Raw genomic sequence first — 113,000 nt, 5'->3', positions numbered from 1 at the left:
GCTGACGGTCGTCGAGGGCGCGGGGATGGACCTCACGGTCGGTGGGGTACGGACCCTGGTCGACGAGCGGTTCGTACCGAAGGACTTCGCGGGTGACGCGGCGACCGACTGCCGCCTCCTCGACGGCCCCGTCGTGAACTTCAACGTCATGTACCGCAGGGGCCGCACGGACGTCACGACCGCCGTCGTGCGCGGCCGGATCGTCGTCGACGTCCCGCCCGGCGCGACCGTTCTGGTGGTCGCGCTGGACGGGCCCGCATCCGTCGCCGGCCATGAACTGAAGCCGTACGACGCGGTGTTGGCGACCTCCGGCACCCTCGGCGTCCTGCACGCCGCCGGCCGCACCGCGCTCGTCACACTCCGTCCGACAGCCGCCTGAACTGGTCCTCGGTGAGTGTGACCTGGAGTGCGCCCGCGTTCTCCCGCAGATGCGCGGCCGACGACGTGCCGGGGATCGGCACGACCGTGGGGGAGCGGTGCAGCAGCCAGGCCAGGGCCGTCTGGGACGGGGTCGCGCCGATCTCCTTCGCCACCGCGGCGACCGGGCTGTCGGGTCCCGTGTGGGCGCCCATCGCGACCGGGAAGAAGGGGAGGAAGGCGATCCCCTTCGCGGCGGTGTGGTCGACGACGGCCTCGTGGTCGCGCGTGGCCAGGTTGTAGAGGTTCTGGACACTCGCGACCGGGGCGATCGTCTCCGCCTCCTCGATCTGTTCGACCGTGACCTCGGAAAGGCCGATGTGGCGGACCTTGCCCTCTTCCTGCAGCTGCTTGAGCGCGCCGATCTGCTCGGCCAGGGGGTAGTTCGGGTCGATCCGGTGCAAGTGGAGCAGGTCGATGCGGTCCGTGCGCAGGCGGCGAAGGCTCAGCTCCGCTTGCTGGCGCAGATACGCGGGGTGGCCGAGCGGCACCCACTCGGTGGGGCCCGGGCGTACGACGCCGACCTTCGTCGCGACGACCACCCCGTCGCGGTACGGGTGGAGGGCGTCGGCGATCAGCTCCTCACCGGCGCCGAGCGCGTACGCGTCGGCGGTGTCGATGAGGTTCACCCCGGCTTCGACTGCCGTACGCAGCAGGGCGATTGCCGCGTCCCGGTCCGCCGGAGCGGTCCAGATGGGGGCCTCGGCACCCGTCGGCGCGCCCGGTCCGTCGGCGAGACGCATGGTGCCGTAGCCGATACGCCGTACCGGAAGGTCGCCGCCGAGGGAGAAGATGTTCTTGTCGTTGTTCGTCATGGCAGGAACGCTAGGAGCTCACACCCATGTGAGGTTCAAGCAGATGTGAGGGGGGTCACACAGTGAAGATCGGAGAGCTGGCGCGGGCGACCGGCGTGAGCGTACGGCTGCTGCGCTACTACGAGGAGCAGGGCCTCCTGGAGGCCCGCCGCACACCCGGCGGCCAGCGGACGTACGCCGACGACGCGCCCCAGGTCGTCCACCGCATCCGCGCGTTCCTCGACGCCGGACTCCCGACCCGCGTCATCCGCGAACTGCTGCCCTGCGTGCACGGCGACGGCATCGACGTGCACCCCTGCATGAGCAACCACCTGCGCGATCAGCTGCGCTCGGTCGACGAGAGGATCGCCGGGCTCATGGAGGCACGGGCCTCCCTGGTGGCGATCCTCACGACGACACAGCAGCTCGAACTACTGGACGCTGCCTGAGGGTTGGGGCCGTGGCGGGAACGGGACCTGGGCCAGCGCGGGGAGCAGCATCTCCTCCTCGTAGTCGAGGTGCGCGAGCAGCTCCTGTGTCATCCGGGCCAGTTCGGTGCGGAAGAGCTGCGGGTCGGCCGTCTCCCAGTCGTCGAGGAGCGCGAGGATCTGCTCCTTGACGCGGGCGATCGTGCGGTGCTCCTCGCGGAGCCGGTCGAGCGTCTCGCCCAGCTCGGGGTGGTGGACCCCGACGACCGGGAGGATGTGCCCGTCCTCGCTGGTGTGGTGGAAGGTGAGGAAGTCGCAGAAGGCCAGGCAGCGTTGCCGGATCTGCAGCCCCAGGGGCGGCGGCGCGGGGGCCGCTCCGTGGGCTGCGAAATGGGCTTCGGTCTCGGTGCGTACGTGCTCCAACTGCTCGCGCAGCCAGGAGTGGACCTGCACCAGTTTGTCGGCGAGTGTGCGGATTTCCGCAGGGATTTCGGGCGTGGGCATGCGGTGTCGTATCTCCAGAACAAGGGGAGGCGAGGGTGCTGATCTCAGGCGCGGGGTGCGGAGTATGAACTCAAGGCACGGGCCCTTCGGGGAAAGGTGCTCACCCGGCTGCCGGCCTGCCCACTGCTCTGTGGCCGGCGCCACGCTGCACGCGGACCATTAGAGCCAGCGGTCCCGCGGACTGTCAATGTCGGTGGACCGCTGTGATCAGCCGGGAGATAGTGGCCGGCATGACTTCTCTCATACGACACATCACCATCGACTGCGCCGACGCCTTCGCACTCGCGACCTTCTGGTCCAAGGTCCTGGACGCCCCGCTGAGCGACGAGGACAACCCGGGGGACCCGGAGGCGCTGGTCGAGGCGCCGGGCGTCGGGGTGCTGTTCATCCAGGTGCCCGAGGCCAAGTCCGTCAAGAACCGGGTGCACCTGGACCTCCAGCCGCAGGACCGTTCCCGTGACGAGGAGGTGGAGCGGTTGCTGGAGCTGGGGGCCGCGCTGGTGGCCGACCACCGCAAGCCGGACGGGACCGGCTGGGCGCTGATGGCGGACATCGAGGGCAATGAGTTCTGCGTGGAGCGCAGCGCCGCCGAGCGCGAGAAGACCTCCTGGGTGCAGTGAGCCTGCCGTCCGGTCAGTGCTGGAGCAGGCAGAACGGGTGGCCTGCGGGGTCCGCGTAGACCCGCCAGCCGCTCGCGTTGTCGTCGAGGAGGTTGGCCCCGGCCTCCAGGACCTCCTGCTCGGCCCTGTCCAGGTCGTCCACGTCGAAGTCCAGGTGGAACTGTTGCGGGCGCGAGGGGTTGGGCCACTCCGGGGCGTGATAGTCCTCGACCCGCTGGAAGGCCAGGACCAGCCCCGTTGCCGTGTGGAGCGTCGTGAAGTCGGCGCCGGCGGCCCAGCGGCGGTCGGGCCGGTTCACCTCGCCGCCGAGGATCGCCCGGTAGAAGGCGGCGAGGCTCGGCGGGTCGGGGCAGTCCAGGACTATGCACTGCAGGGCGGCGATCATGTGCTGGATTCTAGGCGGTGAGGACCGTGGCGCGGCAGGCGGAGGGGGTGCCCCATGCGTCCCGCAGCGGGCGGGCCTTCCGGAGCCAGAGCGAGAGGTCCAGCTCCTCCGTGTAGCCGACCGCCCCGTGCAGCTGCAGCGCGGTGCGGGCCGCCCTGTACGCCGCCTCGCCCGCCGTCACCTTCGCTGCCGCGATGTCCGCGGGCGCCATGGTGAGCGCGGCCCCGTAGAGCAGCGGGCGGGCGAACTCCAGGGCGAGGAGGGTGTCCGCGAGACGGTGCTTGACCGCCTGGAAGGCGCCGATCTGCGTACCGAACTGGGTGCGCTGCTTCACGTACGCGACCGTACGGTCGAGGAGTGCGAGACCGACTCCGAGCGACTGTGCCGCCGTGAGGAACGCCGCCATGTCCCTCGCGGCACTCAACGCCGGTGTGCCGCCCAGGAGTTCACCGCCCTCCGTCGGGGCGAAGAGGCGGCGCGCCGGGTCCGCCGAAGGTCGCAGCGGGCCGTGTCCCGGTGCGATGCGCCCCTCGCGGGTCAGCAGCAGGTCGGCGGCGTCGGCGTCCAGCGCGTACGGGCCCTCGGCGAGCGTGACCAGCGCCTCGCCCGCGGCGATCCGCGGCAGCCACTCCTTCGCGGCCGGCGTCCCCGCCAGGAGTACGGCGGCCGCTGCCGTCTCGACCAAGGGGCCCGGGACGCCGTGGCGGCCCAACGCGACGTAGGCGACGGCCAGTTCGACCGGCAGCGGCCCCACGCCCTCGTACGCCTCCGGGACCGCCAGCGCGAAGACCCCGGCCTCCGCGAGCCGCATCCACAGGGCGCGGCCCGGCGCGTGGTCACCGGCGGCCCAGGACCGTACGGCCAAGGGCGTGTCGGAGGCTGTGAGCAGCGCGTCCAGGGAACGCCCGAAGTCCTGCTGTTCGTCGGTGAGCTGGAACCTCATGCCCGGCGTCCCCTCGGCAGGCCGAGCAGCCGCTCGGCGATGATGTCGCGCTGGATCTCGTTGGTGCCGGCGTAGATGGGTCCGGAGAGGGAGAAGACGTACCCCTCGGACCAGGCGGTGTCCGCCAACTCGCCGTCAGTACCCAGGAGTTCGAGTGCCGTCTCGTGGAGTGCGATGTCGTATTCGGACCAGAAGACCTTGTTGAGGCTCGACTCCGCGCCGATGGTCTCCCCGGCCGCGAAGCGCGAGGCATTGGCGTACGTGAAGAGCTGGTAGGCCCGGGCGCCGATCACCGCGTCCGCCACCCGGTCGCGCAGGGTCACGTCCTCTCCCTGTGCGCGCCAGAGCGCGGTGAGGCGGTCGGCGGCCGCCAGGAACCGGCCGGGGGAGCGGAGGGTGAGACCGCGCTCGTTGCCGGTGGTCGACATGGCGATGCGCCAGCCCTGGCCGGGCTCCCCGATGACATCCTCGTCGGGGACGAAGACCTGGTCGAGGAAGAGCTCGGCGAAGGCGGGCTTCCCGTCGAGGCGGCCGATGGGGCGGACGGTGACGCCCGGCGCCTTCAGGTCGAACATCAGGTAGGTGAGGCCCTGGTGGGGCTTGGGCGCTTCGGGGTCCGTACGGAAGATGCCGAACGCGCGGTCGGCGAAGGCGGCGCGCGAGGACCAGGTCTTCTGGCCGGAGAGCAGCCAACCCCCCTCTGTCCGTACGGCAGTTGAGCGGAGGGAGGCGAGGTCCGATCCGGACTCGGGCTCGGACCAGGCCTGCGCCCAGATCACCTCGCCGCTCGCCATCGGGGGCAGGACGCGGGCGCGCTGCTCGTCCGTCGCGTAGTCGAAGAGGGTGGGCGCGAGGAGGTTGATGCCGTTCTGGGAGACGCGGCCGGGGCCGCCCGCCCGGTAGTACTCCTCCTCGAAGACCAGCCACCGGAAGATGTCGGCGCCCCTGCCGCCGTACTCGGCAGGCCAGTTGACGACCGACCAGCGGTCCGTAGCCAGCCGGCCCTCCCACTCCCGGTGGGCCGCGAAGCCCTCCTCGGTCTCCAGGGAGGGCAGCGGCTCGGACGGGACGTTCGCCGTGAGCCACTCCCTGGCCTCGGCCCGGAAGGCGTCCTCGTCGGGGGTGTGCGTCAGATCCATCAGCTGGTGCTCGCCTTCTTCATGGCTGCTATGTCCATGCCGCCCAGCGGATCGGCGGCGGTTTCGGCGTTGTGGGCGTGGGCGAGATGGTGCAGTCCGAAGACGGAGTCCATCCCGGCGTGCAGGCCCTGAAGGTCCTCGGCCTGGTTGACGGCCCGCTTGGTGAGGGCGAGCCCGAGGCGGGGCATAGAGGCGATGCGCAGGGCCAACTCCTCAGTGCTGGCGGCGAGTTCATCGCGTACGACGACCCGGTTGACCATCCCGACCTCGTACGCCCGCTGTGCGCTCATCGGGTCACCGGTGTACAGGAACTCCTTGGCGATGCGCGGCGGCATCACCCACGGATGCGCGAAGTACTCGACGCCCGGGATCCCCATCCGTACGACCGGATCGGCGAAGTACGCGTCCTCGCTCGCCACGATCAGATCGCAGACCCAGGCGAGCATCAACCCGCCTGCCACGCAGGCCCCTTGGACCGAGGCGATCACCGGCTTCGGGAGCTCGCGCCAGCGCCGGCACATCCCCAGATAGACCTCGGACTCGCGTGCGTACCGGCTCTCGGCGCCCGCCTTGTCCGAGTGGTCCCACCAGAGTCCGGCCCGCCGCTCGAAGGGGAGATGGGCGTCGCGCTCCGGGGTGCCGATGTCGTGCCCGGCGGAGAAGTGGTCGCCCGCTCCGGAGAGGACGAGGACCTTCACCTCCGGGTCGTCGGCCGCCCGGTAGAAGGCGTCGTCCAGGGCGTAAGTCATCGCGGAATTCTGTGCGTTGCGGTAGCGCGGGCGGTTCATGGTGAGGTGCGCGACCGGGCCTCGGCGCTCGTACAGGACGGGCAGGGCGGGCATCGGACTCCTTCCCTAACAAGTGTTTGGTAGGTTAACGTGCTCGTGTGACGAACAACAAGCCGCAGTACGTTCCCGGGCACGGTCTGCTGACCGGCCGCACCGCCGTCATCACCGCCGCGGCCGGAGCGGGCATCGGCGGGGCAACTGCCCGTAAGTTCCTGGAAGAAGGCGCCCGCGTCGTCATCGGTGACGCCCATGCACGCCGCCTCAAGGAGTCCGAGGCGGCGCTCGGCGAGGAGTTCGGCGCGGACCGCGTCGCATCCCTGCCCTGCGACGTCACCGACGAGAGTCAGGTCCAGGCGCTCTTCGCGCTCGCCGGGGAACTCCACGGCGGACTGGACATCGTCGTCAACAACGCGGGCCTGGGCGGGACTTCACCCCTGGTCGACATGACCGACGACGCCTGGTCGAAGGTCCTGGACGTCACGCTCAACGGCACCTTCCGCTGTACGCGGGCCGCCCTGCGCTCCTTCAAGGAGTCGGGCAACGGCGGCGTGATCGTCAACAATGCCTCCGTCGTCGGCTGGCGCGCCCAGGCCGGTCAGGCCCACTACGCGGCCGCCAAGGCGGGGGTCATGGCCCTCACCCGGTGCGCGGCGATCGAGGCGGCCGAGTACGGCGTACGCGTCAACGCCGTCTCCCCGAGCCTGGCCATGCACCCGCACCTGGTGAAGGTCACCACCCCCGAACTCCTCGACGAACTCACCGCACGCGAGGCCTTCGGCCGGTACGCCGAGCCCTGGGAGGTCGCCAACGTCATCGTCTTCCTGGCCAGCGAGTACTCCTCGTACATGACCGGAGAGACCGTCTCCGTCAGCAGCCAGCATGCGTGAGTCCACAATGGCGACGTGCCTCCGAACAGCAGCAAAGCCAAGAAGCCGCCGGTGACCGCCACCCCCGCCCGCCGTCGCGAACTCCTCGACACCGCAGCCGAAGTGTTCGCCGCCCAGGGCTACAACGCCACCACTGTCCGGAAGATCGCGGACGCGGCGGGGATGCTCGCCGGCAGCCTCTACTACCACTTCGATTCCAAGGAATCGATGGTCGACGAGATCCTCTCCACCTTCCTGACCGAACTGTGGGCGGGCTACGACGCCGTCCTCGCATCCGGCCTCGGCCCCAGGGAGACCATCGAGGCCCTCGTCACCGAGTCCTTCCGCGAGATCGACCGGCACCGCGCCGCCGTCGCGATCTACCAGAAGGAGTCCAAGCACCTCGCCGCCCTCCCGCGCTTCCACTACCTCGCCGACTCCCAGACCAAGTTCGAGAAGGCCTGGCTCGGGACGCTGGAGCGCGGCGTCGAGGACCGGGTCTTCCGCGCCGACCTGGACATCCGCCTCACCTACCGCTTCGTCCGCGACACCGTCTGGGTCGCCGCGTCCTGGTACCGGCCGGGCGGCCAGCACAGCCCCGAGGAGATCGCCCGCCAGTACCTCTCGATGGTCCTGGACGGCATCTCCCTGCGTACGTAACCCACCGAAGGAGCTCAGCAGCCATGGCCGAGGCCTACATCGTCGAAGCGGTACGCACCCCCGTCGGGCGGCGCAAGGGAGGCCTCGGGGCCGTGCACCCCGCCGACCTCGGCGCGCATGTCCTGAAAGCGCTCGTCGCCCGCTCCGGAGTCGACCCCTCGGCTGTCGAGGACGTCGTCTTCGGCTGCCTGGACACGGTGGGACCGCAGGCCGGCGACATCGCCCGTACGGCATGGCTGGCCGCGGGCCTCCCCGAGGAGGTGCCGGGCGTGACGATCGACCGCCAGTGCGGCTCCTCGCAGCAGGCCGTGCACTTCGCCGCCCAGGGAGTCCTCTCCGGCACCCAGGACCTCGTCGTCGCGGGCGGCACCCAGAACATGACGCAGATCCCCATCGCATTCGCCTCGCGCCAGGCCGCGGAACCCCTCGGCTTCACGGAAGGCCCGTACGCGGGCAGCGAGGGCTGGCGGGCCCGCTACGGGGACGCCCCGGTGAATCAATTCCACGGCGCCCAGCTGATAGCGGAGAAATGGGGAATTTCCCGCCTGGACATGGAGGAATTCGCTCTCCGTTCACATCAGCGGGCGATCCGGGCGATTGACGAGGGCCGCTTCGACCGCGAGATCGTCCCGTACGGCGACGTCACGACGGACGAGGGTCCGCGCCGCGACACGACCCTCGCGAAGATGGCGAACCTCAAGCCCGTCCTGGAGACCGGCACGATCACCGCGGCCTGCTCCTCCCAGGTCTCCGACGGCGCGGCGGCGATGCTGATCGCCTCCGAGCGCGCGGTGGCCGAACACGGCCTGACCCCGCGCGCCCGCATCCACCACCTCTCCGTACGGGGAGAGGACCCGATCCGGATGCTCTCCGCCCCGATCCCGGCGACCGCATACGCCCTGAAGAAGACGGGGATGTCCCTCGACGACATCGACCTGGTCGAGATCAACGAGGCCTTCGCCCCGGTCGTCCTGGCGTGGCTGAAAGAGACCGGGGCGGACCCTGCGAAGGTCAACGTCAACGGAGGCGCGATCGCCCTGGGCCACCCGCTGGGAGCGACGGGCGTGAAGCTGATGACGACCCTGCTGCACGAGCTGGAGCGCACGGGCGGCCGCTACGGCCTCCAGACGATGTGCGAAGGCGGGGGCCAGGCGAACGTCACCATCATCGAACGCCTCTGACCTGCGGTTACGGGGTGAGGGCGTACCCGAGGAGCACGGCCGCGTTGACCCCCACCAGGCCGGGTGCGAGGTCGGAGTCCACCCCGTCCTCGAAGCCGCGCTGGCCGTGCGACCGGACGTCGAAGGTGTCGGGGTCCACGTCCTGGATGTGGATCACCGGACCGAGCCCGGTGCCGGTCGCCTGCGCGTAGACCTCGGCCTTGCGGTGGGCGGCCGCGACCGCGAGGCGCCGTGCCTCGTCCCGCAGAGCGGGCTTGTCGTGTACGTCGAAGATGACCGACTCGACATGGTTCGCCCCGGCACCGATCGAGTCCACGATCAGTTGCTGCAGTCCGTCGAGTGCGCTCGTCTCGACGGTGTACGGAGCACGGCAGCGGTACCCCAGGAACTTTCGATCCGCTCCATACCCTTCGTACGAAGAGGTGAGTGAGAGCATCGATCCGGACACCGCCGCGTCCGGTATGCCGTGTCTGCGCACCGTGTCGCGCAGCAGTTTTACCGCTGTCCCGGCCCGCTCGTAGGCCTCCTCCGGAGTGGGCGCCAGAAGATCAACTGCCAGTCTGACGCGGGCCAGTTGGGGCATGACCCGCACGCTTCCGGTCCCGAACACACTGAGCCCCCAGGGCTCACTGATCGCTTGAGTCACACACGGATCCAAGCAGCGCCCGCGCAACCGTGCTAGTGTTGGACCTGTTGCAGTTTTGGTACCCATGAACTTTATGTGCGCCTGACGGGAATGTTCCTCAGGCGCATTGTTAGTTTTTCCGGTCTTTCTCCGGTTATGGGGTTCAATGCGGCGACGCGGAATTCGTAAAGTGCGAATTTCCGGCTCTGCACCTGTTTGGGAGAATGTTATGGCCACCGGTACCGTGAAGTGGTTCAACTCGGAAAAGGGCTTCGGCTTCATTGAGCAGGACGGCGGCGGCGCCGACGTCTTCGCCCACTACTCCAACATCGCCACCTCGGGCTTCCGTGAGCTCCAGGAGGGCCAGAAGGTTTCCTTCGACGTCACGCAGGGCCAGAAGGGCCCGCAGGCGGAGAACATCGTCCCGGCCTAATTGCCGGACGCGTACCTCGCTGACCGGGGCTCGCACCTTCGCGGTGCGGGTCCCGGTTTGTGCTGTGTGTCCGACAGTTGATCCGGCAGGAAGGCTAGAAACTGCATGACCCGCTCCGCTGAACGTCCCTCGCGCCCCGCACGCAACCAGTCGTCGAGGGGCCGCTCCAAGGCCCCCGCCAAGGCTCCGGCCCGCAAGGCGGCCCCCAGGCCCGCCGAATTCACGCTGCCGGAGACCATCACCCCCGCGCTGCCCGCCGTCGAGGCTTTCGCCGAGCTGGACATGCCCGCCGCCCTCCTCAAGACCCTCGGGGCCCAGGGCGTCACCGACCCCTTCCCGATCCAGGGCGCCACCCTGCCGAACTCCCTCGCGGGACGCGACCTCCTCGGCCGCGGACGCACCGGATCCGGCAAGACCCTCGCCTTCGGGCTCGCACTGCTCGCCCGCACGGCGGGCCGGCGCTCCGAGCCCAGGGCGCCGCTCGCGCTCGTGCTCGTACCGACGCGTGAGCTCGCCCAGCAGGTCACGGACGCGCTCACGCCGTACGCGACCTCCGTCAACCTGCGTCTGGCCACCGTCGTCGGCGGTATGTCCATCGCCAAGCAGGCCGGTCAGCTGCGCCGCGGTGCCGAGGTCGTCGTGGCCACGCCCGGCCGGCTGAAGGACCTCATCGAGCGCGGCGACTGCCGTCTCGACCAGGTCGCCATCACCGTCCTCGACGAGGCCGACCAGATGGCCGACATGGGCTTCATGCCGCAGGTCACCGCGCTGCTGAAGCAGGTCGAGCCCGACGGGCAGCGCATGCTGTTCTCCGCGACGCTGGACAAGAACATCGACCGCCTCGTGCGGATGTTCCTGACCGACCCCGTCGTGCACTCCGTCGACCCGTCCGCGGGCGCCGTCACGACCATGGAGCACCACGTGCTCTACGTCCTCGACGCCACGGACAAAAAGGCCGTCACCACGCGCATCGCCGCCCGCGACGGTCGCGTGATCATGTTCATGGACACCAAGCGGTCCGTCGACCGGATGGTCAAGCAGCTGCTCGCCAGTGGCGTGCGCGCCTCCGGTCTGCACGGCGGGCGTTCGCAGCCGCAGCGCAACCGGACGCTCGACCAGTTCAAGAACGGACAGGTCACCGCGCTCATCGCGACCAATGTGGCCGCGCGTGGCATCCACATCGACGACCTTGACCTCGTCGTCAACGTGGACCCGCCGACCGACCACAAGGACTACCTGCACCGCGGTGGACGTACCGCGCGGGCGGGCGAGTCCGGCAGCGTCGTCACGCTGGTGCTCCCCGAGCAGAAGCGCGAGATGACCCGCCTGATGTCGGACGCGGGCATCACGCCGCAGACCGCGCGGGTCAAGTCGACCGACGAGGAGCTCGCCCGGATCACCGGTGCGCAGGAGCCCTCCGGGGTTGCTGTTGTCGTCGAGGTCCCGCAGCCGACGCAGCCGCAGGGCGCGCGCCGTTCGCGCCCGAGCCGGCCCTCGCGGGCCGGCGGCGCAGCCGGTGGAGCCGCTGCCGCCGCAGGCAGCCGGGGCAGCCGTGGGCGCCGTGGCGGCCAGGGCGGCGCGGGCCGCGCCGGCGGCCAGCAGGGCCAGGGCGGCGGCCAGGGCCGCAGCGCTCAGGGCCGCAGCGCCCAGAGCGGCCAGGGCCGTGGTGGTCAGGGCGGCGGGCGTCGGGCTGCTGCCTGACGTACGAAGCTTTTAGAGGCGCGGGAGGGTGCTCAGCACCTCCCGCGCCTCTGTCATGATCCGGTTCACCAGCTCCGCGCAGGACGGCAAGTCGGTGATCAGGCCTGCGATTTGGCCCGACGCCATCACGCCCAGGTCGGTACGGCCGTCGACCATGGACGCCTTGAGGAGCATCGGGGTGTTGGCGGCCAGCAGGACCTGACTCCACGTCAGGTCCTTTCCGTGTTTCATGGCCAGGCCCTCGCGGACCATCTGCGGCCAGGACAGGCCGGAGAGCTTGCGGAAGGACGCGGCGCGGCGGGTGGCGTGGAGCAGGGTGCGGGTGCGGCCCGCGCTTTCGAGCGTGGTGACCAGGTCGCTGCGGAGCATGCGGTGGGGGAGGCCGTCCACGGCCGTGGTGACCGTGATGCCCTTGACCGTCGCTTCCAGGTATTTCGCTTTTACGGGGTCGGGGACGGTGGAGTCCGAGGTCAGGAGGAAGCGGGTGCCCATGGCGATGCCCGCAGCCCCGTACGCGAGGGCCGCCACCAGGCCGCGGCCGTCGTAGAAACCGCCGGCCGCGATCACGGGGATGTCGACCGCGTCGACAACTTGGGGGAGGAGCACGGTTGTTGCCACCTCGCCCGTGTGGCCGCCGCCCTCGCCGCCCTGGACGATCACCGCGTCCGCACCCCAGGCCGCGACCTTCTCGGCGTGGCGGCGGGCGCCGATCGACGGGATGACCACCACCCCTGCTTCCTTGAGTTCGGCTATCAGCTCGCGGGAGGGGGCCAGGGCGAAGGACGCCACCTTCACGCCCTCGTCGATGATGATGCGGACCCGGTCGCGGGCGTCGGTCGCGTCCGCGCGGAGATTGACGCCGAAAGGCTTGTCCGTACGGGACTTGACCTCGCGGACCGCGGTGAGGAGCTCGCCGGTGGTCATCGTCGCGGAGGCCAGGATGCCCAGGGCGCCCGCGTTCGCGGAGGCCGAGACCAGGCGGGGGCCCGCCACCCAGCCCATGCCGGTCTGGACGATCGGGTGCTCGATGCCGATGAGCTTGGTGAGGGCTGTCTCCATCAGGCGGTCTTCACCTTCACCTCGCGGTCCCTGAGGGACTTGGGGTCGATGACGTCGCGGATCAGGTGGAGCTCGTGGGGGGTCGGTTCGCGGGTGTACGGGACGTCCTCGGGGATCGTCAGGGGGAAGGCCGTGGCCTCCTGGACCTCGGCCGCCGTCACGCCGGGGTGGAGGCTCGCCAGGCGCATCGAGTGGTCGGGGGTCGCGAAGTCGAAGACCGCCAGGTCGGTGATGACGTACGGGATGCGGTGGAATCGGGTCGCGGACGGGCCGGCGGCCGCGGCGTGGTCGTAGCCGACTCCGCTGATCATGTCGACCTTGGGGACGAAGACCCGGGTGGAGTGCTTCGGGATCCAGTAACTCGTCGGGTTGTTCAGGGTGTTGACCGGGGCGCCGCGTACGCCGAGGAGCTGGCGGGTGGGCTGCTGCCAGTCGCCGATGCAGGAGATGTTCTGGTTGCCGTAGCGGTCGATCTGGCTGGCGCCCATCATCACGTGGCGGCGGCCGCCGGTGACCATCGTGAGGTGCTTGCGGTACGGGAGCCAGCCCTCGGGGGTGCCGTCGAGGGAGACGAAGGTCGCCTCGCCGTCGGTGAGGAGCAGGTCGGGGGAGAACGTCCGCTTGGCGAGGCGGGCGCCGAAGGACGGGATCAGGCCCATGGGGGAGGCGAGGATCTCGCCGCTGTCGCGCCAGGCCTCGGCGCAGGCGATGACGCAGTACTCGGCGCGGGTGGCCGTGGTCGCGGTGGTCACTGCTGCTCCTTGTGCCAGGTCTGGACTGCCTGTTGGTAGTGCTCTTCGTCGCCGGAGAGGAAGCGGGCTGCGAACTCTGGGTAGCGCGTGGTCGCGTACAGGCGCTGGAAGGGTTCGTCGCGGTCGTAGTCGGGGGCGCAGGAGGTGAAGTGGGCGCCGTTCGGGGTCTCGCAGACGCCGGTGACGGTGTGGCGGCTGATGAGGAGGGTCTGGGGGGTGTGGGTCTTGGTCAGGTCCGCTGTGTCGACGAGCTGTTCGCAGGAGAGGTACGTGGCGTCCGCGGCCTCGCTGAAGAGGTCGTCGAAGTAGGGGTCGGGGCCCAGGTACTGGGCGTTGCCCTGGCGGTCGGCGCGGTTGAGGTGGACCAGGGCGGCATCCATGCGCAGGGCCGGGACCGCCACGAACTCCTCGCCGTCGTCGTAGGGGGAAGTGACCGTGCGGAGGTGGGGGTTGACGCGCATGACGTCGGAGCCGATGCCTGCGCGGACGGGGAGGAAGGGGAGGCGGTTGGCGGCGGCGTGCAGGCCCCACATGAACATCGCCTCGTCGATCTCGGTGAGGGCGATGCTGTTCTGCTCGCGGGCCGCCCGGTAGTTCGGCTCCAGGGGGATCGAGTCGAGGGTGACGAAGGGGGTCGTGAGCGCGCGGATGCGGCCTGCTGCGGCCAGGAGGCCGACGTCGGGGCCGCCGTACGAGATGACGTGGAGATCGGTGATCTCGGTACGGAGCAGTGCTCGGACCAGGGCCATCGGTTTGCGGCGCGAGCCCCAGCCGCCGATGCCGAGCGTCATGCCGGAGCGGAGGTGGGACACCGCTTCGTCGGGGGTCATTGTTTTGTCGGTCATGGGCGGGGGCCCTTCTGTGTGTTCTGGGCGCCGAAGGTGTTGCGGACTCGGTCGGCCACTCCGCTGAGGTTGGCCTCGAAGGTGAAGCCCTGCTCGAAGCGGTAACTGCGGTGTACGTCCACGGGGTCGATGCCGTTGATCGCCGCCTTGGCGAGGCGGAGGAGGGTGCCGTCCTTCTGGGCTATCTCGCGGGCCAGGTCCAGGGCTGCGGCAGGGAGTTCGGGTGGGGGGACCACCTTCCAGACCGAGCCGTGGGCGTGGAGCTCGGCTGCGGTGGCGGTGCGGGAGGTGAAGTACAGGGCCCGCATGAGGTGTTGGGGGACCAGGCGGGAGAGGTGCGTGGCCGCGCCGAGTGCGCCGCGGTCGAGTTCGGGGAGGCCGAAGGTGGCGTCGTCGGAGGCGACGATCGCGTCCGCGTTGCCGACCAGGCCGATTCCGCCGCCCAGGCAGAAGCCGTTGACGGCTGCCACGACCGGGACTTCGCAGGTGTAGACGGCTGAAAATGCTTCGTAGCAGCCTCTGTTGGCGCCGATGAGGGCTGTGTGGGTGGAGTCGCGCTGCATCTCCTTGATGTCCACACCCGCGTTGAAGCCCCGGCCCTCCGCGGCCAGGATCACGCACCGGGTCTCGGGGTCGCGGCCGGCTGCGCGGAGTGCGTCGGCGAGGTCGTACCAGCCCTGCACCGGGAGGGCGTTGACGGGTGGGAAGTCGACGGTGATGCGCGAGATTCCCTTTTCGGGGCTGGAGGTGGAGACACCCATGAGCGGATCAGCTACCTTTCCACCAAACGTTTGTTAGGTGGAAAGGTAGCGCGGATGGAGCTGGCCGGGAAGGTCGTTGTGGTGACGGGCGGGACCCGGGGGGTCGGTGCGGGGATCGCTGCCGCGTTCGTGGGGGCGGGGGCCGTTGTCGTGGTGTGCGCTCGGCGGGCTCCTGAAGTTGCGGTGGACGGCGTGGAGTTCGTGGCCGTTGACCTGCGGGACTCGGGGGCCGTGCGGGACTTTCTGGCGGGAGTTGTCGAGCGGCACGGGCGGCTTGATGTGCTCGTCAATAACGCGGGTGGGACGCCGTACCGGCTGTTAGGGGAGGGGGAAGCTGAGCGGCATGCGCGGGTGATGGAGCTCAACTTGGTGGTTCCGATGGCTGTTTCGCTGGCCGCGTACGGGTATCTGCGGGACGCGCGGGGGTGTGTCGTGATGATCGGGAGCGTGAGCGGGGGGCGGCCCTCGCCGGGGACGGCCGCTTATGGGGCTGCCAAGGCCGGGTTGGAGAACCTGGCGCGGTCCATGGCCGTGGAGTGGGCGCCCGAGGTTCGGGTGAACACGGTGGTGCTGGGGATGGTGCGGACCGAGCTCTCGCATCTGCACTACGGGGATGCGGAGGGGGTTGCTGCTGTGGGGCGGACCGTGCCGCTCGGGCGGTTGGCTGAGCCTTCTGAGGTGGGGGAGGTGGTGGTTTTTCTTGCTTCGGAGCGGGCCGCCTATGTGAGCGGGGCCTCGTTGCTCGTGCACGGGGGCGGGGAGCGGCCCGCCTTTCTGGATGCTTCAACTGTCAATAAGGAGACGTGAGATGGGTCGTAGTGGGCTGTGTGAAGGGCGCGTTGTTGTCGTTACGGGGGCCGGGCGGGGGCTGGGGCGCGCCCATGCGCTGGCCTTCGCGGCGGAGGGGGCTCGGGTCGTCGTCAACGATCTGGGGGTCGGACTGGATGGGGCGGGCTCGTCGGGTGGGCCTGCTGGGAGTGTTGTCGAGGAGATCCGTGCGTTGGGGGGTGAGGCCGTTGCGCACGGTGGGGACATCGCCACGAGTGAGGGGGCCGCGTCGCTGGTGGCCGCGGCTGTCGATACGTATGGGCGGCTCGACACCCTGGTCAACAACGCCGGGTTCCTGCGCGATCGCATGCTCGTCAATCTGGGGGAGGACGACTGGGATGCCGTGATGAGGGTGCATGTGAAGGGGCATTTTCTGCCGCTGAAGCATGCGGCTGCTTATTGGAGGGGGGAGGCCAAGGCGGGGCGGGAGGTTGTCGCGCGGGTCGTCAACACGACTTCGGGGGCAGGGTTGTTGGGGAGTGTGGGGCAGGGGAACTATGCGGCCGCTAAGGCGGGGATCGTGGGGCTGACGCTGGTGGCCGCGGCGGAGATGGGGCGGTACGGGGTGCAGGTCAATGCGATTGCGCCGGCGGCGCGGACTCGGATGACCGAGGAGACTTTTGGGGGGCTGGAGGGGTTGCCGGAGGATGTCTCGCCGTTGGTGGTGTGGCTGGGGTCGGAGGGGTGTGCGGGGGTCAGTGGGCGGGTTTTTGAGGCGGAGGGCGGGCGGATCACGGTGATGGAGGGGTGGCGGGCCGGGCCGACGGTGGACCGGGGTGGGCGGTGGACTCCTGCGGAGGCGGGGGAGGCGGCGGTGAAACTGCTGGCTGCGGCGGAGGTTCCGGGGGCGGTGTACGGGGCGCGATAGTCAGGGGTGGGGGTGGCCAGCGCCGCACAGGCTTCCCCAATCCCGCCCCTTCCCGAAACCGGGGGCGTCGCCCCGCGGACCCCCACTGGGGCTCCGCCCCAGACCCCGCTCCTCAAGCGCCGGAGGGGCTGGATTTTTCCCGGTGTGGGCTCGATTTGTGCGGGCTGTATGAGCCCGCACAAGCGAGCTCAGGTGGGTATACCCAGCCCGTACGGCGGCTTCAGCGGCAGCGAGGGGTCGTTCGCGTCAAGCGGTGTTTTGCCGCCTCGTCCTGTACGTGCTCGATCGCCTCCAGCGCCGTCCCGTGCGCGTACCCCTCCGGGTCCTCGTCCGCCAGGATCCGAACCAACGTCCCTACTGCCCGCGGGTCCTGACGCATCGCCAGGCCCCTCGCCGCCTCCGCCGCCGTGTCCTCGTCCTCGTCGTCCAGGCGCGCCGCCAGCGCCTCGCGGATCTGCGGGGTGTCCGCCTCCACCCCCGCCAGGTCCAGCGTCGCCCAGTCCCTGACCTCGTCGTCCGGGTCCTGCGTCAGCGTGATCAGCGTCGACAGGGCCTCCGTGTCTTCGGCGCGGACCAGGCCGTGCAGGGCCAGGGCCACGCGGTAGCGCACCGCGCGGTCCGGGTGCGTGGCGTGCTGGAGGATTTCGGGAAGTGCCGCCGGGTCGCCGTGGTGGCCCAGTGCAAGCACCGCGGACTGGATCAGCTCCGGGTGCACCGCGGTCCTCGCCAGGTCGCGCAGCAGCGGGAGCGAGCGCGGTACGAAGGGTTTGCCCTCCGTGAAGCCCAGTTGGGACAGCACGTCCGCCGCGAACGCCTGGCGCAGCGGGTCCTTCGCGTCCGCCGCCCACGCCGCCGCGGCCTGGAACGTCTCCTCGTCGCCCCTGCGCTGCAGCGCGAACATCGGCTCCGCCCAGTCGTCGAGCGTCGCATCGCCGTGGCGCAGGGCGCGCTCGGCCAGCTCCTCGAAGGGGGCCGCGATGCCCAGTTCCGTCTCCAGGAGCGTCGCGATCGCCCCGTGGCCTGTTTGTTGTTCCGCTGTCGACCAAGGGGCCCTCTCGCCGATCAGGTCCACGACCACCGTCAGCCCGCCGTCCTCCCTCACCAGGCGGGCCGCCGCCTCGTGCTCGGCGCCGTGGCTGTCCGCGAGTTGCCGGCGCACCTCCTGCTCCACGTCCAGTTCCAGCCACCTCCTCGCCTCCGCCAGGGCCTCCTGGCGTGCGCTCGCACCGTGCCGCAGCAGGACTCTTACGGTCTCGGCCGAGCCCCGGCCCGCCGCCGTCACCAGCGGTGGCACCCCGCCGGGGCCGGGCAGATCGGGGTCGGCGCCGTGGGCGAGGAGGACCTCCGCCGTCTTCGCGTACCCCTTCTGCACCGCCCACGTCATCGCCGTGAAGTCGAGCTCCTCGCGCAGATCGGGCTCCGCGCCCGCCGCCAGCAGCGCCCGTACGACCTCCGCGTGGCCGCCGCTCGCCGCCCCGCACAGCGGCAGGTCCACCGTGTCCTCGCCGCTCGCGCGGTTCGGATCGGCGCCCGCCGCGAGCAGCAGCCGTACGATGCCGGGCCGGTCGCCCAGCGCCGCCCGGTACAGCGCCGTGCCCAGGCCCTCGCTCGACGACTCCGCCGATGCGCCTGCGCGCAGTGCCCGTACGACGGCGTCCTCGTCGCCGCCGAGCACCGCCTCCATCAGGTTCGTCATCCTTCGACCATCGCGCGCCCGGTGCCGTACCGCAAAGACATTTCGGATGTCAGGTGTCGCACTCCAGGACCGTGCGGCACAGCGTGCAGCGGGCGCGGACCCGGCCGCGGCAGGGGAGGCGGATGCGCTGGAAGCACGTCGGGCAGGGGAAGGAGACCCGCAGATCGGAGGGGCCGCCCTCGAAGGCGTACGCGGATCCGGGCGGCGACCAGCCCCGGTGGTCCGCCGCGTAACGGCGGTCCTTGGCGTACCGGCGGCGGCCCGACCAGCCCGCCGCCGTCAGCGGCGGCTCAAGGTGGTCGTTGCCCGCCTGGGTGAGGCCCTTGCGGTACGCCGTGTACGCCTGGGGGCTGGTGAACCAGATCGAGGGGTCCTCGCCGAAGACCTCCGCGCGCTTGGCCAGGACGTACCCGAACTCCTCCGGCGTGAGATACCCGAGCTTCTGCCGCGACACCTCGTCCTCGCGGAACGCGTCGAGCAGCAGCCAGCCCGCGCCCAGATACGTCGTCGCCGTGTCGGTGAGGATCTCGTTGTCGCGCGTGCCGGGAAACGTCAGGTCCAGACGGTGCAGCAGGACGTGCATCACCTCATGGGCGAGCGCGGCGCCGATGTCGTTGCGGTGGGTGCGGAAGCGGTCGTTGAGATCGATGAAGTACTCGGGGCCCGCGGCCAGTTCGACCCCCGCCGCATGCTGCATCTCACGGAAACTGACGATCATCCGGGCGTCGGGGAGACGGAGGTGCTGCACCATCGTGCGCGCCACGCGCTGGGCGCCGAGGTGGAGATCGTCCACGTCGGCGAAGGCGACATCGACGGGCGCGACGCTCGGTGCGTAGGTGCGGATTCCGTCGGGCGACAGGCGTTTGTAGAGCGCGGTGATGGCCGCCCGCACGGTCTCGAGGTGCGGATACCCGTGTACGACCTCGCTGCCGCTCGTCACCACTCCACTGTACGGGCGGACAGAACGGCCGGATAGCGCACGTTCCGGTGGGAATGATCTCTTCCGGAGTTCTTGGTCATATTCGTACGGGAGGGCGTCCGTTGAGGAAGAGCAAGTGGCTGCGAAGGCTGACGAGTTGCGCGGGAGTGGGCGCTCTGGTGCTCGCGCTGGGCGGAATGGTGCCGCCGCCCGTCGTCGGCGGCACCCGCGCCGCAGAGGGCCAATTCCCTTTTGTCGTACGGCTGTCCATGGGGTGCGGCGGCGCGCTCTACGCCAAGGACATCGTCCTGACCGCCGCCCACTGCGTCGACGGCACGGGCGACGACACCTCGATCACCGCGACCGGCGGCTCCGTCGACCTCCTCGGTGACAGAGCCGTCACCGTCCCGTCCGTCAGAGTGGTCCAGGCACCCGGCTACGGCGACGGAGGCGGCGACTGGGCGCTGATCAAGCTGGCGCGGCCGTTCGCCCTGCCCACGCTGCGGGCCTCGTCCTCGACCGCGTACGACCAGGGCACCTTCACCGTCACCGGCTGGGGCGCCACCGGCGAGGGCGGCGGACAGCAGCGCTATCTGCGCAGGGCGAGCGTGCCCTTCGTGACGGACGCACGGTGCAGGCAGGCCTACGGGGACAGCCTCGTCCCCGGCCAGGAGCTCTGCGCCGGGGATCTCAAGGCCGGAGGCGTCGACGCCTGCCAGGGCGATTCCGGCGGGCCCCTGTTCCGCAAGGACCGCGACGGGGCGTGGATCCAGGTCGGGATCGTCAGTTGGGGGAGGGGCTGCGCCGAGCCCGGCTACCCGGGTGTGTACACCCAGGTGTCCGCCTTCGCCCCCGCCATCGCGAAGGCCGCCCGGTCGCTTTAGTCCAACAGGTGTCCCGCCTTTGTCCATAGGCTCATCCGTCCCACTCCTCCATCGTGACGTGCAGGGAAGATCCGAATCCCGCGATGGAGGAGACGAGCGTGCACGCAGAGACAGAGGCGCGAGGACAGCGCGGACCCAGCCGCAGGACCGTGGTGGCCGCCGGTGCGCTGGCAGGAGTGGCCGTGGGTGCCCCCAGCGCCTTCGCCGCGGAGGCGGGTGAGGCCGTCCTGGTCTCCGGCGCGCTCTCCGTCCGCGTCGCCACCGACTTCCCGCGGATCGTGTCGTACACCGACCGCGGGACCGGCGCGCTCCTGTACGGACAGCAGGACCCGGTCGCCTCCGTCCTCGTCGACGGCGTCGCCCACACCCCGAAGGTGACGGCCGTACCGCGCGGGCGGGACCGGATGACGTACACCCTCGCCCTCGACGGCGGGACCGAGATCGGCGTCGAGATCCGGGTGCGCGACTGGCAGGTCGACTGGCGGGTGACACGGATCGCGGACACCGCGGCGCTACGCGTGGGGACGCTGCAGATACCGGGGCTCGCGTTCCTGTCCGTACGCAGCGACCAGCCCGGTGCCACCCTGCTCGCCGCCAAGATCCAGCTCGACAAGGCCAAGAGCGGCGACACCCTGGTGAAGGTCGCCGCCGACACCGCGCCCGATGCGGCGGCCGTCGGATGCGCGTACGCCGTCGTCGCACACGACACGCTCGGCGGGGCCGTCGAGACCAACACCGTCTACGACAAGGTCGACAGCGCCGCCGGGACCACCTGGGAGAACGGGCGGCTGTGGCGGCAGACCGTGAAGGCCGGCGACCTGGCGGTAGCCCGCCTCGCCTGCGGCCAGTGGACCCACCGGGCCGCGACCTCGCCCGTGGACGCCACCGAGCCCCTCCCGTACGCGACCGTGATCCTCACCCGCGACCGCAACGGCGACGGCGTCGTCGACTGGCAGGACGCGGCCATCGCCTTCCGCGACATCATGGTCACGCCGCTCGGCGCCGACGAGCAGCATCTGCGCGTCGTCCCGCACATCCCCTTCAACTTCGCCTCGCAGGCCACGAACCCCTTCCTGGCGACCCTCGACAACGTCAAGCGGATCTCCCTCGCCACGGACGGGCTGCGGCAGTTCACGCTGCTGAAGGGCTACCAGTCGGAGGGCCACGACTCCGCGCACCCCGACTACGCGGGCAACTACAACCAGCGCGCCGGCGGCCTCACCGACCTCAACACCCTGGTCAGGGAAGGCCGCAAGTGGAACAGCGACTTCGCCGTCCACGTGAATGCCACCGAGTCCTACCCCGTCGCCCACGCCTTCTCCGAGACGCTCGTCGACAAGACCAACGAGCAGTGGGACTGGCTCGACCAGAGCTACCGCATCGACTCGCGTCGCGACCTGGTGTCCGGCGACATCATCAAGCGCTTCAAGGACCTGCGCCGCGAGGCCGACCCGGCACTCAACACGATCTACGTCGACGTCTTCCGCGAGTCCGGCTGGACCTCCGACCGCCTCCAGCGCGCCCTGCGCGAACAGGGCTGGATCGTCACCAGCGAATGGGGCCACGGCCTGGAACGCTCCTCGATCTGGTCGCACTGGGCGAACGAGACCGACTACGGCGGCGACACCTCCCGCGGCATCAACTCCCAGCTGATCCGCTTCGTCCGCAACCACCAGAAGGACGTCTTCGCCAACAAGTGGCCCACCCTGCTCGGGGCCGCCCGCATGGGCAACTTCGAGGGCTGGGTCAACAAGACCGACTGGAACGCCTTCTACGACATCATCTGGACCGAGGCGCTCCCCGCGAAGTACCTGCAGGCCTACCCCGTCAAGCGGTGGACCGACCACGAGATCACCTTCTTCGGACCCACGGGGACGGTCGTCGACGACGCGAGCGGCGCGCGGCGCATCACCACCGACGGGCGTGTGGTGTACGAGGGCGGGGCCTATCTGCTGCCCTGGGAGCCCCGGAAGGCGACCGACCCGGGGAAGCTGTATCACTACAACCCGGCCGGTGGCAGCAGCAGTTGGGCACTCCCGCGCGGCTGGGCGGGCGCGGCGCGCGTCGCCGTGTACCGGCTCACCGACCAGGGGCGGGAGTTCGTGCGCGACGCACCCGTACGGTCGGGGAAGGTCGCCCTGGACGCTGAAGCGGGTCAGCCGTACGTCGTGTACCGCACGCGTGTCGCGGCCGTCGGCGACCCCGGCTGGGGGCAGAAGAGCGCGGTGTACGACCCCGGCTTCAACTCCGGTTCCCTGAAGGGCTGGACGGTCAGCGGGCCCGCGAAGGTCGCCCTCAGCGCGATCGGCGACTACGAACTCGTCATCGCCGGGGGCGCTGCGGCCCGCGTCGGCCAACGCCTGGGACGTCTCCCGGCCGGGACCTACGCCGCCTCCGTGCAGGTCGAAGTGGGCGCCAGCGCGGGGGAGCGGCGACGGGCCGCACTCGAGATCCGTACCGCCGACGGCGTCACCGCCACCAACTTCACCGACGTCTCCAGCGCCGGGAACTACGTCGCCGCCGACCGCAAGCACGACTCCCGCTTCCAGCGCATGTTCACCCGCTTCACCGTCCCCGAGGGCGGCGGCCGCGTCGACCTCACCCTGCGGGCGGATGCGGGAGCGGCGCAGGTGCGCTTCGACAACGTACGCATCGTCGCCGCCGAACCCACCGAGAAGGCGGGCACGCTGGTCTTCGAGGACTTCGAGAACGTCCCCCAGGGCTGGGGCCCCTTCGTGAAGGGCGACGCAGGCGGCGCCACCGACCCGCGTACGCACATCGCGCAACGGCACGCCCCCTTCACGCAGCGCGGCTGGAACGGCAAGGAGATCGACGACATCATCGACGGCACCCAGTCGCTGAAGTCGCGCGGCGAGAACGACGGCCTCGTCTACCGGACGGTGGACCACACGGTCCGCTTCACGCCGGGCAAGCGCTACCGGGTCTCCTTCCGGTACGAGAACCAGACGGCCGGCCAGTACGCGTGGATCACCGGGGTCGACGAGCCGGCCGCCCGCGAACTCACGCGCCAGGAACTCCCCGTCGCCACCGAACCCACCCTGCTGAGCTACGAGTTCACCGCGCCCGCTGCCGGGGACGCCTGGGTCGGACTGCGCAAGGTCGGCGACGACGGGGTCGCCGAGTTCTCGCTGGACGCCTTCGAAGTGCGCGAGGTGTAAGGGGTAGACGCAATGGAGGGCCGACCCTTACACGGGGCCGGCCCTCCGGGCTGTTCACGGGGGATCGTCAGCTGATCTCCAGGACGGGGTCGCCCGGCTCGAGGAACTCCAGGACCCACACCTCGTTCTCGCCCTCACGCAGCACAGGGCCCGGTACGTACAGGGCGGTCTGCGGGCCCGCACACCAGTAACGGCCCAGGCAGAAACCGTTCACCCAAACGAACCCCCGCCCCCAGCCGGGCAGTTCCAGCGACGCGTCACCGACGCCCCGGACCTCGAACGTCCCCCGGTACAGACCCCGCTCCCCGCCCTCGACCGGGGCGAACGGCAGCTTCGCGACCGCCGCCGCATCGTCGAAGGAGTCCAGCCGCAGCCCCTGCGCCCGTACCCCGTGCAGATACTGCCGCTCGTGCAGGATCCCGCCGGTGATGCCCTTCGACTCCGCCAGTTGCGGCCCGTAGTTGACCCGGCCCAGGGACTCCACCCACAGCTCGACTGCGGCCGGGCCCGCCACCGGGGCCCCGAGCTCGGTCCGTACCCCGTCGACGTACAGCACCGCCGCATCCCGCAGCCCCGAGACCGTCAGCGGATACGGCTTGCGCGGACCCGGCACGTCCACCCGGTAGCGGACCAGACCCCGGTCCACATCCAGCTCCTCGAACGTCGCCGGGACCGCGCTCTCCCGCTCCGGGCCGCCGAGCGACGCCAGAACCTCCGCCAGCGGCGCCCACTCGCTCAGCACAGGACGCACCGGAGCACCCAAGGGAGCGGGCGCGGGCGGCAGTTCGGGCAGCGGGCCGTCCTGGTACTCCGCCAGGATCTCCCTGAACAGCCAGAACTTCTCCGTCGGCCGCCCGAACTCGTCCACCGGAGCTCCGTAGTCGTAACTCGTCACCGTCGGCTGCAGCTCGCCGCCGTGCAGCTCACCCGCCCGGTTCGCACCCGAGTAACCCCCGAAGTTCGTGCCCCCGTGCGCCATGTACAGATTCACCGAACCACCGCACTCCAGGATCTCCCGCAGCGCCACGGCCGCATCCGCCGGATCGCGTACGACATGCTCCGCATCCCAGTGGTCGAACCACCCGCACCAGAACTCCATGCACATCAGCGGCCCGCGCGGCCGGTGCCGGCGCAGCACCTCGAAACCCTCCCGCGCACCCGACCCGAAATTCGCCGTCGCCAGCACCCCCGGCACGGAGCCGCCCGTCAGCATGTGGTCCTCCGGGCCGTCGGAGGTGAACAGCGGGACACTCACCCCGCGACGGCGCAGCAGACCCGCCAGATGCGCGAGATACACCTGGTCCGAGCCGTAACTCCCGTACTCGTTCTCGACCTGCACCATGATCACCGGGCCGCCGCGGTCGATCTGCCGCGGCACGATCTCATGCAGCAGATGATGGAACCAGCGGTCCACATGCCCGAGGAACTCCGGATCCCGGGTCCGCACCCGCCGCCCCAAAGGACCGGTCAGCCAGTGCGGCAGCCCGCCGTTCTCCCACTCGGCGCAGATGTACGGACCTGGGCGCACCAGCGCCCACAGCCCCGCCTCCTGCGCCGCGTCGAGGAACCGGCCCAGCGCCTGCACGTCGTGGAAGCGGCCCTGCTGCGGCTCGTGCAGATTCCACGGCACATACGTCTCCACGCAGTTGAGCCCCATCGCCCGCAGCATCGCGAGCCGGTGCCCCCACTGCTCCTCGTGCACCCGGAAGTAGTGCATCGCCCCCGACAGCAGCCGTACCGGCCGCCCGTCCAGCTGAAAATCCTGCTCACCCACCGTGAAATCTGCCACGCAGCCCACCTTTGCCCCCTGGCGGCGATCCGGTCCATGGACAAAGATCAACGCTGGTTGGACGCAACGCAGCACACAGAAAGGGCGATTCGCGGTGGTTTACCACACCTGGATGCGCTATTTCACCCCCAGCCCCGTCCACCAGCGCCTCGGCCTGGTCTGCCTCGGTGTAGGCCTCCAGCACGGCACCCTGCCCACCGTCGGCCCCCGCACCCTCGACCACCACGTCGCCGTCGTCGTCAGCGCCGGCAGCGGCTGGTTCAAGGGCGCCGACGGACGCCGCACCGACATCACCGCACCCGCCCTGATCTGGCTCACCCCCGGCACAGCCCACCACTACGGACCCGACCCCGTCGCCGGCTGGGACGAATCGTTCGTCGACTTCAGCGGCCCCGCCACCACCACCTACACCGAACTCGGCTACATCGAACCCGACCGCCCCGTCGTCCCCCTCTCCGATGCCACAGGCCCCCGCGCCGCCATCGGCCGCATCGCCTGCGCCGCCCGCCGCGGCAACCCCCTCCTCGAAGTCGAGACGGGCGCCGCCGTCCACGAACTCCTCGTCGCCCTGCGCCGCGCCCGCGCCGACACCGCCCCCGACGGCGACCCCGTCCTCCAGGCCCTGGCCCGCGACGCCTTCCAGCCGCTGTCCGTCGCCGAACACGCGGCCCGCCACTCCATGACCCCCGCCGAACTCCGCACCGCCGTCCGCAGAGGCGCCGGATGCAGCCCCAAGGACTACCTTCTCGGCATCCGCCTCGGCCGCGCCAAAGAACTCCTCGCCGCCACCGAACTCCCCGTCGCCGCCGTCGCCCGCCGCGTCGGCTACGACGACCCCGCCTACTTCTCACGCCTGTTCACCCGGCGCGTCGGCACCGCCCCCATCCGCTTCCGCGAACAGCAGGGACGCACCGTCCCCGGCGGCTGGAGCAACCAGATCCCGGATCCTGAACACCCTCCGACGCTTCCCACCCGCGCCACGTAAGCTCGCTGACCATGACCGAGATCGACCCGGCCGTCCAAGCCGAGCTGAACCGCCTCCGCGGATCCATCGACAACATCGACGCGGCAGTCGTGCACATGCTCGCCGAACGCTTCAAATGCACCCAGCAGGTCGGCGTACTCAAGGCCAAGCACCAGCTGCCGCCCGCCGACCCGGCCCGCGAATCCCGCCAGATCGAACGCCTCCGCGAACTCGCCGAGAGCGCCCGCCTCGACCCGGCATTCGCGGAGAAACTGCTCAATTTCATCATCGCCGAGGTGATCCGCCACCACGAGACGATCGCCCAGTCCGGCTGACTCCCACCGTCCGCTGCGCCATGTCAGTGCCGTACGGCACCATGGGCGCATGTCCGTACTGACGCGCGACGAAGCGCAGACCCGTGCCAGGCTCCTCGATGTCCAGCGGTACACGATCGAACTCGATCTCACCCAGGGCGACGACACCTTCGACTCCCGCACCCTCATCGCCTTCACGGCACGCGAGGCCGGGGACACCTTCGTCGAAGTCAAGCCGGACACCCTGCGCTCCGTCACCCTCGACGGACAGCCCCTCGACCCCGAAACCCTCGTCGAGAACCGCCTCGCCCTGACCGGCCTCACCGCGGGCTCGCACGAACTGCGCATCGAGGCCGACATGCTCTACTCCCGTACGGGCGAAGGCATGCACCGCTTCACCGACCCGACCGACGGCGAGAGCTACGTCTACACCCAGCTCTTCATGGAAGACGTCCAGCGCGTCTTCGCCGCCTTCGACCAGCCCGACCTCAAAGCCGTCTTCGACCTCACCGTCACCGCCCCCGACGGCTGGAGCGTCCTCTCCAACGGCATCACCGAGCAGCAGGCCGACGGCCGCTGGAGCGCCGCGGCCACCCCGCTGATCTCCACCTACCTCGTCGCCGTCGCCGCAGGCCCCTGGCACTCGGTCCGCACCGAACACGCCGGCATCCCCTTCGGGATCCACTGCCGCCGTTCCCTGGCCCCCTATCTCGACGCCGACGCGGACGAAATCCTCGACATCACCCGCGCCTGCTACGACCGGTTCCACGAGAAGTTCGACGAGCCCTACCCCTTCGACTCCTACGACCAGGCCTTCGTCCCCGAATTCAACGCCGGCGCCATGGAGAACCCGGGCCTCGTCACCTTCCGCGACGAATTCGTCTACCGCTCCGCCGTCACCGACACCGAGCGCCAGACCCGCGGCATGGTCATCGCCCACGAAATGGCCCACATGTGGTTCGGCGACCTCGTCACCCTCCAGTGGTGGGACGACATCTGGCTGAACGAGTCCTTCGCCGAATACATGGGCTACCAGACCCTCGCCGAAGCCACCCGCTTCACCGACACCTGGGTCGACTTCGCCGTCGCCCGCAAGGGCTGGGGCTACGACGCCGACCAGCGCCCCTCCACCCACCCCGTCGCCCCCGACCCCGAGGCCGTCCCCGACACCGCATCGGCCCTCCTCAACTTCGACGGCATCTCCTACGCCAAGGGCGCCTCCGCCCTGCGCCAACTCGTCGCCTGGCTCGGCGAGAAGGACTTCCTGGCCGGCATCAACACCCACTTCGCCCGCCACCGCTTCGCCAACGCGACGCTTGCGGACTTCATCGACTCCCTCGCATCGGCCACCGACCGCGACGTCCACACCTGGGCCGAGCAGTGGCTGCGTACGACGGGCGTCGACACGCTGGTGCCCGAGGTCACCGGGAGCGACACCAGCTGGAGCCTCGGCATCAGCCACGCGCCCAACGCCACCGTGCGCCCCGCAGCCCTGTTCGCCGCGGACTCCGCCGGCCCGGACGGCACCACACCCCCGGCCGGCCTCGGCCGCAGCCTCGGAGCAGTCACGGCCACGGCGCGCCGGCCGCACCGCCTGGCCATCGGCCTCTACGACCACGACCCCGCCGATCCCGAGCGCCTCGTCCTCCGCACCCGCCTGGAGGCCGACGTCTCCGCGGACAAAAGCATCGGTATCGGCTCCGCCGGACGCCGCCCCGCGCTCGTCCTCCTCAACGACGGCGACCTCACCTACGCGAAGGTCCGCCTCGACCGCGAGTCCTGGGACACGGCCGTACGCTCCCTCTCCACCCTCCCCGACGCCCTCACCCGCGCCGTCTTCTGGAACGCGGCCCGCGACATGGTCCGCGACGGCGAACTGGCGCCCACCGCCTACCTGGACGCCGCCCGCACCCACATCCCGCGCGAATCCGACCTCGCCATCACCCAGGGCGTCCTCACCTTCGCCGCCACCCAGATCGCCGACCGCTACCTCGCGCCCGCCGACCGCCCCGCAGCGCTCGCCACCCTCACGGCGATCTGCCGCGACCTGATCCGCCGCACCGAGGACGGCAGCGACACGGGCCTGCGCCTCATCGCCGTACGGCACTTCATCGACGCCGCCTCCCAGCCCGACGCCATCCAGGGCTGGCTCGCCGACAGCGGAGTCCCCGGCGGCCCCGAACTCGACCCCGAACTGCGCTGGCGCATCCTCACCCGCCTCGCCGTCCTCGGCGCCACCGGCGAAACCGCCATCGCCGCCGAACTCGACCGCGACCCCAGCGCCACCGGCCAGGAAGGCGCCGCCCGCTGCCGGGCCGCCCTGCCCACCCCTGAGGCGAAGGAGGCGGCCTGGGCGGCGCTCTTCTCCGACGACACGCTCTCCAACTACCTCTTCACCGCCACAGCCCAGGGCTTCTGGCAGCCCGAACAGGCCGACCTGACCAGGGAGTACGTCCCCCGCTTCTACGAGGACGCGGTGGCACTGGCGTCCCGCCGGGGCCCCGCCATCGCGGAAGCGGCCGGCCGCCACGCCTTCCCCGCGTACGAGACGACCCGCACGGCCCTGGCCCAGGGCGAGGCCTGCCTGAGGGACGCGGAGATGATCCCGGCCCTGCGCCGCAAGCTGGTGGACCAACTGGACGACCTCCTGCGGGCGCTGAGGGTCCAGGCGGGCTAGTAGGCAAAATCGTAGGCCGCCCAGTCAGCGACCGGCCGGTATCCGATGCGCCGGTACAGGGCGTTGCTGGTGGTGTTGGCCGGGTCCGTGAACAACACGACGTCGGTGGCCCCGGCCTCCAGCGCGGCCCGGCTCACCGCGACGGTGACGGCACCCGCGTACCCCCGCCCGCGCAAGTGGGCCGGGGTGTACACGGGGTCCACCCGGACCTGCCCGCCGACCATCGGATTCACGCCCGCCATGGAGACGGGCGTGCCGTCGGGGGTCTCCCAGAAGGTGTAGCGCTTCTGCGCGAACCGGGTGCCGCCCCACGACCCGGCGTCGGCGGGAACGTCTTCCCCCACATCGGCGGCGAACTCCCGGCACCAGCGCACAAGTTGCGCCTGATCCCGCTGGCGGACGGCCCGCCCTCGCCCCGCGGGAACGGGATCGGGCGGGGTGAGGGCGCCGAGCCGGTACAGATGGAGCTGGACACGGAGCGAAGGTCTCGCGCCACTGTGCCGCTGCCAGGCGTCGCCGAAGAGGGCGGCGGTGGGGAGGTCGGCGCTCACGTAGGGCGGGTTGTGCCCGAGGGCGAGGAGGCGCCGGGAAAGGGAATCGGCCTGCTCGGATTCGAGCGAGGTGACACAGAGCCCACCGCCCGGCAGCCAGTAGAAGGCGGCACGCACACCCCCCGAACACTCCAGCCACCCCAGGACGACCACGGGCGCACCGGCGCGAAGCTTCTCGACCACGGTGAGCAGCATGGTGTGCAGGGCGGGCCGCGACTCCAGGAACGGCAGGGTACGGCCGAGAAGGAGCTCGACGCTGTCGGTGACATGCCAGCCATCGGTACACATGCCCCATGCCTGCCCCCAGCAACGGGAAACCACGCGGCACGGAGCGAGCCCCACGAACCCGCGCCCGCCAACGGCGCCCGGCCGCCCACGGCGTGGGGGGTCGCCCAACCCAGCCCCGATTAACAGGCGGGCGGGGTGGGCGGAGGATGCCCGCCGCAGGCGGGCGCACCCCGCACCGGCCCGCGCCCGCCAACGGCGCCTGGCCACCCACGGCGTGGGGGCCGCCCAACCCGACCCCCATTAACGGGCGGGCGGGAGGGCGAAGGGTCAGGCGCCCCCCACCGGCCCGCGCCCGCCAACGGCGCCCGGCCACCCACGGCGTGGGGGTCGCCGAACCCCGCCTCCATTAACGGGCGGGCGGGGTGGGCGGAGGATGCCCGCCGGAGGCGGGCGCACCCCGCACCGGCCCGCGGCCGCCAACGGCGCCTGGCCGCCCACGGCGTGGGGGTCGCCGAACCCCGCCTCCATTAACGGGCGGGCGGGGTGGGCGAAGGATGCCCGCCGGAGGCGGGCGCATGTCCCACCGGCCCGCGGCCGCCGGACACGCCAAGCCACCCCCAACCAGGAGGACCACCCCACCGGACCCGCACCCTCATAGCACCCCCACCCGCGCCAACTTCCCCCCACCGCCCCGCAGTACCACTTTCGGGTTGAGCTCGTTGTGCTGTGCAGCCGCACCACCTGATCCCCGGTCAAGCTGGTGTGTCTGCCCACGCGCACCCGAAGGACGACACCCCGCATGAACACCCCGCCCCTCTCCGGCGGCACCGCAGGCCCCGCCGCCCTGCGCCCGCTGCTGACCACCGTGCTCGACGCGCTGCACGACGGAGCCGTCGCCCGCGGCGGGCCCCTCCCGGCCGGGGGGCCGGAACACACCGCGGCCCGCGTACGCGAAGCCGTCCACCCTGTACTCCCACGCACCGGCACCGGCGCCGAAGAAGCCCTCCGCACCCTCGTCCACACCGTCGCCGAGGGCGCAGCCGACCCCGCCGACCCCCTCTGCGCCGCACACCTCCACTGCCCGCCCCTCGCCCTCGCCACCGCCGCCGACCTCGCCGCATCGGCCCTCAACCCCTCGATGGACTCCTGGGATCAGGCCCCCGCAGCCTCCGCCCTCGAAGCGCTCGTCACCAGCGCCCTCGCCACCGAGGTCTATCCCGGCCACCCCGCCCCCGACGCCCTCCTCACCACCGGCGGCACCGAGTCCAACCAGATCGCCCTCCTCCTCGCCCGCGAACGCCACGGCCCCGTCCAAGTGGTCTGCGGCGCCAACGCCCACCACTCCCTGCGCCGCGCAGCCTGGCTCCTGGGCCTGCCCGAACCCGTCGCCGTCCCCGCCCCCTCCGGCACCATGGACCTCGCCGCGCTCGACGCCGCCCTCACCGACCTGCACCCCCCGCTCCTCGTCGTCGCCACCGCCGGCACCACCGACACCGGCCAGATCGACCCGATCCCCGAGATCGCCGACCTCTGCGACACCCACGGCGCCGAACTCCACATCGACGCCGCGTACGGCGGCCCGCTCCTCTTCTCCGCCACCCACCGCCCCAAACTCACCGGCATCGACCGCGCCCACTCGGTCACCCTCGACCTCCACAAACTCGGCTGGCAGCCCGCCGCCGCAGGCGTCGTCGCCGTGGCCGACCCCACCCGCCTGGACGCCCTCCACCACACCGCCGACTACCTCAACGCCGACGACGACACCGAGGCCGGCCTCCCCGACCTCCTCGGCCGATCCCTCCGTACGACCAGACGACCCGACGTACTCAAGATCGCCGTCACCCTCCGCGCCCTAGGCCGCGACGGCCTCGCCCACCTCGTCGACCGCACCTGCGCACTCGCCGCCGAACTCGCCCAACTAACCACCGAACACCCGCACTTCGAGCTGTACGAGCCCCCCACCATCTCCACCGTCCTCCTGCGCCCCACCGACGCAGACGACACAACCCTCGCCACCCTCAGACGCACCCTCCTCGACCAGGGCAGAGCCGTCCTCGGCCGCGCCCGCACCGCCGACGGCCGCCTCTGGCTCAAAGCGACCCTCCTCAACCCCCACGCCACCACCGACGACCTGCACACACTCCTGAAACTCCTGGAAGGCAGCACACCCCGATGACCGCCCCCCAGCAGCACCCCGAAGACCAGCCCCACGACCTGGTGGGCATCGGCATCGGCCCCTTCAACCTCTCCCTCGCCGCCCTCGCCGACGGCGTACACGGCCAGATCGCCACCGCCTTCTACGAACAGCGCCCCGCCTTCCACTGGCACCCCGGCCTCCTCATCGAGGGCGCAACCCTCCAAGTCCCGTTCCTCGCCGACCTGGTGACCCTCGCAGACCCGGCCAGCCCCTGGACGTTCCTCAACTACCTCAAGTCCCGCGAGCGCCTCTTCCCCTTCTACTTCGCCGAGCGCTTCCACATCCAGCGCACCGAGTACGACGCCTACTGCCGCTGGGTCAGCGAGAACCTCACCGGACTCCACTTCGGCCACCAGGTCGACGCCGTCCGCTGGAACCCCGAACGCTCCCTGTTCGAGGTCGACTTCACCCAGCTCGACACCGAGGGCGAAGCCGAAGCCCTGGGCCGCGCCTACACCCGTAACCTCGCACTCGGCGTCGGCACCGAGCCGTACATCCCCGAACCCCTCAAGCCCCTCGCCGAGGCCCCCACCGTCCCCGTCGTCCACTCCGCGGACTACCTCACCCACCGCGCCCGCCTCCTCGCCGCCGAGCACATCACCGTCATCGGCTCGGGACAGTCCGGCGCGGAAGTCTTCCTCGACCTGCTCCGCGCCCGCCCCGCAGGCCGCGAGAAGCTCACCTGGCTGGCCCGCAGCGAATCGTTCGCACCCATGGAGTACTCCAAGCTCGGCCTGGAACACTTCACCCCCGACTACACCCGCTACTTCCACCACCTGCCCGAGGGCGTACGCGACAAGCTCGTCCCCCAGCAGTGGCAGCTCCACAAGGGCATCGACGCCGACACCATCAACGCCATCCACGAGGAGCTCTACCGCCGCACCCAGCACGGCGGCTGGCCCGACGCCACGATCACCCCCGGCGTCTCCGTCCGCACCGCGGGCCGCGTCGGCGCCACCAAGGTCGAACTCCACCTGGAACACGCCCAGCAGTCCACCCGCTCCCGCCTCACCACCGACGCCGTAGTCCTCGCCACCGGCTACAAGGAACGCTCCGTCGACGGCATGCTCGCCGGCATCGACCCGTACATGCGCCGAGACTCCTCCGAGCGCCCCCGCATCGACGAGAACTACCGCCTGGTCCTCGACCCCAGCGTCACCGGCTCCGTCTACGTACAGAACGCGGAACGCCACACCCACGGCGTCGGCGCCCCCGACCTCGGCCTCGCCGCCTGGCGCAGCGCGACCATCCTCAACTCCCTCACCGGCAAGGAGCCCTACCCGCTCCCGCGCCGCACCGCGTTCACCAGCTTCGGCCTCGACCGCGAGAAGGCCCTCCCGCCGCAACGCCACGAAGGCCTCGTACCGCTCGCCGAACGCACCTGACACAAAAGGGGGCTGCCCAAGGGAAACGAACCCCGGACAGCCCCCTCTCACTACGTACGCGCTAGAAGACCGGCACGCCGTCCCGCGTCAGCTTCCAGTCCACCGAAGCGAACGCCGCCGGGTCCACCGAACCCTTCGCCTTCACCCACGAGATGATCGTGTTGCGGATCTCCTCGGAGTTCGCCCACAGCTGCTGCGCACCCGGAACGTGCGGGAAGTTCCCGCCACCGCTCGCCCGGTAGTTGTTCACCGCCAGCACGAACTGCGCCGCAGGATCGATCGCCTTGCCCTCGAAGGACAGACCCACGATCCGCGAACCGGCCGCCTTCGCGATGTCGATCTCGTACGTCAGCCCGGAGACCGCGTCGTAGTTGTAGTCCGGAGTGTTGTCCGCGTTCGTCAGCTTCGACGTGTCGACCACACCACCCGCGGGCGTCTGCACGTAGTACCGCGCCGAGAACTCCAGATAGTCCTTCAGCTGAGCACCTGTCAGCAGCCGCGCCTCAAGGGTGTTCTCGAACGGATACAGACCCGCAGCGTCCTTGATCGTCACATTGCCGGCCGGGATCTGCGCGGTGCGCGAGAAGCACGACGCCTGCGAAAGCACCGGCAGCGCCGCGTACGCGCCGCCCGCCAGGGCAGCCTTCACCGTCTCCGCCTGGACGACATTGATCAGATCGATGATCGGCTCGTCCTTCCAGGCCGCCTCGGCCGTCGTCATCGCCGCGGTCGACGTGCCGATGACCTGGTTGACGTACGCCACGACCTTCGTGTGCTCGTCCACCAGCAGCTTGGTGATCTTCGGGTCCTCGGCGACCGTATTGGAGTTCAGCACCTGCGCGCCGACCTTCTCCACCGTCCAACGGCCCTTCGCCCACACCAGATCGAAGTCGAACAGCGTCAGCCGCTGACCCCACTTCAGCGGCTCCGACAGCACGACCTTCTTGCCGGTCGCCTTGTTCTCCACGAAGTACTCGGGAATCTCCGTGTGCGCGTGCCCGACCAGAATCGCGTCGATGCCCGGGACCTGCTCGGCCACCAGACCGGCCGCGTTCTCGATGTACGGCAGCTGGTCACCGTACGACGACGTACCGCTCGACCCCGAGTGCGCCGACACGATCACCACGTCCGCGCCCATGGAGCGAAGCTTCGGCACCCACTTCGCCGCCTGCTCCTCAAGACCGGGGAAGACCATCTTCCCGCTCACATTGGCCTTGTCCCAGATCGCGATGCCCGGGTTCGTCAGCCCGAGGACCGCGACCTTCACATCGTGGCCGTGCGGGGTGCGGACCCGCTTGATGACGTACGGGGCGAACGCCGGCTTCAGCGTCTTCGCGTCCAGCGCGTTCGCACCGAGCAGCGGGAAGTCGCACTGCTCCTCGAACTTGCGCAGCACCGGGATGCCGTAGTTGAACTCGTGGTTGCCGAGCGCCGCGGCGTCATAACCGATCGCGTTCATCGCCTGCGCCATCGGGTGCACCGGACCGTGCTTCGCCGTGATCGGGTCGACCTTGGCGTAGTAGTACGAGAGCTGCGTGCCCTGGATCGTGTCACCCGCATCGATCATCAGGGTGTTGCGGCGGCCCTTCTCCTTGCGGATCTGGTCCACCAGCGTGGAGATCTTCGCCAGGCCGACGTCGTTGTGGGCCTTGTCGTCGAACTCCTTGTCCGTGAAGTAGTCCCAGTTGAAGACATTCCCGTGCAGATCGGTCGTGCCCATCACCGTGAAGGAGTACCGCTTCGGCGGACGTCCGTGACCGTGGCCGTGCTCGTGCGCCTCGGCCGGCACAGCGGTACCCCCGGCGATCGCGGCACCCGCACCGACAGCGGCCGACGTACCAAGAAACGTCCTGCGATCCAGCGGCATTTTGCCCCCTCTTGAGCAGCTCTTGAACTTAACAACGCGCGTAGATTCTGACCCAGCGGCACCACACGGCAACACCCCTGACAGGTTTCGATCTGGTGACTGCCAGTTGTCCGACCTGGATGCGAAGGTGGACCCATGGCCGGAACACCGGAAACACCCCTCGTCACCGTCCGCGGCGAAGCCACCCTCGAAGTCGACCCCGAGATCGCCACCGTCTCCGTCCTCGTCAGCGCCCGCGGCAAAGACCGCAGAGCCGCACTCGAGGACCTCACCAGGCGCAACGCAGCCGTCCTCGAACTCACCAAGGGATACGGAGACGCCGTCGAAAAGCTCGAATCCGGCCGCTTCTCCATCAGCCCCGAACTCAGCACCCACGGCCGCGGCGAACGCATCCGCGCCTACCACGGCCGCGTCCACATCACCGCCGTACTGAACGACTTCACCGCCCTCGGCGAACTCACCACCCGCCTCGCCGACCTCGAACTCACCCGCGTCGACGGCCCCTGGTGGTCCCTGCGCCCCACCTCACCCGCCCAGGGCGAGGCACGCCGCCAAGCAGTGAAGGAAGCCGTCACCCGCGCCCGCGAGTACGCGGCAGCACTCGGCGCCGAGCTCGCAGCCCTCCTCGAACTCGCCGACCAGGGCGTCGAGAACGGCCATTCCACCGTCTCGCGCGCCGGGGGCTTCAGCCGCCGGATGTCCCTCGCGGCCGACGCCGAAGACAGCGCAGCCCCCGCCCTCGACCTCGAACCACAACGCCAGACCGTCTACGCCCAGGTCACCGCGCGCTTCACCATGAGCCCGCCAAAACTCTGACCCGAACACGCCCCTGAATGCTCATCAGAGCACCCCGGCGCACAATTCAACACTTGTCAATAACCTTTCACGCAAAGGTTGTTGAGTAGTCATGCGCAGCCAATTCCCTACCCACCGGTAAGGCCTAGGCTCGAACCATGCGCCGAGCAAAGATCGTCTGTACCCTGGGCCCCGCCACCGACACATACGACCAGATCAAGGCACTGGTCGAAGCCGGAATGGACATTGCCCGCTTCAACCTCAGCCACGGCACCTACGCCGAGCACGAGGAGCGCTACCAGCGCGTCCGCAAAGCAGCCGACGAAACCGGCCGCAGCGTCGGAATCCTCGCCGACCTTCAAGGCCCGAAGATCCGGCTCGGACGCTTCGCCGAAGGCCCCGTACTCCTTGAACGCGGCGACGAGTTCACCATCACCGTCGAACCCGGCACCCAAGGGACCCGCCACACCTGCGGCACCACCTACGACGGCCTCCACACCGACGTCACCGCAGGCGAACGCATCCTCGTCGACGACGGCAAAGTCGCCCTCGAAGTCACCTCGGTCGACGGCCCCCGCGTCCACACCACCGTCGTCGAAGGCGGCATGGTCTCCGACCACAAGGGCCTCAACCTCCCCGGCGTCGCCGTCTCCGTCCCCGCCCTCAGCGAGAAGGACATCGAAGACCTCCGCTGGGCGCTGCGCACCGGAGCCGACATCATCGCCCTCTCCTTCGTACGCAGCGGACGCGACATCGAAGACGTCCACCGCATCATGGAAGAAGAAGGCCGCCGCCTCCCCGTCATCGCCAAGGTCGAAAAACCCCAGGCCGTCGAGAACATCGAGGACATCGTCGCCGCATTCGACGGCATCATGGTCGCCCGCGGCGACCTCGGCGTCGAAATGCCCCTCGAACAAGTCCCGATCGTCCAGAAGCGCGCCATCAAACTCGCCAAGCGCAATGCGAAGCCGGTCATCGTCGCCACCCAAATGCTCGAATCGATGATCGACAACTCCCGCCCCACACGCGCCGAAGCGAGCGACGTCGCCAACGCCGTCATCGACGGAACGGACGCCGTGATGCTCTCCGGCGAAACCAGCGTCGGCAAATACCCCATCGAGACGGTCAAGACGATGGGCCGCATCGTAGAAGCGGCAGAAGAAGACGTCCTCGCCAAGGGACTCCCGCCGCTCACCGAACGCAACAAGCCCCGCACCCAAGGCGGAGCAGTAGCCCGCGCAGCCGCCGAAATGGGCGACTTCCTCGGCGCCAAATTCCTCGTCGCCTTCACCCAGTCCGGCGACACCGTCAAACGCCTCAGCCGCTACCGCTCACCCATCCCGCTCCTCGCCTTCACCCCCGAACCGGCCACCCGCTCCCAGCTCAACCTCACCTGGGGCGTGGAGACCTTCCTCGGCCCCCGCGTCGAATCCACCGACGAAATGGTCGCCCAAGTCGACGAACTCCTCCTCCGCGTCGGCCGCTGCCAGAAGGGCGACGTCGTCGTCATCACCGCAGGCTCCCCGCCCGGCGTCGCAGGCTCCACCAACATGGTCCGCGTCCACCACATCGGCGAGGACGACAGCCCCAAGTAGGCACAGAAGGGGGGTCCTTCACCTGAACAGATGGGCCCCTCTTCGTCTGCGCGCCCCGAACTACGGCGTCACCACCGCGAAGTTGGCATCCGGCTTGTCGACGACCGCCAGAAGCTTCTGCAGCAGCGTCACATCACCCGCCACCTTGATGTCACCGAGCCCGGCACCACCCAGCATCTGCAGCAACTGCGGCTTCGTCATGGTCAGCGTCACCCCGGCAGCGCTGTCCGCCTTCGCATCACTCCGATACGTCAACGCACCGTTCTGCAGCAGCAGATGCCACGTCGTCCCCAGCGCCGGGAACGTCCAGTCCATCTTGATCTTCAGATCCCAGGCCTTCGGACCATTGATCCGGATCGCGACCGAGTCGATCAACTGATCCACCGAGAGCGCCATCATCATCGTCGGGCTCACGGAGGTCGACTCACCCGGCTTCACGCCATTGAGCAGCTCCATGGCACCCGTGAGATAGAAGTTGCGCCACACGGCGTTCTCCGACGCGTGCGCCAGCGTCGTGTAGACCTTCGCGAGCTCCTTCTTCGCCCGGGTGTGCTCCGGATCGGCGAAGACCACATGGTTCAACAGCGTTGCGGCGAACCGCAGATCACCCTTGTGCACGAACTCCAGCGCCTTCGCGACCGTCGCCCCACGACCACCCAACGCCTTCACGTACCGCTTGGCCTCCTCCACCGGAGGGTGCTCCCAGAGGTGCGCCGGGTTCGCGTCGAACCAGCCCATGTACCGCTGGTAGATGCCCTTCACGTTGTGCGACAGCGAGCCGTAGTACCCGCGGTTGGCCCACACCTCCGCCAGCGCCGGCGGCAGCACGATCTCCTCGGCGATCTCCCGGCCCGTCTTCCCGATGTTGATCATCCGGAGGGTCTGGTCATGCATGTACGTGTACAGATCCCGCTGACTCTCCAGCAGACCGACGATGTTCTCCTCGCCCCACGTAGGCCAGTGGTGCTGCGCGAACGCGACATCCACCTGCCCGGAGAAGAGTTCAACGGACTCGTTCAGATAGTGCGCCCACTCACGGGCGTCACGGACCTGCGCACCGCGCAGCGTGATGATGTTGTGCATCGTGTGAGTGGCGTTCTCCGCCATGCACACGGCCCGGAGGTCGGGGAAGAGGAAGTTCATCTCCGCCGGGGCCTCGGTGCCCGGAGTCATCTGGAACTCGATCTTCACGCCGTCGATCGTCTCGACCTGACCGGTCTCGGAGACGTACTTCGTGGGCGTGATCAGCCCCACGGTCCCGAGCGAAACGTTCTGCCCGAGACCACAACCGATCTGCCCGGCGGCTGACTTGGGGAGCTGGGCGCCGTACATGTAGGAGGAGCGGCGGGTCATGGCGGTGCCCGCGTACACGTTCTCCGAGACGGCGTGCTCCACGAACCCCTCGGGGGCGTAGACGGGCACGCTGCCGGCGCCGTTGGGCAGAACGCCGTACGCGCCGCCGAAGTGGTCGACGTGCGGGTGGGTGTAGATGAGGCCCGTGACGGGCTTGTCGCCGCGGTTGTCGCGGTAGAGCTTTAGCGCGGCGGCGGCGGTCTCCGCGGATATGAGGGTGTCGATGACGATGATGCCGGTGTCGCCCTCGACGATCGTCATGTTCGCGAGGTCGAGCCCACGGACCTGGTAGATCCGGTCGGTGACCTTGTAGAGCCCCTGCTTGGAGACGAGCTGCGACTGCCGCCAGAGGCTCTTGTTGGCGGTTTTGGGTGCGTCGCCCTTGAGGAAGGCGTAGGCGTCGTTGTCCCAGACCACCTTGCCGGCGGCGTTCTTGACGACACCGGGGGTGAGGGCGGCGATGAAGCCCTTGTCGGCGTTGGTGAAGTCGGTGGTGTCGTCGTAGTTCAAGGAATCCCCATCGGTAGCGCTGAGTTCACCGTCGGCGGCCGCACCGAGGGGTCTCCCGGCGGCGAACGCCTCCGGACTGACGGCTACGGCCGCAGCGGCGGCTCCGGCGGCTGCTGCGACGAAGCCGCGGCGGTTGATGGGGCTCATGCGTACCTCTTCGGACGATGATCGCGACAGGGATGACGCGAACTTCGCAGGGCGGGTACGGGTGGGTCAAGGTTTCGAAGGGGATTTGGTGATGATCCCTGGCGGGGCTGTGGGGGGTTGTGACGCGTCACATTGTTCGGTCAGTACTTGGGTCCTACGTGTAGGTCCATGAGTGCGACGGATGCGCGCTGGGCGACGGAGATGTTCCACGGCTTCCCGTGCCGGGTGCAGGGCCTCCACTGGATGCCGAGCTTGTCGAGGGTGTCCGTGTAGAGCTTCAGGATGTCGACGGAGACATTGGTGAACCAGTAGCGGGGGTACTCGTACCGCTTGCGTTCACCGCCGACGATCCGCGTGGTCCAGTTCATGTTCCGGCACCCGTCGGAGTGGATGAGCCCACGGATGAAGTCCCAGGGGTGGGCGTCCACGATCTCCTGCTGCCAGGGTTTGAGGGCGATGGGGCGCTCGTGCTTCCTGCCGGGGCCGTGCTGAGGAAACAGGCAGTACAGGTGGTTCGAGTAGATCTTGATGTTGTGGCAGCCCGTCTTGCGGACCCGGCACGTGGCGTTCTCCGGGAACACCGCGCGCATTGCCGACTCGGCCTCGTCCTGGATGCCGGGCCACGAATCGTCGAGGGTGATCATGAGGCTGGGTGACCGGTGCTGGGAGTACAGGCTTATGTGCCCATCGCCCAGGTAAAGGCCCAGCAGATAGGCGTAGGCGCGCTCGTCGAACGCGACGCCATCGCATCGTGGACACTTCGGATTGTGCTTCCCGGGGCACTCGCCGCGCTTGGATCGTTCCGTGTGGAGCCAGTAGCCGATGGTCCCAGCAGGCACGTTCAGCTCGCGTGCGACATCGGCATTCTTAGCCCCGCCGCGCAGCAATGTGAGGGCCTTCTGGCGCACCTCTGAGTCGTGGAAGTTCATACGTCAACGGTGCGTGTTGGCCGCATCCCACAAGGTGAGATCGGCAGAGTGTGACTCTGCACACATTCAAGAGGTACCGGGTGCGGGAATCGAACCCGCAAGCCCTTTCAGGCAGAGGTGTTTGAGACCTCCGTGTTTACCATTTCACCAACCCGGCTCGGTGCTGATCGGAAGTGTACCGGGTCACTGTGCGCCCCCGCCTCTAGGTAGGCTCATGGGGCAGCGCATGCCCCGCAACGAGGAGTCCCCGTGACCGCCCCCGAGTCGCCCCAGCCCGTCGCCGACGACGATGACAAGTCGCACGTCCCGCCGCTGACGACCCGTGTCGTCATCGCCGAGGACGAGGCCCTCATCCGCCTCGACCTCAAAGAGATGCTCGAAGAAGAGGGCTACGCGGTCGTAGGCGAGGCCGGTGACGGGCAGACCGCCGTCGATCTCGCCCGGGAGCACAAGCCCGACCTCGTCATCCTCGATGTGAAGATGCCCATCCTGGACGGCATCTCCGCCGCAGAGAAGATCGCGGAGGAGTCCATCGCCCCCGTGCTGATGCTCACCGCGTTCTCGCAGCGCGACCTCGTGGAGCGGGCGCGGGACGCCGGAGCGATGGCGTACCTCGTGAAGCCGTTCTCCAAGAGCGACGTCGTGCCGGCCATCGAGATGGCCGTCTCCCGCTTCTCCGAGCTGAAGGCTCTGGAGTCCGAGGTCGCCGACCTCACCCTCCGCCTGGAGACGCGCAAGCTCGTGGACCGCGCGAAGTCGATCCTGCAGACGCAGTACGGACTGACCGAGCCGGCCGCGTTCCGCTGGATCCAGAAGACGTCGATGGACCGGCGCCTCTCGATGCAGCAGGTCGCCGAGGCGGTCATCGAGGACGCCGAGGAGAAGAAGGCCGCGAAGGGCCAGTAGTACCAAGCGCAACAGAGGGCCCGCACCAGCCGGTGCGGGCCCTCTGCATTCCCTGGAGGGGTCAGTCCTCGCCGAGGTACGCCTTGCGGACGGACTCGTCGTGGAGCAGGTCCTGGCCCGTGCCGGAGAGCGCGATCTTGCCGATCTCCATGACGTGACCGTAGTCGGCGAGCGAGAGCGCGGCCTGGGCGTTCTGTTCGACCAGGAGGATCGTCGTGCCCTGGGACTTCAGCTCGACGATGGTCTCCATGATCTTCTGCATCATGATCGGGGAGAGCCCCATGGAGGGCTCGTCGAGCATGAGCAGCTTGGGCTGGGACATTAGGGCGCGGCCCATGGCGAGCATCTGCTGTTCGCCGCCGGAGAGGGTGCCGGAGGCCTGCTTCCGGCGTTCTCCCAGGATGGGGAAGAGGTCGTACGCGCGCTGGATGTCCTTCTCGATCCCCGCCTTGTCGGTGCGGAGGAACGCGCCGAGCTGGAGGTTCTCCGCGATGCTGAGGCGCGGGAAGATGTGGCGGCCTTCGGGGGAGTGGGCAAGGCCCAGCGCGACGATCTTGTGCGCGGGGACGCCGGCGAGCGGCTTGCCCTCGAAGGTGATCTTGCCGCCGATGGGCTTGAGGAGGCCCGAGAGGGTGCGGAGGGTGGTGGTCTTGCCCGCACCGTTGGTGCCGATGAGGGTGACGACCTGGCCGGCTTCGACGCTGAAGGAGATGCCCTTGACGGCTTCGATCTTGCCGTAGGCGACCCTGAGGTCTTCGACCTCGAGGAGAGCGGTCACTTGGTGTCTCCTTCGGTGCTTGCGGCATCCGCTGCTGCTTCTACTTCGGCGACTTCTTCGGCGCCGGGGGCGCCTTCGAAGGGGGTGCCGAGGTAGGCGGCGATGACGCGTTCGTCGCTCTGGACGACGTCGGAGGTGCCTTCGACGAGTTTTTCGCCTTGTACGAGGCAGGCGACGCGGTCGCAGAGGTTGAAGATGAAGCGCATGTCGTGCTCGATGACGAGGACGGCGATGCCCTGGTCGCGTACGGCGAAGATCAACTCTTCGGTGGCGCGCGTCTCTTGGGGGTTCATGCCGGCGGTGGGCTCGTCCAGGAGGAGGAGGCCGGGTTCGCTGGCGAGGGCGCGGGCGATTTCGAGCTTGCGCTGTTCGCCGTACGGGAGGTTGCGCGCGAGGTGGTCGGCTTTGGCGGCGAGGCCGGTGAACTCGAGGAGTTCCATGGCGCGTTCGTGCGATGCGGCTTCGGCCTTCTTGAAGCCGGGGCCGCGCAGGAGGGCCGACCAGAGGCCTTCTTTGGTGCGGGTGTGGCGGCCGACGAGGACGTTCTCCAGGACGGTCATGTTGGAGAAGAGCCGGATGTTCTGGAAGGTGCGCGCCATGCCGGCTTTGGTGACGAGGTGGGGCTTGGAGGGGAGGACGGTGCCCTTGTAGCGGACGGTGCCCTCGGTGGGGATGTAGAGGCCGGTGAGGCAGTTGAAGAAGGTGGTCTTGCCTGCGCCGTTGGGGCCGATGAGGCCGACGATCTCGCCGCTGTTGACGGTGAAGTCGACGCTTCGTACGGCGGTGAGTCCGCCGAAGCGCATGGTGACTCCGGTGGCCTCCAGGACGGGGGCGCCGGTGGTGGTGTCGGTGGTCATGTCGGTCCTCACGCCCCTGCTTTGGTGACGCCGGTGGTGGTGCCGCCGAGTCGTTGTTCGGGGAGGGCGGGTTCGTCGGCCTCGTGGTATTCGAGCTGCTGTCGCTTGCTGGCGATGAGGCCTTCGGGACGGAAGCGCATCAGCAGGATGAGCGCGAGGCCGAAGAACAGCAGCTGGTAGTCGTTGAGGAACTGGAGCTTGGTGGGGATGACGTAGAGCAGTGTCGCGCCGAGGAGCGGGCCGGTGATGGTGCCCATGCCGCCGAGGATGACGGCGGCGAGGAGGAAGGCTGAGCTGGGCGGGACCGGGCCTGCGAAGACGTACATCTCGGGGACGACGGTGTGCTGTACGTGTGCTTGTACGGTGCCGGCGAGTCCGGCGAGGGTGGCGCCGAGTGCGAAGGCGATGAGTTTGACGCGGAAGCCGTTGATGCCCATGGCGGTGGCGGCGGTCTCGTCTTCGCGGATGGCGACCCAGGCGCGGCCGATGCGGGAGTTGCCGGCGCGGGCGAAGATCGTCACGACGAGGGCGGTGCAGATCAGCATCAGCCAGAAGTAGTTGGCGTAACTGCCGAGGGTGAAGCCGCCGATGCTGTGCTCGACTCCGAAGTCGAATCCGAACATTTTGAGGTCGGGGATGTTCGGAATGCCGTTGGGGCCGTTGGTGATGTTGGGGCCCGAGGAGCCGTCGAGGTTGCCCATGGCGATGCGGAAGATTTCTCCGAAGCCGAGGGTGACGATGGCGAGGTAGTCGCCGCGCAGTCGCAGCGTGGGGGCGCCGATGAGGACGCCGAAGATGAGGGAGGCTGCGGCGCCGGTGAGGGCTGCGGCCCAGAAGGGGAAGTGGACGTCGAAGGTGGAGGCGGTCGTTCCGGAGACGAGGGCGGCGGTGTAGGCGCCGACGCCGAGGAAGGCGACGTATCCGAGGTCGAGGAGTCCGGCGAGGCCGACGACGACGTTGAGGCCGAGGGCCACGGTGGCGAAGATCAGGATGGAGACGGCGAGGAGGGTGAACTCGTCGGTGTCCTGGGTGAAGGGGAACGCCGCGGCGGCTGCGAAGGCTGCGAGGACGGTCACCTTGCGGTACTTCGCGGTGAGTGCGCTGAGGCGGCTGCTGAGGCCGGATCGGGAGAGCGCGAGGACGCCGAAGCCGGCGAGGATGAGGAAGCCGACGAAGAGTTCGCTGGTGGCCTGGATGCCGTAAGCGGCGATGTAGAGGCCGAGGGCGAATGCGACGGCGACGATCAGGATCTCGGCCCAGGAGGGGAGTTGCTTGGGGCGACTGAGTGGGGTTCCGCCGGTGCCGAAGACCGGGAAGAGGGATTTCTTCAGGCCGTTGGCGGTCGGGTCGGTGGTGCGGGGGAGCGGGAGTCCCAGTGCTGCGAGCACGGTGATGAGGGAGGTCGCTGCTGCGACGAAGCCACCGGGTTCGAGGTTGGCGATGCCGCCGAGTTCCTGGGCGATGGCGATGACCGTGAACCAGGTGGTGGCGAAGGTGCCGACGGCCAGGAGGAGTACGGCGTTGTTGGTGCCTGCCGGGTTGAGCCAGCGGAGTCCTGGGGTGCCGTAGCCGGCTGCGAGGAAGAGCAGCGTGAGCAGGGCGCCGGTGAGGGTGACGATCTGGAGGCCGCCGGGGTATCCGGTGACGGTGAGGTCGCCGGGGAATTCGCTGGTCCACGTCCAGGCGAGGAAGGTGGAGACGAGCGTGGCGAGCGCGCCGACGGTGGTGGCGAGGCGTGCTGCCGCGGCCGGGAGCGGGATGACCGGGGTGGTCTCGTGGGTGGTGGTGGTCATCGGTATCACGCCCTGTCCGCGACTCGTTCGCCCAGTAGGCCTTGGGGCCTGACCAGGAGGACGACGATGAGGAGGACGAAGGCCCAGACGTTGGCCCAGGCGCCGCCGCCGAGCTTGTCCATTCCGGGGATGTCCTGGATGTACTGGATGGAGAGGGCTTCGGCGAGGCCGAGTACGACGCCGCCGAGCATGGCTCCGTAGATGTTGCCGATGCCGCCGAGTACGGCTGCGGTGAAGGCCTTGAGGCCGATGATGAAGCCCATTTCGTAGCCGATCGAGCCGGTCCTGAGGCCGTAGGCGACGGCGGCGACGGCGGCGAAGGTGGCGCCGATGGCGAAGGCCATCACGATGATGCGGTCGGTGTTGATGCCCATGAGCTTTGCGGTGTCGGGGTCTTGTGCGGTGGCCTGCATGGCGCGGCCTGAGCGGCTCTTGTTGACGAAGATCCCGAGGATGATCATGCAGACGGGGGCGGCTATGAGGAGGAAGAGGTCAGCGCGCTGGATCCGCAGGTTGTCGGTGATCTGGAAGGCGGAGTCGGCGAACTGGGGGAACGGGCGCGGCTTCTTGGCGTCGGGGTAGAAGCCCCAGACGATCTGCTGGAGCGCGATGGAGAGGCCGATCGCGGTGATCAGGGGGGCCAGGCGGGGCGCGGTGCGCAGTGGCCGGTAGGCGAATCGTTCGGCGGCGGTCGCGATCAGTGTCGAGGCGATGATGCCGCCGACGAGCATGAGGGGGATGGTCACCAGCAGGCTGGTTCCGCTGGGGAGCCAGAGGTAGATGGTGAGGGCGCCGAAGCCGCCGATCATGAAGATCTCGCCATGGGCGAAGTTGATGAGCTGGACGATGCCGTAAACCATGGTGTAGCCGATGGCAACGAGGCCGTAGAGGGCACCAAGGGTCAGGCCGTTGGCCAGCGTTTGCGGCAGTTCGTGCACCGCAGGCCTCCGATGAGTGTGTCGGGTATGACTCCGCGCGGGGGCGCTGTTGCGCCCCCGCGCGGTCTGGATCAGGTGATGCGGGGCGGTGCGGTGGTCAGTCCTTGAACGTGGCGCTCTTGACGGACTTCCAGACGCCACCCTCGACCTTGTAGACGGTGAGCTGCTTGTTGGTGGTGTCGCCGTACTGGTCGAAGGCGACTGCTCCGGTCACACCGTTGAAGGAGACCTTGGCCATGGCCGTGGTGATCTTGGCGCGGGCGTCGTCGGGGAGCTTGCCGTCGTTGTCGTTCACGACTGTCTTGACGGCCTGGATGATGGACCAGGCGGCGTCGTAGGAGTAGCCGCCGTAGGCCGCGTAGGGGTCCTTGTATCCGGCTGCCTTGTAGTCGGCGATGAACGTCTTCGCGGTGTCGAGCTTCTCGACCGGGTAGCCGACCGAGGTGGCGAGGTCACCGTCGTTGGAGGTGCCGGACGCGCTGATGAAGGCGGGGTCGTAGACGCCGTCGCCGCCCATGGTGGGGACCTTGGCTCCGGCGGTCTTGACCTGGTCGGCGATGAGGCCGCCCTCGGGGTACTGGCCGCCGAAGTAGACGGAGTCGGCGCCTGCGGTCTTGACCTTGGCGGCGGTGGAGGAGAAGTCGGTCTCCTTCACCGTGATGTGGTCGGTGCCGACGACCTTTCCGCCGAGTCGCTCGAATTCCTTGGAGAAGATCGCTGCGAGGCCGGCGCCGTAGGTCTGCTTGTCGTCGATGACGAAGACCTTCCGCTTCTTCGCGTCGTTGTAGTAGTACTGCGCGGCGAAGCGGCCCTGGATGACGTCGGTGGTGGCCGTACGGAAGTAGGTGTCGAAGGGGCGCTTCAGGTCTCCGGAGCCCCAGTTGTCGCCCTGGCTGAGGGAGGGGTTGGTGTTGGCCGGGGAGACCTGGGTGAGGTGGGCCTTGGCGAAGTCGGACTGCATCGACTGCGAGACGCCGGAGTTCAGGGGGCCGACGACGCCGAGGACGTCCTTGTTGGCGACGAGCTGGACGGCGTTCTGGTGGCCGGAGGCCGGTACAGCCTGGTCGTCGAGGGCCACGATCTTGAAGGTGACGCCCTTGACTTCGTTGTTCTTGTTCGCGGTCTTCGCGGCAAGGTCGACGGAGTTCTTGATGCCCTGGCCGAGCGCGGAGAGCGAACCGGTGAGCGGGGCATCGACACCGATGTAGACGGTGGTGCCGCTGCTGCTGCTCTTGTTGTCGTCGCGCGAACCGCAGGCGGTCAGTGTGAGGGCACCGGTGGTGATGGCGGTGGTGAGGATGAGCAAAGAACGGTTTCGCACGGTGAGTCCTTTCCCAGGCGCGGCCCCCTCTGCTGAGGAGCCGTTGCACTCGCCGGGCCGTACTGGGTGGTGCTGCCGGCGGCGCGGTGACTGGCCGTGACTCTAAGGGCAGGGGGTGGGGTGCGGGAGCGGGGCCGTCAGGATGTGACTGTCTTGTTATGCCAATGCGAAACGCATGGAGGGCAATGCGGGCAGATCGCGCTTTAGTGGTCTGCACCGGTTGGCTCACTATGTGAGAAACCGCAGTTCCGTTACGAGAGTTGGATGGTTCACCGAACGGTTTGCGGACAGATTGCGCGCAGTGACTTTGTCAGGTCTGCGGCGTATGTGGCGCCGAGTATGTAGCTGGGGTTTTCTATTGCGCGCATGTTACGCAGCGTTACATTCAGGTAGGGGAGTTCGGTGTCGAGGGGGAGTCCCGTGCATCGGTGCGCGGTGATTGTCAGGAGGATGGAACGGGTCTTTCCGGAATGCAGAACGACGGGGGCTGCGGGTTCCAGCGTCATGGTCAACTCGTCGTAGGGCTGGCTGAGTTGTTCCAGGGTGGTGGGGGGTCCCTGCGTGAGGGTGGCGCGGATACGGAAGGTGAAGGTGTGGCTGCGGGGGTCGGGTGGTCCGGCGGTTCCGGCATAGGTGAGTGAGGTGACGCCGGTGGGGCGGGGCGGCAGTGGGGCGGGCTCGGGCTGCGGGCGCGGCGACGGGGTGTGCTGGGCGTGGCTGAGTGCCGCGGTGAGGGCGAGGGCGGCGGCGCCGACGGCGAGTGCGGCTCTGAGGAGCGGGCGGGGGCGGCGGGGCGGGGGGCCTGCGGCGATGACTTCGGTGGGGCGCGTTGCGGGGTCGTACGCGCCTTCCTCTATGGGCCCGGTGCCGCTCATGGGCCGGTCGAGTGCTGCTCGCTCGGCGGGCGCCAGTTGTCGGAGCTCCAGGTGGCGCCGTTCTCTGCCGTGCAGCGGTCTTTGGACTGGCGGTCGATCAGGGCTTTCGCTGCGGGCAGTCCGTGCTGTTTCTGCTCGGCGCGGGCGTTCTTGATGATCGCGTCCATGATTTCGTACTGCTGGTTGGAGAGGCCCTTCTGTTCCCAGTCGAGGCCTGCCCATTTGCTGCCGGTGATCGTTTCCTTGGCCCAGTAGGAGATCAGTTTGGTGCAGGCGGAGACGGGCGAGGTGTCGACCGGGCTGGGGGTGCTGCCTGCTGCGGACGGGCTGTTGGAGGAGCAGCCCGCCCCCAGGGCGGCGGTGAGCAGGACGGTGGTGAGGGCGGCGGCACGGCTGCGGGACCGTCGGGCCCGGGGCGTTGCCTTTCTCCTCATACTGATGACGCTAAAGCGGTGGTGGCGCGGCGACAACAGCCGCGCAGGGGTCAGCTGTTGGCGCCGACGTCCCGCAGCAGGCAGGTCAGGCGGGCCGTGCAGACGCGCTTGTCGTTCTCGTCGGTGATGACGATTTCGTACGTTGCCGTGGAGCGTCCGCGGTGGACGGGCGTGGCGACGCCGGTGACCAGGCCGCTGCGGGCGCCGCGGTGGTGGGTGCAGTTGAGGTCGACGCCGACGGCGAGCTTCGAGGGGCCGCCGTGGAGCATGGAGCCGACGGAGCCGAGGGTTTCGGCGAGGACGGCGGAGGCGCCGCCGTGGAGGAGGCCGTAGGGCTGGGTGTTGCCTTCGACGGGCATGGTGCCGACGACGCGGTCCGCGGACGCTTCGACGATCCGTACGTCCATGCGCTCGCCGAGGTGTCCGGCGGAGAAGAGCGCGGGGAGGTCGACGCCGAGTGCGGCGTACTCGTCGACGACCTCTTGCGGGAACTTCACAGTGGTCTGCTCGCCCATGGGTACGGCTCCGTTCGTGCGGTGGTCCTGGGTCTCTTCCGGCCCGACCTTAAGCAAACGCTTAGGCGGTGGTCGATTGTTCCAGACGTACGACCAGGGACTTCGATACGGGGGTGTTGCTGACGTCGGCCGTCGCGTCCAGCGGGACCAGGACGTTCGTCTCCGGGTAGTAGGCGGCGGCGCAGCCGCGGGCGGTGGGGTAGTGGACGACCCGGAAGCCGGGGGCGCGGCGCTCCACGCCGTCCTTCCACTCGCTGACGAGGTCGGTGTACGAGCCGTCGGCCAGGCCGAGTTCGGCCGCGTCCTCGGGGTTGACCATGACGATGCGGCGGCCGCCCTTGATGCCGCGGTAGCGGTCGTCGAGGCCGTAGATGGTGGTGTTGTACTGGTCGTGGGAGCGCAGCGTCTGGAGCAGCAGGCGGCCTTCGGGGAGCGCCGGGTATTCGACGGGGGCGGCGGTGAAGTTGGCCTTGCCGGTGTGGGTGGGGAAGCGGCGTTCGTCGCGGGGGCCGTGCGGGAGGGCGAAGCCGCCGGGGCGGGCGACGCGGGTGTTGAAGTCCTCGAAGCCGGGGACGACGCGGGCGATGCGGTCGCGGATCGTCGCGTAGTCCTTCTCGAACTCCTCCCAGTTGATGGCCGATTCGCCGCCGAGGACGGCGCGGGCCATGCGGGCGACGATGGCCGGTTCGGAGAGGAGGTGGGGGCTCGCGGGGGTGAGGTTGCCGCGGGAGGCGTGGACCATGCCCATGGAGTCCTCGACGGTCACGACCTGTTTGCCGCTCTTCTGGACGTCCTTGTCGGTGCGTCCGAGGGTGGGCAGGATCAGGGCGCGGCGGCCGGTGACGGCGTGCGAGCGGTTGAGTTTGGTCGACACGTGGACGGTGAGCGCGGTCTTGCGCATGGCCGCTTCGGTGACGTCGGTGTCGGGGGTCGCGCCGACGAAGTTGCCGCCCATGGCGAAGAAGACCTTGGCCTTGCCGTCGCGCATGGCCTGGATGGAGCGGACGACGTCGTACCCGTGGTGGCGGGGCGAGACGATCCCGAATTCCTTGTCGAGGGAGTCCAGGAAAGCGGGGGCGGGGCGTTCGAAGATGCCCATGGTGCGGTCGCCCTGGACGTTGGAGTGGCCGCGGACGGGGCAGACGCCGGCGCCGGTGCGGCCGATGTTGCCGCGCAGGAGAAGGAAGTTGACGACTTCGCGGATGGTCGGCACGGCGTGCTTGTGCTGGGTGAGGCCCATGGCCCAGCAGACGATGGTGCGCTTGGAGGCGAGGACGAGGGCGAGGGCCTGCTCGATCTCGGGGCGGGTGAGGCCGGTCGCGGTGAGCGTCTGCTCCCAGTCGGCTTCGCGCGCGGTGGCCGCGAACTCCTCGTATCCGTGGGTGTGTTCACGGACGAAGAGCTCGTCGACGGCGCCGTTCGTCTCCAGGATCAGCTTGTTGAGGAGGCGGAAGAGGGCCTGGTCGCCGCCGATGCGGATCTGCAGGAAGAGGTCGTTGAGGGCGGCGCCCTTGAGCATGCCCTGCGGGGTCTGCGGGTTCTTGAAGCGCTCCAGGCCGGCTTCGGGCAGCGGGTTCACCGAGATGATCTTCGCGCCCGCGTGCTTGGCCTTCTCCAGGGCGGAGAGCATGCGCGGGTGGTTGGTGCCGGGGTTCTGTCCGGCGACGATGATCAGGTCGGCCTGGTGCATGTCCTCCAGGGAGACGCTGCCCTTGCCGATGCCGATGGTCTCCGCGAGCGCGGAGCCTGACGACTCGTGGCACATGTTGGAGCAGTCGGGCAGGTTGTTGGTGCCGTAGGCGCGGGCGAAGAGCTGGAGGAGGAAGGCGGCTTCGTTGCTGGTGCGGCCCGAGGTGTAGAAGAGCGCCTCGTCGGGGGATTCGAGGGCGTGCAGTTCCTCGGCGATGATCTCGAAGGCGCGGTCCCAGCTGACGGGCTCGTAGCGCTCGGCGCCTTCGGCCAGCAGCATCGGCTGGGTGATGCGGCCCTGCTGTCCCAGCCAGTACCCGCTGCGGCCGGCGAGGTCGGCGACGGGGTGTGCGGCGAAGAACTCGGGGGTCACGCGGCGCAGCGTCGCTTCTTCGGCGACGGCCTTCGCCCCGTTCTCGCAGAATTCCGCGGTGTGCCGTTTGTCGCCCTCGGGCCAGGCGCAGCCGGGGCAGTCGAAGCCGTCCTTCTGGTTGACCTTGAGAAGGGTCTGCGCGGTGCGGACCACACCCATCTGCGCCTGGGCGATCTTGAGGGTGTGGCCGATGGCGGGGAGCCCGGCTGCGGCGTGCTTGGGTGCCGCGACCTGCGGCGCGTCCTGGACCGGGTCACCTGCGGGCGGCTTGGCAGCCATGGTGCTCCCCTTCGAGCGGGCGGTTCGTTTCGTACGCTACCGATCCTGTCACGCACCGCTGACAGTCGCCCCGGCGAGGTCCGTGGAGGTCTGGATTGTCAGTGCTCCGTGGCAGGATCGGGGACGTGGCCAAGACAGCATCGAAGCAGACCGCAGACACCCGCCCCCGCTTGCTCCTCATGGACGGGCACTCTCTGGCGTACCGGGCGTTCTTCGCGCTGCCCGCGGAGAATTTCACGACCGCGAGCGGCCAGCCGACCAATGCCATCTACGGCTTCGCGTCGATGCTGGCGAACACGCTGCGCGACGAGGAGCCCACGCATCTTGCCGTGGCGTTCGACGTGTCGCGCAAGACGTGGCGTGCGGAGGAGTTTCCCGAGTACAAGGCGAACCGTTCGAAGACGCCCGACGAGTTCAAGGGGCAGGTCGAGCTGATCGGCGAGGTCCTGGACGCGATGCACGTGGACCGTTTCGCGGTCGACGGTTTCGAGGCGGACGATGTGATCGCCACGCTTGCCACGCAGGCGGAGGCGGCCGGTTTTGACGTACTGATCGTCACGGGTGACCGGGACTCCTTCCAGTTGGTCACCGAGCACGTCACGGTGCTCTATCCGACCAAGGGCGTCTCGGAGTTGACCCGCTTCACGCCGGAGAAGGTTGAAGAGAAGTACGGACTGACGCCGCAGCAGTACCCGGACTTCGCTGCGCTGCGCGGCGACCCGTCGGACAATCTGCCGGGCATCCCGGGTGTGGGGGAGAAGACCGCGGCGAAGTGGATCAACCAGTTCGGTTCGTTCGACGATCTGGTGGAGCGCGCCGAGGAGGTCAAGGGGAAGGCCGGGCAGAACTTCCGCGACCACCTGGACGCGGTGAAGCTGAACCGCCGCCTCACGGAGATGGTGCGCGACGTCGAGCTGCCGAAGGGTCCGGCGGAGCTGGAGCGGGCGGCGTACGACCGCGAGGCGCTGATGGGTGTCCTGGACGTACTGGAGATCCGCAATCCTTCGCTGCGGGAACGGCTGCTTGCCGTGGACCCGGGTGCGGGCGAGGAGGAGACGGCGGCTCCGGCGGCCGGTGTGGAGCTGGACGGCTCCGTGCTGTCCGCGGGTGAGCTGGCCCCTTGGCTGGAGCAGCACGGCGGGCAGCCGCTGGGTGTGGCGACGGTCGACACGTGGGCGCTGGGCACGGGCAGTGTCACGGAGGTGGCGCTTGCGGCGGCCGGCGGCGCTGCGGCCTGGTTCGACCCGGCGCAGCTGGACGAGGCCGACGAGCGGGCGTTCGCCGCGTGGATCGCGGATGGCGCGCAGCCCAAGGTGATGCACAACGCCAAGGCGGCGATGCGGGTCTTCCCCGAGCACGGGTGGAGCGTCGACGGCGTCACGATGGACACGGCGCTGGCCGCGTATCTGGTGAAGCCGGGCCGGCGTTCTTTCGCGCTGGACGCGCTGTCGGTGGAGTACTTGGCGCGTGAGCTGGCTCCGGCTTCCGCGAGCGACGGGCAGTTGGCGTTCGGAAGTGACGACCAGGCCGAGGCCGAGGCGCTGATGACGCAGGCGAGGGCCGTGCTCGATCTGGGTGCGGCGTTCGGTGAGCGGCTGAAGGAGGTCGGCGCCGCGGGCCTCCTGCACGATGTGGAGCTGCCGACGTCGGCGCTGCTGGCGCGGCTTGAGCGTCATGGGATCGCCGCGGACCGGGCCCATCTGGAGGGCATGGAGGAGCAGTTCGCGGGCGCCGTGCAGCAGGCGGTGAAGGAGGCGCACGCAGCGGTCGGGCACGAGTTCAATCTGGGCTCGCCCAAGCAGCTCCAGGAAGTCTTCTTCGGTGAACTGGGCCTGCCCAAGACGAAGAAGACGAAGACCGGTTACACGACGGACGCGGACGCGCTGGCGTGGCTGGCCGCGCAGACCGACCACGAGCTGCCGGTGATCATGCTGCGCCACCGTGAGCAGGCCAAGCTGCGCGTCACGGTCGAGGGTCTGATCAAGACCGTGGCCACGGACGGCCGGATCCACACCACGTTCAATCAGACGGTGGCGGCGACGGGCCGGCTCTCGTCGACCGACCCGAACCTGCAGAACATTCCGGTGCGTACGGACGAGGGCCGGGCGATCCGCCGCGGTTTTGTCGTCGGCGAGGGCTACGAGTCGCTGATGACGGCGGACTACAGCCAGATCGAACTGCGGGTGATGGCGCACCTGTCGGAGGACGAGGGCCTCATCGAGGCGTTCGCCACCGGCGAGGACCTGCACACGACGGTCGCCTCGCAGGTCTTCGGTGTGGAGAAGTCCGAGGTCGACCCGGAGATGCGCCGCAAGATCAAGGCGATGTCGTACGGACTGGCCTACGGTCTCTCGGCGTTCGGTCTCTCCCAGCAGCTGAACATCGAGGCCGGTGAGGCGCGTGGCCTCATGGACACGTTCTTCGAGCGGTTCGGCGGGGTGCGGGACTATCTGCAGCGCGTGGTGGAGGAGGCCAGGGCGACGGGCTACACGGAGACGATGCTCGGCCGCCGCCGCTATCTGCCCGACCTGAACAGCGACAACCGCCAGCGCCGTGAGATGGCCGAGCGGATGGCGCTGAACGCTCCGATCCAGGGCACGGCGGCGGACATCGTCAAGGTCGCGATGCTCAACGTCGACCGGGCGCTGGCCGAGGCGGGCCTCACCTCGCGGATGCTGCTCCAGGTGCACGACGAAATCGTGCTGGAGATCGCGCCGGGCGAGCGCAAGCGGGTCGAGGAGGTCGTGCGCCGTGAGATGGCGGCGGCGGCCGAACTGCGCGCGCCGCTGGACGTCTCGGTGGGCGTGGGCACGGACTGGGAGTCCGCGGCCCACTGACCGTGACCCGGGTCAGGGACGGGGGAGGTCTCCCGTCCCTGACCAATCGCGTACGCACTAGGTGAGTAACTGGTGAAAAGCGGTCACAGCCCTGTGTCCACGTGTGGGAAGTTGTCGTAGTGTCGCCTGGGTCCACGCGCTGGGGGAGCGCGAACAGGAGTCAAAGGGGAGGGACCCAGACGTATGGCAGCGCAATTCGGGCGACGGCTGCGCAAGGGGGCCACCGCCACCACGGTGGCCGCGCTCGCAGTGGCGGCCATGACCGCCTCACAGGCGCCCGGCGCCATCGGCTCCACACCCGGAGGCGGGCAGTCCGCAGGGACGGCGACCACCCCCTCCGACACCCCCGCCACCGGCAACTCCCCGTATTTCACGGATCTTCCGCCGTTGACGACCCCGGCCAAGCCCGGGACCTCCGTCGACACCCCCACCACTGACGCCGAGTCCGGCATCCCCGCGACCGTCCTCGCCGCGTACAAGCAGGCGCAGCAGACCGTCGCCGGCACGGACCCCGGCTGCCATCTGCCCTGGCAGCTGCTCGCCGCGATCGGCAAGGTCGAGTCCGGTCAGGCGCGCGGCGGCCGTGTGGACGCGAACGGCACCACGCTCAGCCCGATCCTCGGCCCGGTCCTCAACGGTGTCGGCTTCGCCAACATCTCCGACACCGACAACGGCCAGTACGACGGCGACCGCACGCACGACCGTGCGGTGGGCCCGATGCAGTTCATCCCCTCGACGTGGGCGACCTGGGGGCAGGACGCGAACGGCGACGGCAAGAAGGACCCGAACAACATCTACGACGCCTCGCTGGCGACCGCCCGTTATCTCTGCGCGGGCAGCCGCGACGTCGCTGTCACGGCCGGTCTGGACGCGGCGATCCTGAGCTACAACCATTCGCAGGAGTACCTCACCACGGTCATGTCGTGGTTCGAGTACTACAAGAAGGGCAGCCACGAGGTCCCGGACGGCACGGGCGTCCTGCCCGCCGGCACCGACTCCAACGGTGCGGGCTACGGCACCGGCGGTACGGACAACAGCACGGGCGGCGGCGGAAGCACGCCCACCCCGAGTCCCTCCGCGACCCCGAAGCCCTCCAAGAGCCCCTCGGCGAAGCCGACTCGGAGCCCCAGCCCATCCCCGTCGAAGACGGGCAAGCCCTCCCCGACGCCCACGCCGACGGTGACCCCGACGCCCACGCCGAGCGGCGACATCTGCCCGACGCCGGTCCCGTCCCCCTCGGACAGTGCGAGCCCCTCCCCGTCGCCCTCGGACTCCGCGAGCCCCTCCCCGTCGGACTCCCCGAGCCCGTCGCCGTCGGACAGTGCGAGCCCGTCCCCGTCGCCGTCGGACTCCCCGAGTCCGTCCCCGTCGGACACCTGCGCCGCCAACTGACCCGGCAGCCCCCGAAAGTGCCCGGCCGCACCAGCGGCCGGGCACTTTCGCGTGCACCGGCCGGGGCCGTGCGGTGCAACGTGTTCTCATCTGGCCGCCGCATTGCTACGGTGCCCCAGCCCCGAAGCCCTGACGCCGTATCAGATTCCCTGGAGGCCGAGTATGCGCGCCCTCATAGCCGCCGCCATCGGGCTGGCGGTCGCCCTCGCCCTCGTCCTCACGATCTCGGCGATCGGCGCCCCCGCAGGCCACACCTCGCCGAAGCCCTTGCTCACCACAGTCCCCGGCCCCAAGAAGTAGCGGAGGGCGGTCATGCGCCGTAAAGCCAGTCTGATCCTGCTCGCCTTCGCGGTGTTCTTCACCGCCCTGTCCCCACTGGTGCGCTGGTACGCCTTCCCGCGCCTCGCCAAGGTCCCGGCCAACCAGTACCAGGAGACGGTCCTGGAGGCGAAGGACGCGACCCTCATCAACTACGACAGCCTGAAGGCCGAGAAGGTCCCCAAGGTCACCATCGTGCAGACCCTCAAGGGCAATGTGGAGGAGTCGAACCGGATCGAGAAGAGCGCGGGCAAGGACGTCGTCGTCTGGGACGCGCTCTCCTACATCGTCGACTCCAAGGGGGGAATGGTCTCCAAGGTTCCCGAGCGCTACATCTTCGACGCCCACAGCCAGGCCCCCGTGCACGCGACCGGCGAGATGGTCGACGGCGACCCGGTCTCCCGCGACGGCATCGAGTTCAAGTGGCCCTTCCTGACCGAGAAGCGCGACTACGAGTACTTCGACGCGCAGACCCGCAAAACCTCCCCCATCCACTACAAGGGCACCGTGAAGTACCGCGGCCTGGACGTCTACTACTTCGAGCAGGACATCCCCTGGACACAGGTCGCGATGCCCAAGACGATGCCGATCGACGGCGTCACCCCCGCACTCATCAAGCAGACCGGGCTGACCCGCTGGTACAAGACCAAGCGGATGTTCTGGGTGGACCCGCTCACCGGCGGCCCCGTCAACGGGGAGGAGATCCAGCAGAACGAGCTGCGCAACGCCACCGCGCTGTTCGGCCAGCCCAAGGTCACGGTCTTCTCCGGGCACGTCAAGATGCGCCAGGACTACCTCGACTCCACGTACAACCTGGTCAAGAAGAACCGCGTCCTGATCCAGGCCTTCACGTCCTACGTCCCCTGGGGCTCCCTGGGCCTGGGGCTGGTCCTGCTCGCCCTCGCCCTGCTCCTGGAGGCCCGCAGCCGCCGCCCGGGACCCGAGCAGGTCCCCGAGGCGGAGCCGGAGCCCGTCACCGCTTGAGCCGGGCGTTGGTGAACCGGGTCGGTGCGGCCGCCGAAGGGTCCTCGGGCCAGGGGTGCTTGGGGTAACGCCCTCTCAACTCGGCCCGCACCGCCCGGTATCCGTCCTTCCAGAAGGACGCCAGATCGGCGGTGACCGCGGCCGGCCGCCCGGCGGGCGACAGCAGGTGGACGAGGACGGGCACCCCGGCCACCGTCGGGGTCTGCGCGAGCCCGAACATCTCCTGCAACTTCACGGCGAGCACCGGCTGTTCACCCCCGTACTCCACACGGATCCGCGACCCGCTCGGCACCTCGATGCGCTCGGGCGCGAGCTCGTCGAGCCGGGCCGCCTCGCCGGTGGCCCACGGGAGCAGCCGGTTCAGCGCCTGACCGGCGTCGATCCGCCCCAGATCGCCGCGGCGCCGCGCCCGCGACAGCTCGGGCTCCAGCCAGCCGTCGGCCGCAGCCAGCAGCGCCCCGTCGGCCACGTCGGGCCAGCCGCCGCCCACGACCCGGTGCAGGAACGCGAGGCGCTCCCGCAGCCCCTGGGCGTCCCGCGACCACCGCAGCAGCCCAAGTCCCTCTGTACGCAGCCCCTCCAGCAGCGCCTCTCTTACGAGAACGGGCGCGGGCTCCTTCAAGTTCCGTACCGCCAGTTCCACCGCACCCAGCCGCTCCACCCGCCGGGCGACGACGTCCCCGCCGTCCCAGTGCACCTCCTCGCCCGAGGAGTGCAGATGCCCGGCGGCGAGTCGCGCGGTGTCCTCGTCGACGACCGCCGCGAGCCGTACCCGCGCGGAAGCGGCCAGCACACCCCGGTCGGCGACGGCCACGGCGAGCCAGCCCGCACTGCGCAGCCCGGACCCGTCACCCAGCTCGGCCCCGGTCCCGGACACCATGAGAAAAGCCCCGTCGCCCCGAGCCCGAGCTACCCGCTCGGGAAACGCCAGCGCGGCCACCAGCCCGGCCGCGGCATCGTCGCCCGACGAGCCCCGCCCGGAACCCTCGCCGGACACCCCCGACGCCAGCCGCCGCGCCTCCTGCCGCCACCGCGCCGCATACGGATCCCCGCCGGCCCGCGCCCTGCGCCAAGCCGCCGCCAGATCGTCCCCGTACTCCCGCGGAGGCTCCTCGCTCAGCATTGCCACGACCTCCGCGGCCCGCCGCGCCCCGACCTCCCGCGCCCCGTCGAGCAGCGCCCGCGCCAGCCGGGGATGCACCCCCAACCGGGCCATCCGCAGGCCCCGTTCGCCCGCCCGGCCCGCGGCGTCGACCGCGCCGATCGCCGCCAGCACCTCCCGTGCCGCCCCCATGGCCCCCGCGGGCGGCGCGTCCAGCAGCGCGAGCCCCTCCGCCGAGGGATCACCCCAGCACGCCGCCTGCAGCGCGAAGGCGGCCAGGTCCGCGACCTTGATCTCCGGTGAGGGGAAGCGCGCGAGCCGCCCGTCCTCCGCCTCCGTCCAGCAGCGGTAGACCGCCCCGGGCGCCTCGCGCCCGGCCCGCCCCGCCCGCTGCCGTCCCGCCGCCTGCGAGGCCCGTATGGTCGTGAGCGCGCTCAGCCCCCGCGCATGGTCCGTACGCGGCTCCCGCGCCAGCCCCGAATCCACCACAACGCGCACCCCGGGCACCGTCAGCGAGGACTCCGCCACCGACGTCGCCAGCACGACCCGCCGCGACGAACCCCCGGCCAGTACCGCGTCCTGCACGGCGGCCGGAGCCCGCCCGTGCACCTGCAGCACCTCGGCGTCCACGCCGGACAACTGCCCTGCCACACGGGCGATTTCGCCGACCCCCGGCAGGAAACAGAGCACGTCGCCCTCCCGTTCCGCCAGCGCCCGCCGCACCACCGACGCCACATGCGTCAGCAGCGCGGGGTCCACGCGCATTCCGTGCGGCGGTCGCACCGGCCGCGCGGGCGGCGCCCACACCACCTCCACCGGATGCGCGACGCCCTGCGCCTCGACGACCGGCGCGTCCCCGAGCAGCCGCGCCCAGCCCTCCGCGTCCGTCGTCGCGGACGCCGCGATCAGCTGCAACTCGGGCCGCAGAGCCCCGCGTACGTCCAGCAGAAAAGCGGCGACGGTGTCCGCGTCCAGATGCCGCTCATGGCACTCGTCGAGCATCACCACATCGACGCCCGCCAACTCCGGGTCCCGCTGCAGCCGTTGGAGCAGCACCCCGGTGGTGACGACCTCCACGACGGTCCCCGGCCCCACCACACGCTCGCCGCGCACGGTGAAGCCGACGCTCTCGCCGACCTTCTCGCCGAGCAGCCAGGCCATGCGCCGGGCGGCGGCGCGCGCCGCGATCCGCCGGGGCTCGGCGACGATCACGCGGGCTCCGCGCTCGGCGAGCACCAGCGGCACGAGCGTCGTCTTGCCGGTGCCGGGAGGCGCGCAGAGCACGGCGACGCCCCGCTCGTCCAGCGCCCGCTGCAGGGCGGGCAGTGCGGTGCGTACGGGAAGGGAGGCCAGGGCGTCGCTGCGGATCACGCCCCCAGTCTCGCTCCTAGTCGCGTACGCAGACGAAGATCGCCGACCCCGGGATCAGCTTTCCGCGCAGCGGGGACCAGCCGCCCCACTCCGAGGTGTTCCAGGCGGGCCACTCGGGCTCGACGATGTCGACCAGCCGGAAACCCCCGGCGACCACGTCGCGCACCCGGTCGCCGAGCGTCCGGTGGTGCTCCACGTACGTGGCGCGCCCCTGCTCGTCCTGCTCCACATAGGGGGTGCGGTCGAAGTACGAGGAGGAGACGGTGAGCCCCTCGGGCCCGGGCTCGTCCGGGAACGCCCAGCGCACGGGATGCGTGACGGAGAAGATCCACCGCCCCCCGGGCCGCAGCACCCGCCTGACCTCCTTGAACACCTTCACCGGGTCGGCGACGAAGGGGATCGCGCCGTACGCGGAGCAGGCGAGGTCGAAGGAGCCGTCCTGGAAGGGCAGCACCCCCGCGTCGGCCTGCACCAGCGGGATGCCCCCGCCGATCCGCAGCCCGTGCTGGAGCTGGCGGTGGGAGAGGTCGAGGGCGACCGGGCGGGCCCCCTGGCCGGCCAGCCAGCGCGAGCACTGGGCCGCTCCGGCGCCGATCTCCAGGACGTCGAGCCCCTTCAGGGACTCCGCCGGGCCGAGCAGCTCGGCCTCCACCTCGTCGAGCCCCTCGGGACCCCAGACAAACCGGTCGTCGCCCAGGAAGGAGCCATGATCGATCTGGTACTCGTCGGCATTGCGGTCCCACCAGCCCCGGCTGGCTCCGGTGCTCTCCGTGTATCCGGCGTCACGCCGTGTCGCTTCCGACTCGTATTCGTCGCTCATCGTGCCCGTCTGCAAGGTCGCTGTATCGTCTGCGGAAGTGCGCTGCCGAGGCCGATGTGGCCTTGTGGAACGCGAGTTGTGCCGGGTATGGGGCGTTCCGCCCCGGGTGTGCGCCTTCGCGCATTGACCGTGTCCGGCTGCCCCCGTATGCTACAAGTTGCGCTGCGAGCCTGCGCTCCTCAGACCTAGCAGGCTGCGCTCGCCTCAGTTGGTACGTCTCCTCGGTTCTCGAGGCGCCTCCGGGAAGTTCCGGACTGGCGCTTCCCGGGCTGTCCGGCGTTCTGCGGTGGTGACACGGGTTCCCGGCGTAGCAGTACCTACGACTTCAATGTCCGCACCGGAGCCTTTTCCCACATGACGAGCAGCACCGAGACCACCGCCACCACTCCGCAGGTTGCGGTCAACGACATCGGCGACGCGGAAGCCTTCCTCGCGGCGATCGACGAGACGATCAAGTACTTCAACGACGGCGACATCGTTGACGGTGTGATCGTCAAGGTCGACCGCGACGAGGTCCTCCTCGACATCGGTTACAAGACCGAAGGCGTGATCCCGAGCCGCGAGCTCTCGATCAAGCACGACGTCGACCCGAACGAGGTCGTCAAGGTCGGCGACGAGATCGAGGCCCTGGTTCTCCAGAAGGAGGACAAGGAAGGCCGCCTGATCCTCTCGAAGAAGCGCGCTCAGTACGAGCGCGCCTGGGGCACCATCGAGAAGATCAAGGAAGAAGACGGCATCGTCACCGGTACCGTCATCGAGGTCGTCAAGGGTGGTCTCATCCTCGACATCGGCCTCCGTGGCTTCCTGCCGGCGTCCCTCGTCGAGATGCGCCGCGTCCGCGACCTCCAGCCCTACGTGGGCAAGGAGCTCGAGGCCAAGATCATCGAGCTGGACAAGAACCGCAACAACGTGGTCCTGTCCCGCCGTGCCTGGCTCGAGCAGACCCAGTCCGAGGTTCGCCAGACGTTCCTCACGACCCTGCAGAAGGGTCAGGTCCGCTCCGGCGTCGTCTCCTCGATCGTCAACTTCGGTGCCTTCGTGGACCTGGGTGGCGTCGACGGTCTCGTGCACGTCTCCGAGCTGTCCTGGAAGCACATCGACCACCCCTCCGAGGTTGTCGAGGTCGGCCAGGAAGTCACCGTCGAGGTTCTCGACGTGGACATGGACCGCGAGCGCGTCTCCCTGTCGCTCAAGGCGACGCAGGAAGACCCGTGGCAGCAGTTCGCCCGCACGCACCAGATCGGGCAGGTTGTTCCCGGTAAGGTCACCAAGCTCGTTCCCTTCGGTGCGTTCGTGCGCGTCGACGAGGGCATCGAGGGTCTGGTCCACATCTCCGAGCTGGCCGAGCGCCACGTGGAGATCCCGGAGCAGGTCGTCCAGGTCAACGACGAGATCTTCGTCAAGGTCATCGACATCGACCTCGAGCGCCGCCGCATCAGCCTCTCGCTGAAGCAGGCCAACGAGGCCTTCGGTGCCGACCCGGCGACGGTCGAGTTCGACCCGACGCTGTACGGCATGGCCGCGTCGTACGACGACCAGGGCAACTACATCTACCCCGAGGGCTTCGACCCCGAGACCAACGACTGGCTCGAGGGCTTCGAGTCGCAGCGTGAGGTCTGGGAGACCCAGTACGCCGAGGCGCAGACGCGCTTCGAGCAGCACCAGGCCCAGGTCATCAAGTCCCGCGAGGCCGACGCCGCCGCCGAGGCCGAGGGTGCTGCCGCCCCCGCCGCCGGTGCTGGTGCCGGTGCGGGTGCCGCGATCTCGGGTGGTTCGTACTCCTCGGAGTCGGACGACAACTCCGGCGCCCTGGCGTCGGACGAGGCCCTGGCTGCCCTGCGCGAGAAGCTGGCGGGCGGCCAGAGCTGAAGCTCTGATCCGTCAGCTGGTAACTAGCTGAAAGTAAGGCCCGCTCCCTCTGGGAGCGGGCCTTACTTGCGTTTACCTGTGAGATACACGAGTAACTGACGGCCCGTAACAGGCCGTTGCCAGGATCCCCGCAGCAAGCACCCAAGATCAGAAGGGGATCCTGAACATGGCACAGGCACAGGATGCGATCACCTCCGGAACCAGCCGCCGCGGGTTTCTGCGCAACGTCGGGCTCACCGGCGGCGCGGGCGCGATGTTCGCCACCATGGGCGCCCTCGGTCTCGCCCCGACCGCGCAGGCCGCGACCCGCGAACCCGCCTTCCACGCGCCCAGGGCGAGCGACTTCCATCTGAGCGGCGGGAAGGGCGCGGCGAAGGTCGTCATCGTCGGCGGCGGCATCGCCGGGCTCGCGGCGGCGTACGAACTGGGCAAGGCGGGCTACGACTGTACGGTTCTGGAGGCCAGGGACCGCACCGGCGGCCGCAACTTCACGGTGCGCGGCGGAGACTCCACCACCGACCTCTACGGCAACCACCAGACGGCCCGCTTCAGCCAGGGCCAGTACATGAACGCGGGCCCGGCCCGCCTCCCGCAGTGGATGGTCACCCTCGACTACTGCCGTGAACTCGGCGTCCCGCTCGAGGTGTTCACCAACACCAACGCGGACGCCTACCTCTACAACGAGTCGGCCGGCATGACGGCGCCGATGCGCTACCGCACCGCCAAGGCCGACATGTACGGCTACGTGTCCGAGCTCCTCGCCAAGGCCACGAACAAGGGCGCCCTGGACCGGGAACTCAACGCCGCCGACCAGGAGCGCCTCGTCGAGTTCCTGAAGGACTTCGGTGCACTCGGCGACAAGCTCGACTACACGGGCAGCGAGCGCCGCGGCTTCACCACCGTGCCGGCGGCCGCGGGCACGCCGGGCGTCGAGCTCGGGAACGTACCGACCGCGTCGGAGATCTTCTCGACCGGTGTCGGCCGCTACTTCTCGTTCGAGTTCGGCTACGACCAGGCGATGCTGATGTTCCAGCCGGTGGGCGGCATGGACCAGATACCCAAGGCCCTGACCAGGGCTATCGGCGCCCACAAGATCCGCACCGGGGCGGCCGTCACCCGGATCACCGACAAGGCGCACGGTGTCTCGGTGACGTACACGCAGGGCGGCCGGACCCGGCAGATCGACGCCGACTACTGCATCGGCGCGCTCCCGCCGAACATCCTCGCCAAGATCCCGCACAACCTGGGCGCGGGCGTGCAGGGCGCCCTGGAGGCGATCAAGCCGCAGTCCGCGGGCAAGATCGGCCTCGAGTACAAGTCGCGCTGGTGGGAGCTGGACCACCGGATCTACGGCGGCATCACCGAGACCGATCTGGACGTCACCCACATCTGGCACCCGTCGTACGGCTTCCACGGCGAGCGCGGCGTCATGATCGGCTACTACAACTACGACACCGACGCGGACTCCTATGCGAAGCTCTCCCCGGCCGACCGCGAGAAGCGCGCGGTGGCCGCGGGCGCCAAGATCTTCGGCCCCAAGTACCGCACCGAACTCGCCTCCTCCTTCTCCCACCACTGGCGCCAGACCCCGCACCTCGAAGCCGCCTGGCACGACACCGTCGGCGGCCCCGACGACCCGCGCTACAAGCCGCTCAACGAGGGCACGGGGCGGGTCTACTTCGCGGGCGACTGGCTCAGCTACACCGACGCCTGGCAGCACGGAGCGTTCACCTCCGCACGCAAGGCGGTGACCGCGCTGCACACCAGGGTTCTCGCCTGACACAGGTGAAAGGTTGCTGAGAAGGGGCGCGGGAGGGGAATGCCCGCGTCCCTCGGCACGTTCTTCCCAATGAACACGAGGAGGAGCGGTAATCGTGCTTGATCCGCAGGATTTGTATGAATGGGAGCCGAAGGGCCTCGCCGTCGTCGACATGGCGCTGGCGCAGGAGTCGGCGGGCCTTGTCATGCTCTATCACTTCGACGGATACATCGACGCGGGCGAGACCGGCGAGCAGATCGTCGACAACCTGCTGGAGAGCCTCCCGCACCAGGTGGTGGCCCGCTTCGACCACGACCGGCTCGTGGACTACCGCGCACGCCGTCCGCTGCTGACCTTCCGGCGCGACCACTGGTCGGCGTACGAGGCGCCGACGCTCGACGTCCGCCTGGTGCAGGACGCCACGGGCGCGCCCTTCCTGCTGCTGTCGGGCCCCGAGCCGGACGTGGAGTGGGAGCGCTTCGCCCTCGCCGTACAGCAGATCGTCGAGCGCCTCGGCGTACGCCTCTCCGTGAACTTCCACGGCATCCCGATGGGCGTCCCGCACACCCGCCCGGTCGGCATCACCCCGCACGGCAACCGCACGGACCTGATGCCTGGCCACCGCTCCCCGTTCGACGAGGCGCAGGTCCCGGGCAGCGCGGAGTCGCTGGTCGAGTACCGGCTGGCGGAGAGCGGCCACGACGTCCTGGGCGTCGCCGCCCACGTACCGCACTATGTGGCGCGCTCGTCCTACCCGGACGCGGCGCTGACCGCGCTGGAGGCGGTCACGGCGGCCACGGGCCTGGTGCTGCCGGGCGTCGCGCACTCCCTTCGTACGGAGGCGCAGCGCACCCAGGACGAGATCGAGCGCCAGATCGGCGAGGGCGACGAGGAGCTCGTCACCCTGGTCCAGGGCCTTGAGCACCAGTACGACGCGATGGCCGGAGCGGAGACCCGCGGCAATCTCGTCGCCGAGCCGGTGGATCTGCCGTCGGCGGACGAGATCGGCCTCGAATTCGAACGCTTCCTCGCGGAGCGGGAGGGCGACGTCTAGGCTCTGCCCATGCTGAAAGTGGGTCTGACCGGCGGAATCGGTGCCGGCAAGAGTGAGGTGTCGCGGCTGCTCGCTTCGTACGGAGCGGTGCTGATCGACGCGGACAAGATCGCGCGCGAGGTCGTCGAGCCCGGAACTCCCGGGCTCGCGGCCGTTGTTGAAGCCTTCGGGGAGGAAGTCCTCGCGGAGGACGGGTCGCTGGACCGCCCGAAGCTGGGCTCGATCGTCTTCGCCGACCAGACGAAGCTGCAGACCCTGAACGCGATCGTGCACCCCCTGGTCGGCGCCCGCTCGGCGGAGCTGGAGGGGGCGGCGACGGACGGCTCCGTGGTCGTCCACGACGTACCGCTGCTGACGGAGAACGCGCTGGCCCCGCTGTACGACCTGGTGGTCGTGGTGGACGCGGCCCCCGAGACCCAGCTGGACCGTCTCGTACGGCTGCGGGGCATGGCGGAGGGCGAGGCGCGGGCCAGGATGGCGGCGCAGGCCACCCGCGACGACCGCCGGGCGATCGCGGACCTCCTCATCGACAACGACGGCCCGCTGTCCGCCCTGGAACCGCAGGTCCGCAAGGTCTGGGCGGAACTGACCGAGCGCGCGGCGCGTTAACCCCTCACCAAAGCCGCCCCGCGGGGTGCCGCCCCGCACTACGATCGCGACCGTGCTGATCGTCCTCGCGGGGTTCACCGCCTTCGGCGGTCTGGTCGCGCTGCTCGCCGGTGCGTACGGGCTGCGAGAGACCCGCCGCATCCGCGAGGCGGGCCTCCGCGCCTGGGCGCTGGTGAAACCGGCGCCACCGGGCGCCGACCGCCGGCTCCTGCAGTTCGAGACCGCCGACGGCCGCGTCCTGGAGATCCCCTCGCCCGCACGGCTGGAGCCCGGGACGCGCGTCGAGCTCTCGTACGCCCCGGACGACCCGAGGGACGTGGTCCTGCTCGGCCGCGAACGGGCGGGCGCGGACCGGTGGTTCGTGGCGGCGGGGGCGGCGGTGCTGACCCTGGGCCTGGCACTGATCGTGGCGGGCCTCTGACCGGAATACGTGGCCCGCATCATGCGTTGCGCAGGTGAGTACCGGGAAGGAATGCAACCGTGTCCCACAGCACCCCAGAGACCCATGTCATCGACTACCGCGCCGCCGAGCAACTGCTCGCCGCACGGGACCCGCGCGGTGCCGTGAAGCTGCTGGACGAGGTCATCGCGGCCCACCCGGAGAACACGGCGGCCCGCCTGCTGCGCGCCCGCGCCTTCTTCGCGGCGGCCCAACTGCGCCCGGCGGAGCTGGAGTTCCAGCTGGTCCTGGAGCGCGAACCGGACAACGCGTTCGTCCACTTCGCCCTGGCCCGCACCTTCGAACGAGCCGGCCGCCCGGAACAGGCCCGCCGCCACTTCCGCCTCGCGGCAGCCCTGGACCCGAAGCCGGAGTATCTGCAGGCCGCCCGCTTCGAGGGACCGGACGGCCCCGACGGTCTCGACGGCGAGAGCCGCTAGCGACGACGGTTGTCGCCCCGGTCCGGTTCGTACGGGGGGATGTCGCGGCCCGGCTGGTAGTGGGGGCCCTGGTGGATGTGGTGGACGATCATCGTCAGGTCCACCGCTATGACCGCCGTCAGTGCGCCGCACGCCGCCGCCCAGCCGGGGCGGCCCGCCGCTGTGAAGGCCACCGTGCCGCCGATCGCCCAGATCAGGCCCCAGATGCTCAGCCAGAACCGCATCCGCAGGGGACTGCGTGCAGTGGTCGGTTCACTCCCTGTGCGCATGGCCATCGCCTCTTACTGACGTTGTACCCGGTACTGGTTAGGGTGACGCGCATGCTGCCCATGGAAGATCTCCCCGCGGTGCTGCTGGATCTGGCCGTACCGCACGAGGACATCAATGAACTCGTCGCCCTCGGCCGCAGATTCGCGGGCGCGCCCGCGCTGACGGAGCTGTTGGAGCGGTCCGTCGAGGCGCTCGTGCGGGACATGGGGACGGTGGAGGTCTACTCCGAACTGCCGCCCCTGCCCGATGGGTTGGGAGAGGAATTGCGGCGCTGGTTTCCGGTCTTCGTGTGCGTCGCGGCGCTGCCGTACGTCCGGGCCTATCACCGGGAGCGCGGGATACCCGAGCGCGTCGCCCGGCACACCCTCGCCGACCTGGGGCGGCACATCGCCGTCCACCGCAGGCGGTACGGGGTCGGTGGTCTGAGCGTGCCGGGGTGGCTGCGGCTGCACTTCCGGGGGGAGATCTATCAGCTCGGGCGGCTGCACTTCCAGCGCGCCCTGCTCGGTGGGCGTACGGGGCAGGCGATCCGCGCGGCCGGGCTGCCGTTCGCACCCGGGGATCCCTGTCTGAGCATCCACATCCCGGACTTCCTGGGGCCGTTGACGCCCCGCGCCTGCGCCGACTCCATCGCTCAGGCCAGGGAATTCTTCGCACGCCACTTTCCCGACGAGCCCAGCCGGGTGGCCGTCTGCCACTCCTGGCTGCTCGATCCGCAGCTGCGGTCCCACCTGCCCGCCGGCTCCAACATCCTGCGCTTCCAGGAGCTGTTCCGCACCGCCTACGCGGCGGAGGAGCCCAGCGACCGCGAACCCGTCTCCTTCGTCTACGGCAACCCGGACCTCGACCCCGCGACGCTCCCGCAGCGGACCTCCGTGGAGCGGGCCGTCGCAGGTCACCTCCTGGCCGGCGGGCACTGGTACATCGGACACGGCTGGTTCGCGATGTGAGGGAACGCCGGTGAACGGCCGTTCGTTGTGCGGTACATGAGCGCTACGACACGTGAGGGATATGGAGGGACCGGCCCCGGGGTGCGCACGCCCGACGGCTGCTCGGTCGACCTCTACCGCCGGCTGCCCGTCGGCGACGAACCGGACATCATCGCGGGCGCCGTCCCCGCCGGGGCGCGCCTCCTGGAACTGGGCTGCGGCGCGGGCCGGGTGACACGCCCCCTGGTCGCGAACGGCTTCGCGGTCACCGCGGTCGACGAGTCACCGGAGATGCTGGAGGCGGTCGGGCAGATACCCGGCGTGCGTACGGTCCGCAGCTCCATAGAGACGCTCGACCTCGGCGAGACCTTCGACGTGGTCATGCTCGCGTCGTTCCTGGTGCACTTCGCGGACCCGAAGGTCAGCGCGGAGATGCTGCGTGTCTGCCGCCGCCATGTCACGGACGACGGCTGCGTCCTGATCCAGCGCGAGGGCCTCGACTGGCACACCGATCTGCCGCGCGAACGCGACAACGGCGCGGGCGGGATCGTACGGATCAAGTCCGCGGCACCGGCCGCCGACGGCTTCGACACCCTGTTCTGCGAGTACGTCTACCCCGACGCGACCTGGACCCAGACGTTCCGGTCGCGCCCGCTCGCCAAGGAGGAGTTCGAGCACGAGCTGGCCGAGGCGGGCCTGAAGGTCGACAAGTACCTGACGGACGACGGAATTTGGGTGCGCGCGCTGCCGCAGCGATGAGTTTTGGGCGGTGGTCCCGTCTACATCTCCGAGAGCCAAACAGAACGCTTCCCGGAGGAGACCACCATGTCCGAGGTCACGATCAGCCAGAACACCAACGCAGCCGCCACCCCCGCCACCGGCACGACCCGCACCCGCACCCGCGGCGCCGTCGTCCTGCGCACCGCCCAGATCCTGCTCGCCCTGCTCTACGGCTTCAGCGGCTTCGCCAAGCTGATCGCGCAGTCCGACGCCGTCGAGTCCTTCGACCGCATGGGCTGGGCCCACTGGTCGATGTACGTCATCGGCGCCCTGGAGTTCTCCGGTGCCGTGGCACTGCTCTTCATCCCCGCGCTGGCCAGCGCCGCCGCGGTGGCGTACATCGGGCTCATGATCGGCGCGTCGACCGTCCAGCTGACCCTGCTCGACCCGGCCAACGCCTTCATGCCCCTGCTCCTGATCGTGCCGCTGGTCTTCATCGCCCGGGCCCGGCGCCACCACGCGAAGGCCCTGGTCACACTCGTCCGCAGGCGGGCGTGACACCAGGCCCGCCGACCGCGCCGAACGGCCCGCCCCCTGAACCACAGGGGCGGGCCGTCGGCATGCGTGCGATCAGTGGACGATCGTGAAGCTGTGCCAGTTCTTGGAGGACGGCGCGACCCGGTTGGTCAGCGTGGTCGCCGAGTAGGCGGACGGCTCGCCGGTGCAGTCCGCGTTGGGGTACATCACCAGGTCGACCAGGGTGTTGTTGAGGATCTCCTTGGCGCCGCCGTCGCCCAGGAGGACATGGCAGCCGCGGACGGACGGGCTGGTCTCGCTGATGATCCTGCCGTCCCCCATCTTGTACGAAATGGTGCCGACGGCGCTGCGGCCGAGGCCGGAGCAGCCCGCGACGGCGAGGGGCAGGAGCATCGCCCCGGCGATGATGCCGAGACGCCGGTGCCGGGGATCGGACATGTGCGGTCCTCGTCTGTACGGAGAGTCACTGGTGCAAGCAACCCTGCCGCGACCTGGGCCGCACGGCATCCGGGGCTCCGCCGCCCGGGGGACCCCGCGCTCCCGCTACGGCACGACGGCGGTCGCGGTGATCTCCACCAGCTGCCCGGTGTAGCCCAGGCAGGAGACGCCGAGGAGGGTCGAGGTGTGGGGCCCGTCGCTGAGGCCGGAGGCCCGTACGACCTCCCAGACCGCCGTGAGGGCCGCGGGCTCGTCGGCGACGACGTACACCGTGGTGGCGACGGTCCGCGAGAGGTCGCTGCCGACGGCCCGCAGCGCCTCGTCGAGGTTGGCGATGACCTGCTCCGCCTGACGGACCGGGTCGCCCTCGCCGATCAGATTGCCCTCGGGGTCGAGGGGCACGGACCCGGCCATGAAGGCGAGGCGCTCCCCAGCCTCGACGACGGCGGCGTGGGCGTACATGGGGGGCGGAAAGAGGGTGGGCACGGTGGTGCGCTGGACCATGGGGTCGTCTCCTGCGGTTGGGCGTGGACCGGGCGACCTCACCCTGCACGGTCGCGCCCGCCGCGTCAGCCGATTTTCGCGGCGCCCGCCGGGATCTTTACAGGGAGGCGGGCGGCGGGGTACGAGAGAGGGCAGAGCCTGGTGCGGGGCTCGTTCGAGCGGGTGACTGAGGGGATCCGAGCTGTATGAACCCGGTGTGCGAGACCCGGCAGGGTGCGGTCCGTGGGTGTCTTGACGAGGCGTCCGGGGTGGCGTCGTTCCTCGGGATTCCTTATGCGCGGCCGCCGTTCGGGGAGCGCCGGTTCCGGGAGCCGGTGCCGGCGGAGGCGTGGGACGGGGTGCGCGATGCGTTCGCGTACGGTCCGACGGTGCCCAAGGCCCCGTACGCGCCCCCCTTCGACGTACTGATCCCCGAGGACTTCATCGAGGGCGAGGACTGCCTCAACCTCAATGTGTGGACCCCGCACCCGGCCCCGGCTCCGGACGGCGGCCTTCCGGTGATGGTGTGGCTGCACGGCGGGGCCTTCTCCAACGGCTCGGGATCGGCGACGGCGTACAGCGGCAGCGCCTTCGCGCGCGACGGTGTGGTGTGCGTGACGGTCAACTACCGGCTGGGCGTGGACGGATTCCTGCACCTGGACGGGGTGCCGGACAACCGGGGGCTGCTCGACCAGATCGCTGCCCTGGAGTGGGTGCGCGACAACATCGCGGCCTTCGGCGGGGACCCGGACCGGGTCACCGTCTTCGGGGAGTCGGCGGGCGCGATGGCGATCGGCGTCCTGCTCGGGATGGAGCGGGCGCGCGGACTCTTCCGGCGGGCGGTCCTGCAGAGCGGGGGCGCGCACCACTTCCTGCGGCCCGCGTCGGCGCGGATGGTGACGGCGCGGCTCGCGGAGCAGCTCGGGATCGAAGCGACGGCCGCCGCTTTCGCCGACGTACCGATGGACGAACTGATCGCGGCACAGGCCATGTTGAGGGTCGATCTCGCGGTGCGCCCGGACCCGGCGGTGTGGGGCGACGCGGCGCTCAACGCGATGCCTTTCGAGCCGGTCACCGACGGACTCGTGCTCCCGGGACCCGACTGCGGTGTCGAACTGCTGGTCGGCAGCAACCGTGAGGAGAACCGTCTCTTCCTCGTACCGACCGAGCGGCTCGACGCGATCACCGAGGAGCGGGTGCAACTCGGTGCGTCGGTCTACGGGCTCGACCCGGAGAAGGGCCCTGCCGCCTACCGGGCCGCGCGGGAGGACGCGACGCCCGGCGAGGTCCTGGAGGCGGTCGGGACGGACTGGTTCTACCGGATTCCGGCGATCAGGCTCGCGGAGTCGGTTCCGGGATCGCATGTGTACGAATTCGCCTGGTGCTCCCCGCAGTTCGGGGGCAGGCTCGGCGCCTGCCACGCCTCCGAGCTGGCCTTCGTCTTCGACAATCTGGCGGATCCGGGATACGCGGCGATGATCGGCGACCGGGCTCCGCAGGCGCTGGCGGACGCCGTGCACGGGGCGTGGGTGGCCTTCGCGACGACCGGGGATCCGGGCTGGGAGCCGTACGACACCGCCACCCGCACCACGATGGTCTTCGGTGACGGCGCGGTCCTGGCGGCGCCCGAGTCGGACCCGCGGGCGGCGGAGCGGCAGCTCTGGGACGGCGTGCGCTGAGACCCGCGCGCCGACGGCGCGCGCCGATGCGGCTCGTGCACTCGTACGAGTGGTCGAGCAGGGATACGGGCCCGCTGTGCGAGCCGGTTGCCTACGGTTTCCGTCATGAGCGACGAGGCGGACTCCTACACCGTGCTGCTGATGGAGCAGCTCCGGACCCGGCTGGGCGAGGAGCGGTTCCAGCAGCTGCTGACCATGATCACCGACAATCTCGAGGCGTACGCGATCGCCAGGGACGCAGGGCTCACGGAGTCCCCCTGGGGGACAGTCCTGGAGCTCCCCGAGGACGACGACCTCGACGAGGAGTCGAAGCAGCTGGTCGAAACGCTCCTCGACCATGTGCTGCAGCAGGTGACGAGCACACTCTGACCGCACCCCTGACCTGCGTGGACGGCCTGGTCGCGGGCGTTGTCAGACCCCGCGCCTAGACTCGGAGAGACATCAGATCTTGAGCGGGGAGGGGCGGGTGAGCGACGTGGGGGAGACGCTGGAGACCGATTCCGCGACGCTCGTGCGCCGCGCGGCCGTCTTCCTGCCCGGGGCCGTGCCGCGCGAGGGCCGGTTCGCCTTCTGGGACCCGGACGGCGCACTGCCGCCGGGGCCCGACGAGCTCACGGTCGTCACGCTCCAGGGCGCGGCGGCTCGCCGGCGTACGGTCCCGGCCGTGACTCTCACTGTGGCCGAGGCGCTGCCGGTACTGGTCGCCGCCCGGCACAGCCCGGTCGCCCACCCGGCGGCCCGCTGCTGGGGTGCGGCCGCACTGCATGCGCTGCAGCTCGCGGCGCGCGGGCGGTTCCTCCCGGGGCTCACCGCCGACGACCACGACGCCTGGCGGGCGGGACCGCTCGACGCCGAGGACGTGGCGCACCTGCGCGCCGTCGCGGCGGCGATGCCCTCGCAGGCGCACGCGGTGCCGCTGCCCGGCCGGACACCGCTCCAGGTCCCCGAACCGGAAGCGCTCGTACGGTCGTTCCTCGACGCGGTCGCCGACACCCTGCCGCGCACCCCGGCTGCGGCGCACGCCGAAGGCGCCCCGTATGCGGCGCAGGAGCCCCAGCATCTGCCCGGACTGCGCGAATGGGCGGTGGAGGTCGCGGCGGGCACGGACGCGGGGGTGCAGATCTCGCTGCGGCTCGACTTCTCCGGGTACGACCTCTTCGACCACGCCCCGGACGCCGAGCAGGGCGAGCGGCACGCGGGCGCAGCCATCGTGCAGGTGCACAGCCTCGCCGACCCGACGCTCGTCCTGGACGCGGGCCGCCTGTGGGCGGGCGACGGGGACGAGCACTTCGGGCCGCGGGTGCGGATCGACGCCGTACTGGCGCTGCGCCGGGCGGCCCGCGTCTGGCCTCCGCTGGCCGAGCTCCTGGAGCGGCGCGTCCCCGACGTACTGCCGCTGACCGAGGAGGAGTTGTACGAACTGCTCGGGCCGGCCGCGGCCCAGCTGGCGGCCGCCGGCGTGGCCGTGCACTGGCCGCGCGAGCTGGCCCGCTCCCTGACGGCGACGGCGGTGGTGCGCCCGGCGCCGGGGTCGGCGACCGACGGGACCTCGTTCTTCGACGCGGAGGAACTCTTCTCCTTCAGCTGGCAGTTGGCCCTCGGCGAGGACAAGCTGACCGATTCCGAGATGGACATCCTCGCGGAGTCGCACCGCCCGATCGTGCGGCTGCGCGACCAGTGGGTGGTGGTCGACCCGGCGCTCGTACGCAAGGCGCGGAAGCGGGAGTTGGGCCTCCTGGAGCCGGTCGACGCGCTCTCCGTGGCCCTGACCGGCAGCGCGGAGATCGACGGAGAGACAGTCGAGGCGGTCCCCGTCGGCGCGCTCGCCACCCTCCACGCGCGGCTCACCGGAGAGCTGCCCCCGCTGCCCCAGCCGCCCGGCCTGGACGCCACCCTCCGCGACTACCAACTGCGCGGCCTGTCCTGGCTGGACACGATGACGTCGCTGGGCCTGGGCGGCTGCCTCGCCGACGACATGGGCCTCGGCAAGACGATCACCGTGATCGCCCTCCACCTCCACCGGGCCCGCAGCGAACCGACCCTGGTGGTCTGCCCCGCCTCCCTGATGGGCAACTGGCAGCGCGAGATCACCCGCTTCGCGCCCGGCGTGCCCGTGCGCCGCTTCCACGGCGCGGACCGCTCGCTGGATGTCCTCGACGAGAGCGGCTTCGTCCTCACCACGTACGGAACGATGCGCAGCAGCGCCGCCCAACTGGCCACCCAGGACTGGGGGATGGTCGTCGCCGACGAGGCGCAGCACATCAAGAACCCCAACGCGGCGACGGCGAAGGCCCTGCGCACGATCCCATCGCCGGCCCGCGTCGCCCTGACGGGCACGCCCGTCGAGAACAACCTCTCCGAGCTGTGGGCGCTCCTCGACTGGACAACACCCGGTCTGCTCGGCCCCCTCAAGACCTTCCGCGCCCGCCATGCCCGCATCGTGGAGAACGGGGAGGAGGACCAGGCCGTGGAGCGCCTGGCCCGCCTCGTCCGCCCCTTCCTCCTGCGCCGCAAGAAGTCCGACCCGGGCATCGCCCCCGAGCTGCCGCCGAAGACGGAGAGCGACCACCCGGTCTCCCTCACCCGCGAACAGGCCTCGCTCTACCAGGCAGTGGTCCGCGAGTCGATGGCGGCGATCGAGGGCAACGAGGGCATCGGCCGCCGTGCCCGGATCATGAAGCTGCTCACCGCCCTCAAGCAGATCTGCAACCATCCCGCGCAGTATCTGAAGGAAGGCCCCACCCGGCTGAACGGCCGCTCGGGCAAGCTCGCCCTCCTCGACGAACTCCTCGACACGATCCTCGCGGAGGACGACTCCGTCCTGATCTTCACGCAGTACGTGTCCATGGCGCAGCTCCTCTCCCACCACCTCGCCGCACGCGGGATTCCCTCCCAACTCCTGCACGGGGGAACGCCGATCGCCCAGCGCGAAGAGATGGTCGACCGCTTCCAGTCCGGCGATTGCCCGGTCTTCCTGCTCTCCCTCAAGGCGGCGGGCACCGGCCTCAACCTCACCAGGGCGGCCCATGTCATCCACTACGACCGCTGGTGGAACCCGGCCGTGGAGGAACAGGCCACCGACCGCGCCTACCGCATCGGCCAGACCCAGCCCGTCCAGGTCCACCGCATCATCGCCGAGGGCACGGTGGAGGACCGCATCGCCGAAATGCTCGAATCCAAGCGGGCGTTGGCGGAGGCCGTCCTCGGCTCCGGCGAGTCGGCCCTCACCGAACTGGGCGACAGGGAACTCGCCGACCTGGTCTCCCTGAGGAGGCCCGGATGAGCAGCTGGTGGGGGACCGCCTGGGTGGAGGCGCTGGAGGCACTCTCCATCGACCCGGCACGACTGGCCCGGGGCAGGGCCTATCAGCAGGACGGCCATGTGGTGTCGGTCCACGTCACCCCGGGCCGGATCATCGCGTACGTACAAGGCAGCCGCCCGCGCCCGTACCGCACCGAACTGCGCATGCACACGCTCTCCGAGGACGCCTGGAACCAGTTCCTCGACGAGGCGGCCTCCCAGCCGGGCCATATGGCAGCCCTCCTCGACAAGGACATGCCGCACTCGCTCGTGGATGCCGCGGCCGAGGCGGGCGTTGCGCTGCTGCCCTCGCGCGGCGACCTCCTGCCGTCGTGTTCGTGCCCGGACAGCGGCCGCCCCTGCAAGCACGCGGCGGCCCTCTGCTACGAGACGGCGGCCCTCCTCGACAAGGATCCGTTCGTCCTGCTCCTCATGCGGGGCAAGACCGAGCACGCACTCCTCGACGAACTCGGGCACCGCAACGCCGCCCACGCGGCCCGCGAGACCCCGCCCGCGGCGCCGACTCCCGGAATCCCGGCGCGGGAAGCCCTCGCTGAGCGGTTCCTCCCGCCGCTGCCGCCCCCGCTCCAGGTGCCCCCGCACCCCGGCTCACCCCCGGCGTACCCCACCGCGCCCGCAGGGGTCGACGCCCTGGCCCTCGACCACCTGGCCACGGACGCGGCGGCCCGCGCGCACACGCTCCTCACCACCGGACACGATCCCGTCGCCGCGCTCACCACCTGGCAGGACGCGGTCCGCAGGGCGGCGGCCCGTCCCACCGCGGGCCTCACCGCCTCCACCCGTGCGCTCTACCGGGACCTGGCGGCGGCCACCGGCCGCACCCCCACGGACCTGGCCCGGGCGGTCGTGGCCTGGCGGCAGGGCGGAGTCGTGGGTCTGTCCGTACTGGAAACGGAGTGGGACCCGCCGGCCGGCCCCTTCGACCGGGCGCGCCCGGCCCTGGCCGCAGCGGGCTATCCCCGCTTCCAGCCCTCCCGCAACCACCTCACGATCCCCGGCGGATCGATGCAGCTGCGCTTCGGACCGGACCACCGCTGGTACGCCTACGAGTCGGACCCGGGCCGGAACGACTGGTGGCCCCGGGGCGACCCGAAGGCGGACGCGGTGTCCGCGCTCCACCGCGACTAGCGCAGCTCCAACACCCGCACCCTGCGCTCATCCACCCTCTCGCTCCCCAAGCTGGCGCCGACACTCGGCCCCCAACTCCGGATAAACGGCAGCAATGGCCCCATAAACCCGCCGCCGCAGAAGCGCCTCAGCCTCCTCACGCCCGTCGCCTCCGGCCAGCCCCTGCAACAGGTCGTCGTACCGAGTCAGCGCATGGCGCAGGTAGTTGACCATCCACCGAGGAAGAGCAGCAGGATCCGCACCGGCAAGGGTGGCCGGCTCGGAGGCATACCCGGCCCGCCCTCGCGCGTACTTCTCGTCGATCAGATTCCGATGCCGTACGGCCCGCTCGGCAAGCGTCCGAGGAGCGAGCCGCGGCACAACGATGGGCGTGGCCCGAACCATGGCCAACAGAGCGGCGCTCCGCCCCGTACTCCCCTCACGCACAGTGGCAACCCCACGCCGCAGGGCAGCCCGCCGAGCAGCAGCAAACTTGGTCCCCCGCTCAGCGACCTCCACGCGATCGGCCCCGTACAACCGCACGGCAGGCATGGCCCGATCCCGGGCATTACGCCCCCAAAGGTCAGGCTCACCCAGCAGGTTCCGCACTATGGCCGGAGTCCATCCCCGCCCCCGAAGCCCCGCCAACGACACATACCGCCCCTTGTCCACCACGGAATCCCCCACTCGCCGACTACGGATAGTGACGACTCCAGTGAACAACACCCCACTGACAACGCCCCCTGCCGCCGCCTCGGGAACCCCACGGCACACCCCGGAAACCGGCATGTCACCTCGGCTCCACAAGCCCGCAGTACGGTGGTTGGAGATCAAGCCAGGCCGAGGTCGTCCATTGGCGCCGTCCGCGCTCACGACCCGCACTGGAGCCTCCCGATGCCCCACATCCCGCCCTGGCTGGCACACGCCCTGCGCGTTCAGCGAGGCCCGGCACCCTGGAGCGCAGCAGCGCGCGGATCCCTCGCCGCAGGCCCGCTGCTGGCTGCGGCCCTGGCGGCAGGGCGACCCTCAGCAGGCGTGCTCGCAGCACTGGGAGCGATGCTGGCGGGCATCAACGACAGGCCGGGGCCGCGCCGGTCGAGCGTGCGACGCCTCGGTGTGCCGGCGCTGGCGGGCGCGGGAGGCCTCGCGATCGGTACGTACGGAGCACTGCTCACGACCCACACCGGCTGCCTGCCCGCACTTCTCGCGCTGCTCGGCCTGGCCGCGGGCGCGGCGAGCGCGATGGGCCCGATCGCCTCGGCGGTCGGCACGCAGCTCCTGGTGTGCGCAGCGATCGGCGCTGGAATGGCCCTGCCCGAACCGGCCTGGCAGCGCGCCCTGCTCTATCTGGCAGGCGCGGCCTGGCTCCTCACCCTCAGATTCCTCCTGCCGTCACCCGCCCATACACGCGGCGAGGCCCACGACCGCCGGACAATTGCCCACGTCTACACGGCAATTGCCGACCTCCTGTCCGCCGTGGGCACCCCACACGCCCAAGCCCGCAGAGCCGCGCTGACCACGGCACTGGATCAAGCGCAGGACACCCGCTCCGGCCGACTCCAGGCACAGTTCACGGCGGCGCTCCCCCTGGCCGAGGCCGCAACTGCCCTGGCCTGGTCCGCCCCGCCCGAACCGCTCCCCGCCCGCGCGTCCGAGGGCGTACGCCGCCTGGCCGCAGCCGCACGCACCCACACCCCCTGCGGCCCGCTCCCGGCCCCCGCCCGTGACGACGCCGCCCTGCGCGCCCTCGACAACGCACTTCTCCAGGCCGCCCAGACCTTCGACAGCGGTACGACCACACCCCTGGCTCCCGCCCGCCGCACTCCCCGAGCCCCGACAGCCGCCCTGCGCAAGGCGGTCGGCCCGGCGGGCCGCGAGTACGGAACCCGAGTGGCGGTCTGCTTCGGCGCGAGCGCGGCCATCGCCCAGGCCCTGCACCACACCCACTGGTACTGGCTGCCGGCGACAGCGGTCTTCCTGGTCAAGCCGGATCTGGGCCCGCTGGCCTCCCGCGTACTGTGCCGGGCCCTGGGCACGATCGCGGGCGCTGCCCTCTTCGCGGCGCTGGCGGCCGTCCTGCCGAACCCGGCCGGAATGATCGCCCTCGTCACACTCTGCGGAGCCCTGATCCCTTTCTCCACGCGGCACTTCGCAGCACAGACGGCGGTGGTGACCACCCTCGTCCTGGCCCTGGTCATGGCGGACGGCGAACCCCAGGCGTCCTGGAATCGCATCGCCGAGACGCTCCTGGCCTGCGGAATCGTGCTGCTGGTGGGCCATGTCCCGTGGCCGTCCCAGCGAGGCGGAGGCGTACGAAGCCGCCTCGAAACGGCCCGGGCGGCAGCACACGCCTACGTACACCACGTCCTGACGACGCCCCGCCCACAGCACGACAACTCCCCCCGCTGGCTCCTGCGCCGAGAGGCCTACCGAACCCTGGCAGAGGCACGCACGGCAATCGACCTGGCCGCAGCCGAACTCCCCACGCTGGCACGCCACTCCGCTGCGGCGGACGAGATCGCACGCACGCTGGAAAGCCTGGTGGACACGGCAACCGCCTGCGCGGTGCAGTTCGACGACACTGGCCGGGTACCGCCCCAGCACGCCACGCGCCTCGACGAGCTCCTGACACAACTGGCCTGACAGGGCGGTCCTAGAGGCTTGTCACCACGCTGCTGTAGAAGCGGTCGACCGCGGCGTCGACACTGCGAATGAACCCCGACTCGGCGTTCCCCCGGGTGATTCCGACGCTCTTCGAGAGGGTGAGCCGGAACCCGGTGATCTGCTGTGCCGACGCCGGAATCAGATCACCTGGCTCAGGGCGCAGCTTCTCCAGTGTTCCGCGAGGCCCTGACACACCACCGTCGAGGAGCGTCTGTACATGCAGATCGGCCGGTGCTTCGCCGAGTTGCTTGATCAGTCTCTTCACCCAGGTCAGTGGATACCCCTGCTCGGGGGCGGGGACCTCGACCGAGGTCCTGAGCCGTCCCATCCGCAGATCGGCGACGACGGCCAGAATCCCCGGAGCGCTGTCGATCCGAATCTCCGCCTGCAGGTGCCCCTCCTCGCAGAGCCGGTCGGCGAGCTCCGCCCGCCGGGCCTGCGGCTCAACCCCGCGCTTGGTGCGCCGGACGGGAACCACCTTCTCGCCGAGCTCACCGCCGAGCCGCAGGCACACCTGCCGAATCAGCCGCTCCCAGCTCTCCACCACCCGGACGGCACGCACATCGCCCGGACACAGGGTCTCGTCGTCGATCGCATGGCGTACGGGCACCCAGGCCGGTCCCATGTTCAGGAATCCATGGCATCCGGAATTGTCGTGCTGGAGGTAGTGCAGCAGCTCCTGAAGCAGCCATGCATGAGGCTCCAGCCGTACACCTTCATGCCGGATCAACATCTGTGCCTGGTAGGCGATTTCGGCCCAGGACAGATGCCAGAGCCCCACCTTCTGCTTGCGGCGCCCGTCGAACTTCACGTTCACCAGGTCGCTGCCCTCGAGCGCCACATCGTTCGAGATCGTGATGACGGCCTCGTAGCCACGGCGCGCAGAGATGTCCAGATAGTCCTGCACCTGCTCGGACTTGAGAGGATTCCCATTGGTCTTGGTCTCGACGAGCGCAGTCCATAACTTCCCGGCACGCTCGACGCGGATGATTCCGTCGGGACGCCTCGGGGTTTCCCCGAACGGCAGGGAGACCTCGGTAAAGGTCTCCATTCTCCCTGCGGGCGCGCCGAACGCAGCCGTCAACTTCCTTCCGAACTCAGGGACCTGAGCCATGACCGAGAGCAGGATCGCGGTCGCCCGCGTCTCGCGCTCCCGGTCGCTCCGCAGTGACGAGACGGGAAACAGGCGGGCGGAGCGCCAGGTGTCGTTCTCCGCGAGCGACGGCTTCGCGGTCTTGGGGAGGGTGACCTTCTTCTTCGCCGTACGAAGCCGGGGTGCGGGCACGACAGGAGCGGCGGGCGCGACGGCCACCGCTACCGCTGCGGCGACGGGCGCATCTTCTACAACAGCGAGGGCCTCCGCACTTTCCTCCTGTTGCTGCTCGTCATCCTCGTCGATCTCGATCCCGTAGTCGGTGGCCAGACCAGCGAGACCGGTCTCGTACCCCTGCCCGACAGCCCGGAACTTCCAGGCGCTGTCCCGCCGGTAGATCTCACCGAATACGAATGCACTTTCCTCGCCGGCGCCGACGACGGAGTAGCCGAGCATCCCCTCGCCCATCCGGTCGGCGAGAGTGATCCGAAGATTCTCCAACTCACCGAACCGGGCGCGCTGGTACCGGCTCGCCGCGATGATGACCCGCTCGATGCCGGCGGGCACCGCCGTGAGATCCAGCTGAATCCGGTCCTCGTTGCCGCTTTCGGTCTGCGCGGGCCCCAGGAGCTGGACGCTTCCGTCCTCGGCAACCGGGTTGTTGTAGAAGAAGAAGTCGGAGTTGCCACGCACTCTGCCGTCCGTGCCGAGCATCAGCACGGAGACATCGGCGTCGCCCTCGCCGTTGGGGCTGCTCCAGCTCAGACTGACGACAACAGCACCGGCGTCGTCGCTGAGTGCGCTCAGACTGACATTGGCACCTTTGGTCATTTCCTGCACCGCACACACCTCCGGTCGGAGGGGCCGCACTCGCGCAATGCCGAACTGCCGTCCCTGAAATCTGTTGTGGGGCTCTCAGGAGAAGCTTGGGTCGCGACAGAGAGCCTGGCAAGAGTGATGACCGTGTGAATGTATTTCCCCGCAACGCACTGCAAGCCGACCCTTGGCTTCACAGTCTCCCCACGAATCGATCACCCTCTTGCGCCCTGAACACCACGGCGTGACGGCCGCGTTGGAAGCCCCGTGGGCCTCGGGCGGCTCAGCTGTGGAAGGTGACGTACCCGTTGCCGTCGCGGTCCGACCCGGACTTGGTGTAGGCGTGCGTGTCCGCCCCGGCGCCGGAAGGCTTGATCAGGCGAATGGTGTCGCGGTCGTTGTTCCAGATGAAGTTGCAGTTGTGGCGGTAGACCACGTTGTTCGCGTCGGAATCGGTGCCGTTGCCCCCGCGCAGGCGCACGTAGTCGCCGGGCTGGAGGTAGTGGTTCGCAGGGAAGACGAACCGGTTGCCCACGGCGTCCTTGATCACATAGCCCTTGAGGTTGACCGTCCCCGTGGAGGAGTAGTTCTTGATCGTGACGTACTCCTGGCTCGTGTTGCCGGTCGAGCAGCTGTTGGAGTCGCGGCCGGGTGCGTCGTACTGAACGCCACGGATCTTCAGGGCCGAGCTGTACTCGGTGGCCTGGGCCGGGGCGGCGGCGAGTGCGGCCAGCGCGGCGACGGCGCCGGCGACGGCTATGGCAGGGCTCTTGCGCATGGATGGTCCCCCGTTGTGATCGCGATAAGCGAGAGGTGGACTCTACCGTTCCCTCACGTTCGCTTTACATGCCTGGGAGCGTGTGAATTTCAGTTCGAGCCCGCGCCTACGCCGAAGCCCCCACACCTGCCTGTGCCCCGATGAGCTCTCTCAACTTCGCCCGGGTCTCGGCATCCGTGGAGTAGATCACCGTGCCCACCATGCCTCGGGTCAGCAGCACCTTGTACGTATGCCGAATGAGCCGCGACACGTCGGCATCCGAGATCGCCTTGGTGAAGACCGGGTCCTTCGACGCGGCGCGTTCGACCGCCCACGCCCCGTTCCGCCACACCAGATCGGGCCCGAGGATGACACCGCTCCAGTCGTACTCGAAGCCCTGCGCGGTATAGACGCATCCGACCTGTCCGAAGCCGGCCGGATCAGTGGCCCACAGGGCGGAAGGCGGAGCCCCCATGACCGACCGCTCGCCCTTCAGGTTCCATGGCCGCTCCCAGTTGCCGATCCGGACATCCGCAGGGAGCGGCAGACCAGGCTTGGCGTCTGACCACTTCCAGCAGTACCCGGCCGACATCCGCGCCCCGTACCCGAGAGCCCGCCGCCCATCGAGGAACTGCTCCAACTCCTCGGGCGAATCGACGACGGTCAGTTCCATCCGCCCGTCCGGCTCCCACTCCACCGCCCCGCCGTCCTCCAGCCCGAGCAGCCGAACCACCCACCGCAGATATGCGTCGCTGCCCCCACACCGGAACTGACTGTCCAGGGCGACCACCCGGCACTCCAGCCCCTTTGCGGCAGCGGCCGCCCTGATCTCCTGCACTGTCCCCATCTCGCCGGGCCGCACCACTTGATGCTCATCGAGCAGAAAAACAGGCACCCGGGCGACGTCGATGAGCTCCTCGATCTGCGGCCGGCCGGTGCGATGCGCGGCGGGCGTATACCGGTTCACCGAGGTCTCGCGGATCCGGTGGGCCTCGTCGCAGACCAGAACCTCCAGGCTGTTCTTCTCCGCAGCCATGAAGCTGTTGAAGTACTTGAAGAGGTCCTGCACTTCACGCTTCCGGGCGCCGGCAACCTTGCGCATGGTCTTGGTGAACGAGGCGGACCCCGTCGCGTGCAGCGCCGTAACTCCACGCCGATAAAGCTCTCCCAGCACGGACAGAGCGATCACACTCTTCCCGGACCCAGGGCCGCCCGTCACCACCACCACTTCCTTGTGATCGGATCGCTGAGCTTTGCGCACGGCGCCGAGCACCATCTCGTACGCCACCCGCTGCTCGTCCAGCAGCACGAACTGCTCCCGCTCACGCACCTCGTCCGCAGCCACGGACATCAGCTGCACGGACGGCCGAACCTTCCCGGCAAGCAGCGCATCAGCAGCCGCAGCTCCCGACTCCGGCGAGAGCTTGGACCGCAGGTACTCCACGAACTCCCCACGTCGGTCACCGGTGAAGAGCCGCCCCCGCTCGCTCTCCTCGACAGTCTCGAGCCCACCGACGCCGAACGACGTCGCATTGTGCAGAAAGGCCGCTCCGAAGATCCGCCCCGGATGCTCGGCAAGCGCACCGTTGAAGGAGGCGAGGTAGTCGCAGTACCCGCGTACCTGCTCCACGGGATGCAGTACCGGCCGCGGATACGCATCGATCCGGCACAGCAGAGGCTCACCCTCCTCCGGATGGGCTTCGCTCCACTGCTTCAACTCCACGACAACATAAGAGGGTTCACCAGTCCGCGGATGCACCCCGGCCAGCACGGCATCGGCCCGCTTGCTGGTCAGCGGCAGCGCGTACTCCAGCATGACCTCGACCTGCCCGAGCCCGGCGTCGAGCAGAGCCCCGGTCAGCGCTGGGACGGACCGTTCCCATGACCGGACCTCGGAGGCGCTGGGCTTGTGCCCGTGTGCGTGCACGAACTGCTCGGTCAGATGAAGGAAGAGCGAGCCCTCAAGGGCTCGCGCGGCGACCGCGTCTGCGGACTCGCGGAACAGCAAGGAATGCCCCCAGGCAGCACGAAGAGACTCGTGCGGGTGGGGGCATGTCCTTCGAGACTCCACCGGGGTGGAGCGGAAGCCCGTCGGGCCGCAATGACGACGAGTTCGAATGCTACAGAAGCGCCCAAGACATGGAACCGTCCGTCGCGGTTCTCATCCGGCGTCTCAGAGGCTGAGCGAAGGATGGCGAGCACGTAGGATCCGCCGCCGTTGCTGCAGAATCGATTTAGGCTGACCGTTCAGACTTCTCCGGAAGGGAACGCCCTCTGTGCGCGTCCTGATATCGCCGTCCTATGGAAACGCTGAGACGCGTCGGCACTGGGCTGACACCATCGCGCAGCATGTGAGCTTCACGGACAAGCGGTACGACGAGGTGCTCAGCCCCGAACAGCGGGTGCAGCTCACGGAGCTGCACCCAGAGGGTGCCGCCCGCTTCTGGGGAGCAACTTCCAGTCACGACAAGAGGATGCGCGGAGTCTCAACGGGAGACGTGGTCCTCTTCACCGGAGAGAACCGTGTGCGAGCGGTGGGCGAAGTGGGTGCGATCTTCCGCAACCAGGAGCTGGCAGACCGGCTTTGGCCTCCATCGAAAGACGGCAAGAGCTGGCACACGGTCTACACCCTGCTGGACCTCGCTGACGTCGCCTTCTCCTATACCGACCTGAACCTGGCCATCGGGTACAAGCCAGCTCACAACTTCCCTGGCCAGATGGTGTTGACAGATGAGAAGGCGCGCTCGGTACTTGAAGAATTCATGATCACTCCAGGTGCGGCGTGGACGAGGCAGCCCTTGGAACCCCCGGCCCCGGCACGGCACGGCGAACGGGCGCCACAGGCTGTCCGAAGCGCCGCGCTGGAGGAGATGCGCACTCGGCGGACTGCGTATCAACGCAGCAGACGCCTCATCGTTGTCGATCGCCATGAGTCCAGCCTCGTAGGCGAGTTCAGACGGTATCTTGCTGCCGCGGGGCGCAGGGCGACACGCTTCTACTGTCCCGGCGGGATAAGCGATCTCTACATCAGCGATGGCAGCGGCGCCGAGCTGATCGAGGCCAAGAGCAATCCCGGACACAGGTACGTTCGCCAAGCGCTGGGACAACTCCTCGACTATGCCCCGCACAGTCCGCAAGGCACCGATCGCCTCAGTGCGTTGTTCCCGGAGCGACCCGCCGACGGGGACGTGGCCCTGCTGCACCGCTACGGAGTCGATTGCCTTTACCGGGTGGGTCCGGGCGTCTTCGGGAAGACTTCCGCGTCGGACGAGCGGCGGAACCAGATGCGCGAGATCTGGTCAGGATCGGCGGCTTCTTGAAGGCGGCAATCTGACTGAGCGCACAAGGGCCCCGCTAGTGCGGGGCCCAGGGCGAACCGGGCATCGTGTTCTCGATGAGCCGTGCGCAGAATGTACCGCGCACGATTCGGTGAGCGAATGAACTCGGCTCAGCCCTTGACTGTGTGGCGGATGAAGTGCCGCCACTGCGCGATGCCCACGGCGAGATAGGGGCGGGTTACATTCTTGGAGTCCCTTACAAAGACGGCCTGTTCGGCGACGGCCACCTCTACACAGCTGTCGCCCTGGCTGCCGCTGTAACTCGACTTGAACCAGGCGAGTCCGGTCATGCTGCTGCTCATAGCGCTCCTCGCAGTCGCTCCAGCAGAGCCCGGGAATCCTTGGGGGTGAGGGCCTGCGAGCGCAGTGTGTCATAGCGTTGGTGGAGCAGTGCCACCTCTTTCGGATCAGCGATAAGGCGGCCGTTCTGCTGACCCTCGGCGTAGCCGAGACGCCGGCCGTCTGGAGTCAGCAGCAGTTGTACGGGACCGTCCAGGCAGGCATGCAGCCCCGCCTCCAGGGGGACGACTTGAAGCGTGACATTGCGACGCACACCGTGCTCCAGCACATGGTCAAACAGGTCCCTGATCTCCCCGGTGTCGCCGAACCGGCGCTGGAAGACCGCCTCCTCGACGATGAAGCTGAACGGCACCTCGGGCCGGTCACGGAGCATCTGCTGTCGCTCCACGCGGGCGGTGATCTGGGCCTCCAATTGCTCGTCCGTCAACAGCGGAATGGTGCCTTCGAACACCGCCCGGGCGTACGCCTTCGTCTGCAACAGGCCGGGCACGAGTCGGTTCTCGTATGTGCACAGGTTGACCGCGACCTTCTCCAGGCGGGCCCACCTCCTGAACCACGCCGCGATCCCCGGCTGCCGCGTCAAATGCTTGAATGCCTTCCGCAACGCCCCCGTGTTCCCCAGTACTGCTTCCGCCCGCTCGACGAAGTCCGTATCGGGCATGCGTCGGCCCAACTCCACTGATTCCACGGTGTGTTTGGAGAATCCGACCCGCGTTGCGAACTCCACGCGGCTCAGGCCCGCGTGCTCACGCAGGGCCTGGACCACGGCGCCGAAGGTGCGCAGGCTGTCGGAGGGGTCGGGTTCGCGTTCCCAGTCCTCGGATACCACTGCGTCGGTCATACGCGGCCACCTCCACGTGCGTTGGATCTCCCCGCGCTCAACTCGCCCAGGGTGACGGCAAGATCCACGTACTGTCCACACTCTGTGCCCGTACGGTCGCGGTGCGTACGGGACGTGAGGCTGGTGTGCGACGTGGCGAGCCCGCCACCGTGGAGTCCATGAGCACACCACACGAACCTCAACTCCCGGCCTCGCGGCTTGCGTTCGTGCAGCGGTTCTCCGCCACCCGGCGCGGGGCGCGCCTTGCCCGGCTGCTTGCCGCCAAACAACTCCGGACCTGGGATGTTCCGTATGACACCGCCTGGCGCACCGAGCAGATCGTCGCTGAACTCGCCGCGAATGCCGCCCTGCACGGGCAGCTGCGCGGCCGGGGCTTCAAGACCGCGCTCGCGCTCGACGTCGAAGCCGGAACCGTACGCGTCGAGGTAGCGGATGCCCGAGGCGAGCGCCTTCCGGAAGCCGGAGAAGTCCCGGAATCCGACGGGGAGTCCGGGCGCGGTCTGCTCTTGGTCACGGCGCTTGCCGACAAGTGGGGCACCGAACTCCACAGATCCGGGGGCAAGACTGTCTGGGCCCTGATCGCGGTGCGCTGACCGAGGTGTGCGGTGGCCGACATCAGTGGGCTAGTGCCCGGACGCGATGCCCGAGAGAGTTGCAGCGAGATTCCCGATGGGGCCTGCTGCCTCTGCGGCGCGTTGGGTGAAGCCGAGCAGGGCCGTTGCCCTGCGGCCCAGCCTGGTGCGCCAGGTCGATGGCTCGAGTGTGTCTCGCGACTGGATCACGTCGTCGATGTCGTCCAACTCGGACTCGAGTTGCTGTCGGACTGTGTTGTCGGTGGCAGCGCTGAGACTTGTGCGGACCTGAATGATGAGGTCGAGTAACTGCTGAATGTCCTGAGGCGTGGAGCCGTAGACGGTTGAAGTCTGGTGGGCGTTGTCGCCCTTGTTTAAGTTTGAGCCAGTGAAGGACCCGCCATGGATGATGATGCCCTCGTTGGGGTTGCTCTCTGACATGGTCTGCTCCCTTTTGCCTATGGTGAGGACCGGTTGTTGTCATTGTTGCTACGGGGTGCTGGCCTCTGCAGGCGTTCCAGGAGTTGAGGCAGTCGTCCTCGTGCTCTGCTGAGAGTGGTCGCCGACTGAGAAGTTGTCGCCTGCGAAGTTTCCACCGGTGATCATGATTCCGGCATTCACTACTTGTGCGGCTGCCTCGGCGAACTCAGTTGCGCTGAGTCCCTTCGACTGCAGGAGTTCCTTGATTGCTGAGAAGATGCGAAGTTCTACGGTCTTGATGTAGCGCTCGGCATCCAGGCGCTGGAAGAAGTGGGCGTGCTCAGGGGCTGCGGCTGCTTGGCGCAGGCTGAATTCTGGGTCGAGATTCTTTCCCGGAGAAGATCGTTTCCATGGGGCCACCGCCATGGCGGACGACCTCAACCACAATGCACAGTTGACGGGAAGCGCCCGGCGGATGTCCGAGGGTATGTCCAGGGCAGCGAAACGATTAACTCCTCGAGGGGACCATTGGACTGGCAGCCTGTAGGGCGCCATTATGGGAGCCAGTACGCGGACGACGACTTCCAGATACAGGATGTCATCGTAGGTGTTGGGTCTCATGAAGGTGGTGACGATCAGGTCTTCGTCCCAGGCCCCGACGCGTATTCCGACGAAGTGGCGCATCTTTTCGTCCACTTTATGTGCGACGCTGAGCGGAGCTGGCTCGTCTCTGTAGTCGGATGGGCCCGGGGGATGGAGGACATGATCGGTGATGAAGATCTCTTGCAGTCGGTCACCGGAGAGCGCGATGCTGCTTCGAAGCGAGGAGATCCCTCGCCGGACAGCCAGAATCACCTCCGTCTCCTGGAGCATCGGGCGAGTTGAGGCAGAGGGTTTGCTGCCGTCGGAGGCGTGATGGGGATGCAGTTGAGTGGCGAATGACCAGGAGGAGTGAACCGACCCCGCGCCGAGGAAGACGTCTGCGCCGTAGACATGGTGCGATTTGAGCTGCTGGTTGTGAATGCGCAACAGAGCCCGCCGGTAGGGGATCCTTACTCCACGAGGTAGCAGGAGCACGCCATGCTGAAGATCGGGGGAAAGCGCCGCATCCTGGAAGTAGTGTCGGCCGATCCACCAACGCACAATGCGTTCAAGCGTGGAGAGTGCCGCAAGGGACGCGGGCAGAATGAGCAGAGCCGGTGAGGCCAAATTTCTCACTGCTGAGGTGAGCAGTCGAGCTTCCCATGCGTCACCCGGGGAATCGGCTGTGAAGATGGCCGCGTTTGGTATGGCCATAGCTAGCAGTAGCGCGAAGTAGAGAAGCGGCGCAAGTACGGCGTTGAACGCAACCAATCCGATGACTGCCCAGCGGACGAATATTGTCCTCACGCCATCGGATTTCTTGCCCGACTGATTTTGGCGCAGATACTTTCTCCATTGGGCCGACCAGCGAGGTAGTCGGACAGAGACCGCTACATATGCGGCAAGGAGTGTGGGAGCCGGGTTTGCGTGAAGGAAGCTTAACAGGACTGCTAATGCAAAAAGTTCGCGCACTGCTTCGATTCGACGGGCTCTGATGCAGTGAGCGACCACTGCCATGGCGTCGACACCGAAGGACGGAGCGAGAACGCGTTCTCGATGATCGACGAGATGCTTTATTACCGTGTTCCGAAATGCTGGCTCGTTGTAAGCTGCTGCGCAGAGGAATTCCGTCACCTTGGTGGCGTTCGGCTTCGGTCCGATTTGGACTGGCGGGTCCGGTATCTGCGGACCAATATCATTTGTGGCCGCTTTCACCGGTGTTGGCCTCCCCGTGCCGGACGCTGAAGTAACACCACCCGGCTGTTCTCCGCACACGAGCGCGCCGGGGTTCGGTTCTACACGCGTGGCGCCACCCCTGTACAGAGGGCCTCGGTGCAGTGTTGGAGATTGACCGATTCTGCCTTGCGGGGCGAGACTCCGGCCGGCGCGTCTCAAGGGGCTGGTGGGCGGGGCAGGGGTTGCCGGGGCCCGGTGGACGGGGGAGCGGTGGGGTGGGGCGAGGTTGTGGGTGGCCAGGAGGCGGTCGGCCCGGCAGCTACCCAAAGGACGTGGGGAAAGAACTCCTGCCTTACCCTCCCGGTCCCCAAGTCGTCGGCATTTTTCGTGAGTTGGGGGTCGAAGCGGGTGAGGTGTGGTTAGGCTTTGCCGTAACTTCAGCAAACAGAAACGGCCCCCGGCCGAGATTCGCAGTCTCGATCGAGGGCCTGACCAATCAGGAAGAGATAGCTTCCCCATGGCTGAGCCGCAGTCTAGCGCGCGCTTGCGCGCCCCCGCCGAGGCGCCGACCTCCGGCGTCATTCATGTGCGTACGCGTCACACCGCCAACTTCACCGTGCTCTCCAACCGCCTTGCGCAGCGGGCCGGTAGTGCTGTCACTGTGGGTGTTGCCGCCTACATTCTGTCGCTGCCCGACGGGGCGCCCATTCGCATCGAGGCTCTCTGCGCGCACTTTTCCGAGGGCGAGATTCTGATCGCCCGCGCGCTGCGTGAGCTGGAGGCCGAGGGGTGGATTGAGCGGCGCGTTGAGCGTGGGCCCGGCGGGCGGATTCGTACTCGGACCTTTGTGTATGACCTGCCTGGAGCCGTGGATGAGCCTGCGGGTGAAGTGCTGGTTGACGTGCCCGTTGTCGTACGGGAAGAGGCGTCTTCCGCGCCCGCCGATCCGCGTGCCGTTGCTGTGCTTGCCGCGCTGCGGCAGCGCGATCGGCGGCTCGTGTTGGCCGAGAGGGAGGTCGTGCGGCTTGCGCCTGCTGTTGTGGAGTGGCTGGAGCTTGGGGTCAGTGCGGTAGGGGTTGTTGATGCGCTGACCTGTGATCTGCCCGCTTCTATTCAGCGGCGGCCTGCTCGGCTGATCGCTTATCGGCTTCGGGAGCTGAAGCCCGTCGGGGTCGGCGATGTTGTGGAGCTGCCAGTTGTTCTTCCGTTTCAGACCTGTGATGGGTGTGAGCGCGCATTTCGGGCCGAGGAACCCGGGCGGTGCCGGGAGTGCGGAGATTCGTGTGCGGCCTGACGTTGGGGCTGGCGTCATCCGTTGGGCGCACCGGTCCATCGGCCGTGTGGGGGAGTCGGTTCCGTCCGCTGCGCGATGATCTGCGTTCTGTGTGCTGCGAGCTTGGTTCTGAGGGGCCGAGTCGTCGGTCCCACGGAGACCGGGGATCGCTGATGCAGACGTTGATGCACGTTGAAGAGCCTGTTGGTGGGCCGGTTCGCAGCCTCTGGCGGGCCGCCCATCGGCCTGTCGAGGGCGTGTCTCGGCGGGTTCAACTCCTGGGGTACGCCGTGCCGTTCACCGCTTTGCCCGCCGCTCTCTGGCGGCTTCCCATTGTCTTTGACGGGGAGTTCGGGATTGGTGAGCGCGTGTACGTCGTGGCTCTGTCGGTCGTGTCCGAGGCTCTCGCCTTTGCCGCCGTCGGGCTCGTCGCTTGGTGGGGGGAAGTGTTTCCGCGGTGGGTTCCGGTTCTGCGTGGGCGGCGGGTTCCCGTTGCCGTGGGCGTCGTGCCTGCTGCCTTCGGGGCCGCCGTTCTTACGCTTCTGTTCACCGTCCTGAACATCGTCTCCGAGGTTCGGGGCACCACGATTCGCGGCGACGCCCAGTTCGCTTCCGATCCGTCTCGGGTCGGTGGCTGGGAGACCTTCTGGTACTACGTCTGTTATTCGCCGCTGGTTTTGTGGGGGCCGCTGTTGGGTGTGGTGACCTTTGCGTACTGGAAGCGGCGGCGGGCCGGCGTCAGTCGGTGAGCGTGATGCGGATGCCGATCGTGCCCGTCTTGCCCCGGCGCAGCTTGCTGCCCAGCAGAGTGAGGCGGCCCACGATGCCGTACTTGCTCGCCAGCAGCTTGCGGTAGTGGGCCGTTCCCGCCGCGTCGAGGATCTCCGCCGTGGCCGGGACCTGGTCGCCCTTCGGGTTGCCGCGTACGTCGCACGGGCCCACCAGGACGTCCGCGCGGTTGCGGATGCGCTTGACCTTCCAGGAGTCGGTCACCGTCCAGATGCCCAGCGTCTCACCGTCGCGGACCACCCACACCGGGGTGTCCACCGTCGTGCCGTCCCGCTTGTACGTGGTGACCAGGAGGTATTTGCCCGTGCTGAGCTCGTTGAGCAGTGCGTCCGTCATGGGCGGCAGCTTAGGCGCGTTCCGTGGAGAAGGGGTTCTGCTGGGGGTGGCGATGCGCGATCATTCATCGGCATGGACATGACTATGAAAGCTCGGAGCTTCCGGCGGCGGGCATGGACCTGGGCAGCCGTCGCCGGGCTCGCCCTCGCCCTCAACGCCGGGTCGCCCGCCGGTGCCGACTCCACCGATCCCGCCCTCGCCAAGACCCTCGATCGCATCCTCAGCGACCCTCGGCTCTCCGGCTCCCAGGTCGGCGTCGTCGTGAGCGACGCCAACACCGGGCAGGCGCTCTACCAGCACGATGGTGGCGACCGGCTCGTGCCCGCGTCCAGCACCAAGCTCCTGACCTCCACCGCCGCCATGCAACTCCTCGGGCCCGACTACCGGTTCAGCACTGACGTGCTCAGCGACGGCTCCCGCCACGGATCCGTACTCGTCGGCGACCTCTACCTGCGCGGCACCGGCGACCCCACCATGCTCGCCGCCGACTACGACCGGCTCGCCGCCCAGGTCGCCGCGGCCGGCATCCGTCGCGTCACCGGCAAGCTGATCGCTGACGACACCCGCTTCGACAGCAACCGGCTCGGCTCGTCCTGGGCCGCCGACGACGAGTCCGCGTACTACTCCTCGCAGATATCCCCGCTCACCGTCGCCCCCGACACCGACTACGACGCCGGCACCGTGCTCGTGAAGGTCACCCCCGGTACCGCTCCTGGCGATGCTCCCGGCATCGGACTCACCCCCGCCAACCACTACGTCCACATCGAGAACCGCGCCACCACCGTCGCCGCCGGCCAGAGCAACACCCTCTCCGTCGACCGCAACCACGGCACCAACACCATCGTGGTCAGCGGCAACGTACCGGTCGGCAGCGCCGTCGACAGTTCGTGGATCAGCGTGTGGGAACCCACCGGGTACGCGGCCGACGTCTTCGCGCATGCGCTGGCCGATCACGGTGTGAAGGTTGTCGGTGCCACTCGGTTCGGCAAGGCAACTCCCGTGCAGGCCAAGGTGGTTGCTGACCATCCGTCCATGCCGCTCAAGGACCTTCTCGTCCCCTTCCTGAAGCTCTCCAACAACAACCACGCCGAAGTCCTGGTCAAGGCCATCGGCTACGAGGTCAAGGGCAGCGGCACCTGGTCCGCCGGCCTCTCCGCCATCTCCGGCTATCTGCGCACCCTCGGCGTCGACCCCGCCGCCCTCCGGCAGGTCGACGGCTCCGGGCTCTCCCGGATGGACGTCGTGTCTCCCGCGCAGTTCACCCAACTGCTCGTCGCCGTACGCCATGAGCCGTGGTTCAAGGAGTGGTACGACGCCCTGCCCATCGCCTGCGTCGCCGACCGCATGACCGGCGGCACCCTGCGCTCGCGCATGTGCGGGACCCCGGCCGCCGGCAATCTCCACGGCAAGACCGGCTCCCTCACCGGTGTTTCCGGGCTCTCCGGGTACGTCACCGACGCGGACGGGCGCGAGTTCGTCTTCAGCGTCCTCAGCAACAACTACGTCGCCGGTTCCGTGAAGGACATCGAAGATTTGGTTGGCGCTGCACTCGCCTCCCATCGGGCCGACGGCAGCCAGAGTCTGCGTGCCACCACGAGGAAGACGGGTGGCACCAGTCTTGAGTGCTCCTGGATCAAGCCGGCCACCTGCTAGAGCGACTTCGCCCAGCGCGTGAGCGTCGTGAAGTCCGACGCCCGTAAGCCGTGCCGCGGGTGAATACGGAGGAGCAGGGACGCGGCGTCGTGGTGTTCCGTGATGTGCGCCGTGTCCCTGTCCGTGATCATGTCGTCCACCCACGCGAAGGGGCGGCCCTTCGCCCACTTCAGCAGCGGGCGGGTCTTCCAGTAGAGGCCGTCGGGGTCCCGGGCGAAGAGTTCCGGCCACTCGATCACGGGGAGCGGCGTGGTCAGGCCTATCGCCGGGGCGATCATCTCGTTCGCCTCGTGCATCCACGTCGTCGCCCACGCCAGTTCGAAGGGGAGTGCCGTGAGGCGTGCGCCGTGGGTCGGGTTCAAGTAGACGCGCAGGCCCCGGCGGTGGGCGCGGGAGCCGGGGGTCTGGCGTGAGAGCCAGTTGGAGGGGTGCAGGCGGTGGGTGGCGTAACCGTGCAGGCGCGGGAGGTGGGCCGCGTAGGGGTTCAGCGGGCCGTCCACGTCCAGGAGGAGCAAGGGGCGATCTGTCATGGGTAAGAGTTGCCCGGTGTGATGCCTCGTCAAGTCAGGTTGTGGGAACGGAGTTGGGGGCTGAGGTGCGCCATGACGTGAGTACCTGCTCAATCGCCGATGCCACGATCGCGCGTGCTGCGTTGCGTGGTGTTCCGGACATGAGTAGTTCGTCGTAGGGCGTATCCACATGACGAACTGACGCTCGTACCGCCGCAGTTGTTGTCTCCTCGTGCAGGGCTCTGCCTGCCGCGCTGCGTCCCACTCTGCCGCTGCCCCGCAGCGACGCGTGCGACGCGATCTCCTGGGCCCGCTCCGGCGGGCACGATGGGTAGAGACGGGAGATTTCCGTCGCCAGGGCTTGCGTGAAAGCGACGTCCTCGTTCGTACGGCGTTGCGCGTCTCTCGTACGGCGCCGCGCCCTCGACTCCTCGTCCGCCAGGCACGCTTCCTCCGCCCGCGCCAGCGCCTCCTCCTCGACCAGGATGCCCTGGCGCTCGTACCGCCCGCGGTTCCTGTTCAGCCGGACGACCACCGCGCACAGCGTGCTGTACTCGGCCGCCCTGCGCGTGAGCGCCGTGTTGCCCCTCGGGAGGTAGACCAGGTGGCCCAGATCCGCGCAGTCCAGACAGCGCGGAGTGTCGGATTCCATCAACAGGCGTGCGTACGGGCCCTGGTGGCATTCCGCGCAGTGGCGCGGCCGGCGCGGCTCTACGACTCTCAGGTCTGGCATCGTGCGTCCAAATAATCGTTCGAGAGAAGGGAGTTGGTGCTGTTAGTTTTCCTTTCGTGGCGAAACTCAATCAGATCATTGCCGTCGAAAAGGGAATCAAGTCCAAGTCCCACCAGGACCTCACCGCTGCCCATCACGGGCTGCAGAAGCCTGTGCTGCTGTCCGGCATCTCGCGTACGTACCAGCCCAAGGACGAAGAGGGCGAGCAGCTCCCTCCCGAGTCCACCCGTGTGCAGGTGCAGGCCGAGAACGTGCTGCGGGAGACCGCCGCGACGCTGACGCGGCTCTTCGATGTCACCGCCACCAAGGACTGGGCCAATACGGCCGCGCGGGCCGATGTCCTCGTGGACGGGCGGGTGTTGGTCGCCGGAGTGCCCGTTTCGTATCTGCTCTTCCTCGAGAAGCAGCTCACCGATCTCAACACCTTTGTACGGAAGCTGCCCGTGCTCGACGCCTCCGAGTCGTGGGTGCAGGACCCGTCCACCGACGCGTGGAAGACCGAGCCCGTACGGACCGTGCGGACCAAGAAGGTGCCCCGTAACCACGTGAAGGCGGAGGCGACCGAGAAGCACCCGGCGCAGGTCGAGGTGTACTACGAGGACGTGCCGGTGGGGTACTGGACCACCGTGAAGTTCTCGGGGGCGCTTCCCGCCCGGCGCGTCAACGAGCTGCTCGCTCGCGTCGAGAAGCTGCAGCAGGCCGTGAAGTTCGCGCGCGAAGAGGCGAACGGCGTGGACGTGACCGACGAGCGGGTGGGCGACGCTGTCTTCGGCTACCTCTTTGGGTAGCCTCACATACTCCCCGGGCGCCACAGCGCGGCCGGGGTGCGCGAGGAGCGCAAGCTCAGACTGAAGCTTGTCGTGACGACGCGGTTCCAGTGGAGGTTCGAGTCCTCCTCGCGGCATTTCCCGTACGGGAACACGTGCCGCGGTAGCCCAACTGGCAGAGGCAGACCGCGATCAATCTCAGACTCTTGCTCCAGACTCAGCATTCGCCGCTCATCGCCGGATCGACCGGGCCCGGGCAGGGTCGTCGGTTGCGGGTTCGACCCCCGCCCGCCCCTCTTCCGCGGGGCGGTAGCTCAATGGCAGAGCGCGACGACGTAACGAATGACCTTGGCCCTCAAGCGTGCCGGCGTGCGCAGTAGGGCGGCATCAAAAGGGCCCGGGGGTTGGACATACCCTCGGGCCCGCTGCTGTGTGCGGGGAGCTCAGCCGCCCGACGTCGTCACCGAGTCCTTCGTCTCCGGCGCCCAGGCGATCGACGCCAGCGTGCCGACCAGCAGCACCGCCGCCAGCCAGTACATCGACCAGCTCAGGCCCCACGCGTCCAGGCTCACGGGGAGGATGAACGTGCCGATCGCCGACGCGATACGGCTCGTCCCGTTGAGGAAGCCGACGCCCGTCGCGCGCAGATGCGTCGGGTAGAGCTCGGCCGGATAGACCTGCGTGAGGTTCGAGGCGCCCGCCATCACGAACGTGTAGATGAGGAACGGGATCATCAGCGCGACCGTCGATCCGTTCGCGAAGACGCCCACGAACGACAGCGACACCGTCATGATCCCGAAGGTGATGATCACCAGGGGGCGGCGGCCGACCTTCTGCAGATACCAGAGGCCGACGACGCCGCCCGCCAGGAGGAAGAGGTTGAGCAGCAGGTTCTGGAGGTTCACGTCCGGGACGTTGAGCGTCTCCAGGATCGTCGGCATGAAGGTGTAGATCGCGAAGTACGGGAGCACCTGCGCGCTGTAGAAGATCAGGCCGAACCACGTCCGGGTGGCCTGACCCGGCGAGAAGAGCTCCCGGTAGGCGTCCGAGTGGTTCGTGTGGGTCGAAGCGGGGGCTTTTGCCGCGTCGCCGAGTTCGCACTTGAGGTACTTGTTCGCGATGGAGCGCGCCTCCGCGACCCTGCCCTGGCTGATCAGCCAGCTGGGTGACTCGGGCGTTCCGATACGGAGCAGGAGCACCAGCAGCGCGGGGATCGCGCCCGTCGCCAGCAGGATGTAGGCGCCGTTCTCGGTGTCGCCGAGGTACGTGCCCAGGATGCCGGCGATGACGTAACCGACCGTCCACATCACGGTCAGCGAGCCGAGCAGGATGCCGCGCAGCCGCTTCGGTGCGAACTCCGAGAGCATCGTCGGGCCGACCGCGTAGTCCGCGCCGAGGCCGAAGCCGATCAGGACGCGGAGCGTGAAGAGGAGCGCCGGGTCCTTTGCCCAGAATTGCGCCGCCGAGGCCAGCGTGATCAGGACGAAGTTGTAGATGTAGAGCTGCTGGCGGCCGATGATGTCGCCGACCCGGCCCAGGATGATCGAGCCGAAGAAGAGGCCGATCAGGGCCGATGCGCCGAGCAGGCCCTGCCACACGCCGGAGAGGTTCTGGGCGCTCGTGAGGGTGGAGAGGACCGCGCCGATCATGCCCAGCGCGTAGCCGTCGGAGAAGTTGGCGCCGAAGGTCGTCGCCGTCACCCGGAGGTGGAAGGGCCTCAGGGGCGCCTCGTCCAGGGACGGGGCGAGGCCGGTGTCAGGGGTGGCCAGTTTCGACATCAGCTGCTCTCTCGTCTCGCGCATCGGGAGATCGGCTTCGGCAGATCGTCAGCCATCCTGCCTCTTCAAGGCGGCGAAGGGAATACTTCTATGCGGGCAAATGAACTTTGAATACTCCGCTTACATGGGGCGCTCCGGTCCTCTGGAGCGTATGGCTGAGATCGTTTGGGCGCATGCGGGGGACGGGCGCGGCCGCCAGTACGGTGAGGCGGTTTGCAGGGGAAGCGTGAGTCGGAGGGGTGCAGAGATGAGGAAGGCCTTCGTGGTGGCCGGGTGCGTGGCGGCGCTGGGGCTCGTGCCCTCGGCCGCCGTGGCCACGCCCGGGACCGGGGTCAGCGGGACGGTCCTGGCGAAAGGGACCTCGGCCGGAGCGCTGAAGATCAAGACCAAGGGGGCCACGGACGTTGTCGTACGGACACTCACCATCGCGCCCGGCGGATCGACCGGGTGGCACTACCACCAGGGGCAGGTCATCGCCGTCGTACAGGCCGGCACGCTGACGCGGACGCTCGACGACTGCTCGGTGGAGACGACGCCCGCGGGGAAGTCCTTCGTGGAGCCCGCGGGCGACGGGCATGTGCATGTGGGGCGGAATCTGGGCAGCGTGCCGGTCGTGCTGTACGTGACCTATCTGCTGCCCGAGGGGGCTCCGATCTCGGACGACGCGGATGCGCCGGCGGGGTGCCCGTAGCTCCGTCGGATCAGTGCGCGAGTACGGCTCCGTACGCGCCGAAGCCCGCGATGATCAGGTCGCCGCGGAAGGTCAGCACCTCGTAGACGCGGCCGCCGATCTGGTTGCGGTAGTCGATGACGAGGGAGTCGACACCCGCCCGTACGTCCATGACCTCGAAGCGCAGATCGGGGATCCGGGTGAGGCCCGTGCTCCAGTAGTCCCGGAGCGCGGCCTTGCCGTGGACCGTGCCCGACGGGTCGCCGTTGAAGCGCTCGATCATCGGCGAGGAGAAGGTCACGTCCTCGTGGTAGTGGGCGAGGATGCGGTCCAAGTCGTGGGAGTTCCAGGCGTCTTGCCACTCCACGGCGAACTTCTGGGCGAATGCGAGGTCCATGGTGCGCAGGGTAGTTCTTGGGACTTCGGTGATGATGGACGGGTGCGACGACTTGAAGCGATCTCCTGGGAACGGATGACCGAGTTCCTCGCCCGGCGTGCCGACCGGCTGGTGGCGGGTGACGGCGGGCCGTGGGCGAAGGTGGCGATCGACGGGGCGCCGCCCGCCGGGACGGGGGAGCTGGCGGAGGCGATCGCGGAGGCGCTGCGGGCGCGCGGGCGGTCCGTGTTCGTCGTGGGGACGCAGGGGTTTCTGCGGCCGGCCTCGCTGCGGTTCGAGTACGGGAAGCAGGACCCCGACTCCTACTTCGACGGGTGGTTCGACACCGGGGCCCTGTGGCGCGAGGTGTTCGGGCCGCTGGAGGCGGGCGGCAGTGGGCGCGTACTGCCCGATCTGTGGGATCCGGTGGCGGATCGCGCGACCCGGAGCGCCTATCAGGAGCTGCCGGAGAACACGATTCTGCTGGTGCACGGGCCGATGCTGCTCGGGCACTGGTTCCCCTTCGACCTCAGCGTGCATCTGCGGCTCTCGGCGGGCGCGCTCCAGCGCCGTACCGGCGAGGACGAGCAGTGGACGTTGCCCGCTTTCCGGCGGTACGAGGAGGAGACCGACCCGGCGGGGACCGCGGACGTCACCGTACGGGCGGACCACCCCGAGCACCTTGCCTGGAACGGCTGAGTCTCAGGCCGGGCGTCAGGCCGGGCACTTCCCCGCGCCCAGCGAGACCGTGATCCGGCGGGGCGGGGCCTCGCCGGTGCGGATGTCCAGCGGCAGACAGATGCGGCCGGTGGCGCCCGCGACCACGAAGCCGCCGACGAAGGCCGTCCTGGCCTTCGGGCAGGCATGGAACGTCACCTTCTGGGCCGGGGTGTAGTCCCACTGCTGGCCGTATCCGAGGCCTGCTTTGCCGCGGGCCTCAGGGGCGACGCTGACCGTGACTCTCGCGCCCGCGGCTATTTCCGCCCCGATCTTGTAGTGCCAGCCGTCGCTCTGCTGATTTCCGTACCCCTCGCGGTTGGCACGTGCCCGGTCCTTGAGGCCCGGCCAGCGCAGGGGGCCGACGACGATGTCCTGCGGTTTCGGCGGCCCGTCGGCGACGGGGGAGATGCGGGCCTCGCCGCCGCCGCACCGCACCAGGCGATCGTCCTTGGTGCCGAACTCGGCGGGGGCAGGCGTCGAGGCCGTCGTGCGGATCGGCTCGGTGCGGCGCTCGGGGGAGTCGGTGCACGCCGTCGCCAGCGCGCAGGCCGCCACGAGCACCGCCGCCGTCCCCGCTCTTGTCGTACGTGATCTCATGCCGCCCCCGGTCGTCCGCCGATCACCGTCACCGCCGACGCCCCCGCCCGGCACCCCGCCGCCGCGGCCGTCGCATCGTCCGCCCCCGACAGGCGCGCCGCGAGGAAGCCCCCGGTGAACGCGTCGCCCGCACCCGTCGAATCCACTGCCCGCACCTCGGTCGCGGGGACCCGGGCCGTTACTGCTCCGGCCCCGGCCAGCAGCGCCCCGCCCGCCCCCAGCGTGACCGCCACCAGCGGGAACGTGCGGCTCAACTTGGCTGCCGCATCGGCCGGTTCGGGCAGCCCGGTCAGCAGTCTCGCCTCGTCCGCGTTGGGCAGCAGTATGTCCGCCCCCTCCACCTCCTCCAGGAATCGGTCCACGCCCAGCGTGGTGATGAACCCCGTGGAGGCTGGATCCACACTCACCGGAATGCCCCGCTCCCGTGCGTCCCGGGCCGCCGCACGGGCCGTCTCCCTGCTGGTCTCCGCGAAGAACATGTAGCCGGAGAGATGGAGATGGGCGACCCCCTCCAGCAACTCCGGCGACCAGTCGTCCACGGCCAGCCGCAGGGCCGCACCGCTGTCGGTCAGGAACGTCCGCTCGGCCGCCCCGTCCACCAGGGCGATGACCGTGGCGGTCGGCGCCTGGAGGTCCGGGACCAGCAGCGAACGCACCCCCGCGTGCCGCAGCCGCAGCTCGTGCCAGGACGCCCAGTCCGTCCCGACCCGCGCCAGCAGCCGTACGTCCGTCAGCCCCGAAGCCGCCGCCCAGCACGCCACGTTGGCCCCCGCCCCGCCGGGCAGCGTCCGGATCTCCGCCGCCGTGTCGGTCGCGGGGGAGAGCGGTCCACGGTGGCGGGCCACGATGTCCGTCACCACGTCCCCGATGACGAGGAGTGCGCCGGGCGCCGGGCTCACAGCGCCGCCGCTATCCGCGCCGCCAGCCGTACGTTGCCCCGCACCGCCGCCAAGTTGGCCTCCAGCGACGCTCCTTCGGTCCTCCTCATCAGATACTCCAGCAGGAACGGCGTCACCGCCTGACCGGTGATCCCCTGCTTCCGCGACTCGCCCAGCGCCTCTGCCAGCACCCGGTCGTGCACCTTCGGATCCAACTGGTCGGCCTCCGCAACGGGGTTGGCCACGATCAGCGCCGTCTCCGCACCGCCGAGCGCGTCCTGCGCCCGCATCACCGCCACCACCTCCTCCGGCGTGTGCACCGTCCAGTCCACTGCCTCACCCGAACTGCTGAGATAGAACCCGGGGAAGGTCGCCGTCCCGTACCCCACGATCCCCACCCCCAGCGTCTCCAGTCGCTGCAGCGTGGCCGGGACGTCCAGGATCGACTTCACCCCCGCGCACACCACCGTGATCCGCGTCCGGGCCAGCAGCCGCAGGTCCGCCGACTCGTCCTGCGTCCCCGTCCACTCCCGGTGTACGCCCCCGAGCCCGCCCGTGGCGAAGACCCTGATCCCCGCCCGCGCGGCCAGGAACGCCGTCGCCGACACCGTCGTCGCCCCGCTCGCACCCGCCGCCAGAGCCGGGGCGAGATCGCGGTGGCCCAGCTTCCGTATGGAGTCGTCGCTCGCCACCCGCTCCAACTCGGCCTTGTCCAGGCCGACATGGGGTCGCCCGTCAAGCACGGCGATCGTCGCCGGAACCGCACCCCCCTCCCGTACCAGCCCCTCGAGCTCCTCCGCGACCCGCAGATTGCGGGGCCGCGGCAGCCCGTGCGCGATGATCGTCGACTCCAGGGCGACCACGGGACGGCGCCGGTCCAGCGCCTCCCGTACCTCTGCGGACAGCACCAGCGTTGTCTCTGACATGTCCCCATCCCTGGCGCGGTGTCCGGGTCGGCAAACCCCCGAAGCCCTACACGAGCCGCTTTATCTCGCCCCGCACCCGGTAGAACCCCCCGGTCGAGGTGTGCAGCGCGTCGACCACATAGCGGGCGCCGACCTGCCGGATCGAGCGCGGGAACTGTACGTGCCACGTCGGCTCGTACCCGTCCGAGATCACCTGGACCCGCAGTCGCCCGCCCACCTGGACGCACTCCACGACGATCCCGGCCCCCGGCGCCGGCATCGCGCTGACCGTCGCCACGGTCGCCGTCGGCGTGTAAGTCGGCAGTGCCGCCGCCTCCTTGACGTCCCTGGCCACCGGAACCGTGCCCGTCTGCGCCGCCCCGATCGCCGCCTCGCTCGCGTCGATGCAGGCCAGCGAGCCGTCCGTCGTGACGATGTACAGCCGCTCGTCGCGGTACTGCATCGAGAGCGCCGAGCCGCCGCCCGTGCCCAGCTTCCACAGCCGGGTGCCGTCCGCGTCGAAGCAGTAGACCGACGAGGCGGAGTCGCCCGCGAAGACGTACTGACCGCCGGGCGACGTCGCGCAGGAGTACACCGCGGTGTCGCAGGCATACGTTGCCTCGATCCGGCCCGTCGCCTTCGACAGCCGCTCCACCACACGCCGCCCCGTGCCCGCGTACACGGCCGTGTCCTCCTGCCAGCCGAACAGCACGTTCCCCGTGGTCCGGGTGTGCCACAACTCCCCGCTGCCGTCCGCCGCGTAGGCCGTCACCCCGTGGTTGTGACCGTGGAAGACCGCCTGGTCGTCCGCCCGCACCATCCACGCGCTGTTGCCCGCAGACCGGCGCGACCACTGGAACTCGTCCTCGTGGTCGATGACCGTCAGGCCTCCGTTGCGGTCCGCGACGTTCAGCACGCCCTCGTGGATGTCCAGCCAGAAGATGTCCACGTCGTCGGCGATCTCATAGGCGGCGAAGGGCACCTTCGACGACAGGTCGTACACCTTGCCGTCGTCGCATCCCGCATAGATCCAGAAGTCGTCCGCCACCAGGCACTTGACCCCGTCCGGCAGCGAGAACCGCGCCAGCACCTCGCCGTCGTGCCCCAGCGTGTAGACGTCGCCGCGCTGGTTCCCCACCCAGCAGCGGTCCTCGTCGATGTGGATCCCGAAGGCCGATGCGCCCGTACGGAACCGCCACAGCACCGGCGCCGTCGCCCGCGCCGTCGAAGGCGCCGACGTCACCTGACGCCGCGTCACCGGCCGTGCGGCACGCTGCCCCTGCACCGCCGGCGCGTACCCCTTCCGGACCTTCTCGCCTATCTTCTTCGCCGCCGCGGCCTTCGCCTTCTCCGTCGAAGGGAACGTCGAGACCTGATGCTGTCCGTCCGCGCCGATCCGCCCGTAACGCACCGAGACCGTCGTGCCGTTGACAGTCACCTCGTAGAACTTGTGCGCCCCGCCGCCGTCCTGCGACAGCTCCAGATACGTCGTCTTCCCCGCCTGCCCAGCCGCCATGGCACACCCCTCCCCAGGGACCGGCCTGTGCGACCGATCTTCAGTGATTCCACGGTAGATGGCACCACTGACAATCAGTCGCACAGAGCCGTATCCGCAGGTCAGAGCATCAGACTGCCCGTACCCCGTTCAGTGCGCCGTGCGGGTCCAGCACGTACTTGCGGCTCGCGCCCTGGTCGAACTCGGCGTAGCCGCGCGGCGCCTCTTCGATCCCGATGACCGTCGCGTTGACCGCCTTCGCGATGTGCACCTTGTCGTGCAGGATCGCCTGCGAGAGTGCCCGGTGGTACTTCATCACCGGGCACTGCCCCGTGGTGAAGCGGTGGCTCTTCGCCCACCCGAGACCGAGGCGCACCTTGAGCGTCCCGGTGCGCGCGTCCTGGTCGACGCCACCCGGGTCGTCCGTCACGTACAGACCGGGAATGCCGAGCGCCCCGCCCGCCTTCGTGACACCCATCAGCGAGTTGAGCACGGTCGCCGGCGCCTCGGGGGCGTCCGCGCGGCCGTGCCCGCGCGCCTCGAAGCCGACCGCGTCGACCGCCGCGTCCACCTCGGGCTCGCCCAGGATCTCGGCGATCTGCTCCTCGACCCGGCCGCGCGTGAGGTCCACGGTCTCGCAGCCGAAACTCCGTGCCTGCGCGAGGCGTTCGGCATTGAGGTCGCCGACGATCACGACCGCCGCACCGAGAAGCTGCGCGGACGCCGCCGCCGCGAGCCCGACCGGGCCCGCCCCGGCGACGTACACCGTCGACCCGACACCCGCGCCCGCCGTCACCGCACCGTGGAAGCCGGTCGGGAAGATGTCGGACAGCATGGTGAGGTCGAGCAGCTTCTCGCGCGCCGCGTCCCGGTCGGGGAAGCGCAGCACATTGAAGTCGGCGTACGGGACGAGGACGTACTCGGCCTGGCCGCCCACCCAGCCACCCATGTCGACATAGCCATAGGCCGCGCCGGGTCGAGCCGGGTTGACGCTGAGGCAGATGCCGGTCTTGCGCTCCTTGCAGTTGCGGCAGCGGCCGCAGGCGATGTTGAACGGCACCGAGACGATGTCCCCGACGTCCAGGAACTCCACGTCCGGGCCGCGCTCGACGATCTCTCCGGTGATCTCGTGGCCGAGGACCAGGCCCTCGGGTGCGGTGGTGCGGCCGCGCACCATGTGCTGGTCGCTGCCGCAGATATTGGTGGCGAGCACCTTGAGGATGACCCCGTGCCGGCACTTGCGGCCGACGTTCTGGGGGGCCACTCCGGGCCCGTCCTGGAGTTCAAGCGTCGGATAGTCGATCGTCCTGACCTCGACCGCTCCCGGCTTGAGATACGCGACTGCCCTGTTTCCGCTCATGGTTCGCCGTCCCTTCGGCTCTCTCTCGCGGATGATGCGGCTCGTGCGCGAGGTGGAGTCTGCTACTGGCGGACGGGTCCGGCTAGCGTTCACGCATGGACAGCACGCGACTCTTTTACGATCAACTCGCTGCCGATTACGACCGGATGTATGCCGACTGGGACGCGAGCATCGCCCACCAGGGCCGGGCGCTCGACGCCCTGATCTCCCAGGAGCTCGGCTCAGGAACGTACGACGTCCTCGACTGTGCCTGCGGCATCGGCACCCAGGCGCTGGGGCTGGCCTCCCTCGGCCACCGGGTTACGGGCACCGACCTGAGCCCCGTCGCGGCCGCGCGGGCCGTGCGCGAGGCTTCGGCGCGCGGTCTGTCCCTTCCGGCTGCCGCAGCCGACATGCGGCAACTGCCCTTCCGCAGCGGCTCCTTCGACGTCGTGGTCTGCGCCGACAACGCGCTGCCCCACCTGCTGACCGAGGCCGACGTGCGGGCCGCGCTCCGCGCGATGCGCCGCGTTCTGCGCCCTGGCGGACTGCTGCTGCTCTCCACACGCCCGTACGGTCAACTCCGGCGCGAGCGGCCCGAGTCCATGCATCCCCAGGTCATGGAGGGCCCGGAGGGGCGGACGATCACCTTCCAGCTCTGGCACTGGCACGAGGACGGCGAGCGTTACGACCTGGAGCACTTCCAGCTGCACCCCGACGGCGACACCTGGACGACGCGCGTCCGCCGGGCCACGTACTGGGCGCTCACCGAGCCGGAGACGGCAGCACTCGCGGCCGGCGCGGGCTTCGCGACAACGGCGTGGCACCAGCCCGCGGACACCGGATTCTTTCAGCCCGTTCTGGTCGCTAGGGTGACCAGCCATGACGACAATTGATCAAGCCCCCGCGTCCTTCGCCGTGCACATACCCGACGCCGAACTCGAGCCCGAACCGCTCGACCCCGACCAGATCGTGTCCGGAGAGCCGCAGGTCACCGGCAAGGTGCTCTGGGAGTCGCCCGACGGCAAGCAGCTGCGCGGCATCTGGCAGATCACGCCCGGAGTGGTGACCGACACCGAGGCCAACGAACTCTTCGTGGTCGTCAGCGGGCGGGCCACCGTAGCCGTCGAGGGCGGCGACACCCTGGAGATCGGGCCGGGCTCGGCGTGCGTGCTGCGCGAGGGCGACCGTACGACGTGGACCGTCCACGAGACCCTGCGCAAGGCGTACCACATCAGCCTGTAAGGGCCGCTTTCCCTCGTCTGGTGAACAGCGCCAGTGCGGCCAGCGGCAGCAGCAGGCAGGCGCCGGTCGCATTGAGCCAGCCGTAGCTCGCCTGCGCGACGATCAGGCCGGCGGCCGCGCCCCCGACGCCCGCCGCCGTGTTCATGGTCAGGTCCGAGAGACCCTGTACGGCGGCGCGCGCGGGCTGCGGTACGGAATCGGTGAGCAGCGCGGAGCCGGACACCAGCCCCGCCGACCAGCCGAGCCCCAGGACGAACAGCCCGGCCGCGGTCTGCCCATGACTGTCGCCCGCCGTACCCGCGAGCAGGGCGGCGAAGCACAGCAGCCCGACCGCGAGGCCGATCACCGACAGCCGACCCAGCCGGTCCGACAGCCATCCCATCAGCGGCGAGAACGCGTACATGCCCGCGATGTGCCCCGAGATGACCAGACCGATCAGCTGGATGCTCGCCCCGTGATGGCTCAGCGCCACCGGGGTCATCGACATGATCGACACCATGGCGGTGTGCGACACGGCGACCGTCACCAGCGCGAGCCGCGCACGGGGCGAAGCACGGACCGCGCGGACGCCGGCGCGCAGCGAACGCCCCTCGGGGTGCTGCTCCTCCGCGGGGGCCATCGCCCGCGCGGTGAGGAGTGGATCGGGCCGCAGCAGCACGGACACGAGCACCGCCGATACGAGAAAGACCCCGGCGGACCAGACGAAGGGGCCCGCGGCCGCCGGAATACCGAGCCCGGAGACACTGCGGCCCGCGGGGGAGGCGATGTTGGGGCCCAGGACCGCGCCGATCGTGGTGGCCCAGACGACGGTGGAGATGGCGCGGGCCCGCCGCTCGGGCTCCGCGAGGTCGGCGGCCGCGAACCGGGCCTGCAGATTCGCCGACGACGCCGCACCGAACCCGGCCATCCCCACCAGCAGCAGCGGGAAGTTGGAGATCACGGCGGCCAGCACGACCACCCCCGCACCGATCGCCCCGATCACATAGGCGAGGACCAGACCGGGCCGCCGCCCGCGCGACGTCATCAGCGCGGCGAGCGGCACGGACAGCAGCGCGGTCCCGGTCACGGTCGCGGTGGGCGCGAGCCCCGACAGGGCCTCGGTACCGCTGACCTGCTTGGCCAGTACGGCCGCGAGCGCGATGCCCGTCGCGACCCCGAGCCCGCCGAGTATCTGGCTCACGACGAGCACGGTGTTGATCCGGCGCCGCAGGGCGGGCAGTTCGCTCTCGGCGACGGCTGCGTCGGGACAGGCGGCGGTCACTGTACGTACGCCTTGCCGCCCCCGGCCGCGAGTGCGGCGCCGATCCCGCGCTGCGTCCGGAGCCGCTCCTCCTCGGGAACGGGCGGCAGAGCCTCCTCCCACAGGGGCAGGAAACTGCCGCGCAGCTGGGTCATCCCCTCGGGGCGGGCGAGCAGCCACAGGTGCAGATGCGCGCCCCCGTCGCCCCACCGGTTGATGTGCACGCGCGCGATCCCGCCCAGCGACATGATCGCCCGCTCGACGCGCTGGATCATCGGACCGAGCTCGGAGGCGCGCTCCGGCGGCAGGTCGGTCAGGTCGTGGTGCCCGCGCGGCTGGAGCATCACGATCGCGGGGAGCCGCTGCGGCTCCCCGTGTATGGGGTCCACGCGCCAGTGCTCGTCGGCCCATATCGCTTCCGTCACCGGCCGCTCGCAGGCGTGGCAGCCCGCAGGGCCGTTTTCACCGTTGCGCGCGGGCTCCGGGAGCACCGGAGGCGTCAGCGGCTTGACGCGTATGTCCCCGGTGAAAGGGAACGTCTCCCAGTTCAGCATCGAGTCGGCAGGCAGCGTCAGCTCCTCCCCGATGGGCAGGCGGGCGACGAAGTCGCTGGGCTCGGGTGCGGCCGGGGTCGTAGTCACCGCGGAAGTGTGCCATCAGAACAGCGGCTGGGGCAGCACTCCCTCCAGGGCGAGAAGCTGCCGCTTCGTCTCCAGGCCGCCGCCGAAACCGCCGAGCCCGCCGTCGCTCTCCACCACCCGGTGGCACGGCACCACGACCGGCAGCGGATTCGACCCCATCGCGGCCCCCACCGCCTGGGCCGCCGACGGCTGCCCGACCCGGCGGGCCAGATCCCCGTACCCCACCACCGATCCGTACGGCACCCCGGAAGCGAGCTCCCGCAGCACCTGGCGGTTGAATCCGGACGTCAGCGACCAGTCCAGCGGCAGCGTGAACTCCCGCAGCCCGCCCGTGAAGTACGCCGCCAACTGCCGTATCGGCTCGGCGAGACGGGCCGACTCCGGTGCCTCGACCAGCTCCCCGCCCAGCCGCGCCCCGAGCTGTGCGAGCGCCTTCTCGCGCACCGCGGGATCCGCGTGGAAGCACACGCTCACCAGCCCCCGGTCCGTGGCGGCGAGCAACAGGGGCCCGATGTCGCTTTCGACGACGGCCCACTCAATGTCGTTTGCGTTGCTGTTCACACAAACAACCGTACGACCCCCCACTGACAGTGCCGATTCCGCTACTGTCGCCCGCACATGCCAAGCGGTGCCCTGGGGAGGGACTTTCAGCCATGCACGGCCATGTCGACGGATTCAGTTACGGCCTGGTGACGCCTGTCGCCGCATTTCTCATGGCGTGCATGGGCGCGGCCCTCGGCCTGCGCTGCACCACCAGGTCCCTGATGATCGAGCGCTCGTGGAAATCAGGCTGGCTGGCGCTCGGCGCGCTCTCCATAGGCTCCGGAATCTGGACCATGCACTTCATCGCGATGATGGGCTTCAAGGTCGACGGCGCTCCCCTGACGTACGACCGCCCGACCACCTACGCCAGCCTCGTCGTCGCCATCGTGATGGTCGGCATCGGGATCTTCATCGTCGGCTACCGCGGTCCGACCCCCATGGCCCTGGTCACCGGCGGCACCATCACCGGCCTCGGCGTCGCCACCATGCACTACCTCGGCATGGCGGGCATGCGGATCAACGGGCGCTTCGAGTACAGCACCCCCGTCGTCGCCGTCTCCGTCGTGATCGCCGTGGTCGCCGCCACCGCGGCGCTCTGGGCCGCCGTCTCCATCCACGGGTTCCTGCCGAGCCTGGGCGCCAGCGCGGTCATGGGCGTGGCAGTGAGCGGGATGCACTACACCGGGATGGCAGCGCTCAGCGTCTCTCTGCACGGCAGCGGCACGAGCAGCGCCGGCGGGGACTCGTCCGCCACGATTCTCGCCCCGATGCTGCTCGGACCGATCGCCTTCCTCTTCCTCGCCGGCGTCGTCGTGATGTTCGATCCGCTGGTGGTCATGGGCAAGCCGGACTGGGAGGAGCAGGGTCCTTCCCCCGCGACCCGGATCCCGGAGCGGCCCAAGGGCTGGTGACCGGCCGCGGTTGTCAGTGGCGGGTCGTACGGTGGTTCCATGCGGCCCGTTTCCAAGATCGAACGCACGGTGGCGCCCTTCGAGGTCGTCAGTCCCTACCAGCCCAGCGGTGACCAGCCGGCGGCCATCGCCGAGCTGGAAAAGCGCATCCGCGCAGGTGAGAAGGATGTCGTCCTGCTCGGCGCCACCGGCACCGGAAAGTCGGCGACCACCGCCTGGATGATCGAGAAGCTCCAGCGCCCCACCCTGGTGATGGCGCCGAACAAAACCCTCGCCGCACAGCTGGCGAACGAGTTCCGCGAGCTGCTCCCCAACAACGCCGTCGAGTACTTCGTCTCGTACTACGACTACTACCAGCCCGAGGCGTACGTCCCGCAGTCCGATACGTACATCGAGAAGGACTCCTCGATCAACGAGGAGGTCGAGCGGCTGCGCCACTCCGCGACGAACTCGCTGCTCACCCGGCGCGACGTCATCGTCGTCGCCTCCGTCTCCTGTATCTACGGTCTCGGCACGCCGCAGGAGTACGTCGACCGGATGGTGCCCCTCAAGGTCGGCGAGGAGATCGACCGCGACCAGCTGCTGCGCCGCTTCGTCGACATCCAGTACACGCGCAACGACGTGGCGTTCACCCGCGGCACCTTCCGGGTGCGCGGCGACACCATCGAGATCTTCCCGGTGTACGAGGAACTGGCCGTCCGCATCGAGATGTTCGGCGACGAGATCGAGGCGCTCTCCACGCTCCACCCGCTGACCGGCGAGATCATCAGCGAGGACGAACAGGTCTATGTCTTCCCGGCCACCCACTACGTGGCAGGCCCGGAGCGCATGGAGAAGGCGGTCAACGGCATCGAGAAGGAGCTGGAGCAGCGCCTCGCCGAGCTGGAGAAGCAGGGCAAGATGCTGGAGGCCCAGCGACTGCGCATGCGCACTACCTACGACCTGGAGATGCTCCGCCAGATCGGCTCCTGCTCCGGCGTCGAGAACTATTCGATGCACTTCGACGGCCGCGAGCCCGGCACCGCCCCGCACACCCTCATCGACTACTTCCCCGAGGACTTCCTCCTCGTCCTCGACGAGTCGCACGTCACCGTCCCGCAGATCGGTGCGATGTACGAGGGCGACGCCTCCCGCAAGCGCACCCTCGTCGACCACGGGTTCCGGCTGCCGTCCGCGATGGACAACCGCCCGCTGAAGTGGGAGGAGTTCCAGCAGCGCATCGGCCAGACCGTCTATCTGTCCGCCACGCCCGGCAAGTACGAACTCTCGCGCGGCGACGGCTTCGTGGAGCAGATCATCCGCCCCACGGGCCTGGTCGACCCGGAGGTCGTCGTCAAGCCCACCGAGGGGCAGATCGACGACCTGGTGCACGAGATCCGCACCCGCGTGGAGAAGGACGAACGCGTCCTGGTCACCACGCTCACCAAGAAGATGTCCGAGGACCTCACCGACTACTTCCTCGAACTGGGCATCCAGGTGCGGTACTTGCACAGCGACGTCGACACACTGCGCCGCATCGAGCTCCTGCGCGAGCTGCGCGCCGGTGAGTACGACGTGCTCGTCGGCATCAACCTCCTCCGTGAGGGCCTCGACCTGCCCGAGGTCTCGCTGGTCGCCATCCTCGACGCCGACAAGCAGGGCTTCCTGCGCTCCGGCACCTCGCTGATCCAGACCATCGGCCGCGCGGCGCGCAACGTCTCCGGCCAGGTCCACATGTACGCCGACACCATCACCCCGGCGATGGCGCAGGCCATCGACGAGACCAACCGGCGCCGCGAGAAGCAGGTCGCGTACAACAAGGAGCGCGGCCTCGACCCGCAGCCGCTCCGCAAGAAGATCAACGACATCGTCGCGACGATCGCCCGCGAGGAGGTCGACACCGAGGAACTGCTCGGCAGCGGCTACCGGCAGGCGAAGGAGGGCAAGGGCGCCAAGGCGCCGGTCCCCGCGCTCGCCGGAAGGAAGACGAAGGGCGGCAAGACCGTCCCCACCGACCGTCCCGCCGCCGAACTGGCCGGGATCATCGAGGAGATGACCGAGCGGATGCGGGCGGCTGCCGCGGACCTCCAGTTCGAGGTGGCCGCACGGCTGCGCGACGAGGTCGGGGAACTGAAGAAGGAGTTGCGCCAGATGAAGGAGGGCGGCCTCGCCTGACCCTTGGCCGACCCGGCCGCACCTGGTGTGTTGCAAGACCGCCACAATCGCGGTCCGGGGGTCCTGCCCTCTGGACGGGACTGCGTAGGGTGCGGTGGGAAACGTGGGGATATTCGGAGAAGGGACAGCGCGTGACGGCCAACTTTGCCAAGGGACCTGGCGTCAACCTGACCAAGGGTCAGGCCATCAGCCTGCAGAAGAACGACGGGGGCACCCTCACTTCGGTGCGGATGGGTCTCGGCTGGCAGGCGGCACCGCGCCGCGGGCTGTTCGGCTCACGTACGCGTGAGATCGACCTCGACGCGTCCGCGGTGCTCTTCGCCGACAAGCAGCCGGTCGACGTGGTGTTCTTCCGCCACCTCGTCAGCGACGACGGCTCGGTCAAGCACACCGGCGACAACCTGGTCGGCGGCGCGGGCCAGGGCGGCGACGACGAGTCGATCGTCGTCGACCTCCAGCGCGTGCCGGTCCACATCGACCAGATCGTCTTCACGGTGAACTCCTTCACCGGCCAGACGTTCCAGGAGGTGCAGAACGCGTTCTGCCGCCTCGTCGACGAGACCAACGGCGACGAGCTCGCCCGCTACACGCTGGACGGCGGCGGCCAGTACACCGCGCAGATCATGGCGAAGGTGCACCGTGCGGGCACCGGCTGGCAGATGACGGCCATCGGCACCGCTGCCAACGGCCGCACCTTCCAGGACCTGATGCCGTCGATCCTGCCGCATCTGTAAGAGGCAATTCACGTCAGCAAGCAGCTCCCGGAGGCCACCATCGCCGGGAGCTGCCGCGCATCATCAACAAGCAGCGCTACAAGGGGGAATGGGCGATGACGGCCGAGCTGGTACGGGGACAGAACCATCCCCTTCCCCAGACCCGACTGGAGATCCGGGTGTCGGCCGGCCGCCCGGTCGTGGCCGGTGCCACGCTCGGCGACGAGCAGGGCACCGTCCGGGGCGCCGAGTGGGTGGCCCACCCCGGATCGCCCCAGCTGCCCGGTCTGGAGGTCTCCCGCCAGGCGGCCGCGGACCACCGGCTCGCCGTGGACCTGGAGGCCGTCCCCGAGGACGTGCACCGGGTGAACGTCCTGCTCGCCCTCCCCGTCGGAGTCGGCGGACCGGTCTCCTTCGCCTCCCTCGCCGCGCCCTTCGTCGCCGTCACCGCGCTCGACGGCTCCGAGGTCGCCAGCTACACCATCACCGGCCTCGACGCCGAGTCGGCGGTCGTCGCCCTGGAGCTCTACCGCAGACAGGGCGCCTGGAAGGTCAGGGCCGTCGGCCAGGGGTACGCGGGCGGCCTCGCCGAGATGCTCACCGACCAGGGCCTCCCGCGCGGCCATGAACTCGCCTCCACCATTCTGGAAGCCGTCGCCGGAGGCCTGGCCCGCTCGGTGTCCGCGCCCCCGCCGCGTACGACGGACGGCGACAGGGTCCGTACGAACGCGGGCTCGCCAGGACCCGAAAGCGCCCAGCAGCCGCCGGCCACCCCCCAGGCCGCCCCGCAGCAGCAGCCCGTCTCCGAAGGCGGCCCCGTCGACTACGCCCACCCCCGCCGCCAGACCACCGCACCCCCGCCGCCCCCGGCCGCGCCCCCCGCCCAGCCGGGACAGCCCGCACCGCCCGTCGCGGGCGACGCCTCCGGCTGGTCGATGGACGAGCGGCTGTACAACCAGGTCTGGGGCATGTTCGAGGACCTGGCCCGCACCACCGCCGCGTACCGCAGCGCCGTCGACTTCGCCGAGTCCCGCCTGGAGCAGGAGCTCGACAAGGCCCTCTCCGACCCCCGCAACCGCATCGGCAACGCGGGGACGAACGCCCGCGAGCAGGCCCGCGCCAAATGCGACGCGCTGATCGCCCAGGCCCGCGAGGTCCTGGAGCGGGACGTCGCCCAGCTCCTCGCCGAGTCCCAGGTCGTCGAGCCCGCCCTGCCGCTCGCCTACGCCCGCTGGGACAGCCCCCTGTGGGCTGCCTACCGGCTGCCCATGGAGATCCCCATGGCCCTGCGCGTCGGCGATCTCCACCTGCCCGAGCGCCCCGATCTCCGCATCCCCATGCTCGTACGCCTCCCGCTGGAGCGCGGTCTGTGGATCGACAGCGGCCGCACCGGCTCCGAGGCCGCGCTGCTGATGGACCAGGCGCAGCTCAAGCAGCTCGCCATGGACACCGCGGTCGCGCTCGCCGCCCGCCTGCTCGCCGTCTACCCGGCGGGCGAATTCACCGTCCATGTCATCGACCCGGCAGGCTCGGCCGCCGGCTCGCTCGCACCCCTTGTGACCTCGGGCGTACTCGACGAACCCCCGGCGACCGGCGCCGGGGGAGTGGCCGCGGTCCTGGCCAGGCTCACCCAGCGTGTCGACCTCGTACAGATGGCGGTGCGCGGCGGCGCGGCCGACGCGCTGCCGCCCGGCGTGGACACCGCCGAGCAGCTGCTGATCGTCAACGACTTCCCGCACGGCTTCGACGACCGCGCCCTGACCCAGCTGCGCTACCTCGCCGACGAGGGCCCGTCCGTCGGCGTCCACCTCGTGATGGTGGCCGACCGCGAGGACGCGAGCGCGTACGGCCCGGTGCTCGACCCCCTCTGGCGTTCGCTTCTGCGCATCACGCCGGTCCCCGACGACCACCTCGCCGACCCCTGGGTCGGCCATGCCTGGACGTACGAGCCGCTGCAGGCGCCCCCGGCCGGCCGACTGCTCGCGGACGTCCTTGCCCAAGTCGCCTCAGCCCGTCGCTCATGGCACCGTTGACCAGCCATTTTGGGCTTACCTTTACCAATCCCTTTACCTTCTCTTGGTACTTCCTGTAGTCTCCTCAGTGCGGAGGGGAGTACTCCCCAAGTGCGGCGTACCCGTCAATACGGACCTGACCAGGTCCCGGGGCGTCGGCCCGGGATGCCGGTCGGTCCGGCTCGGGTGGAAGAGACCTCCGGCAGCGACGACGCTGATCAAGTAGCCGTAGCAATCGCCGGAGGCGTAAGTACATGGATGTTTCTCTGACCCTGTGGGTGCTGACCATTCTTGGTCTATGCGCCCTCGTCGCCGCCGACTTCTTCATCGGGCGCAAGCCGCACGACGTGTC

104 protein-coding genes, 1 tRNA gene and 1 pseudogene (2 of these 106 only partly in view) are annotated in these 113,000 nt (G+C 69.4%); 53 read left to right on the top strand and 53 right to left on the bottom strand.

Annotated elements, in window-relative coordinates:
- Window positions 1–379, top strand: the 3' portion of a protein-coding gene (locus OG707_RS08065; RefSeq protein ID WP_329115868.1) for a HutD/Ves family protein. The gene continues 227 nt to the left of window position 1, outside the view; 379 of the gene's 606 nt are visible here — the last part of the coding sequence; the start codon falls outside the window, past its left edge; its stop codon occupies window positions 377–379.
- Here OG707_RS08065 and OG707_RS08060 read toward each other — a convergent pair.
- Window positions 354–1,232: an aldo/keto reductase gene (locus OG707_RS08060; protein WP_329115867.1), complete on the bottom strand. Its 879-nt coding sequence runs from the start codon at window positions 1,230–1,232 to the stop codon at window positions 354–356. The genes OG707_RS08065 and OG707_RS08060 overlap by 26 nt on opposite strands.
- Before the next feature lie 62 nt (window positions 1,233–1,294).
- Between OG707_RS08060 and OG707_RS08055 the strand changes: the two genes are divergently transcribed.
- A complete protein-coding gene (locus OG707_RS08055) occupies window positions 1,295–1,660 on the top strand; it encodes a MerR family transcriptional regulator (RefSeq protein ID WP_329115865.1) in 366 nt (121 codons plus the stop codon).
- On the opposite strand, the gene OG707_RS08050 is transcribed toward OG707_RS08055, so the two are convergent.
- The gene (locus OG707_RS08050) at window positions 1,643–2,143 is read right to left on the bottom strand and encodes a hemerythrin domain-containing protein (RefSeq protein WP_443071280.1); all 501 of its coding nucleotides are present in this window, start codon (window positions 2,141–2,143) and stop codon (window positions 1,643–1,645) included. The two genes, OG707_RS08055 and OG707_RS08050, sit on opposite strands and share 18 nt — an antisense overlap.
- Window positions 2,144–2,373: 230 nt before the next feature.
- Here OG707_RS08050 and OG707_RS08045 point away from each other — a divergent pair, with 230 nt between their 5' ends.
- On the top strand, window positions 2,374–2,763 hold the full coding sequence (locus OG707_RS08045) for a VOC family protein (protein ID WP_443071279.1): 390 nt from the start codon (window positions 2,374–2,376) through the stop codon (window positions 2,761–2,763).
- A 13-nt stretch (window positions 2,764–2,776) separates the two neighbouring features.
- On the opposite strand, the gene OG707_RS08040 is transcribed toward OG707_RS08045, so the two are convergent.
- From OG707_RS08040 to OG707_RS08025, 4 genes are read right to left on the bottom strand one after another with little or no spacing between them, the layout of a single operon-like run.
- Entirely contained in the window at window positions 2,777–3,148 is a 372-nt protein-coding gene (locus tag OG707_RS08040) for a VOC family protein (RefSeq protein ID WP_329115864.1), read from the bottom strand.
- 10 nt (window positions 3,149–3,158) lie between these two features.
- Window positions 3,159–4,091, bottom strand: coding sequence for an acyl-CoA dehydrogenase family protein (locus OG707_RS08035; RefSeq protein ID WP_329115863.1), 933 nt, complete (start codon window positions 4,089–4,091; stop codon window positions 3,159–3,161).
- Window positions 4,088–5,230 (bottom strand): acyl-CoA dehydrogenase family protein, encoded by a 1,143-nt coding sequence (locus OG707_RS08030; RefSeq protein WP_329115861.1) that lies wholly within the window; start codon window positions 5,228–5,230, stop codon window positions 4,088–4,090. Before OG707_RS08030 ends, OG707_RS08035 begins: the two co-directional genes overlap by 4 nt.
- Window positions 5,230–6,072 (bottom strand): enoyl-CoA hydratase, encoded by an 843-nt coding sequence (locus OG707_RS08025; RefSeq protein ID WP_329115858.1) that lies wholly within the window; start codon window positions 6,070–6,072, stop codon window positions 5,230–5,232. Before OG707_RS08025 ends, OG707_RS08030 begins: the two co-directional genes overlap by 1 nt.
- Before the next feature lie 44 nt (window positions 6,073–6,116).
- Here OG707_RS08025 and OG707_RS08020 point away from each other — a divergent pair, with 44 nt between their 5' ends.
- Genes OG707_RS08020 through OG707_RS08010 form a run of 3 tightly spaced genes read left to right on the top strand, consistent with a single transcriptional unit; the run spans window position 6,117 to window position 8,725 of the window.
- Window positions 6,117–6,905 (top strand): SDR family oxidoreductase, encoded by a 789-nt coding sequence (locus OG707_RS08020; RefSeq protein WP_329115856.1) that lies wholly within the window; start codon window positions 6,117–6,119, stop codon window positions 6,903–6,905.
- Window positions 6,906–6,920: 15 nt separating this feature from the next.
- A complete protein-coding gene (locus tag OG707_RS08015; RefSeq protein WP_329115854.1) occupies window positions 6,921–7,544 on the top strand; it encodes a TetR/AcrR family transcriptional regulator in 624 nt (207 codons plus the stop codon).
- A 23-nt stretch (window positions 7,545–7,567) separates the two neighbouring features.
- Window positions 7,568–8,725: an acetyl-CoA C-acetyltransferase gene (locus OG707_RS08010; RefSeq protein ID WP_329115852.1), complete on the top strand. Its 1,158-nt coding sequence runs from the start codon at window positions 7,568–7,570 to the stop codon at window positions 8,723–8,725.
- A gap of 7 nt (window positions 8,726–8,732) precedes the next feature.
- Here OG707_RS08010 and OG707_RS08005 read toward each other — a convergent pair whose 3' ends face one another.
- On the bottom strand, window positions 8,733–9,308 hold the full coding sequence (locus OG707_RS08005) for an SIMPL domain-containing protein (protein ID WP_443071278.1): 576 nt from the start codon (window positions 9,306–9,308) through the stop codon (window positions 8,733–8,735).
- A 271-nt stretch (window positions 9,309–9,579) separates the two neighbouring features.
- Between OG707_RS08005 and OG707_RS08000 the strand changes: the two genes are divergently transcribed.
- Together OG707_RS08000 and OG707_RS07995 are read left to right on the top strand one after the other, a co-directional pair.
- Window positions 9,580–9,783, top strand: coding sequence for a cold-shock protein (locus tag OG707_RS08000; protein WP_003969786.1), 204 nt, complete (start codon window positions 9,580–9,582; stop codon window positions 9,781–9,783).
- A gap of 105 nt (window positions 9,784–9,888) precedes the next feature.
- Window positions 9,889–11,484 carry a DEAD/DEAH box helicase gene (locus tag OG707_RS07995; protein WP_329115850.1) on the top strand — a complete coding sequence of 532 codons (1,596 nt, stop codon included), beginning with the start codon at window positions 9,889–9,891 and terminating at the stop codon, window positions 11,482–11,484.
- A 12-nt stretch (window positions 11,485–11,496) separates the two neighbouring features.
- On the opposite strand, the gene OG707_RS07990 is transcribed toward OG707_RS07995, so the two are convergent.
- Genes OG707_RS07990 through OG707_RS07975 form a run of 4 tightly spaced genes read right to left on the bottom strand, consistent with a single transcriptional unit; the run spans window position 11,497 to window position 14,901 of the window.
- Complete coding sequence (locus OG707_RS07990) at window positions 11,497–12,543, bottom strand: NAD(P)H-dependent flavin oxidoreductase (RefSeq protein ID WP_329115848.1); 1,047 nt, start codon at window positions 12,541–12,543, stop codon at window positions 11,497–11,499.
- Window positions 12,543–13,295: a CoA-transferase subunit beta gene (locus OG707_RS07985; RefSeq protein ID WP_329115846.1), complete on the bottom strand. Its 753-nt coding sequence runs from the start codon at window positions 13,293–13,295 to the stop codon at window positions 12,543–12,545. The genes OG707_RS07990 and OG707_RS07985 overlap by 1 nt, the downstream gene beginning before the upstream one ends.
- A complete protein-coding gene (locus OG707_RS07980) occupies window positions 13,292–14,140 on the bottom strand; it encodes a CoA transferase subunit A (RefSeq protein ID WP_329115844.1) in 849 nt (282 codons plus the stop codon). Before OG707_RS07980 ends, OG707_RS07985 begins: the two co-directional genes overlap by 4 nt.
- Window positions 14,137–14,901, bottom strand: a complete 765-nt coding sequence (locus OG707_RS07975; protein ID WP_329115842.1) for an enoyl-CoA hydratase family protein — start codon at window positions 14,899–14,901, stop codon at window positions 14,137–14,139. The genes OG707_RS07980 and OG707_RS07975 overlap by 4 nt, the downstream gene beginning before the upstream one ends.
- 54 nt (window positions 14,902–14,955) lie before the next feature.
- On the opposite strand from OG707_RS07975, the gene OG707_RS07970 reads away from it, so the two are divergent.
- Both OG707_RS07970 and OG707_RS07965 read left to right on the top strand, forming a co-directional pair.
- Complete coding sequence (locus OG707_RS07970) at window positions 14,956–15,708, top strand: SDR family oxidoreductase (RefSeq protein WP_329115840.1); 753 nt, start codon at window positions 14,956–14,958, stop codon at window positions 15,706–15,708.
- Window position 15,709: 1 nt separating this feature from the next.
- Complete coding sequence (locus tag OG707_RS07965) at window positions 15,710–16,597, top strand: SDR family oxidoreductase (RefSeq protein ID WP_329115838.1); 888 nt, start codon at window positions 15,710–15,712, stop codon at window positions 16,595–16,597.
- A gap of 220 nt (window positions 16,598–16,817) precedes the next feature.
- Here the strand turns inward: OG707_RS07965 and OG707_RS07960 are convergent, their stop codons facing one another.
- Both OG707_RS07960 and OG707_RS07955 read right to left on the bottom strand, forming a co-directional pair.
- Window positions 16,818–18,293, bottom strand: coding sequence for a HEAT repeat domain-containing protein (locus OG707_RS07960; protein WP_329115836.1), 1,476 nt, complete (start codon window positions 18,291–18,293; stop codon window positions 16,818–16,820).
- 49 nt (window positions 18,294–18,342) lie between these two features.
- Window positions 18,343–19,233, bottom strand: a complete 891-nt coding sequence (locus OG707_RS07955) for a hypothetical protein (protein ID WP_329115835.1) — start codon at window positions 19,231–19,233, stop codon at window positions 18,343–18,345.
- Between the two features lie 101 nt (window positions 19,234–19,334).
- Here OG707_RS07955 and OG707_RS07950 point away from each other — a divergent pair, with 101 nt between their 5' ends.
- Window positions 19,335–20,096 (top strand): S1 family peptidase, encoded by a 762-nt coding sequence (locus OG707_RS07950; RefSeq protein WP_329115833.1) that lies wholly within the window; start codon window positions 19,335–19,337, stop codon window positions 20,094–20,096.
- Window positions 20,097–20,179: 83 nt separating this feature from the next.
- On the top strand, window positions 20,180–23,275 hold the full coding sequence (locus tag OG707_RS07945; RefSeq protein WP_329115832.1) for an endo-alpha-N-acetylgalactosaminidase family protein: 3,096 nt from the start codon (window positions 20,180–20,182) through the stop codon (window positions 23,273–23,275).
- A 67-nt stretch (window positions 23,276–23,342) separates the two neighbouring features.
- On the opposite strand, the gene OG707_RS07940 is transcribed toward OG707_RS07945, so the two are convergent.
- Window positions 23,343–25,064, bottom strand: a complete 1,722-nt coding sequence (locus OG707_RS07940) for a glycoside hydrolase family 35 protein (protein ID WP_329115831.1) — start codon at window positions 25,062–25,064, stop codon at window positions 23,343–23,345.
- 112 nt (window positions 25,065–25,176) lie between these two features.
- Between OG707_RS07940 and OG707_RS07935 the strand changes: the two genes are divergently transcribed.
- The 3 genes from OG707_RS07935 to pepN are packed head-to-tail and all read left to right on the top strand — an operon-like array spanning window position 25,177 to window position 29,019.
- Complete coding sequence (locus tag OG707_RS07935; protein ID WP_329115829.1) at window positions 25,177–26,049, top strand: AraC family transcriptional regulator; 873 nt, start codon at window positions 25,177–25,179, stop codon at window positions 26,047–26,049.
- A gap of 11 nt (window positions 26,050–26,060) precedes the next feature.
- On the top strand, window positions 26,061–26,363 hold the full coding sequence (locus tag OG707_RS07930; protein WP_329115827.1) for a chorismate mutase: 303 nt from the start codon (window positions 26,061–26,063) through the stop codon (window positions 26,361–26,363).
- A gap of 49 nt (window positions 26,364–26,412) precedes the next feature.
- Complete coding sequence (gene pepN, locus OG707_RS07925; RefSeq protein ID WP_329115825.1) at window positions 26,413–29,019, top strand: aminopeptidase N; 2,607 nt, start codon at window positions 26,413–26,415, stop codon at window positions 29,017–29,019.
- Here the strand turns inward: pepN and OG707_RS07920 are convergent.
- Window positions 29,016–29,858 carry a GNAT family N-acetyltransferase gene (locus OG707_RS07920; RefSeq protein ID WP_329115823.1) on the bottom strand — a complete coding sequence of 281 codons (843 nt, stop codon included), beginning with the start codon at window positions 29,856–29,858 and terminating at the stop codon, window positions 29,016–29,018. The genes pepN and OG707_RS07920 overlap by 4 nt on opposite strands.
- A gap of 739 nt (window positions 29,859–30,597) precedes the next feature.
- On the opposite strand from OG707_RS07920, the gene OG707_RS07915 reads away from it, so the two are divergent.
- A complete protein-coding gene (locus OG707_RS07915) occupies window positions 30,598–31,974 on the top strand; it encodes a pyridoxal phosphate-dependent decarboxylase family protein (RefSeq protein ID WP_329115821.1) in 1,377 nt (458 codons plus the stop codon).
- Complete coding sequence (locus tag OG707_RS07910) at window positions 31,971–33,380, top strand: lysine N(6)-hydroxylase/L-ornithine N(5)-oxygenase family protein (protein WP_329115819.1); 1,410 nt, start codon at window positions 31,971–31,973, stop codon at window positions 33,378–33,380. The genes OG707_RS07915 and OG707_RS07910 overlap by 4 nt, the downstream gene beginning before the upstream one ends.
- 61 nt (window positions 33,381–33,441) lie before the next feature.
- Here OG707_RS07910 and OG707_RS07905 read toward each other — a convergent pair whose 3' ends face one another.
- Window positions 33,442–35,247 (bottom strand): bifunctional metallophosphatase/5'-nucleotidase, encoded by a 1,806-nt coding sequence (locus OG707_RS07905; RefSeq protein ID WP_329115817.1) that lies wholly within the window; start codon window positions 35,245–35,247, stop codon window positions 33,442–33,444.
- 135 nt (window positions 35,248–35,382) lie between these two features.
- Here OG707_RS07905 and OG707_RS07900 point away from each other — a divergent pair, with 135 nt between their 5' ends.
- Together OG707_RS07900 and pyk are read left to right on the top strand one after the other, a co-directional pair.
- Window positions 35,383–36,063: an SIMPL domain-containing protein gene (locus OG707_RS07900; protein WP_329115815.1), complete on the top strand. Its 681-nt coding sequence runs from the start codon at window positions 35,383–35,385 to the stop codon at window positions 36,061–36,063.
- A 137-nt stretch (window positions 36,064–36,200) separates the two neighbouring features.
- Entirely contained in the window at window positions 36,201–37,637 is a 1,437-nt protein-coding gene (pyk, locus tag OG707_RS07895; protein ID WP_329115813.1) for a pyruvate kinase, read from the top strand.
- Between the two features lie 60 nt (window positions 37,638–37,697).
- Here the strand turns inward: pyk and OG707_RS07890 are convergent, their stop codons facing one another.
- The 3 genes from OG707_RS07890 to OG707_RS07880 all read right to left on the bottom strand — a co-directional run bounded on the left by OG707_RS07890 (window position 37,698) and on the right by OG707_RS07880 (window position 40,733).
- Window positions 37,698–39,647: an alkyl/aryl-sulfatase gene (locus tag OG707_RS07890; protein ID WP_329115811.1), complete on the bottom strand. Its 1,950-nt coding sequence runs from the start codon at window positions 39,645–39,647 to the stop codon at window positions 37,698–37,700.
- Window positions 39,648–39,787: 140 nt separating this feature from the next.
- The gene (locus OG707_RS07885) at window positions 39,788–40,576 is read right to left on the bottom strand and encodes a helix-turn-helix domain-containing protein (protein WP_329115810.1); all 789 of its coding nucleotides are present in this window, start codon (window positions 40,574–40,576) and stop codon (window positions 39,788–39,790) included.
- 74 nt (window positions 40,577–40,650) lie between these two features.
- Window positions 40,651–40,733: transfer RNA gene (locus OG707_RS07880), tRNA-Leu, on the bottom strand.
- Window positions 40,734–40,825: 92 nt separating this feature from the next.
- Here OG707_RS07880 and OG707_RS07875 point away from each other — a divergent pair.
- The gene (locus OG707_RS07875) at window positions 40,826–41,482 is read left to right on the top strand and encodes an ANTAR domain-containing response regulator (RefSeq protein ID WP_329115808.1); all 657 of its coding nucleotides are present in this window, start codon (window positions 40,826–40,828) and stop codon (window positions 41,480–41,482) included.
- 61 nt (window positions 41,483–41,543) lie between these two features.
- On the opposite strand, the gene OG707_RS07870 is transcribed toward OG707_RS07875, so the two are convergent.
- From OG707_RS07870 to OG707_RS07830, 9 genes are all read right to left on the bottom strand, one after another.
- Window positions 41,544–42,260 carry an ABC transporter ATP-binding protein gene (locus tag OG707_RS07870; protein WP_329115805.1) on the bottom strand — a complete coding sequence of 239 codons (717 nt, stop codon included), beginning with the start codon at window positions 42,258–42,260 and terminating at the stop codon, window positions 41,544–41,546.
- Window positions 42,257–43,117, bottom strand: coding sequence for an ABC transporter ATP-binding protein (locus tag OG707_RS07865; protein WP_329115803.1), 861 nt, complete (start codon window positions 43,115–43,117; stop codon window positions 42,257–42,259). The genes OG707_RS07870 and OG707_RS07865 overlap by 4 nt, the downstream gene beginning before the upstream one ends.
- A gap of 8 nt (window positions 43,118–43,125) precedes the next feature.
- Window positions 43,126–44,910 (bottom strand): branched-chain amino acid ABC transporter permease, encoded by a 1,785-nt coding sequence (locus OG707_RS07860; protein ID WP_329115801.1) that lies wholly within the window; start codon window positions 44,908–44,910, stop codon window positions 43,126–43,128.
- Between the two features lie 5 nt (window positions 44,911–44,915).
- A complete protein-coding gene (locus OG707_RS07855; protein ID WP_329115800.1) occupies window positions 44,916–45,848 on the bottom strand; it encodes a branched-chain amino acid ABC transporter permease in 933 nt (310 codons plus the stop codon).
- Window positions 45,849–45,945: 97 nt separating this feature from the next.
- Complete coding sequence (locus tag OG707_RS07850; RefSeq protein WP_329115798.1) at window positions 45,946–47,169, bottom strand: branched-chain amino acid ABC transporter substrate-binding protein; 1,224 nt, start codon at window positions 47,167–47,169, stop codon at window positions 45,946–45,948.
- Between the two features lie 269 nt (window positions 47,170–47,438).
- The gene (locus tag OG707_RS07845; protein ID WP_329115797.1) at window positions 47,439–48,044 is read right to left on the bottom strand and encodes a Tat pathway signal sequence domain protein; all 606 of its coding nucleotides are present in this window, start codon (window positions 48,042–48,044) and stop codon (window positions 47,439–47,441) included.
- Window positions 48,041–48,478: a hypothetical protein gene (locus tag OG707_RS07840; RefSeq protein ID WP_329115795.1), complete on the bottom strand. Its 438-nt coding sequence runs from the start codon at window positions 48,476–48,478 to the stop codon at window positions 48,041–48,043. Before OG707_RS07840 ends, OG707_RS07845 begins: the two co-directional genes overlap by 4 nt.
- 50 nt (window positions 48,479–48,528) lie before the next feature.
- A complete protein-coding gene (locus tag OG707_RS07835; RefSeq protein ID WP_329115793.1) occupies window positions 48,529–48,993 on the bottom strand; it encodes a PaaI family thioesterase in 465 nt (154 codons plus the stop codon).
- A 61-nt stretch (window positions 48,994–49,054) separates the two neighbouring features.
- Window positions 49,055–51,334, bottom strand: coding sequence for an FdhF/YdeP family oxidoreductase (locus OG707_RS07830; RefSeq protein ID WP_329115791.1), 2,280 nt, complete (start codon window positions 51,332–51,334; stop codon window positions 49,055–49,057).
- A 125-nt stretch (window positions 51,335–51,459) separates the two neighbouring features.
- Here OG707_RS07830 and polA point away from each other — a divergent pair, with 125 nt between their 5' ends.
- The 4 genes and pseudogenes from polA (at window position 51,460) to OG707_RS07810 (ending at window position 56,865) form a co-directional block, all read left to right on the top strand.
- Window positions 51,460–54,171 (top strand): DNA polymerase I, encoded by a 2,712-nt coding sequence (gene polA / locus OG707_RS07825; protein ID WP_329115789.1) that lies wholly within the window; start codon window positions 51,460–51,462, stop codon window positions 54,169–54,171.
- 183 nt (window positions 54,172–54,354) lie between these two features.
- Window positions 54,355–55,377, top strand: a pseudogene (locus tag OG707_RS07820) (lytic transglycosylase domain-containing protein); the annotation flags it as partial.
- A gap of 348 nt (window positions 55,378–55,725) precedes the next feature.
- Window positions 55,726–55,863, top strand: a complete 138-nt coding sequence (locus OG707_RS07815; protein ID WP_329115787.1) for an SPW_0924 family protein — start codon at window positions 55,726–55,728, stop codon at window positions 55,861–55,863.
- Window positions 55,864–55,875: 12 nt separating this feature from the next.
- On the top strand, window positions 55,876–56,865 hold the full coding sequence (locus OG707_RS07810) for a DUF3068 domain-containing protein (protein WP_329115785.1): 990 nt from the start codon (window positions 55,876–55,878) through the stop codon (window positions 56,863–56,865).
- On the opposite strand, the gene hrpB is transcribed toward OG707_RS07810, so the two are convergent.
- On the bottom strand, window positions 56,855–59,338 hold the full coding sequence (hrpB, locus tag OG707_RS07805; protein WP_329115783.1) for an ATP-dependent helicase HrpB: 2,484 nt from the start codon (window positions 59,336–59,338) through the stop codon (window positions 56,855–56,857). The genes OG707_RS07810 and hrpB overlap by 11 nt on opposite strands.
- A gap of 16 nt (window positions 59,339–59,354) precedes the next feature.
- On the bottom strand, window positions 59,355–60,158 hold the full coding sequence (locus tag OG707_RS07800; protein ID WP_329115781.1) for a class I SAM-dependent methyltransferase: 804 nt from the start codon (window positions 60,156–60,158) through the stop codon (window positions 59,355–59,357).
- A 354-nt stretch (window positions 60,159–60,512) separates the two neighbouring features.
- On the opposite strand from OG707_RS07800, the gene rpsA reads away from it, so the two are divergent.
- The 6 genes from rpsA (at window position 60,513) to OG707_RS07770 (ending at window position 66,328) form a co-directional block, all read left to right on the top strand.
- Entirely contained in the window at window positions 60,513–62,027 is a 1,515-nt protein-coding gene (gene rpsA / locus OG707_RS07795) for a 30S ribosomal protein S1 (RefSeq protein ID WP_329115779.1), read from the top strand.
- 253 nt (window positions 62,028–62,280) lie between these two features.
- Window positions 62,281–63,807, top strand: coding sequence for a flavin monoamine oxidase family protein (locus tag OG707_RS07790; RefSeq protein ID WP_329127668.1), 1,527 nt, complete (start codon window positions 62,281–62,283; stop codon window positions 63,805–63,807).
- 151 nt (window positions 63,808–63,958) lie between these two features.
- The gene (locus OG707_RS07785) at window positions 63,959–64,840 is read left to right on the top strand and encodes a PAC2 family protein (protein ID WP_443071475.1); all 882 of its coding nucleotides are present in this window, start codon (window positions 63,959–63,961) and stop codon (window positions 64,838–64,840) included.
- A 9-nt stretch (window positions 64,841–64,849) separates the two neighbouring features.
- Window positions 64,850–65,449: a dephospho-CoA kinase gene (coaE, locus tag OG707_RS07780; protein WP_329115775.1), complete on the top strand. Its 600-nt coding sequence runs from the start codon at window positions 64,850–64,852 to the stop codon at window positions 65,447–65,449.
- 52 nt (window positions 65,450–65,501) lie between these two features.
- On the top strand, window positions 65,502–65,870 hold the full coding sequence (locus OG707_RS07775; protein WP_329115774.1) for a DUF3592 domain-containing protein: 369 nt from the start codon (window positions 65,502–65,504) through the stop codon (window positions 65,868–65,870).
- A 59-nt stretch (window positions 65,871–65,929) separates the two neighbouring features.
- On the top strand, window positions 65,930–66,328 hold the full coding sequence (locus OG707_RS07770) for a tetratricopeptide repeat protein (protein WP_329115772.1): 399 nt from the start codon (window positions 65,930–65,932) through the stop codon (window positions 66,326–66,328).
- On the opposite strand, the gene OG707_RS07765 is transcribed toward OG707_RS07770, so the two are convergent.
- Window positions 66,325–66,597, bottom strand: coding sequence for a DUF6343 family protein (locus OG707_RS07765; RefSeq protein ID WP_329115770.1), 273 nt, complete (start codon window positions 66,595–66,597; stop codon window positions 66,325–66,327). The genes OG707_RS07770 and OG707_RS07765 overlap by 4 nt on opposite strands.
- Window positions 66,598–66,648: 51 nt before the next feature.
- On the opposite strand from OG707_RS07765, the gene OG707_RS07760 reads away from it, so the two are divergent.
- From OG707_RS07760 to OG707_RS07750, 3 genes are all read left to right on the top strand, one after another.
- Complete coding sequence (locus tag OG707_RS07760) at window positions 66,649–67,548, top strand: acyltransferase domain-containing protein (protein WP_329115769.1); 900 nt, start codon at window positions 66,649–66,651, stop codon at window positions 67,546–67,548.
- A gap of 36 nt (window positions 67,549–67,584) precedes the next feature.
- Window positions 67,585–68,286, top strand: coding sequence for a class I SAM-dependent methyltransferase (locus OG707_RS07755; protein WP_329115767.1), 702 nt, complete (start codon window positions 67,585–67,587; stop codon window positions 68,284–68,286).
- 66 nt (window positions 68,287–68,352) lie between these two features.
- Window positions 68,353–68,805: a DoxX family protein gene (locus OG707_RS07750; RefSeq protein WP_329115765.1), complete on the top strand. Its 453-nt coding sequence runs from the start codon at window positions 68,353–68,355 to the stop codon at window positions 68,803–68,805.
- A 72-nt stretch (window positions 68,806–68,877) separates the two neighbouring features.
- Here the strand turns inward: OG707_RS07750 and OG707_RS07745 are convergent, their stop codons facing one another.
- Window positions 68,878–69,222: a hypothetical protein gene (locus OG707_RS07745; protein WP_329115763.1), complete on the bottom strand. Its 345-nt coding sequence runs from the start codon at window positions 69,220–69,222 to the stop codon at window positions 68,878–68,880.
- 105 nt (window positions 69,223–69,327) lie between these two features.
- Window positions 69,328–69,726 (bottom strand): RidA family protein, encoded by a 399-nt coding sequence (locus tag OG707_RS07740; RefSeq protein ID WP_329115761.1) that lies wholly within the window; start codon window positions 69,724–69,726, stop codon window positions 69,328–69,330.
- Window positions 69,727–69,911: 185 nt separating this feature from the next.
- On the opposite strand from OG707_RS07740, the gene OG707_RS07735 reads away from it, so the two are divergent.
- The 5 genes from OG707_RS07735 to OG707_RS07715 all read left to right on the top strand — a co-directional run bounded on the left by OG707_RS07735 (window position 69,912) and on the right by OG707_RS07715 (window position 78,455).
- Window positions 69,912–71,384 carry a carboxylesterase/lipase family protein gene (locus OG707_RS07735; protein WP_329115759.1) on the top strand — a complete coding sequence of 491 codons (1,473 nt, stop codon included), beginning with the start codon at window positions 69,912–69,914 and terminating at the stop codon, window positions 71,382–71,384.
- Window positions 71,385–71,489: 105 nt separating this feature from the next.
- The gene (locus OG707_RS07730; protein WP_329115758.1) at window positions 71,490–71,753 is read left to right on the top strand and encodes a hypothetical protein; all 264 of its coding nucleotides are present in this window, start codon (window positions 71,490–71,492) and stop codon (window positions 71,751–71,753) included.
- A 97-nt stretch (window positions 71,754–71,850) separates the two neighbouring features.
- Window positions 71,851–74,667 carry a DEAD/DEAH box helicase gene (locus OG707_RS07725; protein WP_329115755.1) on the top strand — a complete coding sequence of 939 codons (2,817 nt, stop codon included), beginning with the start codon at window positions 71,851–71,853 and terminating at the stop codon, window positions 74,665–74,667.
- The gene (locus OG707_RS07720; protein ID WP_329115753.1) at window positions 74,664–75,833 is read left to right on the top strand and encodes an SWIM zinc finger family protein; all 1,170 of its coding nucleotides are present in this window, start codon (window positions 74,664–74,666) and stop codon (window positions 75,831–75,833) included. Before OG707_RS07725 ends, OG707_RS07720 begins: the two co-directional genes overlap by 4 nt.
- 873 nt (window positions 75,834–76,706) lie before the next feature.
- Window positions 76,707–78,455 carry an FUSC family protein gene (locus OG707_RS07715; RefSeq protein WP_329115750.1) on the top strand — a complete coding sequence of 583 codons (1,749 nt, stop codon included), beginning with the start codon at window positions 76,707–76,709 and terminating at the stop codon, window positions 78,453–78,455.
- Window positions 78,456–78,465: 10 nt separating this feature from the next.
- Here OG707_RS07715 and OG707_RS07710 read toward each other — a convergent pair whose 3' ends face one another.
- The 3 genes from OG707_RS07710 to OG707_RS07700 all read right to left on the bottom strand — a co-directional run bounded on the left by OG707_RS07710 (window position 78,466) and on the right by OG707_RS07700 (window position 83,150).
- Entirely contained in the window at window positions 78,466–80,400 is a 1,935-nt protein-coding gene (locus tag OG707_RS07710) for a TerD family protein (RefSeq protein WP_329115748.1), read from the bottom strand.
- A 268-nt stretch (window positions 80,401–80,668) separates the two neighbouring features.
- Entirely contained in the window at window positions 80,669–81,163 is a 495-nt protein-coding gene (locus OG707_RS07705; RefSeq protein WP_329115746.1) for a lamin tail domain-containing protein, read from the bottom strand.
- Between the two features lie 106 nt (window positions 81,164–81,269).
- Window positions 81,270–83,150 (bottom strand): DUF2075 domain-containing protein, encoded by a 1,881-nt coding sequence (locus OG707_RS07700; protein ID WP_329115744.1) that lies wholly within the window; start codon window positions 83,148–83,150, stop codon window positions 81,270–81,272.
- A gap of 268 nt (window positions 83,151–83,418) precedes the next feature.
- Here OG707_RS07700 and OG707_RS07695 point away from each other — a divergent pair, with 268 nt between their 5' ends.
- On the top strand, window positions 83,419–84,462 hold the full coding sequence (locus OG707_RS07695) for a hypothetical protein (RefSeq protein WP_329115741.1): 1,044 nt from the start codon (window positions 83,419–83,421) through the stop codon (window positions 84,460–84,462).
- A 128-nt stretch (window positions 84,463–84,590) separates the two neighbouring features.
- Here OG707_RS07695 and OG707_RS07690 read toward each other — a convergent pair whose 3' ends face one another.
- Together OG707_RS07690 and OG707_RS07685 are read right to left on the bottom strand one after the other, a co-directional pair.
- On the bottom strand, window positions 84,591–84,782 hold the full coding sequence (locus OG707_RS07690; protein WP_329115739.1) for a DUF397 domain-containing protein: 192 nt from the start codon (window positions 84,780–84,782) through the stop codon (window positions 84,591–84,593).
- The gene (locus OG707_RS07685; protein WP_443071474.1) at window positions 84,779–85,564 is read right to left on the bottom strand and encodes a helix-turn-helix domain-containing protein; all 786 of its coding nucleotides are present in this window, start codon (window positions 85,562–85,564) and stop codon (window positions 84,779–84,781) included. The genes OG707_RS07690 and OG707_RS07685 overlap by 4 nt, the downstream gene beginning before the upstream one ends.
- Window positions 85,565–85,779: 215 nt before the next feature.
- Here OG707_RS07685 and OG707_RS07680 point away from each other — a divergent pair, with 215 nt between their 5' ends.
- Window positions 85,780–86,214 (top strand): ATP-binding protein, encoded by a 435-nt coding sequence (locus tag OG707_RS07680; protein ID WP_329115734.1) that lies wholly within the window; start codon window positions 85,780–85,782, stop codon window positions 86,212–86,214.
- A 30-nt stretch (window positions 86,215–86,244) separates the two neighbouring features.
- Here OG707_RS07680 and OG707_RS07675 read toward each other — a convergent pair whose 3' ends face one another.
- Together OG707_RS07675 and OG707_RS07670 are read right to left on the bottom strand one after the other, a co-directional pair.
- Window positions 86,245–86,634: a hypothetical protein gene (locus OG707_RS07675; RefSeq protein ID WP_329115732.1), complete on the bottom strand. Its 390-nt coding sequence runs from the start codon at window positions 86,632–86,634 to the stop codon at window positions 86,245–86,247.
- A 48-nt stretch (window positions 86,635–86,682) separates the two neighbouring features.
- The gene (locus OG707_RS07670) at window positions 86,683–88,410 is read right to left on the bottom strand and encodes a hypothetical protein (RefSeq protein WP_329115730.1); all 1,728 of its coding nucleotides are present in this window, start codon (window positions 88,408–88,410) and stop codon (window positions 86,683–86,685) included.
- Window positions 88,411–88,888: 478 nt separating this feature from the next.
- Here OG707_RS07670 and OG707_RS07665 point away from each other — a divergent pair, with 478 nt between their 5' ends.
- Both OG707_RS07665 and OG707_RS07660 read left to right on the top strand, forming a co-directional pair.
- Complete coding sequence (locus tag OG707_RS07665) at window positions 88,889–89,665, top strand: hypothetical protein (protein ID WP_329115728.1); 777 nt, start codon at window positions 88,889–88,891, stop codon at window positions 89,663–89,665.
- Window positions 89,666–89,817: 152 nt separating this feature from the next.
- The gene (locus OG707_RS07660; protein WP_329115726.1) at window positions 89,818–90,393 is read left to right on the top strand and encodes a hypothetical protein; all 576 of its coding nucleotides are present in this window, start codon (window positions 89,818–89,820) and stop codon (window positions 90,391–90,393) included.
- Here the strand turns inward: OG707_RS07660 and OG707_RS07655 are convergent.
- Window positions 90,383–90,769 (bottom strand): PPOX class F420-dependent oxidoreductase, encoded by a 387-nt coding sequence (locus OG707_RS07655; RefSeq protein ID WP_329115725.1) that lies wholly within the window; start codon window positions 90,767–90,769, stop codon window positions 90,383–90,385. The genes OG707_RS07660 and OG707_RS07655 overlap by 11 nt on opposite strands.
- 84 nt (window positions 90,770–90,853) lie before the next feature.
- Here OG707_RS07655 and dacB point away from each other — a divergent pair, with 84 nt between their 5' ends.
- Window positions 90,854–92,422, top strand: coding sequence for a D-alanyl-D-alanine carboxypeptidase/D-alanyl-D-alanine endopeptidase (dacB, locus tag OG707_RS07650; RefSeq protein WP_329115723.1), 1,569 nt, complete (start codon window positions 90,854–90,856; stop codon window positions 92,420–92,422).
- Here the strand turns inward: dacB and OG707_RS07645 are convergent.
- Together OG707_RS07645 and OG707_RS07640 are read right to left on the bottom strand one after the other, a co-directional pair.
- Entirely contained in the window at window positions 92,419–92,952 is a 534-nt protein-coding gene (locus OG707_RS07645) for a hypothetical protein (protein WP_329115721.1), read from the bottom strand. The genes dacB and OG707_RS07645 overlap by 4 nt on opposite strands.
- A 34-nt stretch (window positions 92,953–92,986) precedes the next feature.
- Entirely contained in the window at window positions 92,987–93,664 is a 678-nt protein-coding gene (locus OG707_RS07640; RefSeq protein WP_329115719.1) for a DUF2293 domain-containing protein, read from the bottom strand.
- Window positions 93,665–93,720: 56 nt separating this feature from the next.
- Between OG707_RS07640 and OG707_RS07635 the strand changes: the two genes are divergently transcribed.
- Complete coding sequence (locus OG707_RS07635) at window positions 93,721–94,452, top strand: DUF7873 family protein (RefSeq protein WP_329115717.1); 732 nt, start codon at window positions 93,721–93,723, stop codon at window positions 94,450–94,452.
- 422 nt (window positions 94,453–94,874) lie between these two features.
- Here OG707_RS07635 and OG707_RS07630 read toward each other — a convergent pair whose 3' ends face one another.
- Window positions 94,875–96,233 carry an MFS transporter gene (locus tag OG707_RS07630; protein ID WP_329115715.1) on the bottom strand — a complete coding sequence of 453 codons (1,359 nt, stop codon included), beginning with the start codon at window positions 96,231–96,233 and terminating at the stop codon, window positions 94,875–94,877.
- A gap of 223 nt (window positions 96,234–96,456) precedes the next feature.
- On the opposite strand from OG707_RS07630, the gene OG707_RS07625 reads away from it, so the two are divergent.
- Window positions 96,457–96,900: a cupin domain-containing protein gene (locus tag OG707_RS07625; RefSeq protein ID WP_329115713.1), complete on the top strand. Its 444-nt coding sequence runs from the start codon at window positions 96,457–96,459 to the stop codon at window positions 96,898–96,900.
- Between the two features lie 10 nt (window positions 96,901–96,910).
- Here the strand turns inward: OG707_RS07625 and OG707_RS07620 are convergent, their stop codons facing one another.
- The gene (locus OG707_RS07620; protein WP_329115711.1) at window positions 96,911–97,276 is read right to left on the bottom strand and encodes a nuclear transport factor 2 family protein; all 366 of its coding nucleotides are present in this window, start codon (window positions 97,274–97,276) and stop codon (window positions 96,911–96,913) included.
- Between the two features lie 75 nt (window positions 97,277–97,351).
- Between OG707_RS07620 and OG707_RS07615 the strand changes: the two genes are divergently transcribed.
- Window positions 97,352–97,954, top strand: a complete 603-nt coding sequence (locus tag OG707_RS07615; RefSeq protein WP_329127667.1) for a uridine kinase — start codon at window positions 97,352–97,354, stop codon at window positions 97,952–97,954.
- Between the two features lie 15 nt (window positions 97,955–97,969).
- Here the strand turns inward: OG707_RS07615 and OG707_RS07610 are convergent, their stop codons facing one another.
- The 5 genes from OG707_RS07610 to fdhA all read right to left on the bottom strand — a co-directional run bounded on the left by OG707_RS07610 (window position 97,970) and on the right by fdhA (window position 103,210).
- A complete protein-coding gene (locus OG707_RS07610) occupies window positions 97,970–98,572 on the bottom strand; it encodes a hypothetical protein (protein ID WP_329115709.1) in 603 nt (200 codons plus the stop codon).
- Complete coding sequence (locus OG707_RS07605) at window positions 98,569–99,471, bottom strand: carbohydrate kinase family protein (RefSeq protein ID WP_329115708.1); 903 nt, start codon at window positions 99,469–99,471, stop codon at window positions 98,569–98,571. The genes OG707_RS07610 and OG707_RS07605 overlap by 4 nt, the downstream gene beginning before the upstream one ends.
- Window positions 99,468–100,376: a pseudouridine-5'-phosphate glycosidase gene (locus OG707_RS07600; RefSeq protein ID WP_329115706.1), complete on the bottom strand. Its 909-nt coding sequence runs from the start codon at window positions 100,374–100,376 to the stop codon at window positions 99,468–99,470. Before OG707_RS07600 ends, OG707_RS07605 begins: the two co-directional genes overlap by 4 nt.
- 46 nt (window positions 100,377–100,422) lie before the next feature.
- Window positions 100,423–101,871: a WGR domain-containing protein gene (locus OG707_RS07595; RefSeq protein ID WP_329115704.1), complete on the bottom strand. Its 1,449-nt coding sequence runs from the start codon at window positions 101,869–101,871 to the stop codon at window positions 100,423–100,425.
- Between the two features lie 109 nt (window positions 101,872–101,980).
- The gene (gene fdhA / locus OG707_RS07590) at window positions 101,981–103,210 is read right to left on the bottom strand and encodes a formaldehyde dehydrogenase, glutathione-independent (protein ID WP_329115702.1); all 1,230 of its coding nucleotides are present in this window, start codon (window positions 103,208–103,210) and stop codon (window positions 101,981–101,983) included.
- Between the two features lie 95 nt (window positions 103,211–103,305).
- Here fdhA and OG707_RS07585 point away from each other — a divergent pair, with 95 nt between their 5' ends.
- Window positions 103,306–104,085 (top strand): class I SAM-dependent methyltransferase, encoded by a 780-nt coding sequence (locus OG707_RS07585; RefSeq protein ID WP_329115700.1) that lies wholly within the window; start codon window positions 103,306–103,308, stop codon window positions 104,083–104,085.
- Complete coding sequence (locus OG707_RS07580; RefSeq protein ID WP_329115698.1) at window positions 104,072–104,434, top strand: cupin domain-containing protein; 363 nt, start codon at window positions 104,072–104,074, stop codon at window positions 104,432–104,434. The genes OG707_RS07585 and OG707_RS07580 overlap by 14 nt, the downstream gene beginning before the upstream one ends.
- On the opposite strand, the gene OG707_RS07575 is transcribed toward OG707_RS07580, so the two are convergent.
- From OG707_RS07575 to OG707_RS07565, 3 genes are read right to left on the bottom strand one after another with little or no spacing between them, the layout of a single operon-like run.
- Complete coding sequence (locus OG707_RS07575; protein WP_329115696.1) at window positions 104,424–105,695, bottom strand: MFS transporter; 1,272 nt, start codon at window positions 105,693–105,695, stop codon at window positions 104,424–104,426. The two genes, OG707_RS07580 and OG707_RS07575, sit on opposite strands and share 11 nt — an antisense overlap.
- Window positions 105,692–106,315, bottom strand: a complete 624-nt coding sequence (locus tag OG707_RS07570) for an HIT family protein (protein WP_329115693.1) — start codon at window positions 106,313–106,315, stop codon at window positions 105,692–105,694. Before OG707_RS07570 ends, OG707_RS07575 begins: the two co-directional genes overlap by 4 nt.
- A gap of 15 nt (window positions 106,316–106,330) precedes the next feature.
- Complete coding sequence (locus OG707_RS07565; RefSeq protein ID WP_443071277.1) at window positions 106,331–106,900, bottom strand: methylated-DNA--[protein]-cysteine S-methyltransferase; 570 nt, start codon at window positions 106,898–106,900, stop codon at window positions 106,331–106,333.
- 68 nt (window positions 106,901–106,968) lie between these two features.
- Here OG707_RS07565 and OG707_RS07560 point away from each other — a divergent pair, with 68 nt between their 5' ends.
- The 5 genes from OG707_RS07560 to OG707_RS07540 form a co-directional block, all read left to right on the top strand.
- Window positions 106,969–107,769: an MHYT domain-containing protein gene (locus tag OG707_RS07560; protein ID WP_329115690.1), complete on the top strand. Its 801-nt coding sequence runs from the start codon at window positions 106,969–106,971 to the stop codon at window positions 107,767–107,769.
- Between the two features lie 39 nt (window positions 107,770–107,808).
- Window positions 107,809–109,923 carry an excinuclease ABC subunit UvrB gene (uvrB, locus tag OG707_RS07555; RefSeq protein WP_329115688.1) on the top strand — a complete coding sequence of 705 codons (2,115 nt, stop codon included), beginning with the start codon at window positions 107,809–107,811 and terminating at the stop codon, window positions 109,921–109,923.
- A 167-nt stretch (window positions 109,924–110,090) separates the two neighbouring features.
- The gene (locus tag OG707_RS07550; RefSeq protein WP_329127666.1) at window positions 110,091–110,657 is read left to right on the top strand and encodes a TerD family protein; all 567 of its coding nucleotides are present in this window, start codon (window positions 110,091–110,093) and stop codon (window positions 110,655–110,657) included.
- Window positions 110,658–110,752: 95 nt separating this feature from the next.
- On the top strand, window positions 110,753–112,669 hold the full coding sequence (locus tag OG707_RS07545; protein WP_329115686.1) for a TerD family protein: 1,917 nt from the start codon (window positions 110,753–110,755) through the stop codon (window positions 112,667–112,669).
- Between the two features lie 233 nt (window positions 112,670–112,902).
- Window positions 112,903–113,000: the 5' end (the start) of a TerC family protein gene (locus tag OG707_RS07540; protein WP_329115685.1), read on the top strand. Its footprint extends 883 nt past the window's final position; the window shows 98 of its 981 coding nt (coding positions 1–98); the start codon lies at window positions 112,903–112,905; its stop codon lies off the right edge, out of view.

The organism is Streptomyces sp. NBC_01465 (assembly GCF_036227325.1).
Taxonomy (GTDB): domain Bacteria; phylum Actinomycetota; class Actinomycetes; order Streptomycetales; family Streptomycetaceae; genus Streptomyces.
The sequence above is the reverse complement of the archived record's forward strand: the minus strand, read 5'-3'. Positions and strand labels throughout refer to the sequence as shown.

Bases quoted from the DNA above. Each gene is read 5' to 3' on its own strand.
- OG707_RS08060 (WP_329115867.1), bottom strand. From the start codon at position 1,232: ATGACGAACAACGACAAGAACATCTTCTCCCTCGGCGGCGACCTTCCG.
- OG707_RS08050 (WP_443071280.1), bottom strand. From the start codon at position 2,143: ATGCCCACGCCCGAAATCCCTGCGGAAATCCGCACACTCGCCGACAAA.
- OG707_RS08045 (WP_443071279.1), top strand. From the start codon at position 2,374: ATGACTTCTCTCATACGACACATCACCATCGACTGCGCCGACGCCTTC.
- OG707_RS08040 (WP_329115864.1), bottom strand. From the start codon at position 3,148: ATGATCGCCGCCCTGCAGTGCATAGTCCTGGACTGCCCCGACCCGCCG.
- OG707_RS08035 (WP_329115863.1), bottom strand. From the start codon at position 4,091: ATGAGGTTCCAGCTCACCGACGAACAGCAGGACTTCGGGCGTTCCCTG.
- OG707_RS08030 (WP_329115861.1), bottom strand. From the start codon at position 5,230: ATGGATCTGACGCACACCCCCGACGAGGACGCCTTCCGGGCCGAGGCC.
- OG707_RS08025 (WP_329115858.1), bottom strand. From the start codon at position 6,072: ATGCCCGCCCTGCCCGTCCTGTACGAGCGCCGAGGCCCGGTCGCGCAC.
- OG707_RS08010 (WP_329115852.1), top strand. From the start codon at position 7,568: ATGGCCGAGGCCTACATCGTCGAAGCGGTACGCACCCCCGTCGGGCGG.
- OG707_RS08005 (WP_443071278.1), bottom strand. From the start codon at position 9,308: ATGCCCCAACTGGCCCGCGTCAGACTGGCAGTTGATCTTCTGGCGCCC.
- OG707_RS08000 (WP_003969786.1), top strand. From the start codon at position 9,580: ATGGCCACCGGTACCGTGAAGTGGTTCAACTCGGAAAAGGGCTTCGGC.
- OG707_RS07995 (WP_329115850.1), top strand. From the start codon at position 9,889: ATGACCCGCTCCGCTGAACGTCCCTCGCGCCCCGCACGCAACCAGTCG.
- OG707_RS07990 (WP_329115848.1), bottom strand. From the start codon at position 12,543: ATGGAGACAGCCCTCACCAAGCTCATCGGCATCGAGCACCCGATCGTC.
- OG707_RS07980 (WP_329115844.1), bottom strand. From the start codon at position 14,140: ATGACCGACAAAACAATGACCCCCGACGAAGCGGTGTCCCACCTCCGC.
- OG707_RS07975 (WP_329115842.1), bottom strand. From the start codon at position 14,901: ATGGGTGTCTCCACCTCCAGCCCCGAAAAGGGAATCTCGCGCATCACC.
- OG707_RS07970 (WP_329115840.1), top strand. From the start codon at position 14,956: ATGGAGCTGGCCGGGAAGGTCGTTGTGGTGACGGGCGGGACCCGGGGG.
- OG707_RS07965 (WP_329115838.1), top strand. From the start codon at position 15,710: ATGGGTCGTAGTGGGCTGTGTGAAGGGCGCGTTGTTGTCGTTACGGGG.
- OG707_RS07960 (WP_329115836.1), bottom strand. From the start codon at position 18,293: ATGACGAACCTGATGGAGGCGGTGCTCGGCGGCGACGAGGACGCCGTC.
- OG707_RS07945 (WP_329115832.1), top strand. From the start codon at position 20,180: ATGGAGGAGACGAGCGTGCACGCAGAGACAGAGGCGCGAGGACAGCGC.
- OG707_RS07935 (WP_329115829.1), top strand. From the start codon at position 25,177: ATGCGCTATTTCACCCCCAGCCCCGTCCACCAGCGCCTCGGCCTGGTC.
- OG707_RS07930 (WP_329115827.1), top strand. From the start codon at position 26,061: ATGACCGAGATCGACCCGGCCGTCCAAGCCGAGCTGAACCGCCTCCGC.
- pepN (WP_329115825.1), top strand. From the start codon at position 26,413: ATGTCCGTACTGACGCGCGACGAAGCGCAGACCCGTGCCAGGCTCCTC.
- OG707_RS07920 (WP_329115823.1), bottom strand. From the start codon at position 29,858: ATGTGTACCGATGGCTGGCATGTCACCGACAGCGTCGAGCTCCTTCTC.
- OG707_RS07915 (WP_329115821.1), top strand. From the start codon at position 30,598: ATGAACACCCCGCCCCTCTCCGGCGGCACCGCAGGCCCCGCCGCCCTG.
- OG707_RS07910 (WP_329115819.1), top strand. From the start codon at position 31,971: ATGACCGCCCCCCAGCAGCACCCCGAAGACCAGCCCCACGACCTGGTG.
- OG707_RS07905 (WP_329115817.1), bottom strand. From the start codon at position 35,247: ATGCCGCTGGATCGCAGGACGTTTCTTGGTACGTCGGCCGCTGTCGGT.
- OG707_RS07900 (WP_329115815.1), top strand. From the start codon at position 35,383: ATGGCCGGAACACCGGAAACACCCCTCGTCACCGTCCGCGGCGAAGCC.
- pyk (WP_329115813.1), top strand. From the start codon at position 36,201: ATGCGCCGAGCAAAGATCGTCTGTACCCTGGGCCCCGCCACCGACACA.
- OG707_RS07890 (WP_329115811.1), bottom strand. From the start codon at position 39,647: ATGAGCCCCATCAACCGCCGCGGCTTCGTCGCAGCAGCCGCCGGAGCC.
- OG707_RS07885 (WP_329115810.1), bottom strand. From the start codon at position 40,576: ATGAACTTCCACGACTCAGAGGTGCGCCAGAAGGCCCTCACATTGCTG.
- OG707_RS07865 (WP_329115803.1), bottom strand. From the start codon at position 43,117: ATGACCACCGACACCACCACCGGCGCCCCCGTCCTGGAGGCCACCGGA.
- OG707_RS07860 (WP_329115801.1), bottom strand. From the start codon at position 44,910: ATGACCACCACCACCCACGAGACCACCCCGGTCATCCCGCTCCCGGCC.
- OG707_RS07845 (WP_329115797.1), bottom strand. From the start codon at position 48,044: ATGAGCGGCACCGGGCCCATAGAGGAAGGCGCGTACGACCCCGCAACG.
- OG707_RS07840 (WP_329115795.1), bottom strand. From the start codon at position 48,478: ATGAGGAGAAAGGCAACGCCCCGGGCCCGACGGTCCCGCAGCCGTGCC.
- OG707_RS07835 (WP_329115793.1), bottom strand. From the start codon at position 48,993: ATGGGCGAGCAGACCACTGTGAAGTTCCCGCAAGAGGTCGTCGACGAG.
- OG707_RS07830 (WP_329115791.1), bottom strand. From the start codon at position 51,334: ATGGCTGCCAAGCCGCCCGCAGGTGACCCGGTCCAGGACGCGCCGCAG.
- OG707_RS07815 (WP_329115787.1), top strand. From the start codon at position 55,726: ATGCGCGCCCTCATAGCCGCCGCCATCGGGCTGGCGGTCGCCCTCGCC.
- OG707_RS07810 (WP_329115785.1), top strand. From the start codon at position 55,876: ATGCGCCGTAAAGCCAGTCTGATCCTGCTCGCCTTCGCGGTGTTCTTC.
- OG707_RS07800 (WP_329115781.1), bottom strand. From the start codon at position 60,158: ATGAGCGACGAATACGAGTCGGAAGCGACACGGCGTGACGCCGGATAC.
- rpsA (WP_329115779.1), top strand. From the start codon at position 60,513: ATGACGAGCAGCACCGAGACCACCGCCACCACTCCGCAGGTTGCGGTC.
- OG707_RS07790 (WP_329127668.1), top strand. From the start codon at position 62,281: ATGTTCGCCACCATGGGCGCCCTCGGTCTCGCCCCGACCGCGCAGGCC.
- OG707_RS07785 (WP_443071475.1), top strand. From the start codon at position 63,959: ATGGCGCTGGCGCAGGAGTCGGCGGGCCTTGTCATGCTCTATCACTTC.
- coaE (WP_329115775.1), top strand. From the start codon at position 64,850: ATGCTGAAAGTGGGTCTGACCGGCGGAATCGGTGCCGGCAAGAGTGAG.
- OG707_RS07765 (WP_329115770.1), bottom strand. From the start codon at position 66,597: ATGCGCACAGGGAGTGAACCGACCACTGCACGCAGTCCCCTGCGGATG.
- OG707_RS07760 (WP_329115769.1), top strand. From the start codon at position 66,649: ATGCTGCCCATGGAAGATCTCCCCGCGGTGCTGCTGGATCTGGCCGTA.
- OG707_RS07755 (WP_329115767.1), top strand. From the start codon at position 67,585: ATGAGCGCTACGACACGTGAGGGATATGGAGGGACCGGCCCCGGGGTG.
- OG707_RS07750 (WP_329115765.1), top strand. From the start codon at position 68,353: ATGTCCGAGGTCACGATCAGCCAGAACACCAACGCAGCCGCCACCCCC.
- OG707_RS07745 (WP_329115763.1), bottom strand. From the start codon at position 69,222: ATGTCCGATCCCCGGCACCGGCGTCTCGGCATCATCGCCGGGGCGATG.
- OG707_RS07740 (WP_329115761.1), bottom strand. From the start codon at position 69,726: ATGGTCCAGCGCACCACCGTGCCCACCCTCTTTCCGCCCCCCATGTAC.
- OG707_RS07735 (WP_329115759.1), top strand. From the start codon at position 69,912: ATGAACCCGGTGTGCGAGACCCGGCAGGGTGCGGTCCGTGGGTGTCTT.
- OG707_RS07730 (WP_329115758.1), top strand. From the start codon at position 71,490: ATGAGCGACGAGGCGGACTCCTACACCGTGCTGCTGATGGAGCAGCTC.
- OG707_RS07720 (WP_329115753.1), top strand. From the start codon at position 74,664: ATGAGCAGCTGGTGGGGGACCGCCTGGGTGGAGGCGCTGGAGGCACTC.
- OG707_RS07715 (WP_329115750.1), top strand. From the start codon at position 76,707: ATGCCCCACATCCCGCCCTGGCTGGCACACGCCCTGCGCGTTCAGCGA.
- OG707_RS07710 (WP_329115748.1), bottom strand. From the start codon at position 80,400: ATGACCAAAGGTGCCAATGTCAGTCTGAGCGCACTCAGCGACGACGCC.
- OG707_RS07705 (WP_329115746.1), bottom strand. From the start codon at position 81,163: ATGCGCAAGAGCCCTGCCATAGCCGTCGCCGGCGCCGTCGCCGCGCTG.
- OG707_RS07690 (WP_329115739.1), bottom strand. From the start codon at position 84,782: ATGAGCAGCAGCATGACCGGACTCGCCTGGTTCAAGTCGAGTTACAGC.
- OG707_RS07680 (WP_329115734.1), top strand. From the start codon at position 85,780: ATGAGCACACCACACGAACCTCAACTCCCGGCCTCGCGGCTTGCGTTC.
- OG707_RS07675 (WP_329115732.1), bottom strand. From the start codon at position 86,634: ATGTCAGAGAGCAACCCCAACGAGGGCATCATCATCCATGGCGGGTCC.
- OG707_RS07665 (WP_329115728.1), top strand. From the start codon at position 88,889: ATGGCTGAGCCGCAGTCTAGCGCGCGCTTGCGCGCCCCCGCCGAGGCG.
- OG707_RS07660 (WP_329115726.1), top strand. From the start codon at position 89,818: ATGCAGACGTTGATGCACGTTGAAGAGCCTGTTGGTGGGCCGGTTCGC.
- OG707_RS07655 (WP_329115725.1), bottom strand. From the start codon at position 90,769: ATGACGGACGCACTGCTCAACGAGCTCAGCACGGGCAAATACCTCCTG.
- dacB (WP_329115723.1), top strand. From the start codon at position 90,854: ATGAAAGCTCGGAGCTTCCGGCGGCGGGCATGGACCTGGGCAGCCGTC.
- OG707_RS07645 (WP_329115721.1), bottom strand. From the start codon at position 92,952: ATGACAGATCGCCCCTTGCTCCTCCTGGACGTGGACGGCCCGCTGAAC.
- OG707_RS07640 (WP_329115719.1), bottom strand. From the start codon at position 93,664: ATGCCAGACCTGAGAGTCGTAGAGCCGCGCCGGCCGCGCCACTGCGCG.
- OG707_RS07630 (WP_329115715.1), bottom strand. From the start codon at position 96,233: ATGCGCGAGACGAGAGAGCAGCTGATGTCGAAACTGGCCACCCCTGAC.
- OG707_RS07625 (WP_329115713.1), top strand. From the start codon at position 96,457: ATGAGGAAGGCCTTCGTGGTGGCCGGGTGCGTGGCGGCGCTGGGGCTC.
- OG707_RS07620 (WP_329115711.1), bottom strand. From the start codon at position 97,276: ATGGACCTCGCATTCGCCCAGAAGTTCGCCGTGGAGTGGCAAGACGCC.
- OG707_RS07615 (WP_329127667.1), top strand. From the start codon at position 97,352: ATGACCGAGTTCCTCGCCCGGCGTGCCGACCGGCTGGTGGCGGGTGAC.
- OG707_RS07610 (WP_329115709.1), bottom strand. From the start codon at position 98,572: ATGAGATCACGTACGACAAGAGCGGGGACGGCGGCGGTGCTCGTGGCG.
- OG707_RS07600 (WP_329115706.1), bottom strand. From the start codon at position 100,376: ATGTCAGAGACAACGCTGGTGCTGTCCGCAGAGGTACGGGAGGCGCTG.
- OG707_RS07595 (WP_329115704.1), bottom strand. From the start codon at position 101,871: ATGGCGGCTGGGCAGGCGGGGAAGACGACGTATCTGGAGCTGTCGCAG.
- fdhA (WP_329115702.1), bottom strand. From the start codon at position 103,210: ATGAGCGGAAACAGGGCAGTCGCGTATCTCAAGCCGGGAGCGGTCGAG.
- OG707_RS07585 (WP_329115700.1), top strand. From the start codon at position 103,306: ATGGACAGCACGCGACTCTTTTACGATCAACTCGCTGCCGATTACGAC.
- OG707_RS07580 (WP_329115698.1), top strand. From the start codon at position 104,072: ATGACGACAATTGATCAAGCCCCCGCGTCCTTCGCCGTGCACATACCC.
- OG707_RS07560 (WP_329115690.1), top strand. From the start codon at position 106,969: ATGCACGGCCATGTCGACGGATTCAGTTACGGCCTGGTGACGCCTGTC.
- uvrB (WP_329115688.1), top strand. From the start codon at position 107,809: ATGCGGCCCGTTTCCAAGATCGAACGCACGGTGGCGCCCTTCGAGGTC.
- OG707_RS07545 (WP_329115686.1), top strand. From the start codon at position 110,753: ATGACGGCCGAGCTGGTACGGGGACAGAACCATCCCCTTCCCCAGACC.